We start from the raw sequence: 110459 nt of genomic DNA, 5'->3' as shown, positions 1-110459 counted from the left end.
ATGAACTCGGTTCGCGTTCCGATTTGAATAAAACGGGACAAATCAAACACTTGACGGAAGCTCAAAGAACCACAGTTGAAACTGAATTGGCGCCAGCTCGCCATGCTCTTGATGTCTGGAAAAACGTCTACGGCAAATGGGCTACAGGTGACGTGATCCGTGGTCTCGATGCAATCATGTCGGACGCTATGTCCAAAGGTATCAACTATGATGGCCTTATTGACCAAATGGTGCGCCATGTCGCAAAATCTGCTGGTGAAGGTGAGGCTTGGAATTTCCGTCGCGAAATGAAGAAGCTCACCGATGAAGCGGCTGATAGGTACAAATCCGATGATAAACAATGATGCGACTGTGATCGTCTCTCTGCTGATGCTGGCTGTTCTTGCTGGTTTCGTCTTCTTGGTGTTTCGCCTTCTCTGGCGTCTTGGTTCTAAAAAATGAAGCGCGGAACGTCGGTTGCTCTTCGCCGTATGCGCGCTTCCTATAGACCTTCGATCTCTATGTTACTTTAGTAACTCCCCGCCCCCGCCGCAGGCGGGGGCGGGCTCTTCCTGGTCGTTGTCGCTCTTGCGACTTTGGAAATCTTTTCCCTTCCCTAGCAACTTGTTGCTGTATCTCTTTCAATACGACCGGAACTCTATCGAAGGTCTCTTTAGGAGGGCAATCCCCTCCCCTCTTTCCGCCTTCTAAGCGGAAATCAAACTCTCTGCCGGTTTTCAATGTGACCGGCTGACGACTCAGCGGCGGAGCCGCTAATTCTCCTGTATCAATGCTCTTTCTGGTTGTTCTGTGTGTTCGCTGTTCCAAGTAGCGACCGAGAGCTATATTTGGTTGTCAAACCTTCTGGAATGTCCTATAAGAAGTAACGCGGTGTATATCTGGCATGTGACGCCAACTAGCATCACAATACCAATTATGCGATTCAGCCCAGTGCATAGCCCGCCCCCCGCACCGTGCGCAGCGGGTCATCGCCCCCGAACTGGCACAGGGCCTTGCGCAAGCGGCCGATGTGGACGTCGACGGTACGGGTGTCGACATAGATGTCCCGGCCCCAGACGCGATCCAGCAGTTGCTCGCGGCTCCAGACGCGACCGGGTTTTTCCATGAAGGTGGTCAGCAGACGGAATTCCGTGGGACCCAGCTTCAGGACATTGCCCTCGCGCGTGACGCGGTGCGTTTCGCTGTCGAGGATGATGTCCTCGTATTCCAGCCGCTCGCCAACCGTCGAGGGCCGTGTGCGGCGCAGCTGGGCGCGGACGCGGGCCATGAGTTCGATGACAGAGTACGGTTTGACCACGTAATCATCCGCGCCGGTCTCCAGCCCCCGGACACGGTCGATCTCCTCGCTGCGGGCGGAGAGCATGATGATCGGGACGCCGCGTGTGCTGGTGCGCATCTTCAGCTGACGACAGACCTCGATGCCCGAGACATTCGGCAGCATCCAGTCCAGGACGATGATGTCCGGCGCGGCCTCTTCGACCAGAAGCAGCGCCTCTTCGCCGTTTTCGGCGCGGGTGACGCGGAACCCTTCCGCTTCGAGGTTGTAGGCCAGGACTTCGCGTTGTGCCTGTTCGTCTTCAACAACCAGAACCGTGGGTTGATCGGCCATGTTCTTCGATCCGTTCAGTTACTTTCCGGGGACAGCGTCGCGTCGATCGAGGTCTTGTCCTGTTTCGGGCGCGGCGTGTCCGGGTTGTCGCCGGTGACCAGATAGATCACCTGCTCCGCGATGGAGGTCACGTGATCGCCCATCCGTTCGGTGTTTTTCGCCATGAAATGCAGATGCATGCAGGCGGTGATATTGCGCGGGTCTTCCATCATGAAGGTCAGGAATTCACGGAAAAGCGCATTGTACATCTGATCCACATCGGCGTCGCGGTGGATCACATCCTCGGCCTTGGTGGCGTCGCGCTGAATATAGCTGTCGAGCGCGTCCTTAAGCATCTCGTTCACCTCGCGCGCCATGCGGCGCAGCGCGGCCTGGGAGCCGTTGATCGGGCTCATGTTCGACAGGATCGAGGTGCGCTTGGCCATGTTCTTGGCGTAGTCGCCGATGCGCTCCAGGTTGGAGGCGATCTTCATCACCGACAGGACGATCCGCAGGTCGCTGGCGGCGGGCGCGCGCAGGGCGATCAGGCGGGCGGCGTCCTCGTTGATCATGTGTTCCAGATCGTCGATCGCCTTGTCCCCTGCCCTGACCTTCTCGGCCAGTTCCTCGTCCCGGGTCTCAAGGCTCTGGGCGGCGTCGAGGATGGCGGTCTCGACGAGGCCGCCCATCTTCATGATCTTGCCCTGGATCGCCTCGAGGTCGCGGTCGAAGACCGAGGTGATATGCTCTTCTGCCATAGTGTCCTCCAGTGGACTTGGATCAGCCGATGCGGCCGGTGATGTAGCTTTCGGTGCGCGGATCGACGGGGTTGGTAAAAATCTGGCCCGTCTCGCCGAATTCCACCAGGTTGCCGAGGTGGAAGAAGGCCGTCTTCTGGCTGACCCGTGCGGCCTGCTGCATCGAGTGGGTCACGATGACCACGGAATAGTTCTCGCGCAGCTCGTCGATCAGTTCCTCGACCTGGCCGGTGGCGATCGGGTCGAGCGCGGAGCAGGGTTCGTCCATCAGGAGGACTTCCGGCTCGGTCGCAACGGCGCGGGCGATGCAGAGTCGCTGCTGCTGACCGCCCGACAGGCCGGTGCCGGGGGCGTGCAGGCGGTCCTTTACCTCGTCCCAGATGGCGCCGCGACGCAGAGATTTCTCAACGATATCATCCAGATCGGCCTTGTTCTTGGCCAGACCGTGAATGCGCGGACCGTAGGCGATATTGTCGTAGATCGACTTCGGGAACGGGTTCGGCTTCTGGAACACCATGCCAACCTTGGCGCGCAGCTGCACCGGGTCGACCTTGGGGTCGTAGATGTCTTCGCCGTCCAGCAGGATCTCGCCCTGAACCCGGCAGATGTCGATCGTGTCGTTCATCCGGTTCAGGGTGCGCAGGAAGGTGGACTTGCCGCAGCCCGACGGTCCGATGAAGGCGGTCACGGTCTTGTCTTCGATCTGGACATCCACGTCCTTGATGGCGTGGGTGTCACCGTAATAGACCTGCACCTTGTTGGCGGCGATCTTGGTTTCTTTCTGGGTCACTTTCTGCTCCGATGAGGGTGCGTCGTACATGGGTCCGTCTCCTTCTTACCACCGGCGCTCGAAGCGTCGACGCAGAATGATCGCAATGATGTTCATGGTCATGAGGAAGACCAGCAGGATGATGATCCCGCCCCAGGCCTTCTCGTAGAACGACACGTCTGCACGGGCCGCCCATGTGTAGATCTGTGCCGGCATGGCCGAGTTCGGCTCGACAAAGCCGGCGGCGAAGCCATCGGGATACCCGCGGGCGACAAAGCCGACCATGCCGATCAGCAGCAGCGGCGCGGTTTCGCCCAGGGCCTGGGCCAGGCCGATGATCGTGCCGGTCAGGATGCCGGGCATGGCCAGGGGCAGGACGTGGTGGAAAACCGCCTGCATCTTCGAGGCCCCTACCCCGAGCGCGGCGTCGCGGATCGAGGGCGGCACGGCCTTGAGCGAGGCGCGGGTCGAAATGATGATCGTCGGCAGGGTCATCAGCGTCAGCACCAGACCACCGACCAGCGGGGCGGATTGCGGCAGGTGCATGAACTGGATGAAGACCGCGAGGCCGAGAATACCGAAGACGATCGACGGGACCGCGGCGAGGTTGGAGATATTCACCTCGATCAGGTCGGTGAATTTGTTCTGGGGTGCGAATTCCTCCAGGTAGATGGAGGCCGCGACGCCGATCGGCAGGGCCAGCACCAGAACCACCAACATCATGAAGAACGAGCCGATGACAGAGGCTCCGATCCCGGCCCCGCCGGGGTTGTCCACGCCGGAGTCCGCACCGGTGATGAAGTTCCAGTCGAAGGCCTGGCGGATCACCCCGGCCTCGGCCAGCGCGTCGACCAGATCAAGGTCGGAGAGCTGGAGGAACCGGCTGTCCTGCAGCGCCTCGCGGGTCACACGACCCTTGTAGTAGCCGTCCACGCGGGAGGCGGTGGACAGCAGGAAGGTGACCGGTTGCCCTAGCTGGCTGGGATCGGCGCGGTAGTATTCGCGGATGGTGCTGCCCACCTTGCCCATGATCCGCTCGATGGAAGCGGCGTCGAAATCCACGGTCATGCCGCTGGCCGACAGTTGCTCTTCGAGTTTGCCGATGAACAGCTGCTCATAGGCCTTGGTCTTGAAAAGCTGCCCTTCGGCGTCGTCGAATTCTGCCTGGGTCACGGTGATCTCGACCTCGGCCACCGTGTTGGTAAAGGCCGGGAGGCCGGAGCGCAGGATCGAGACCAGAAGGATCAGCAGGAAGACCAGGGCGATGCCGATGGCCGCGATGCCGTAGGTCTTGAAGCGGGTCTCGCTGGCGTTGCGGCGCTTGGTCCGCGCGTCCAGGGTCAGCAGGGACGACTTGCCGCCCTGTGGCACCTGGGATCCGGGGATCGAGGTTGCGTCGGTCATTCGTATTGCTCCCGGTATTTGCGCACGATGACGAGTGCGACGACATTGAGGCCAAGGGTGATGACGAAAAGGGTCATCCCCAGGGCAAAGGCCACCAGCGCCTCGGGCGAGGCAAAATCCGCATCCCCGGTCAGCTGCGACACGATCTTTGCGGTCACCGTGGTCATGGCCTCGAAGGGGTTCAGCGACAGGCGGGCCGCGGCCCCTGCCCCGAGCACGACGATCATGGTTTCCCCGATGGCGCGCGAGGCGGCCAAAAGGATCGCGCCGACGATGCCGGGCAAGGCGGCGGGCATGATTACCTGCTTGATGGTTTCCGACTTCGTCGCGCCCAGCCCGTAGGAGCCGTCGCGCATCGATTGCGGCACCGCGTTGATGATGTCATCCGACAGCGAGCTGACGAAGGGGATCAGCATGATGCCCATCACCAGGCCCGCGGTCATCACCGCCGTGCCGGACTGCATGATGCCCAGGCCGTCATCGCCGAAGACCCGGACCAGCAGCGGGCCGACCGTCAATAGGGCGAACAGGCCGTAGACGATGGTCGGGATGCCCGCCAGCACCTCCAGCATCGGCTTCGCGGCGGAGCGAACCCTGGGGCTGGCATATTCGGACAGATAGATCGCGGCAAAAAGCCCGATCGGAACGGCCACGGCCAGCGCAACGATGGAGATGTAGAAGGTGCCCCAGAGCAGCGGCAGGACGCCAAGGTCGGAGGAGCCGCCGCGGCCGGAGAAGCTGGGGGCCCAGTTGGTGCCGAAGAAGAAATCGGAGGCCGGATAAAGGCGGAAGAATTCCACCGTGTTGAAGACCAGCGACAGAACAATGCCAAGCGTGGTCAGGATCGCGATGGAGGCTGCGGCGACCAGCAAGGCGTGGATGCTCATTTCCACCACGTTGCGGGCGCGGAATTCCCTGTTGGTTTCGCGCAGGCCCCAGACGGCCCCGGCAAGGGCGACGATCAGCCCGGCGATGGTCAGGTAGAGGTTCAGGCTGGCGCTGAGGACCCGGTAGCTCTGCGCCGCGCGCAGGACCGGCTGTGTGACGGTGGAGGTGACGATCTGCCCCGCGTCCTTCAGCCGTTGTGTCATGTCCGCGATGTCGGCCCGGGCGTTGGAGGCAAATTCCTCCGTCATGGTGCCCTCGGCCACGGCGTTGTTCAGCCCGTTGGCGGTGCGGCGCACCTCGGCCATCAGAAGCCCGCGGGTGGAGCTTTCGGGAATGGCCGTGTCGGGGATCATCTGCGAGATCGTGCTGTTGATGTAGAGCGGCTGCGCCAGCAGCCAGACGATCATCAGCAGGAGGGCCGGGATCACCACCTTGATGCCCACATTGGCCCCGTAATAGGACGGCAGCGAGTGCAGGTGTCGGCTGTCGCCATCGGCAGATGCCAAAGCGCGCTGGCGGCCAACCACGTATCCGATCGCGCCAATCCCCAGCACAATCAGAACAAGCCAGATAATAGGCATTCGTCCCCGTCCTTGTTCTTCAGTTCAATTACCCAAAGGGAGCGGGGCGGCCCGAAGGCCACCCCGCAAAGCCTGGGTCGGATTACATGCCCGAGCCCATGGTCTGTTCGTTGGAGACCGCAGCCTGGGTCTTGGCCAGCTCCGGATCGGCAACCAGGCCGTAGTTGGAGAGCGGGCCGCCGGGGCCTGCGATTTCGTCAGCGACGAAGAACTGGGCGAATTCCTTCAGGCCCGGGATCACGCCGATGTGCGCCTTCTTGACGTAGAAGAACAGCGGGCGGGACACGGGGTATTCACCCGAGGCGATGGTCTCGGTCGAGGGGGAGATCCCGCCCATGGTCGCGACCTTCAGCTTGTCGGTGTTGTTCTCGTAGAACGCCAGGCCAAAGACGCCGATGCCGTTGGTGTTGGCGTCGATGCGGGCCAGGGTTTCGGTGTAGTCGCCGTCGATGTCGACAGACTTGCCGTCCTGACGCACGTCCAGACAGGCGTCTTCGGCGTCGTCTTCGGACATGCCGCCGTCCATCATGGCTTTCATGGCGCCGGTGTCTTCACAGCCCTTCAGCAGGACCTTGTCTTCAAAGACTTCGCGGGTGCCGTGCTTGGTGCCCGGGATGAACATCGCGATTTCGGCGTCCGGCAGGTCGCCGTTGAACTCGGACCAGCTGTTGTAGGGGTTCTCTTTGACTTCGCCGTCGACCAGAACCTTTGCGCCGATGGCGTTGAAGATGTCGGAGGGCTGGAAGGCGGTGAAGGCCGGGCCGGACTGCTGGGATGCAAAGACGATCCCGTCGTAGCCGATGCGGACCTCGATGATGTCGGTCACGCCGTTTTCGGCACAGGCCTTGATCTCTTTTTCGCGGATCGCGCGGGAGGCGTTCGCAACGTCGATGGTGTTTTCGCCAACGCCTTCGCAGAAACGCTTGAGGCCAGCGGAGGAGCCGCCGGATTCGACGACGGGCGTCGGGAAGTCGGTGTTGTCGCCGAACAGCTCTGCCACGATGGAGGCATAGGGCAGCACGGTGGAGGACCCGGCAACCTGCACGTTGTCACGGGCGGTGGCAGCGGTGGCCGAAACGGCCGCGATCGCCAGGGCAGAGGCGGTCAGTTTGATCATGGACATGGATTGCTCCTGTAAGTGTATCCGGGCCACCATCCCCGGCAGCCTTGGGTAGGCTCCTATTGGGCGGCGTTAATGCTTTTGTGACGCTTACGTAACAGTTTCATGACACCGCAGATGACGTGCAGTCAGATCGACAACCGCAGAAATTTGTCGAGGACAACCGGACAGGGTTATCCACATGCCGCCCCCGCCCGCAAAAGCGCATCAATCGCCCTGCAGGCATGGTTTTCCGGCCAATACCTCACCGCGGGAGCGAGATGGTAAAGCGGCTGCCCTGCCCCGGTTCGCTGTCGATCCGAAGCCGACCGCGATGTCGGGTCACGATGTGTTTCACAATCGCCAGTCCCAGCCCCGTTCCGCCCATTTCGCGCGACCGATGCGAATCGACCCGGTAGAATCGCTCGGTGAGTCGCGGCAGATGAACCTGTTCGATGCCCCTGCCCTCGTCGGCGACCAGGATCTCCAGCCCCGGCCCGTTGACAGCTGTCAACATCTCCACCGGGGTGAGCCGCAGGGTGACCGCATGGCCGCGACCGCCATACTTGATCGCATTCTCCACCAGGTTGGTCAGCACCTGGCGCAGCTGATCCTCGTCGCCGGGCACGTCCAGCCCCTGCTCCGGGCCCTGATAGTCGAAGGTGACCTCGTTCTCCGCCGCCAGCGGCGCCAGAGTGCGCAGCACCGATCCGGCAACGGCGGCCAGGTCGACCGGGGTTGTCGGGCGCACCCGTTCCTCCGCCTCGACGCGGGAGAGTGACAGCAGATCCCGCACCAGCCGCTCCATCCGCAGGGCTTCGCGCTGCATGATCTCCAGAAACCGTTGTTGCGCGGCGGTGTCGTTTTTGGCCGGGCCCTGCAGCGTTTCGATGAAGCCGAGCAGCGCGGTCAGCGGGGTGCGCAATTCGTGACTGACATTGGCGACGAAATCGCGCCGCATCTGGCCCGCCTGCTCTACCGGAGAGATATCATCGAAGCAGACCAGCACACCGTGGCCGGTCCCGAGGTCGATCCTCGAGGCGGTGACGTCGAAGGTCAGGTCCTTGCCGCTCTGACTGGTCAGGTGGCGGGTGCGGCGTTGCTGGCCGTCGTGCAGGCTGGCCTCGATCGCATCCAGGACGGCGGGATGGCGGATCGCGGTCAGGAAATGCCGCCCGACGATCGCGGGCCCCAGCAATTGCCGCCCCTCGTCATTGGCGGCAAGGATCCGCTCTTCCCGCCCGATCAGGACGGCGGCCAGTGGAATGGCCTGCAGCAGCTGTGTCAGAAAGGCTTCGTTCATGATCTTACCCTATATGGGGCGAGCCATACTAAGGCCCAAAACAAAATGTAAGCAGACATGGGTCCTTGGATTCGTCCCGGTTTGGCCGGGACATTCTTGGCCCGTGGTTCAGGAGGGGCCGTTATGACCGTCTATCTTGTCGCTATGGTGACAATCACGGACAAGGAGCGTTACGACGCCTACCAGGCGCGCCTGCCGGAGGTGTTCGAGGGATGCGGAGGCCGGATCCTCGCGTCCGACGAGATGCCGCTCCGGCTGGAGGGGGCGACGAGCCCGGACAAGATCGTGCTGATCCAATTCGACAATGCGGAGCAGATCAGCACCTTTCTGCTCTCCGACGCCTATCAGGAAATCTCGCGCGACCGCGAGGCCGGGTCGATCACTATCGCCCATGCCGTGCATGGGCTGGCGGACCCGATGCTGTAGGCCCCGGATCACTCCAGCGGCACCAACCCCTCGCGGAAGCGGCGCATGTTGCGCTGGTAGCTGAGCGCGGAGGCCTCCAGCCGCTGTGCCCATTCCGGGCCCAGTTCCTTGACCACCTTGCCGGGGCTGCCCAGCACCATCGAATTGTCCGGGATCACCTTGCCCTCGGTCACCAGCGCGCCGGCGCCGATCAGGCAGTTCTTGCCGATCACCGCGTTGTTGAGGATCGTCGCCCCCATCCCGATCAGCGAATTGTCCCCGATGGTGCAGCCGTGCAGCATGGCCTTGTGGCCGATGGTGCAATTGCGGCCGACGGTCAGCGGGCAGCCCATGTCGGTGTGCATGACGGTGTTTTCCTGCACGTTGGAGCCTTCGCCGATCACGATCACCTCGTTGTCGCCGCGCAGGGTCGATCCGAACCAGACCGAGGCGCCGCTTTTCAGGATCACCTTGCCGATGACATTGGCATCCGGGGCGACCCAGTAGTCGCCGTCTTCGGGCAGTTCCGGTGCGATACCGTCCAGGGTGTAGAGGGTCATTGCGTCTCCTCGAACTCGGTCTGAAGCTTGCGGACATGGTCCGTCAGCATGGGTTGTTGTGTCCGGCGCAGGCGGGCGGCGGTCAGGATCGCCTTCAGCTGCGTTTCGGTTGTGTCCAGGTCATCGTTCACCAGAACATAGTCATAGGCGTCCCAATGGCTGATCTCGTCCCAGCTTTTCTGCATGCGCCGCGCGATGACCTCGTCACTGTCCTGCGCGCGGTCCATCAGACGGCGGTGCAACTCTGTGATGGAGGGCGGGAGCAGGAAGATCGACAGCGTGTGATCGGACAGGGCGGAGTTGCGGATCTGCTGCGCGCCCTGCCAGTCGATGTCGAACAGCACATCCTGGCCCGCATTGATCGCCTCTTCCACCGCCGCCTTGGGCGAACCGTAGAAATTGCCGAAGACATGGGCGTGTTCCAGCATGCCGCCATCGGTGACGCGGGCCTTGAATTCGCTTTCGGAGAGAAAGTGGTAATCCTTGCCGCCCACCTCGCCCGGGCGCGGGGGGCGCGTGGTGGCGGAGACCGAAAAGCGGATCGTTTCGTCCCATTCGCGCAGCCGCCGGGCGAGCGTGGATTTCCCGGCGCCGGAGGGCGAGGACAGGATGATCAGGAGACCGCGGCGATCCGGAAAAGTCTGGGCCATCTTCATTCCCCGCCGTGGCGGTCCCTTGAGTGTTGTCCCGATGCTCTTGGCAAATTCAGGCTGTCGCCGCAAGTCGCGGGGTCATTCGAGGTTCTGCACCTGTTCGCGCATCTGTTCGATCACGGCCTTCAGATCCAGGCCGACGGTGGTCAGTTCGGCATTCTGGGACTTGGAGCACAGGGTATTGGCCTCGCGGTTGAACTCCTGCGCCAGGAAATCCAGCTTGCGGCCTGCAGGCCCCTCGCTTTGCAGCAGTTCCCGCGCCGCCGCGACATGGACGGTCAGGCGGTCCAGCTCTTCGGTGACATCGGCCTTGACGGCGATCAGGGCCAGTTCCTGGGCCAGCCGTTGTTCGTCCATGGTGACATCGGCCTCCATGACGCGGGCCAGTTGCGTCCGAAGCGTCTGTTCCATCGCAACCCTGCGGGTGGCCAGCACATCACCGGCCTTGGCGACCAGCGCCGCGATCCGGTCGAAATGGCCGGTGAGCATGGTGATGAGGGCCTGCCCCTCGGTGGCGCGCATTTGCAGGAAGGAGGCCGTCAGCGTTTCGAAATCCTTCAGCAGCGCGGTTTTCAGGGCGGCGCCCTCCTCCTCCGCGCTGGCGGTTTCCAGCACGCCACGCAGCGCCAGGATATCGGCCGCGCGAGAAGGGCCGAGGGTCACGCCCTGCATCATCGCCCGGTCCTCGACCCGGGCCAGGGCGGTCAGGACCTCGTCCAGGACACCGTCGTTGACCCGCAGGCCGGTGGCGCTGTCGTCCTTCTGGACGCGCAGGTTGAGGGTGACATTGCCGCGCGCCACGGATTTGGTCAGCCGCGCCTTCAGGTCGGCCTCCAGCCCGGGGATCCAGTCGGGTACGCGCAAGCGGATATCCAGCCCCTTGGCGTTGACAGACCTCAGATCCCAGGTCCAGCTGTAGCCGGTCGTCGCCCCCTGCCCCGATGCGAAACCGGTCATTGAATGATGCATCTGCCAACCTTCCCTTGCGCCTGTCCCAGACCTACCGTCCGCAGCACCCCAAGGTCCAGCGCCCGCCGTGGAATTTCGAGAGGGTGCCCTTGCGTCGAGCGGGACACGGGGCGCGTCGCGTTAACCTTTCGTTCAGAAATTTGTCCGATTGAGGCAGGATTATGGCATCTTCACAGATGAGAAACCTTGGTTCGCCAATCATCAACGTCTGCGGGGGCAAGACAGGTTGGACGGGCCGGATCGGACAATGAACGGGACGCCTCCTATGTCGATGGATCGCACGAAAGACCCCAGGGTCGTACAAATGTCGCAATTTGCAGCCTCCTCGCGGTATCAGCCGCTGCGCGAGGTCGAGGGATACTGGGACGCGCTGCGCGCCGGGCGGCTGGTGCCGCGCCGTTCGGATATCGACCCGCGCGGGATCGAACGGGCGCTGGAATATGCCTTTGTGCTGGAACGGATTGCGCCGGGCCTTGGCCGGTTGCGGATCGCCGGGTCGCATCTGACGGATCTTCTGGGCATGGAGGTGCGCGGCATGCCGCTGTCGGCCCTCTTCGCAGCGGGGACGCGCGGCGGCATTTCAGAGGTGCTGGAACAGGTGTTCTCCGACCCCGCCAAGGCGGAGCTTCAGCTGACTTCTGATCGCAGCCTGGGCAAACCGGCGCTGGAGGGGCGGATGATCCTGCTGCCGCTGAAAAGCGACCTGGGCGATATCACCCGGGTGCTGGGCTGTCTTGTGACACAGGGCCGGATCGGTCGCGCACCGCGGCGGTTCGAGATTGCCGGTGTGGAGGTGCGCCCGCTGTTGGGCGATGCGGTGGTGCGGGATCAGGATGGCGAAACGCCGGCGACGGAGGAACCCGCCAAGACGGAACTGCCTGGGTTGTCAGAGGAGGCGGCGCAATTTGAACACGGGCCGAAACCCTATCTCAGGCTGGTGAAAACCGATCATTCTGAATAATTCGGGAAACAGATCGTTCTGACATGAAGAAAGCGCCGTAACATTCGGCGCTTTCGTTGTTTCTTCAGTGCGGCTTAACCCGCCTCGGCAAGCCGTTCCTGACGCATCTCGGTCAGTTCTTCAGCGATAAGGAAGGCCAGTTCCAGAGATTGCGAGGCGTTCAGGCGCGGGTCGCAGGCGGTGTGGTAGCGGTCCTTGAGGTTCTCGTAGGTCACCTCTTTCAGCCCGCCGACGCATTCGGTCACGTCCAGACCGGTCATCTCGAAATGCACGCCGCCGGGGTTCGTGCCCTCGGCCTTGTGGACGCGGAAGAACTCCTGAACCTCCTGCAGGACCATGTCGAACGGCCGGGTTTTGTAGCCGGAGTTCGACTTGATCGTGTTGCCGTGCATCGGATCGCAGACCCAGACGACATTGGCCCCCTCCTGGCGCACCGTGTCGATCAGGCGCGGCAGGTTGTCGGCGACCTTGCCCGCCCCGAAGCGGGCGATGAGCGTCAGGCGGCCCATCTCATTCTTGGGGTTCAGTTTGGCCAGCAGGACCTTGAGATCCTCGGAGGTCATGGTCGGCCCGCATTTCAACCCGATTGGGTTCTGCACGCCACGGCAGAATTCGACATGCGCACCGTCAGGCTGACGGGTGCGGTCGCCGATCCAGATCATGTGGCCGGAACCCGCAAGATACTGACCGGTCGTCGAATCCACCCGGCAGAGCGATTCTTCGTATTCCAGCAAAAGGGCCTCGTGGGAGGTGTAGAAATCCACCTGGCGCAGGGCGTGCTGGCGTTCGGAGTTCACACCGGCGGCGCGGATGAAATCCAGCGTGTCGGTGATACGGTTGGCCATGTCGCGGAAGCGTTCCGCCTCATCCGCCTCGGTATAGCCGAGGATCCAGCGGTGCACCTGATTCACATCGGCGTAGCCACCGGTCGAAAAGGCGCGTAGCAGGTTCAGCGTCGCGGCGGACTGCATATAGGCCTGCAGCATCTTTTCCGGGTTCGGAATGCGCGCTTCGGAGGTGAAGTCCAGCTCGTTGATGATGTCGCCACGGTAGCTGGGCAGTTCCACGCCATCCACGGCCTCCATCGGGGCGGAGCGGGGTTTGGCGAATTGCCCGGCCATGCGGCCGATCTTGACCACCGGCACCTTGGCCCCAAACGTCAGGACCATGGCCATCTGCAGCATCACCTTGAAGGTGTCGCGGATCGCATCGGCGGAGAACTGATCGAAGGCCTCGGCGCAATCGCCGCCCTGCAGGACAAAGGCCTCGCCCCGCCCGGCCTGGCCAAGCGCCTCTTTCAGCCGACGCGCCTCGCCTGCAAAAACCAGCGGCGGATAATGCGACAGTTTCCCCTCGACCGCCTCAAGGGCCGCCTGATCGGGATAGTCGGGCATCTGCACCCGGGGTTTCGTACGCCAGTCGCTTTTGGTCCAGCCGGTCATTTTGGCTCCTCCGCCGGAATCTGAATGTCGCCGGGTTATAGGGCCAGAGCCGCCAGTGCGCCACCGGCAATCCGCGCGGGGTGCCGGTTCGTGACAAAGCGTCTTGAGATTGCCGGGGGGCCGTGACAGGGTTTCCGGTGTTCCGGATGGCGGAATTCAACGAGACCGACTTATGAGCGACAAGCCTGTGCACTACGTCTTTGCCCTTCTGAACAACTTCTCTTTGTTATCTTTTGCCTCTGCGGTGGAATGCCTGCGGATCGCCAATCGCATGTCGGGCAAGCCGCTGTATACGTGGGAGGTCCAGTCGGAAACCGGCGAACAGGTCAAATGCTCCGCCGGGTCTGTCTTTGCCCCGGATAGCAAGTTCGGGGAGTTGTCGCGGGATGACACAGTGCTGGTCTGTGCCGGGCTGGATGTGCAGGGTGCGACGACTAAGGCGCTGCTGAACTGGGTCCGGCGCGAGGCGCGCAAGGGGCTGCGGATCGGCGGGCTGTGCACCGGCGCGCATGTTCTGGCCAAGGCCGGGCTGCTGGACGGTAAACGCGCCACTATCCACTGGGAAAACCACGACGGTTTTGCTGAGGAGTTCGAGGAAGTCACCCTGACCAAGTCCGTTTTCGTCGTCGATGGCGGGCGGATGACCACGGCGGGGGGCACGTCGTCCATCGACCTGATGCTGAAACTGATCGCCGATGGCCATGGCGAGGAACTGGCCAATTCGGTGGCGGATCAGCTGATCTATTCCTCGATCCGGACCGATCAGGATACGCAGCGGCTGTCGGTACCGACACGGATTGGGGTGCGTCATCCCAAGCTGAGCCAGGTCATCCACATGATGGAGAAGAACATCGAGGAGCCGATTTCCCCGGCAATCCTGGCTAAGGATGTGGGGATGTCGACGCGGCAGTTGGAGCGGTTGTTCCGGCGGTATCTGAACCGGTCGCCCAAGCGGTACTATATGGAGTTGCGGTTGCAGAAGGCGCGCAACCTGTTGATGCAGACGGATATGTCGGTGATCAACGTGGCGCTGGCCTGCGGGTTTTCCTCGCCCTCGCACTTCTCGAAATGCTACCGGGCGCAGTATGGTACAACGCCCTACCGCGAACGCGGGACGCAGGGAACGCGGTTGCCCGTTTGACGGGCGCGCCTTAGCCGAAGAGAGTCAGCTGATCGCCCGGCCGCGGCGGATGGCGGAAAAGGTCCGTTCTTAAAGGGATCGACCCGGTTGCATAACCCAGGCGGCGCGTGGCGGCGTCAAAGCGGGTGGCGACCATCCGGGCATAGACCCCCTCGCCCCGCATCCGTCGACCCCATTGCGCATCGTAGAGCTTGCCGCCGTGCATTTCGCGCAGGCGGCGCAGGATCTTTTCGGCCCGGTCGGGGTAATGTTCGCGCAGCCAGGCCTCGACCAGGGGGGCGACCTCCAACGGCAGGCGCAGCATGATCCAGCTGGCAGTCGTGGCGCCGGAGTCGCGCCCGGCTTGGAGGATGGATTCCACCTCCGGATCGGTCAGGCCGGGCACCACGGGCGAGAGCATGAGGCGGACGGGGATACCCGCCTCCGCCAGGGCGCGGATCACCGACAGCCGCTTGGCCGGGCTGGGCACGCGCGGCTCCATCCGGCGGGAGAGGTCGGGATCCAGCGTCGTGACGGAGATGCCCACAGCGGCAAGGCCGCGCTCTGCCATCTCGGCCAAGATGTCGATGTCGCGCAGGATGCCGGTGCCCTTGGTCACCACGGCGACGGGATGGGCATAGTCGCGCAGCACCTCAAGACAGGCGCGGGTCAGCCCCTCGCGGTGTTCGACGGGCTGATAGGGATCGGTGTTGGTGCCGATGGCAATGGGGGCCACGGCATAGCGCGGCGCGCGCAGTTCGCGGTCCAGAACCTCGGCGGCGTTTTGGCGGGCGGTGAGGCGGGTTTCGAAATCCAGCCCCGGGGACAGGCCGAGGTAGGCATGGGTCGGGCGGGCGAAACAGTAGACGCAGCCGTGTTCGCAGCCCCTGTAAGGGTTGATCGACCGATCGAAAGGCAGATCGGGCGAGCGGTTGTAGGTGATCAGGCTGCGGGCGGTTTCATGCCGCAGTTCGGTCCGCAGGGGGGTAATCTCCTCCTCCAGATCCCAGCCGTCGTGGACCGCAACCCGCTGCTGCGCCTCGAACCGGCCGGTGTCGTTGCTGGCCGTGCCGCGCCCGCGCCGGGCAGCGGGGTCGATCGGGAGAGTCTCTGCGGGGTCAATGGGATCGGCCATGTTTGACATTTGGAACATTTGGAGAACATGCGCAAGGTGGGCGGCGCTGTAGACGATGAATTCTCGGTGAAGAGCCTCAAGTGCCCCGCGCAAAACGCGCGGAAGTCGGAAGACAACGCTGTGGTGTCGCAAAAGGCTCAGTCGGGGGGCAACAAATTGGTCATGGCTGGTTGATATTCCCCCCGCCCCTTGCATTGAGGAAGGCCCATGTCTGACGAAGACGACGAAATCATCCTGTCGGAACTGAACGACGACGAACTGGTCGATCAGATGTTTGACGATCTCTACGACGGTCTCAAAGATGAGATCGAGGAGGGCGTCAATATCCTGCTGGAGCGGGGCTGGCAGCCCTACGACATCCTGACCAAGGCGCTGGTCGGCGGGATGACCATTGTCGGGCATGACTTCCGCGACGGGATCCTCTTTGTCCCCGAGGTGCTGCTGGCGGCCAACGCGATGAAGGGCGGCATGGCCATCCTGAAACCGCTGCTGGCCGAAACCGGCGCGCCCCGCATGGGCAAGATGGTGATCGGCACGGTCAAGGGCGACATCCACGACATCGGCAAGAACCTTGTCGCGATGATGATGGAAGGCGCGGGCTTCGAAGTGGTCGATCTGGGCATCAACAACGCGGTCGAAGCCTATATGGAGGCGCTGGACGCCGAGGCGCCGGATATCCTCGGGATGTCGGCGCTGTTGACCACGACCATGCCCTATATGAAGGTCGTCATCGACGCGCTGGTCGAACAGGGCCGCCGCGATGACTATATCGTCCTGGTCGGCGGCGCGCCGCTGAACGAGGAATTCGGCAAGGCCATCGGCGCGGATGCCTATTGCCGCGACGCCGCCGTCGCGGTGGAAACGGCCAAGGCCATGGTCGCGCGCAAACACAATCAGGGGGTCACGGGCTGATCCTGCCGCGAGGTGTGATGGAGATACCGAGCGACACCGAACTGACAACAACAGGACTGGCGGCCACCGGACGGGGCCGCCTTCTTGTTCTGGCCTGCGGGGCACTGGCGCGGGAAATCCTTGCGCTGATCCGGGTGAATGGCTGGACCCATGTGGACCTGCACTGCCTGCCCGCCATCCTGCACAATCACCCCGAGCGGATCACCGGCGCGGTGGAGGCTGCCGTGGCGGCGCGGCGGGACGGTTATGACAAGGTCTTTGTCGCCTATGCGGATTGCGGCACCGGCGGGCAGTTGCAGGCGCTGTGCGACAGGATGGGGGTCGAGATGATCCGCGGCCCGCATTGCTATGCCTTTTTCGACGGGGTGGAGGCCTTTGCCGCGCGGGAGGAGATATTCTCCTTCTTCCTGACCGATTTCCTGACACGGCAGTTCGACACCTTTGTCTGGCGCGGACTGAAGCTGGACCGGCACCCGGAGCTGCGGGAGATGTATTTCGGCCATTACACGACGCTGGTTTTTCTGGCGCAGACAGAAGACCCTGCGCTGACCGAACAGGCCCGGGCGGCGGCGGAGCGGTTGGGCCTGACCTTTGAACGCCGCTACACCGGCTTTGGCGATCTGGCGACGGCGCTGGAGGCCGCGGTTTGAGACCAGCGGTGACGGAGGATTGCGCGAATTGCGCCGCGCTGTGCTGTGTCGCGCTGGCCTTTGATGCGGGCGAAAGCTTTGCCATCGACAAGCCCGCCGGGACACCCTGCCCCAATCTGGCCGGTCACGCCTGTTCGATCCATGACCGCCTTGACGTGCAGGGGTTTTCCGGCTGCGTCCGCTACTCCTGCGCCGGGGCCGGCCAGCGTGTCACGCAGGAGCTGTTCGACGGGGTGAGCTGGCGGGACGATCCAACACTGCTGTCCCCGATGATGGAGGCCTTTCGCGGGATGCGCGCGATCCAGGACCGGCTGGTCCTGTTGCTGGCTGCGGAAAAGCTGTCACTGTCGCCGGAGGATCAGGCGCGGGCCGAGGGGTTGATGGACGGGCTGGGCCCGGAGCATGTGACCCGTCAGATTGCGAGTGACTTCCCGGGCTCCGCCCTGGAGACAGAGATCGACGGGTTCATCCGTAGCCTGTCGCGTTACGTCAGGCGGTAGCGGCGACCTCGCGAATACGTCCGATCATGGCGCGCACCCCATTGGAGCGTTGAGCCGAAAGGTGGTCCTGCAGACCGAGGCGGGCCAGTTCGGCCTGGGCATCCACATTGCCGACCTGCGACACCGGCAGATCGTTGAAAAGCGCCCGCAGCACGGCGATCAGCCCGCGCACGATCATCGCATCGCTGTCCCCGTCAAAGCGGTACTGGCCGTCTTCGATCGTGGAATAGAGCCAGACCTGACTGGCACAACCGTCGACCTTGTTGACCGGGACCTTCAGCGCGTCGTCCAGCGGCTCCATCGCCTTGCCCAGTTCGATGACATGGCGATAACGGTCTTCCCAGTCCTCCAGGAACTCGAAATCCTCGACAATCTCTTCGAATGCGGGCTGGGCCATCGGCGCCTCCTTGTCCTGAATGGCTGACCTAAGCCTCCCCCCGCTCTATGTCCAGCCGCTGCCCGGGCTTTTCGCCGCCACGCCGCAACACGGCTTTTCAACTTTGGCGCAATGCGCTACCCAAGTTTGAGCGAAGAAAGGCCCGGTCATGCGCAAGTCGATACCCCTTATCCTGATTGCAGCCCTTGTGTTGACCAGTTGCGGTCGGCTTCGGGATACGCGGCTCAACCCGTTCAACTGGTTCGGGCGCGGGGAATCGCGGCAGATCGAGGCGGTCGAGAACCGGAACCCGCTCATCCCCCGGCGCAATGTGCTGTCGGCGCGCGAGAAAGACGACCTGCGCCAACCGATCCAGCAGGTGACCTTCCTGGCGATCGAGCGTAACCCTTCCGGCGCGATCATCCGGGCCGAAGGTGTCACCACCTATCAGGGCGCCTATGAGGTGGAGCTGCGTCCGGTGATCGACGAAACGGTGCCCGAAGATACCCTGCGCTATGCGCTCGTGGCCTATCAGCCGCGTCTCGGGGTCGGCACCGAAGCGTCGCGCCGGGTCGTCGTGGCCCGGGACCTGTCGAACCAGGAGCTGGTGACGATCCGGCAAATCGAGGTGGTTGCCGCGGCCAATGTGATGACCGCGCGCCGCTAGACCCTGGGGGCCGCCCCTAAAGCTCGACGATTTCCACCCGGCCCTTGCGCGCGGCAAGGCCGACTTTGCCCTCGCAGAGCCGCAGGGCATCCCGACCGAAGACATCCATGCGCCAACCGCTGAGCGCCTGAATATCGCGTTTGCCGGCGGACAGGGCATCCAGATCCGAGGTGGCGGCGATCAGGCGCGGGGCGACGTCGGCGCTGTCGGCCTTGGCCTTGAGAAGAACGCGCAGCAGATCGGCCAGCGCCGGGTCCACCTGCAGTTTCTGGTTGGTATTGTCCGGCCGCGGCAGATCCTCCTGCGGCATCTCCATCCCGGTCTTGACCGCGGCGAGGATGCCATCGGCGATGTCGCCCTTGCGCGCCTCGCGCAGCAGCAGGCGGGAGCGGCTCAGGTCCTTCATGCTTTGCGGTTTGGTGGAGGCCAGTTCGACCAGCGCATCATCCTTGTAGACCCGGTTGCGGGGGATGTTGTTGCTTTGCGCATAGGTTTCGCGGAACGCGGCCAGTTGCTGGACGATGCCCAGGAAGCGGGGCGAATTGGTGCGGGTGCGCACGCGCTGCCAGGCCTCTTCGGGCTGAACGACATATGTGTCGGGGCTGGTGAGGATCTTCAACTCCTCCGCCACCCAAGCCTCGCGCTTCTGCTTCTTCAGCTTGTCGGCCAGGTATTCGTAGATCCGGCGCAGATGGGTCACATCGGCCAGGGCGTATTTCTTTTGCGCGTCGGTCAGCGGGCGGCGCGACCAGTCGGTGAAGCGGGAGGATTTGTCCAACTGCTCCTTCGCGATCCGCTTGACCAGCGTCTCGTAGCCGACCTGTTCGCCAAAGCCGCAGACCATGGCGGCCACCTGCGTGTCGAAGAGCGGCTCGGGGATCACGCCGGCATCGACAAAGAAGATCTCCAGATCCTGGCGCGCGGCGTGGAAGACCTTGACCACGCTTGTGTCGCGGAAGAGCTCGTAGAGCGGCGCCAGGTCGAGCGTGCCGGAGAGCGGATCGACCAGAACGGCCGTGTCGTCATCCTCGCCCGGCATAGCCAGCTGGATCAGGCAGAGTTGGGAGTAATAAGTGCGTTCCCGCAGGAACTCCGTATCGACGGTGACATAATCATGATCCGCAGCGGCCTTGCAAAAGGTGGCGAGATCCTCGGTCGTCGTGATCGTTTTCATAGGGTCAGGTTCGTCCTGAGTGGGGGCGCAATTCGCGCGTTTGTTGTTTGATATGCCATTCGGCGGAGAGAGAAAAGCAGGTCCCCGGCGTCACCGCGCCGTGAGGTCGAAACGGGCCCGGTCCCCGCTGGCAAAGCGGCGCAGAGCCTCGGGGTAGAGGCGATGTTCCTGAATCAGCACCCGCGCGGCGAGGGTGTCGGGCGTGTCGTCGGGCAGGATCGGAACGCGCGCCTGGCCCAGGATCGGCCCGCCGTCCAGTTCGGCGGTGACCTCGTGCACGGTGCAGCCGGCCTCCGTATCCCCGGCCTTGATCGCGCGGGCATGGGTGTGAAGGCCCCGGTAGTTCGGCAGGAGCGAGGGGTGAATGTTCAGCATCCGTCCGGCGTAATTGGCAGTAAAGCCCTCGGTCAGAATCCGCATGAAACCGGCGAGGCAGAGGATATCTGGCTCGGCCGCGTCGATCTTGCGGATCAGTTCGGCCTCAAATGCCGCCCGGTCGCCCTTGAACGGGCGGTGATCGACGACGGCGGTCGGCACGCCCATCTCTGCCGCCTTGGTCAGCCCGCCTGCCCCTGCTTCATTCGACAGAACCAGCACGGGCCGGGCGGGGTGATCGCCTGTCATGCTTTCGACGAGGCGGACCATGTTGGAGCCGCCGCCGGAGATCAGGATGGCAACTCGCTTCAAAAGAGGGTGCCCCGGTAGCTGACCCCCTGCCCTTCGACGATCTGGCCCAGTTGCGTGACCGCATGGCCCGCAGCCTCGAACTCCGCCTTCGCAGCCGCGACCTTGTCGGCGGGGACCACGGCGATCATGCCGATGCCGCAGTTGAAGGTCTTGAGCATCTCCGCCTGGTCGATCCCGCCCTGATCGGACAGCCAGCCAAAGATCGGGGGCAGCGTCCAGCTGTCGAGGTCGATCTCCGCGCCCGTCCCCTCGGGCAGGACGCGGGGCAGGTTTTCGGTCAGACCGCCGCCGGTGATATGGGCCAGGGCATGGACGTTGCCCGCCTTGACCGCCGCCACCGCGCCCTTGACGTAAAGGGTCGTCGGGGCCAGCAGCGCCGCGCCCAGGGTGTCGTCGCCGAAGGGACACGGATCGGACCAGCCCAGGCCGGAGCGGTCGACGATCTTGCGCACCAGGCTGTAGCCGTTGGAATGCACGCCACTGGAGGCGAGGCCGAGCAGCACATCACCCGCCTTGACCGCGCGCGGCAGGTCCTGCCCGCGTTCCATGGCGCCGACGGCAAAGCCGGCCAGATCGAAATCATCCTCGGCATACATGCCGGGCATCTCCGCCGTTTCGCCGCCGATCAGGGCACAACCGCTGTCCTCGCAGCCCTTGGCAATGCCTTCGATGATGCGGGTGGCCTCTTCCAGCTTCAGTTTGCCGGTGGCGAAATAGTCGAGGAAAAACAGCGGCTCCGCCCCCTGGCAGACCAGATCGTTGACGCACATGGCCACCAGGTCGACCCCGATGGTGTCGACGTTGCCTGTGTCGATCGCGATGCGCAGCTTGGTGCCGACGCCATCGGTCGCGGAGACGAGGATCGGATCGTCATAGCCCGCACCCTTGAGATCGAAGAGAGCGCCAAAGCCGCCCAGGCCCGACATCACGCCGGGGCGGGCGGTGCGTTTCGCGGCGGGTTTGATCCGCTCGACCAGCTCGTTTCCGGCGTCGATATCGACGCCCGCGTCTGCATAGGTGATGCCGTTCTTGATCTTGCTCATCTGGCCCTCCGGAAGGTTGCGCCTCCGATAGACCAGAGCGGCGGGACTGTCCACGCCTCAGGCCGGGATCAGGCGATATCCTATGGGCGCCTTTTCGACGCGCCAGGGCCCCGGCTGCGGCACATGCGGGCCCAGGACCGGCATCCCGCTTTCCGCCAGTTCGGCAAAGAGGCGACGGCGGGAGGCGATGGCGGCCTCTGGATCGACGTCAAACAGAACGCCCCAGTCGGGTTCGGCCAGCTGGAACGCATTGGCATGGATCGTGTCGCCCCAGATCAACACGCTCTCGCCCGCATCATCAATGCGAATGCCGGAATGCCCGGGGGTATGTCCCGGCAGCGGGATCATGGTCATGCCGGGCGCGAATTCGACTTCGCCCGCGATCTCGCGCTTCTGGTCGGCATAGGGGGCGAGCGCACGCCGCGATACATCAAGGGAGCCTCGGGCCTGTCCGCCCGGCTTGGTCTTTTCATAGACCGCTTCATTGAAGAAGTGATCCCAGTCGCCCGCGCCATAGACCAGTTCGGCGTTCGGGAAGGTCTTGCTTCCGTCCGGGCGGACCATCTGGCCCACGTGGTCCACGTGCAGATGGGTCATCGCAAGACGGGTGACCTCTTCGGGGACGACCCCGGCCTTGGCGAGGTTGGTCATGAAGGCCCCTGTCGTGGGCGAATACCCGTCTGGCGCGCCGGCATCGACGATGGTGACCTCTGTCCCGTCGCGGATGACAAAGCCATGAATGGGGACATTGACGGTCTTGCCGTCATAATCTTCGCCAGCCTGGGCTGCGGCGGCGACGGCCCGGTCGGGGTCAAAGGCCGGGAACAGCGTGCCCGGTGCGCGGCCATAGCCATCGGGGATGGTCAGAATTTCGAACCGGCCAACGCGGGTCGTGGTGATGTCGGTCATGTGGGCTCCTCCGTCCGGGGCAGCCTAGGGGTGTTTCGGCAGAAGGCCAATGGGCCTGACCAATGGGGCTGCGTGGTCGGTGCAGCGCTTCGAATGCTTGACCCCTTCCGCAGCCTCGCCTAATCCAGGGACAGGCGGGCCTGTAGCTCAACGGTTAGAGCAGAGCGCTCATAACGCTTTGGTTGCGGGTTCAAATCCTGCCGGGCCTACCACCTCCGCCTGTTTCTCCCCTCCGTCACCGAAAATATGCGCCATGGCGCGGCATCCGATTTGGGGCTCTGTCGCGGCTGACGTCGTGCGGATGGATGCGACTTGATCTGACGTCTGAAATCGTGTCGGGACCATTTTTGTGCATATGATCCTATTTGGTCGTCTTAGTTGTGGAAACCGCGAGATCTGATTTCACAAAAATGCCTTTCCGGTCGTGACAGGCGCGAACCTGTCGCTCCAACCGCACCGAAGCCGAGGCCATAGGCTGCCATCCCCGCCGCCAAAGCGGTGCCCTTTCCCGTTTGTTCTGAAAAACCCGCCCTTACCGCGCCAGGACGATGTCCGCCTGCAGCCCGCCCAGACGTTCGGACTGCCCCAGGCGCAGCACACCGCCATGGGTCCGGGCGATATCCGTCGCGATGGCCAGCCCCAGACCGACACCCGAACCACGGTTCTGGTTGCGCGCGGGTTCGAGGCGGGCGAAGGGCCGCAGGGCCTCTTCCCGACGGTCGGCGGGGATGCCGGGCCCGTCGTCTTCGACCCGGATGCGCAGGGATTTGTCGGTGATCTGCAATGACACCTCCGCGCGCGAGCCATAGCGTACGGCGTTGGAAATCAGGTTCTCCACCGCGCGGCGCATCGCCCTGGGGCGCAGGCGGACCTCCCCTGCCCCGTCGGCCTCCGCCAGGGTGACCGCCGCCCCGCTGCGCGCCGCATCCGCGACCAGCGCCTTGACCAGGGAAACCGGATCAACCTTTTCAACGGTTTCCGAAGCCGTGCCGCGGGCGAACTGCAGGAATTCGTCGATCATCCCCTGCATCTCCTCCACGTCCCGCTCCATCGGTTCGCGGTCCGCATCCTCCAACATCGACAGCCCCAGCTTGAGCCGTGTCAGCGGCGTCCGCAGGTCATGGCTCACCCCCGACAGCATGAGGGTGCGCTGTTCGATCTGCCGTTCGATCCGGTTGCGCATGGCGAGGAAGGCCTGCCCAGCCGCGCGCACCTCCGTCGCGCCGCCGGGGCGGTAAGGCACGGTCTGGCCTTTGCCGAAGGCCTCCGCCGCCGCGGCGAGGCGGGTGATGGGGCGCAGTTGATTGCGCAGATAGAGGTAGGAGACCAGGGTCATCAGCCCGCCAAAGAAGACCATGTTGACCAGCAACTGATGCGGGTTGGACGCCGACACCCGACTGCGGGCGAATTCAATGGTCAACGGGGGGTCACGGTCCAGATGGACCCGCACGATGTAGTCGTCGGGCAGCTCAACGCTCTGCAGATCGGGCAGCCGGTCGCGCAGGGTCCGGATCACCGACACGCCCGACAGGTCATACCACCGGCGCAGATCCGCGCCCGGATCCGGCGCGCCCTCGATCACCTTTAGGTTCAGCGCCTCGGCCAGGGCATCGCGTTGCCCGGCCGGGGTGTCGGCGACCAGGGCCAACTCGTCCGACAGGCTGCGCGTCATCAGCGTGGTCACGCCTTCGAAATGGCGCTGGATGAAGATGATCGAGACGACCAGTTGCACCACCACCACCGGCAGCACGAGAATAAGCGCCGCCCGGCCGTACAGGCCGCGGGGCACATATCGTTTGAGCCAGTCGAAGTCCATCGCTAGGGTGCCCCCGATCCATCGCAAGATCAGAGAAACACAGGACGATCCCATGCGCCACCCCGACGAGTTCAATCCGACGCCGGAGGTGGCGGAGGAGCTCTCCCCCGGCATCCGCCGCATCCTTTGCGACAACCCCTCGCCCTTCACCTTTCGCGGCACGAACACCTATCTCGTCGGTCAGCGCGCCGGGATTGCCGTGATCGACCCGGGCCCCGTGGATGAGCGGCATATGGCGGCGATCCTGGGTGCGCTTGGCCCGGACCAGCATGTCAGCCATATCCTCACCACACATGCCCATGGCGACCACACCCCCCTCGCCCGCCCCCTGGCGGAGGCGACCGGCGCCCCGGTCCTGGCCTATGGACCGGCGACACGGGGACAATCCGAAGTCATGCGCCGCCTCGCCGCGCAGGGCGGTCTTGGCGGGGGCGAAGGCATGGATACGGACTTCCGTCCCGACCGCGCGCTCGCGGATGGCGAGGAGGTGGGGGGCGACGGCTGGCGTCTCACCGCGCTCTGGACGCCGGGGCATCATTGCAACCACCTGTCCTTCGACAGCGATCTGGGCACAGGTTATGGCACGATCTTCACCGGCGATCACGTGATGGCCTGGTCCACCTCCATCGTTTCGCCGCCAGACGGCGACCTGACCCAGTTTATGGAAAGCTGCCGAAAGCTGCGCGCCCGCCCCGCAAACCGCTACCTGCCCGGTCATGGCCCTGCGATCGACACCCCGCATGCGCGGCTCGACTGGCTGGTCGAGCACAGGATGAGCCGCGAGGCCGCGATCCTTGACGCGCTCGGCCAGGGCCCTGCCGATGCACAGCAGCTGGCAGAGCGGGTCTATACCGACATCTCCCCCAATCTCCTGCCCGCAGCGGCCCGAAACGTGCTGGCGCACCTCATTGATCTGACCGGAAAAAGCCGCGTCACCCCGGAGGGCGAGCTGACCGCCACCAGCACCTTCCGCCTGCTCTGAGCCATCGGTGAATATTTCGCAATTTTATGACGGAATGCCTCTGGACGCGCGGAATCGGTGTTGCTATACGCCCCCTCGTGTTCCGGCGTAGCTCAGCGGTAGAGCAGTTGACTGTTAATCAATTGGTCGTAGGTTCGATCCCTACCGCCGGAGCCAAAATCCCCTCCTGATCCATGTAGATCAACGGCAGACAGCCACCAATTAGGCGATTGTGCCTTGTCATCTTCCAGTGATGCGAGCCGCGCGGACCGTGGCCTCAGCCCGCGATCCAGCTGATACCGATGAACAGAACGGCCGAGAGCAGCGCCGCGGCGGGGACGGTGATGACCCAGGCGGCGACAATCGTCATGAAGTGCGACCGGCGGACCAGTTTGCGGCGGCGTCGTTCCTCGGCGGCGACGGCGGGGCGGTCGGGGATTGACATGCGCAGGGCCCGCATACGGCGCTCGGAATGCCATTCGCGGAAGAAGCCGACGCCAAAGACTGCGCCGACCGCGATATGGGTGGAGCTGACCGGCAGGCCCAGCCAGCTGGCCACGATGACGGTGATGGCGGCCGAGAGGGCGACGCAATAGGCGCGCATCGGGTTGAGCTTGGTGATCTGGCTGCCGACGATCCGGATCAGGCGCGGGCCGAAGAGGAAGAGGCCGAAGGAGATCCCGAAGGCGCCGATCAGCATGACCCAGACGGGAATGCCGAAGGAATGGGTGAAATCCCCGGTGGCGGAGGCCTGGACGATGGCGGCCAGCGGGCCGACGGCATTGGCCACGTCATTCGCCCCATGCGCAAAGCTGAGTAGCGCGGCGGAGACGATCAGCGGGATGCCGAAAAGGACCTTGAGCGATTTGTTGCGGTTCTCAAGCCCCCGGGACTGGCGTCGGGTAACGGGGATCATGATCAGCCATGTCAGCACGCCGACCGCCAGACCGATCGTCAGCGCGAGCGGGAGATCGACCTTGATTAGGTGTTTCAGCCCCTTCATCGCGAGGTAGGAGGCAAAGGTGCCCGCCATGACCCCGACCAGCACCGGCACCCAGACCCGGGCGGAGGCGATCTTGTCGTCCCGGTAGACGATGCGTGCCTTGATGAACCACAGAAACCCCGCCGCGATCAGCCCGCCCAGGAGGGGCGAGATCACCCAGCTGGCCGCGATCAGGCCCATCTGGCCCCAGCTTACCGCGCCGAAACCGGCGGCGGCGATGCCCGCGCCCATCACCCCGCCGACCACGGAATGCGTGGTGGAGACCGGCGCGCCGATCCAGGTGGCCAGGTTGACCCAGAGCGCGGAGGACAGTAGCGCGGCCATCATCGCCCATATGAAGACATCGACGGAGGCCATGGTGCTGGGCGCGATGATGCCCTTGGCGATGGTCGATACGACATCCCCGCCGGCGATCAGCGCCCCGGCGCTTTCGAAGACGGCAGCGATGGCGATGGCGCCGCCCATGGTCAAGGCATTGGCGCCAACCGCGGGGCCCATGTTGTTGGCGACGTCATTGGCGCCGATGTTCAGCGCCATATAGGCGCCAAAGACCGCGGCCAGCACGATGATAAGGGTATTGCCGCTGCCGCCGAACAGCAGTGTGGCGACGAGCCCCGTCACGACGACGAAAATGAAGGAGAGCCCCATCCCCACAAGCGGCCGCCCGACATAGGCCGTGGCCTGTTCAAGGGTCGACATGCGCCCCAGGTCGCGATCAAGGGTTTCCAGATGTCTTGCCTGGAAATCGTTGTTCGACATGGGTCGCCTCCCGTTTAGGTTCGGGACTGGATATTGGGAATGGGCGTGGTTCTCAACCGGAAAGGCGGTCGTGGCGGATCAGAAGGCGGCCAGGATGGCCTTCAGTTCGGGTTCATCAACCCGTTCCGCGGCCTCTTCGGGAGAGAACCACTGGCGTTTGCGCTGGTCGACCTCGGGGAAGTCACTGGCCAGGGCGATCACCTCCACCGGGAAGACAAGGGTCTTGACCGCGATGCTCCAGTTGCCGGGCAGGCCCTTCTGGTAGGTATAGGTGCCGATCGCCTCGGGCTCGGTTTTGCCCTTCTTGACACCGGCCTCTTCCCAGGCCTCCTGCATCGCCGCGCCGGCGGCATCGAGCCCCTTGATCGGCCAGCCCTTGGGCAGGATCCAGCGCCCCGTGCCCCGGCTGGTGATCAACAGCACCTCGCGCGCGCCCTTGCGGGTGCGGTAGCACAGGGCTGCCACCTGCAATCGTTCCGGGCGCTGGAGCATCGGCATAACATAGCCTTGCCATACCGACTTGAGCTGATGAATCATCGAATGCCTGCTCTGGTCTTCTTTGTTAACGTCCAATTTTATAGCTGTTGCGGGGAATTTGCAATTCACCCGCGCGTCATCATCGGTCGGCTGTGGCGCTGGCGCGCCATCCCGTCAGCGGGTGCTCATTTTCTGGACGGGGCGGGGCGACACGGCGTCCACTGATGGCAGGCCGGCACCTTCGGACCGGGCCGTGGGGGTAGCCGGTGATGTTTTCGTTGCCGTCCTCGGTGATGACCAGGATGTCGTGTTCGCGGTAGCCGCCCGCGCCGGGTTGGCCCTCCGGAGGATATGCGCCACTGTCGAAGCATCTGGCAGACGGAATGCGACGCGACCGGTCGGCAATTGGCGATCAGGCGCGGATGTCCTCGGCGCTTGCCCCGACGAGGTTGCGGTAGAGATCGGGGTCGGTGTCGCCTTCGGTGCCGAAGACCATCACGCGGGCGTCGGGCCCCAGGTCCAGCATCTGCCGCGCGTCGTCATGTCCCATGGCGGCGCGCAGCCCCGAGAGGCCCGCAACGGCGGATTCCCCCGCGACAATCGCCGGATCGCGCCCCTTGGGACGCGCCAGCGCGCGCATGTCGGCCACGGCGGTCGCATCCGTCAGGGTGATGACCGCATCGGCATGATCGCGCAGGATGTCCCAGGCCAGGGCAGAGACCTCGCCGCAGGCGAGACCCGCCATGATCGTATCCAGATCGCCTTCCACCGCCGTCGGGTGACCGGCGCGCATCGTCTCCAGCCAGCAGGCGGAGCGGTCGGGGTCACACAGCACGATCATCGGCCGGTCCGCCCCCCATCTCCGCACGGCCTGCGCGGCAACGGCGGCGGCCATGCCGCCCACCCCGGTCTGCAGGAAAAGATGCGTCGGCGGTTCGGTCAGCAGGTCAAAGGCTTCCGAGGCCATGACCTCATAACCCTGCATTACGTCGCGCGGGACATCCATATAGCCATCGTAGGAGGTGTCGGAGACCACGAACCAGCCGTCCCGCGCCGCGACCTCCTGAGCCAGTCGGACGCTGTCGTCGTAATTGCCGTCGCAGCGCCGGACCTCGGCGCCATAAGCCTCGATTGCCGCCTTGCGCCCTTCGGAGACGCCCGCGTGAATGAAGATCACACAGCGGCAGCCGAAGTTCTGCGCGCCCCAAGCGACGGACCTTCCGTGGTTGCCATCGGTGGCACAGCAGACGGTGATCGCGGCGGCCTCCTCGGGATAGGCGCGGTCGGTCACTTCCGCCATGGACACCTCGCGCCCGATGGCGCGGCTCACTTCGATACGCAACAGGCGCGCGACCGCATAGGCCCCGCCAAGCGCCTTGAAACTGTCCAGGCCAAAGCGCGTCGACTCGTCCTTGTAGAGCAGTTGTGCAACGCCGATTTCCGCCGCCAGGGCCGTCAGATCATGCAGCGGCGTTTCCGCATAGCCCGGCCAGCCGGAGATGGTTTCGCGGGCCAGGGTCAGCCCGGTGTCCGACAGGATTTCCTCCTGCGTGAGGCTCCAGGGCGCGGCGCGAGAGGCCAGCGGATTGAGCCGCAAGGTGAAGGCGGCGTCGGTGCCTACTCCGGAAGAAATTTCTGTGCCCATGCCATGCCCCTGCCGTCTGATGGTCGGGGTACTGTGAAGGCTGCGCGGGCGATTGTCACCCGTACCGGGGAGTCTGAGGGTGAATGGTCCGGAAACTCGTCCATCACAGGTGTCATTCGAGCGGCACACGACGACTGAGACAATTTTTCTACCGACGGGTCAGTAAAAGTCATTGATCCCGCCCGGATATGGTGAAACCTTCCCCACACCCGGAGGAGGCCCGTCGCGCGGCGATGCGCCCGGGACAGATGAGGATATCGACCCATGACGATCAAGACCCTGCTCATAGCCAACCGCGGCGAAATTGCCCTGCGGATCGCCCGTACGGCCGCGGACAGGGGTCTGACCAGCGTCGCAGTGCATCCGCAGGACGACCAGCCCTCGCTGCATGTCTTGCGTGCCGACCGGGCGGAGGTGCTGCCGGGTCAGGGGGTGAAGGCCTATCTCGATATCCCCCAGGTGCTGGAGGCCGCCGCGCGCGCCGGGGCCGATGCCATTCACCCGGGCTATGGGTTTCTGAGCGAAAGCGCCGCGTTTGCCCAGGCAGTGGAGGCTGCCGGAGTGCGGTTCATCGGGCCTACGCCGGAGCAGCTTACCCTCTACGGTGACAAGGTCGCGGCGCGGAAACTGGCGCAGGACTGCGGTGTGCCGACCGTGCCGGGCACCGCCGATCCGGTGGATGCGGCGGGGGCGGCGGCATTCTTTGACACCCTGCCCGAGGACGCGGCCATGGTGATCAAGGCCGTGGCGGGCGGCGGTGGACGGGGCATGCGCGTTGTCCGTAAGGCAAGCGAGGTCGCCGACGGCGTGGCCGATGCCGCGCGCGAGGCGGAGGCGGCCTTTGGCGACGGCGCGGTCTATGCGGAGCGGTTCATCGACGCGGCGCGGCATGTGGAGGTGCAGATCCTGGGCGATGGCGCTGGCGGGATCGCCGTGCTGGGGGAGCGGGATTGCACCCTGCAGCGCCGCCATCAGAAGGTCATCGAGATTGCGCCTGCCCCTTTCCTCGACGACACCATACGCCGCCGTCTGCACGATCACGCCCGCCGCATGGCCGAGGCGGGGCAATACCGCAGCCTCGGGACGTTTGAATTCCTGCTCGATCTGGCGACACAGGAGGTCTTCTTCATCGAGGCCAACCCGCGCATCCAGGTGGAACATACGATCACCGAGGCGATCTATGACGTTGATCTCGTGGCGCTGCAATTGCAGGTCGCGAACGGGGCGCGGATCGCCGATCTCGCCCTGCCGACAGAGGCGCGGGGCTATGCGGTGCAGGCCCGGGTGAATATGGAAACCATCGGGGCGGACGGGGCCGTCATGCCCTCCGGCGGGGTGCTGGCGGCCTATGACCCGCCGGCCGGGCCGGGTATCCGTGTCGATGGTTTCGGCTATTCGGGCTATCCCACTTCGGGCTTCTACGACTCGCTCTTGGCCAAGGTGATCGCGCGGGGGGAAGATTATGCCTCGGCCCTGACCCGCACAGAACGGGCCCTGGCGGAGTTCCGGATCGAGGGGGTCGAGACCACCCTGCCCTGGCTGCGCGCCCTGCTGCGGCGCGAGGAGATGCGCGACTATTCCGTCGCCACCCGCACCATCGAGGCCAAGGCGGGTGAATTGGCAGAGGCCGCCGCCGATATGCCGCGCGCCACCTTTGGCGAGGTCAGCGCGGCCAAGGCCCATGCCGCCACCGCCGATCTGCCTGAGGGGGAGGTCGCCCTGCCCGCCCCCATGCAGGCCACGGTGATCGAGTTGCGGGTCAACGCCGGAGATACGGTCGCCAAGGGTCAGATCGTCGCCGTTCTGGAAGCCATGAAGATGGAGCATACGATCGAGGCGCCCTGCTCCGGCATGATCGGCACGGTGCTTGCGGCGGTCGGCGACACGCTGATGCCCGCCGCGCCGATCCTGTCGATCGCCCCCGGCGTCGGCCCGGACGCGGCGCAGGAGGAGGACGCGGAGGTCGATCTGGACGAAGTACGCCCCGACCTGCAGGAGCTGTTCGACCGACTGGCCCTGGGACAGGACGCGGCAAAACCCGAAAAGGTCGCCAAACGACATGCCCTGGGCCTGCGCACCGCGCGGGAGAACCTGGCCGATCTCTGCGATCCGGGGACCTTCAACGAATACGGCGAACTGGCGATTGCCGCACAGCTGCGCCGCCGCTCGATGGAGGATCTGATCCGCAACACCTCCGGCGACGGCATCCTGACCGGCACCGGCATGGTCAACGGGGCGCAGTTCGGCGACGGGGCGCGCTGTGCCTTCGCGCTTGGCGATTACACCGTGTTGGCGGGCACACAGGGGCTGAGACATCACCGCAAGCTCGACCGGATCTTCAAGCTGGCCGAGGATCACGCCCTGCCCATGGTGTTCTTCGCCGAGGGCGGCGGCGGACGGCCGGGGGATACCGACAAGACGACGGTTTCGGGCCTCGACGGTCCCAGCTTTGCCACCTTTGCCAAACTGTCGGGCAAGGTGCCGGTGGTGGGCGTTGTCGCGGGCCGGTGTTTTGCAGGGAACGCCGCGCTTCTGGGCTGCTGCGACGTGGTGATCGCGACCGAGAACAGCAATATCGGCATGGCCGGCCCCGCGATGATCGAGGGCGGCGGTCTGGGAGTCTACAAGCCCGAGGATGTCGGCCCGATCGACGTGCAATGGGCCAATGGCGTGGTCGATATTCGCGTCAGGGACGAGGCAGAGGCCTGCGCGGTCGCCAGGCAGTATCTCTCCTACTTCCAGGGTCCGGTGGCCGACTGGACCGCGCCGGACCAGCGCCTGCTGCGCCGCGTCGTGCCGGAGAACCGGCTGCGGGTCTACGAGATCCGCGATGTGATCGCCGCGCTGGCCGATGCGGGATCAGTGCTGGAGCTGCGCGGGGGCTGGGGCGCGGGCATGGTCACCGCCCTGATCCGGATCGAGGGCAAGCCCTACGGCGTCTTTGCCAACAATCCCAGACACCTGGGCGGGGCGATTGATGCGGATGCGGCCGACAAGGCCTCGCGCTTCCTGCAGCTTTGCGAGGCGCATGGCCTGCCGGTCCTGTCGCTTTGCGACACGCCGGGTTTCATGGTCGGGCCGGAGGCGGAAAAGACCGCCCTTGTCCGCCATGTCTGCCGCATGTTCGTCACCGGCGCCGCGATGACCGTGCCGCTTTACTCCGTCGTGCTGCGCAAGGGTTACGGGCTGGGCGCCATGGCCATGGTGGCGGGCGCGTTCAAGCAATCGGCGCTGACCGTGTCCTGGCCGACCGGCGAATTTGGTGGCATGGGTTTGGAGGGCGCGGTGCACCTGGGCTACCGCAAGGAGCTGGAGGCGGAGAGTGATCCGGAGGCGAAACAGGCGCTCTTCGACAAGTTGCTGGCGAATTTCTACGACGTGGGCAAGGCGCTCAACTACGCCATGGGGACAGAGATCGACGCGGTGATCGACCCGATGGACACCCGCCGCTGGATCGCCAATGCGGCGCTGGCGGCGCCGGTGACCCGCAAGGGTTCACGTGGTTTCGTGGACACCTGGTAACGGTTCGAGTCCCGGCCTCGCGCCGGGACCCCGCCCGTGTCTCTCTCCATCAGAGATCCCGGCGCGGGGGCCGGGACAGCAGCCAATTCGCCCCACGGTCAGATGTCCCGGCCTTGCGCCGGGACCCCGCTGGTCCAATCCAAGGCCGAATGGTCCGGTGACTGCGTCCCCTAGGTCCCGGCACGAGGCCGGGACAAATCGGGTTAACTCCAAAAGAGATCCCCGCGCGAGGGCCGGGACGCGACCTTTCTCACTCCGGCAGTTTCAGCCGCTTGAGCAGCGAGGATGTGTCCCATCTACCGCCGCCCATCTTTTGTACGTCCTTGTAGAACTGATCGACCAGCGCCGTGACGGGCAGTGAAGCGCCGATCTCATCCGCCGTATCCAGGCAGATGCCCAGATCCTTGCGCATCCAGTCGACGGCAAACCCGTGTTCGTATTCGCCCGCCAGCATGGTCTTGTAGCGGTTCTGCATCTGCCACGATCCCGCGGCCCCCTGCGAGATGACCTCGACCACCTGTTCGCCGTCCATGCCGGCGGCCTGGGCGAAATGCAGGGCCTCCGACAGGCCCTGAACCAGGCCGGCAATGGCGATCTGGTTGCACATCTTGGTGATCTGGCCCGCGCCGGTATCGCCCAGGCGGCGGCAGATCTTGGCATAGGCGTCGATCACCGGGGCGGCCATGTCAAAGGCCTCCTGCGGGCCGCCGCACATGACCGACAGCGCACCGTTCTCGGCCCCTGCCTGCCCGCCGGAGATCGGCGCATCGACATAGCCCAGGTCGCCGCCCGCAGCGATGGCGGCCAGCTCTCGCGTGACTGCGGCCGACACCGTAGTGTGATCGACCAGGATCGCGCCGTCGGCCATGCCGGCAAAGGCGCCGTCGGCACCGGTGCAGACCCCGCGCAGGTCATCGTCGTTGCCGACACAGGTCATCACGAAATCGGCGCCCTCGGCGGCCTCGCGCGGCGTGGGGGCCATGGCGCCGCCATGTTCCTTCACCCAGGCTTCGGCCTTGGCCGTGGTGCGATTGTAGACGGTTACCTCATGCCCCTTGGCCTGCAGGTGCCCGGCCATCGGATAGCCCATCACGCCCAGGCCCAGAAATGCGACTTTTGCCATGGTCTTTTCCCCTCTTCCGGCTTGTCCTATAGCTTGTGTCGGGGCAGAGACGCAAAGGCAAGAGGCCGGGCAAAAAAGGACGGGCAGATGTTGGGCAAGGTGTTTCTCTGGCTCTTCCGGATCGCATCGGGGCTGGTCGTCCTGGCGGTCATCACGGTGATGCTGGCCTATTGGTTCGCCTCCCGTTCGCTTCCCGAGTATGACAAGACGCTGCGGGTCCCCGGCCTTCTCGACCAGGTGGAGATCGTGCGCGACAACGCCAATGTGCCGCATATCTTCGGCACGTCGGACGAAGATGTGCTGTTCGGCCTTGGCTATGCCCATGCGCAGGACCGGCTGTGGCAGATGCTGACCATGCGCTGGACCGTGCAGGGCCGCCTGTCGGAGGTCTTTGGCGCCCGGACGCTGCAGATCGACAAGCTGCTGCGCCGGTTCGACCTCTATTCCATCGCCCGCGAGTCGGTGGAGATCCAGGACGCGGAAACCATGGCCAAGCTCAAGGCCTATGCCGGCGGGGTGAATGCCCGGCTGGAGGAAATCAACACCGAGGCCCTGGGCCGTGGCGCGCCGGAGCAGTTTCTGTTCAACGCGCCCGTGGCCCCCTGGACCCCGGCGGACAGCCTGGCCATGGGCAAGCTGATGGCGTTGCAACTTTCGGGCCATCTGTCAAACGAGGTGATGCGCGCGCGGACCTCCCTCGCCCTGCCCGATCCGGACCGGCTGCGCGACATCATGCCGGACGCGCCGGGCGCGCCGATCGCCGCCCTGCCGAAATACGCCGACCTCTTCGAGGGGCTGCCCCGCTACGCCGAAGGCGCGGGACTGCCCGATCACCCGCTCTCGCCCTTCAAGCCCACGGCCCTGGCCGGGGCCTCCAACGCCTTTGCCGCCGCGCCCGCCCGCTCGGCCGCTGGCGGGACATTGCTGGCCAATGATCCGCACCTGGGCTTTTCCGCGCCCGCCATCTGGTATCTGGCGCGGCTGGAACTGGCCTCCGGCGGGGTGATCGGCGGCACGATCCCCGGCATCCCCTCGGTGCTGTCGGGCCGGTCGGAGAGGCTGGGCTGGGCGCTGACCTCCTCCTACCTCGACGATCAGGACGTCTATATCGAACAGCTCAACCCCCAGAACCCGAGCGAATACCGCACGCCCGACGGGTTCAAGGAGTTCGAGACGCGCGGCTCCATCATCCGGGTCAAGGGGCAGGACCCGGTCACCATCACCCTGCGCTGGACGGACAACGGCCCGGTGTTGGCCGGTACCGATTACGATCTGGCGACGATCACGCCGCCGGGGCATGTCGCCTCCGTCGCCTGGACCGCCTTCGAGGCGGAGGACCGGACCATCGCCACTGGCATCCGGCTGATGTCCGCCCCGGACGTGGATGCCGCGATCGAGCTGCTGGCCGATTTCACCGCGCCCAGCCAGAACATCACCCTGGTTGACCGGTCGCGCATCGCGATGAAGACCGTGGGGCGGATGCCGTCCCGCGATCCCGGCCATGCCTCCAAGGGGCGACTGCCGACCCAGGGCTGGCTGGCCGAAAACCGCTGGCAGGGCTATCTGCCCTATGAGAAAAACCCCGAATTCCGCGATCCCGAAGGCGGCATTTTGGGCAATACCAACAACAAGGTGATCGACCGCCCCTTCCCCGAGCATATGAGCTATCTCTGGGGCGATACGCAGCGGGTGCATCGCTGGAAACGGCTGATGCAGTCACGTCAGGTGCATACGCGCGACAGTTTCGTCGAGGCGCAGCTGGATACGGTGTCCTTCACCGCCCGGGCCCTGCTGCCACTGATCGGCAAGGACCTGTGGTACACGGGCGAGGCCGCGCCGGAGGGCACGCCGGAACGTCTGCGCCAGCGCGCGCTGGAGCTGCTGGCGGATTGGAACGGCGAGATGAACGAACATCTGCCGGAACCGCTGATCTATTCGACCTGGCTGCGCGCCCTCCAGACCCGGCTGATCCAGGATGACCTGGGCCGTCTGGCCCCCGAATTCACCCATGTGAACCCGGTCTTCATCGAGAGGGTCTATCGCGATATCGACGGCGCCTCCGCATGGTGTGACATCCGGCAGTCCAGCCGGGTGGAAAGCTGTTCCGACATCGCGCGGCTGGCGCTGGATGATGCTCTGGTCACCATCGACGAACGCTATGGCGACGCGCTGGAAAGCCTGAGGTGGGGGGATGCGCATCAGGCGACCCACGATCACCAGATCCTGGGCGAGGTGCCGCTCTTGCGCTACTTCGTGAATATCCGGCAATCCACCAGCGGCGGGGACAATACGCTGCTGCGCGGCATGACCAAGGGTACCGGGCCGAACCCCTTCCTCAATGTCCATGGGGCCGGGTTCCGGGGGGTCTATGACTTTGCCGACCCGAATTCCTCGGTCTTCGTCATTTCCACCGGGCAATCGGGGCATTTCCTGTCGCAGCATTACGACGATCTGGCCCAGCTCTGGCGGCGCGGTGAATATGTGCCGATGTCACTGGACACCGAACTGGCCCGCGCCGCGAACGAGGGGATCACGATCCTCCAGCCTGCGCCCTGACCGGGGCGCTTCGTGATCCCGAAGACTGCGGTGCTGCGACAAAGCCAGCTTTGTCGCGGGGTCGCCCCAAAACCCCTTGGCACCCCGGATCAATGCACTAGCCTCGGGTCAGGAGGACCGCAGCATGACCCCAGTACGCCTTGGCCGCACAGGCCTGATGATTTCGCCCTTCGTCTTTGGCGGCAATGTCTTTGGATGGACAGTGGACGAAGCCGCCTCGCACCGCCTGCTGGACAGGATGGTCGAGGGCGGGATCACCACGATCGACACGGCGGATGTCTATTCCAGATGGGTGGAAGGCCATAGCGGCGGCGAGAGCGAGACGATCATCGGCAAGTGGTTCGCCGCCCGGCCGGGCGCGCGCGACAGGGTGCAGCTAATCACCAAGGTCGGCTCGCCCATGCCCGGGGGCGGAGGTCTGTCGGCCGCCTGGATCGAGGACGAGGTTGAGGCGTCGCTGCGCCGGTTGCAGACAGATCGCATCGACCTCTATTTCTCGCACCGTCCGGACGACGCCACCCCGCATGAGGAAACGCTGGCCGCCTATGACCGCCTGATCGTGGCGGGCAAGGTGCGGGCCATCGGTGCCTCGAACTTCGATGCCGACCAGATGGCGGCGGCGGAGGCGGTGGAAGGGCTGCCGCACTACGGCGCGCAGCAGCCTGAATACAACCTCTATGCGCGTGAGCGTTTCGAAGGGCCACTGGCGGACTTCTGCCAGGCGCATGACATCGGGGTTATCCCCTATTTCGCCCTCGCCGCCGGATTTCTGACCGGCAAATACCGAACGCAGGATGATCTGACCGGCCCGCGCGGCGAACGCAGCATCAGCCGCTACATGGATACGCGTGGCATGGCGATCCTGGGCGCGATGGATCTGGTGGCAGAGGAAACCGGCCTGGCCCTGGCGGAGATTGCCCTGGCCTGGCTCCGGCAGAAACCCGGGGTAACCGCGCCCATTGCCTCCGCCACCTCCGAGCGGCAGCTCGACAGCCTGATCCGCGCGGCAGAGGTGACGCTGAGCGGGGATCAGATGGCCCGTCTGGATGCCGCGGGCGGCTGAGGATCAAAGCGCCCGGAACTGGGCCGCCTGTTTCGGGGTCCAGCGCACGGTGACGCTGTAGCCGTCCTCACCCTGCACCTCCTCGACCACGATACCCTGTTCGAAGAGCCAGGCGCGCTGACGCCCTTCGTCAAAACCCAGGGACAGGACGTCGACCGTCCGTTCCTGCTCCAACCGGGATTCGATGGCGGACAGCAGGGCGTCGACCCCCTGACCGGTCACGGCCGAGATGGGATGGCACCCCTCCCGCTCCGCCCGGCGCAACAGGGCCTCGCGCGCCTCCTCGTCGAAGCGGTCGATCTTGTTCCAGACCTCCAGCACGGGAATGTCTTCGGAGAGCCCGAGGTTTTCGAGGATCTCTGTCACATCCTCCTTCTGGGCCTCCGTATCCGGATGGCTGATGTCCCGCACATGCAGGACGACATCCGCCTCCAGCACCTCTTCCAGCGTGGCGCGGAAGGCCGCGACCAGCTGTGTCGGCAGGTCGGAGATGAAGCCGACGGTATCGGACAGGATGACCTCCGGCCCGTTGTCGGGCAGACGCACGCGGCGCATCGTCGGGTCCAGCGTGGCAAAGAGCATGTCCTTGACGAAGACCTCCGCCCCGGTCAGGCGGTTGAAAAGCGTGGACTTTCCGGCGTTCGTATAGCCCGCGAAGGCAACGATCGGGAACGGCACCTTGGCCCGCGCCGTGCGGTGCAGTTCGCGCGTTTTCACCACCTTGTCCAACTGTCGCCGCAGGCGGACCAGCTGTTCGTCGATGGCGCGTCGGTCGGCCTCGATCTGGGTTTCACCGGGGCCGCCGACAAAGCCGAGGCCGCCGCGCTGCCGCTCAAGGTGCGTCCAGGCGCGGACAAGGCGGGTGCGCTGATAGGCCAGCGCGGCCATTTCCACCTGCAACACGCCCTCTCGCGTGCGGGCGCGGTCCGAAAAGATCTCGAGGATCAGCCCGGTCCGGTCCAGCAGCTTGACGCCCCATTTCTTTTCCAGATTGCGCTGCTGCACCGGGGTCACGGGCCCGTCGACCAGCACAAGTTCAACATCATGGTTGGAAAATTGCGCCTTGAGCTCGTCAATCTTGCCCGATCCGAACAATGTTGCAGGCACAGGTTTGGCCAGGCGCACGACATTGGCCCCCAGGACCTCGAGGTCGGGGAGCGCATGCGCCAATGCAACCGCCTCCTCCAGCGCCGTTTCGGGCGCGTGGCGGCGATCTTCGGACTTCAGATCGGGATGCAGAACCCAGGCCCGGGTCACGGGCCTGTCATGGGGTATCAATTGCTGTCTTCACCTTCATAGAGGCTGATCGGTTGTGCCGGCATGATTGTCGAAATCGCGTGTTTGTACACCAGTTGCGACTGACCATCGCGGCGCAGAAGCACGCAGAAATTATCGAACCACGTGATCACGCCTTGCAGTTTGACACCATTGATCAGGAAAATGGTAACCGGAACCTTTGTCTTGCGCACATGATTGAGAAATGCGTCCTGCAGGTTCTGTCTGTCGGAAGCCATATTTGTGAACCTTATGTTTTTTTTGTCTCTTCACCGGACCGCACGGCGGCCTACCCTCTAGCGGAACCCAGTATGGTCCGCCTGATCGCCCATTTCCAGCCCCATAATTCCAATTGTTTCACGATGGCGCAATTTCGTGTCATGCACGCCATAACTCGGGGTTCAAAAGGGCAATAACCGCCAAAAGTTCCAGGCGACCGACGATCATGCCAAAGGCAAAGACCACCTTGGCCTCCGGTTCCAGCGCGCCAAGAAGCAGTACGGTCTCGCCGCCGAGGCTCAGCAGCGGTCCGGTGGTGGTCAATGCGGCGATGGAGAGGATGGTCGCCGCCTCGAAATCCTGCCCGAAAAGCGCCAGAAGCGCCATCAACCCGGCCAGGGTAATTGCGAAGAGCATGAAGAAGATCCAGGCGTGATGCGCGCCCTGCCTGCCGATCCGCCGGGCGACCGATCCCATGCCGGAGACGGAACTGGGGTGAACCAGTCGCTGCATCTCTTGCAAGCCATTGAGGTACAGCGCAAAGACCCGCATCAGCTTGACCCCGCCGGCGGTGGTCGCCACGCCGCCACCCATGATCGCCAGCCCCATCAGGATGATCCCCGGTGTCCCCAGGCCCGACCAGACCTGGGCGCCGTCCCATTCGGCGCTTTCGAACCCTGCGGTGGTCAGGAAACTCATCACCGTGAAAAGAGCCCCCCAGAAGGCGCGCAGCCCCTGCGCCAGATCCTCGCCCGCGTCGACCTCGAAGGCGGCGATCCAGTGGCGCAGGAACAGCAGCAGCGGCACGCCCAGCACGATCAGCGCGCCCATGCGCAGCTCCGGATCCAGATGCAGGCCAAAGCGGGAGACGGAGGTGTCGGTGGTGAAACTCACCCGCGACAGGGCGAAGACGAGGAAGAGGAAGATGACCATTTCCCCCGGGATCCCGCTTTCCCCGTTCGGCAGCCCGCCGACGGGTGTGATCCCGCTGGTCGACATGGTCGACATGGCGTGACAGAGGGCCACGAGCGCGGTGTCGCCGTTGATCAGCAGCAGCACGCAGAGCACAGCGGTCAGCACGGTGTAGATCGGGGCCAGCTGCACAAAGCTGCGCGCGACGCGGCGCATGATGTCGGCGCGTTTGAAGCGATCGGAGAACCCGTCGGGCCCGCCGCTTGATGCGGCCCAGGTCACCTCGAACCCGCCCAGGTTCAACGGCGCCAGAACGGCGGCGGCGGCCACCCAGATCAGCAGCCCCCCCATCCAGCCGACCTGCGCGCGCCACAGCTCCAGCACCGGGCTCAGCCGCCCGGGCTCGAACACCGGTGCCCCGGTCGTGGTCAGGGCGGAAACCATCTCGAGATATGAATTAAGGAAACTGGTGGCCTGTATGCTCTCCTGAAAGGGAATCGCCAGGTAGACGGGGACCAGCGCATAGGTCCCGAGGAGCGACAGAAGACCCACGAGATCGGTGTTGCGCCCGGTCCAGCTGGTCCGCCCACGCGCCAGGGCGATCAACCAGATCGCGATAAGCCCGAGCAGCCCGGCATAGAAGAAGCTGCGCGCGGTGTGAAACTCCTCCATCGCGAGGCCCACGACAGCGGGCAGCATCATCGACAGCGCCGCACAGCCCACGACAACGAGAAACAGGGGTTGATCGATGAGACGCAGGCGCATCGGATCAGAAATAGTCGATGGAGACCTGAAGCAGTCGTTCGACCTCAGGCACATCATCGGCAAGGGCGAAGATCAGGATCACGTCCCCGGCCTCGATCTTGATCTTGCCGTCGGGTTTCACAACCTTGCCGTTCTGCTGGATCGCGCCGATCAGCACGCCCTCGGGAAAGCCGATGTCACGCAGATGGCGACCGGCAATCGGGCTGGTCGAAAGGACCTCGGCCTCGATCACCTCGGCCTCGGCATCGCCCACTGAATAGACGCCGCGCACCCGTCCGTGCCGGATATGGCGCAGGATCGAGGACACGGTGGTCTGGCGCGGGTTGATATGTGCGTCGATGCCAAGCGGCTTCATCATCGTGGTGAGGGAGGTATCGTTGATCAGGGCGATGGACATCTCACAGCCCAGGTTCTTCGCCCGCACCGCCGCCAGCATGTTGGTCTTGTCGTCATCAGTGACACAAAGGATCGCATCCGCCCGGTTCACCCCCGCCTCGGCCAGCAGCGCCTTGTCCAGACCATCGCCGTTCAGCACGATGGTCCTCTCTAGCTCATCCGCCGCGCGTTCGGCGATCCGGCGGTCCTTTTCAATCACCTTGGAGCGGATGCCCCGCCCCTGTTTCTCCAGCCGCTGCGCCACGGCCAGGCCGACATTGCCGCCGCCGATGATGATGACACGTTCCTGGGTGCGTGTGGTCTTGCCGAAGACCTCCAGCGTGCGCGGCACGTCCTCCGTCACAACGCAGAGGTAACACGCGTCGCCGGGAAAGATCTGGTCGTTGGATTCCGGGGCAAAGAGCCGACCATCGCGGCGAACCCCCACGACGATGACACGCAGGGTCGAGAAGAGGTCCGACAACTGCCGCAGCGGCGTGTTCACCACCGGGCAATCCTCGTCGATGGTGATGCCCAGAAGCTGCACCTTGCCGTTCAGGAACATCTCCGTGTCAAAGGCCGCGGGGGCGGAGAGCCGTTGCAGCGCGGCCTCGGCCACCTCCTTTTCCGGGGAGATCACGACGTCGATCGGCAGGTGGTCGCGGCGGTAGAGGTCGGAATAAATTGCGGTCAGATAACTTTGCGCGCGCAGCCGGGCGATCTTGCGCGGGATCGAAAAGACCGAATGCGCCACCTGACAGGTCACCATGTTGACCTCGTCCGAATAGGTGGCGGCGATGATCATGTCGGCATCGCGCGCGCCGGCTCGTTCCAGGATGTCGGGGTAGGAGGCAAAACCGGCAATGCCCTGCACGTCCAGCGTATCGGTCGCGCGACGCACCAGATCGGGGTTGTTGTCCACCACGGTGACATCGTTGTTTTCGCCCGACAGGTGGCGCGCAATCTGCCAGCCGACCTGACCGGCCCCGCAGATGATGACTTTCATCCCATGTCTCCCGGGGTTCTCGCCGTTCCGAACCTATCGCATGACAGAAGCAAATGACCCGGTCAAACAAATTGTCCAGAGCCGAGAATGCGCTACACTCTGTGCATGACCCATGCCCGCCCCTTCATCGCCTTGGCCTCTCTGCTGCTGCTCTGCGCCTGTGTGCAGCAGATCGACTACCGCGCGGGGATGAGCACGGCGGAGGTGAACCGTATCCGCGATGCCTGCACCTTGCAGGCCCTCAACCAGGCGCCGGTCAACACCCAGACGCGCGTTCTGCCCGGGCGCTTCATACCGGAGCGGCAGATCTGCGATGCCAATGGCAATTGCACAATTCGCCCGGCGTATCAGGAGTTTCCGCGCTTCGAGACCTATGACGCGAACACGCAGCGGCGGGCGTTGCTGACCCGGACCTGCCTGTCCTCGCGCGGGATCGACCGGGTGAGCCTGCCCTATTGCGAAGCCGCCGTTAAATCGCAGGTGGAGCCGGGGATCACCCGGGTTCTGCCGCCGCTGACCGAGGGCTCCTGCATCATCCCGCGCGGCTCCGGCGCCTATCAGATCGTGACGCGGTGAGCTGAGACGGGGTGTTCCGCCGGGCTGCGGGCAGTCAGGGGCACGGTCTTTCACCACTAGTTTGGTTCATTGGTCGGCGGGGCCCCGGCTCAAGGCCGGGGCATGACCGCGAAATGACTGATCCCCGATCTCCCTAAAGCGACGCCAAAGGCTCCCATGCCCCGGCCACGCGCCGGGGCCCCGCGCCACAGGTCGCATCACCACTCCGCCACGGACGCGCGGTCTTTACTCAACGCGGCCCCGGCTCGGGGCCGGGGCATGTCCTCACATCATTCCCCGTCCTCGACCTGAGCCACGCGGCCGCCGGACTTGTTCGTGGTCACCACCCCCAGAGACTTCAGTTTACGGTGTAAGGCTGACCTTTCCATCCCCACGAACTGTGCGGTTTTGGAGATATTACCGCCGAACCGGTTGATCTGGGTCAGCAGGTATTCCCTTTCGAAGGCCTCACGCGCCTCACGCAGCGGCATCGTGGCCAGGGTGCCGGAGAGGACCACGCGGCCCTCCTCCTCCGGCTTGTCGTCTTCCGTGGGCACTTCGCGCGGTTCGATCGCTCCGGTGCCGTCGCCCAGGATCAGGATGCGTTCGATCACGTTGCGCAGTTGCCGCACGTTGCCGGGCCAGACCATCGTCTGCATCAGTGCCGCGGCATCGTCTGACAGCGCACGCAGCGGCAGGCCCTGGCTCTTGTGCAGACCTTCGATGAAATACCCGGCCAGAACCGGAATATCCTCGCGCCGGTCGGCCAGGCTGGGCACGTCGATCGGCACGACGTTAAGCCGGTGGAAAAGCTCCTGCCGGAAGGTGCCAGCGTTGATCTCCGCCTCCAGATCGCGGGAGGTGGAGGAGACCACGCGCAGGTCCACCCGCACCTTGTCCGATCCACCGACGCGGGTGAATTGCTGATCGACCAGCACCCGCAGGATCTTGGACTGGGTGCCGATCGGCATGTCGGCGACCTCGTCGAAATAGATCACCCCGCCGTGCGCCTGTTCCAGCAGGCCCTGTTCGACCCCGCGCTCGGGGCTCTCGCGACCGAAGAGGACCTCCTCCATCCGGTCGCTTTCTATGGTCGCGCAGGAGACGACGACAAAGGGCGCATCGGCACGGTTGGAATTGGCATGGATGTAGCGCGCGGCGATCTCCTTTCCCGAACCGGACTGGCCCTTGAGCATGACGCGGCCATTGGATTTCGTCACCTTGTCCAGCTGTCCCATGAGGGTGCGGAAGGTGGCGGAATTGCCGACCATCTCGGCCGACTGGGTGTCCTTGCGGCGCAATTGCTGGTTTTCGCGGCGCAGTTGCGAGGTCTCCATCGCGCGGCGGATCACCACCAGCAACTGGTCGATATTGAAGGGCTTTTCGATAAAGTCATAGGCCCCCTGCTTGATCGCCGCGACCGCGATCTCGATATTGCCGTGGCCCGAAATGATAACCACCGGCACATCCGGATTGTCGCGTTTGACGTGTTTGAGGATGTCGATCCCGTCCATCCGACTGTCCTTGAGCCAGATGTCCAGGATCATCAGCGCGGGCGGCTCGGTGTTGAGATGCGCCATGCATTCGTCGGAATTGCCGGCCAGCCGCGTGGCAAAGCCCTCGTCTTCCAGAATGTCCGAGATGAGCTCGCGAATGTCCCGCTCATCGTCCACGATCAAAATATCACTCATGGTCCCTCACTAGCTAAGTCTTTGGCCCGCATGGCCGCCCCGCCGCCGATCAAGGGCAGACGGATGACGGCGCAGGCGCCGGAATGGCTCAGGTTGTCGAATGGTTCCGCATCATCGAGGCGCAGGGTGCCGCCGTGTTCCTCGATGATCTTCTTGACGATCGGCAGCCCCAGGCCCGTGCCCTTGTCGCGCGTCGTCACATAGGGTTCGAACAGGCGCGCACGATCCTCGGGCAGGCCGATGCCGTTGTCGGCGATGCGTATCTCGGCCCAGGCGGCCTCGCCCAGGTCGGTTGGTTCGGTCACCACCAAGGCCGTGACGCGGATTGCCGGGGCGTAGCCTTCGGGCGCGCCCTTTTCGCGGAATGTCTCGGTCGCTTCGCCGGCGTTCTTGATCAGGTTGGTCAGCGCCTGGCCGATCATGGTGGCGTCCAGATCGGCGGGCATGGCGCTGTCGCCCAGATCGACGCGAAACTCGACCTCGGGCTGGCCGGCCTGCTGCAACAGGACCGCGCTTTGCAACAGGTCGCGCAGATCCTCCTTGCGCTTCTCAGGCTCCGGCATGCGGGCGAATTTGGAGAACTCGTCGACGATGCGGCGCAGATCGCCGGTCTGGCGCACGATCACCTCGGTCAGCGCCTCCAGGTCCTCGACCTGCTGCTCTTCCAGGTACCGGCTGAACTTGCGCCGGATGCGTTCGGCGGACAGCTGAATCGGTGTCAGCGGGTTCTTGATCTCATGGGCGATCCGGCGGGCCACGTCGCCCCAGGCAGCCATTCGTTGCGCCGTGACCAGATCGGTCACATCGTCAAAGGCCACCACATAGCCCTCGCGCCGTCCTTCGGTATTGCGCCGGGTGGCCATGCGGACCAGCAGCACCTCCTGTCGGCCGCCGCGGACCACCTTGATCTCGGATTGCAGCGTCTGGCCGCCACTGTCGCGCAGTTGATCGAAGAGGCCGCCGAATTCCGGCACGGCCACGGCGATGGCCAGGCTTTCATGCGCCTCATCCCAGTCCAGCAGACGCTCAGCCGAGCGGTTGACGAAGGTCACCCGCCCCTCGCGGTCCAGCCCGACAACGCCGGAGGTGACGGAGGAAAGCACGGAGTCGAACAGCCGACGGCGCTGTTCGATCTGGTTGGTGTTTTCCAGCAGCGTCGCGCGCTGTCCCTTGAGCTGCGTGGTCATCTGGTTGAAATAGCGCGACAACATGGCGATTTCATCATCGCCGTCGCCTTCGGTCACGCGGACATCCAGATCGCCCGCGCCAACCCGCTGCGCCGCGCCGGTCAGACGGCCGACGGGCCCGGACAGACGTTCGGCAAACCACAGGCCCAGCCAGACAGCCGCGAGGATCAGGATCACCGCAAAGCCGATATAGAGCAGCCCGAACTCGAACAGCACCCGGCCGCGCTCATTCTCCAGTTGCTGATAGAGGCGCACGGTTTCCTGTGTGTCGTCCAGCAGGTTGAGGATGTCGCCATCTACATCGCGGCTGACATAAAGGAATCGGTCCAGATAGGCGGGCAGCGGGATCAGGGCGCGGAATTCGTTGTTGTCCCAATCCTCGATCAGCAGATAGCCGTCGACCAGCGCCTGTTCGATCTGTTCCGTGCTGGGTTCTTCGTAGTCGAAGAGGTACGACCGTTCGCCGCGCGATCTGATTTCCCCCTCTCCGTCAATGACATAGGCCTCTCTCAACCCGCGCTGGATCTGGCTTTGCCCGTTGGCCAGCAACTGCCGTAGCACGGCGTCGGAGATCAGGAAATCCCGTTGTTTCGCGGTGTTGAGGAACCGGGCCAGGGCGCGGGCGTCTTCCTCCAGATCGACGCGGTGCTCTTCCTCATAGGCGCGCGCAGCGGCGAGGGAGGAGCCGACGACCTGCCGCACCCGGTCCGAAAACCAGCCCTCCAGCCCGATATTGATCGTCAGCACGGCAAAGATCGCGACCGACACCGTGGGGATCAGTGCCATGACCCCGAAAATCGCGGTCAGGCGCAGGTGCAGGCGGCTTCCGGCGGATTTGGCACGGCGCGCGGCGACCATGCGGGCGACGCGTTGCAGGACCAGTGCGGCGACGACCAGCACATAGACCAGATCGGACAGCAGGATCAGCCGGAGCGAGGGCGCCGCAGCCCCCTGGTTGAACGGGCCCATGACGAGGAAGGTGGCAAGCACCAGAACAGGCCCGAGGATCACCAGCCCGAGTGTCGCCGCATTCTGCAGTCGGCGTTGCCGACCCAATCGTATCAAGGACGACCAGGTCGATCTTTGTGCCCGAGTTGCCACGGGACCGCCTCATCTAATGTGCCGCATTCTGCGGCTACCGCCATATCTGGTGTGCGAATGCGGGACTGCGCCCGCTTCGCAACGTATCTGTTGCGGTTTTACATCAATCGGCGGCGGCGAGTCACGCGAATATCCAGATCGGTGATCTTCTTTCGCAGCGTATTCCGGTTGATCCCCAGAAGATCGGCGCATTTCGCCTGGTTGCCGCCCGTGGCCTCCAGCGCGATCTCGATCAGGGGCGTCTCCATCTCCTTGAGAATACGCGCATAAAGACCCGGCGGCGGCAGCATGTTGCCATGCAGGTCGAAATACCGGCGCAGATGCCGCCCGATGGAGGCGGAGAGCTTTTCCGCATCCTCGACGCTGGCGGCGGGTTCGCTTTCCGGTTGGTTGCCCATCACCGTCGCCACTTCGGCCTTGGTGATCTCGTCCGTTCGGGCGGTCAGAACCAGCCGTCGAATCGCGTTCTCCAACTGCCGCACATTGCCCGGCCAGGGATGGCTGCGGACCAGTTCCATCGCATCGGGGGTCAGCTTCTTCAGCGGCGCGCCCTCGCGTTCCGACCGCGCGAGGAAATGTTCGACCAGCAGCGGAATATCATCGACCCGGTCGCGCAGGGCAGGCACATGGATGGCCGCGCCCGACAGACGGTAATAGAGGTCCTGGCGCAGTTTGCCGTCCTCCATTGCGCGGGTCAGATCCGCCTGGGAGGTCGCCATGAAACGCGGCAGGTTGTCGGCGGAGCCATCCATCATCCGCACGATCCGCGCCTGCACCTCGGCGGGGATATCGGTGATCTCGTCAATGATGATCGTGCCGCCCTTGGCCCGGGCCAGCACCTGGGCGGGGCCTTCGATGTCCTGCAACTCGGCCGCCGCGGCGGTGACAAAGGGCAGGTTCCGGCGGTCGGAGAAATCGTGAATGGCCCGCGCGATCAGGGACTTGCCTGTGCCGGATTCGCCCGTGATCAGCACCGGAAGATCGGTATTCAGCACCCGCGCGATCAAGCGATACAGTGCCTGCATCGTCGGCGTCCGCCCGATCAGGGGCAGTTCATCGGGGCGTTCGTTGTCGTCCTGGGTCTTGGGCGCCACTGCGTTGCGCTTTCGCGCCTCCAGCGCGCGGGCGGTACGTTTCATCAGGTCAGGCAGGTCAAAGGGCTTGGGCAGGTAGTCGTAGGCCTCCGCCTCCGCCGCCTGAATGGCCGTCATGATCGTGTTCTGGGCCGAGATGACGATCACCGGCAGGCCGGGACGGTCTTCGGCGATCTTGGGCAGCATCTCCAGCCCGTTGCCGTCGGGCATCATCACGTCGGAGATGACGACATCGCCCTTCCCCTCGCCAACCCATCTCATCAACGTGGTGAGAGAGGAGGTCGCATGAACCTTGCACCCGGCCCGGGTCAGGGCCTGGGTCAGGACGGTCCGGATCGTGCGGTCGTCATCTGCGACGAGGATGGTGCCATCCATGCTCAGCTCTCCTTGGTCTTTGACGTCTTGCGGGCCTTGTCCATCGGAAGCGACAGCCGAAAGACGGTCTTGCCCGGGACAGAGGTGACGGAAATCCATCCGCCGTGGTCGGATATGATCTTGCTGACCAGCGCGAGGCCCAGGCCGGTGCCGTTCTCCTTGCCCGAAACGAAGGGATCAAAAATCTCGTCCGCGATGTCGGGCGGCAGGCCGGGGCCGTCGTCGATGATCTCGATCTGCAGTGGCAGCGCCTTGCCCTTGCCGTCGGAGCGACGCAGGCGGAAGGAATGTTCAAAGAAGGTGTGCAGCCGGATCGTACCCCCCTCCTTGCCCGCGGCTTCGGAGGCGTTCTTGAGCAGGTTCAGCACCACCTGCAGCAGCTGATCCGGATCGGCCAGCGCCAGCGGCAGCGAGGGGTCGTAATCCTCGACGATCTTCATATGCGCGCCGAACCCCAGAAGCGCGGAGCGGCGGGCGCGGTCCAGCACATCGTGGATATTCACCGGGCGCAGGTCCGGCAGGGTCAGGTTGCCGAATTGTTCGACCTGTTCCAGCAGTTTGACGATGCGTCGGGTCTCTCCGACGATCAGGTCGGTCAGCTCGCGGTCGTCCTTGGAAAGGTTCATCGACAAAAGCTGTGCCGCCCCGGTGATCCCGGCCAGCGGGTTCTTGATCTCATGCGCCAGCATTTCGGCCATGCCGATGGCCGAGCGGGCGGCGGATTTGACCGTATGGTCCAGCGTCAGGCGTCCTGCCAGTTCGCGCGGCGAGATGAGGAACAGCATATATCCCGGCGCATCGGCCATCGGGGCGATCTGCAGGTTGCAATGCAACGGCGCACGGTCGCCGGTGCCCACATCCACGTCGTTCACGAACAGCGGAGAGGAGGTTTCCCTCGCGCGCTGAAAAGCGTTCTCCAGCGGGCTGTCGATCATCACCTTTTCCCAGACCTTGGTGCCGTAAATAGTCTTGGACGAGGTGTTCAGAAACCCTTCGGCGGAGGCATTGATGGCAACGATACTGTCTTCCGGGTCCAGCAGGATCGCGGGGACGGGCAGTGAATTCCAGACGGGATTGTCTTCGATCTTCATGCGACCGCCCTTTCGGCGGGGGCCGCGGCGCGCGGCATCAGGGCTTCGGGCAGCAGGCGCAGGACTTCGGCGGTGTCGCGGCTGCGCAGGATGGTGCCGCGCAGGGCGGCGGGTGTCGCGGCGGCGTCCATGTACCAGCCCAGGTGCTTGCGCGCGACGCGCAGGCCCAGGTCGGTGCCGTAAAAGGCCAGGATCGCCTCGTAGTGTTCTGCCGCCAGTGCGGCCGGATCGGCGGGGCGGGCGAACTTGGTGCCCGACAGATCCGCCATCACCTCGGCCACGGCCCAGGGGCGGCCCTGGATGCCACGCCCGATCATCACGCCCTGCGCGCCGGAGGCCGTCAGCGCCCTGCGGGCCGTGGCGGCGTCAAGGATATCGCCATTGGCCAGCACCGGGATCGTCACCGCCTCGGTCACGGCGCGGATCGCGCCCCAGTCGGCCTGGCCCTTGTAGAACTGGCAGCGGGTGCGCCCGTGCACGGTGATCATCGCGGCCCCTGCCCCTTCGGCCATTCGTGCCAGTTGCGGTGCATTCAGGCTGTCGTCGTCCCAGCCCAGGCGCATCTTGACCGTCACCGGCACATCGACGGCTTCGGCGACCGCCTCGATCAGGCTCAGCGCGTGGTCCGGGTCGCGCATCAGCGCGGAGCCCGACAGCCCGCCGGTCACCTTCTTGGCCGGGCAACCCATGTTGATGTCGATGATCTTTGCGCCCAGATCGGCCACCTGGCGCGCCGCTTCGGCCATGACGCGGGCCTCGCGCCCGGCCAGCTGGACGGAGGTCGCCGCCTGCCCGATGCCCAGCTCCGCCCGTTCGCGGGTGCCCGCGCGGGCGGTGACCAGCTCTCCGCTGGCGACCATTTCGCTGACCACGAGATCCGCGCCAAAGCGCGACACGAGGTTGCGCATGGGCAGATCGGTGATCCCGGCCATGGGGGCCAGGGCAACGACGGGTCGCGATGTATCGGTGTCGAACGGGAAGGACATGCCTAAACCTTGTGCAATAGAGCCTGAGTATCGCGTTCTCCGGGGCGGCTCAACGCGAGACAATCAGAAAAGCGCCGCGCAACTGCGCGAATGCACATTTTTTAGGCATGCGCGCCGGGGCGAGTTCGGATTGCCGGGGCGCGCGTTTCACCATATCCAGTCGCCATGATGCAAGATGACATTCGTTTCGTGACCATCCTCGTCGCGGCCGGTCGCGGGGCGCGGGCGGGCGGCGGCCAGCCCAAGCAATGGCGCCCCCTGGCGGGGCGTCGCGTGGCCGACTGGACCATCGACGCCTTTCGACGGGTCGGCGATATCGTCCTGGTGCTGCACCCCGACGACATGGGCCTGGACCTGGGCGACGTGCACCGCGTCACCGGCGGCGCGACGCGCAGCCTGTCGGTCAAATCGGGGCTGACCAAGGCCTGGGCGCTTGGCGCGACCCATGTGCTGATCCACGACATCGCGCGGCCCTGCGTCAACGAACAGGTGATCACGGATGTCATGAACGCCCTGCGCCGCGGCGCCATTGCCGCGGCCCCGGGGCTCGACGTGACAGATGCGCTCTGGACCGAGAGCGGCGGGCTGGTCACCGGCGCGCGGGATCGGGCCGGGCTGATGCGGGCGCAGACGCCGCAGGGATTTTCCATCGGGGAAATCGCCGCCGCCCATGACGGGTTCGAGGGCGACGCCCGCGACGATGTGGAGGTGGCTCTTTCGGCGGCTCTGGAGGTCACCATCACCCGGGGCGACGAGGACAATATCAAGATCACCCATCCCGGCGACTTCGCGCGGGCAGAGGCGATCCTGCAAAGACGGAGGGGCGGCATGGATATCCGCTTGGGCAATGGGTTTGACGTCCATGCGTTCTGTGAGGGCGATCACGTGATGCTGTGCGGTGTCTCCGTGCCGCATGACCGGGGGCTCCTGGGCCATTCGGATGCGGATGTGGGGATGCATGCGGTGACGGATGCGATCTATGGCGCGCTGGCCGAGGGCGACATCGGCCGCCACTTTCCGCCCTCCGATCCGCAGTGGAAGGGGGCGGAGAGCCATATCTTCCTGAAACACGCCGTCGATCTGGCGGCATCGAAAGGCTACCGCATCAGCAATATCGACTGCACGCTGATCTGCGAACGGCCCAAGGTCGGGCCCCATGCACCCTCTATGCAGGCCGCGCTGGCGCAGATCATGGGGATCGCGGAGGACCGGATTTCGGTCAAGGCGACAACGTCTGAACAGTTGGGCTTCACCGGCCGGGGCGAAGGGATCGCGGCCCTGGCCAGCGCGACTTTGGTGTCGGCATGACCCTGGCGCAGATCATAGGCACCGTCGGCGGCGTCGGTTACATGCGCCCGGCGTCCGGCACCTGGGGCAGTCTGGCCGCCCTGCCCCTGGCCTGGCTCGTCTATATCGTCGGCGGGCCCTGGCTGGTGATCCTTCTCGGCGCGGTTTTCTTCGCCGCCGGGGTTTGGGCGACCGGAGAGATGACGCGCGGCTCGGACAACCACGACCCGTCGGAGGTGGTGATGGACGAGGTGGTGGGCCAGTGGATCGCCCTGCTGCCGGTACTGATCGGCGCGGCGCATGTGGGGGCGCCGGTCCTGGCGCTCTGGCCCGGTTGGGTCATGGCTTTCCTCGCCTTCCGCCTTTTCGACATCTGGAAGCCGGGGCCGATCGGCTGGGCCGATAGGCGCAACGATCCCCTGGGGGTCATGCTGGACGATGTGATCGCCGGGGTCTTTGCCGCCGTCACCGTTGCGCTTGGCGCGGCGGTGGTCCACGGTTTCCTGATGTAGGAGGGTGCCATGACACTTGCCAAAGAGGTTCTTGAGGCCTGCAAGGCCGCCAATCTGAAACTCGCCACGGCGGAAAGCTGCACGGGGGGCATGGTGTCTTCGACGCTGATCGACGTGCCCGGGTCGTCGGAGGTGGTCGTCGGCGGGATCACCGCCTATTCCAACGGCGCCAAGCAGAAGGTGCTGGGGGTACGCGAGGCGACGCTCAAGGCGCATGGCGCGGTCAGCGAGGAGACGGCGGTGGAAATGGCCACCGGAGCCCTGGCTCAGATGAATGCGGATATCACCGTGGCCATCACCGGCGTGGCTGGCCCCGGGGCCAGCGGGCCGAAACCGGAGGGGATGGTGTGCTTTGCCGTGGCGCGACGCGGGGCCGATCCGGTGTCCGAAACGGTTCAATTCGGAGCGCTCGGGCGGGACCGGGTGCGCGCGGCCTCCCGCGATCATGCGCTGGCGTTGCTGCTGAAATCCGCATCACACTAGCGCCCAACTATTTATCACATCACCCGATTTCCTGCTTATAATTTAAGCGTTGCGCAAACTGCTGCATTTTTCACCGCCTCTGGCGCCAATGCCGCTTCCTTCATCACTTCACGCTCCGCTACCTCCCGGATCATTCAGATTCGGGATGAGGGACAAATAAGATGAACGGAGCGGATACCGCCTGGATAATCGTGGCAACGGCACTTGTGCTGTTCATGACGCTGCCGGGGCTGTCGTTGTTTTACGGCGGGCTGGTCAGGGCACGAAACGTGCTGAGCGTCTTCATGCATTGCTATGCCATCGCCTGCGTGATGAGCGTAGTCTGGTTCATGCTGGGCTATTCCATTGCCTTCGGCGACGGCAACGCGCTTTGGGGTGGGCTGGGCAAAGCCTTCCTGCAGGGTATTGATGCGGAGACGACCTCCGGCACGCTGCCGGAAGTGTTGTTCTTCGCCTTTCAGATGACCTTTGCGATCATCACCCCGGCGCTGATCGTCGGCGCCTTTGTGGAGCGGGCGAATTTCACCTGGGTGATCCTCTTCTCCGCGCTCTGGCTGCTGGTCTGCTATGCGCCGGTGACCCATTGGATCTGGGGCGGCGGGATGCTGTCGGATGGCGGGATCTTTGGCGAGATCGGCGCGCGCGACTTTGCCGGCGGGATCGTGGTGCATGAAACCGCGGGTTTAGCCGCGCTGGTCATCGCGGTGATGCTGGGCTCGCGCCGGGACCGGACCAAACCGCCGCATAACCCCGGCTACGTGATGATCGGGGCCTCGATGCTCTGGGTCGGCTGGTTCGGGTTCAACGGCGGCTCGCAACTGGCGGCGGATGGCGGGGCGGCGATGGCGCTGACCGTCACCCATATCTCGGCTGCGACGGCCTCCATCACCTGGGCAGCGTGGGAGCGGATCAAGTACGGCAAGTCCTCTCTGGTCGGGATTGTCACCGGGACGATCGCCGGGCTTGCCTCGGTCACCCCGGCTTCAGGCTTTGTCGGCCCGGTCGAGGCGCTGATCATAGGCGCGGTGGCCGGTGTGCTGTGTCAGGAGGCGGTCAACCTCGTGCGCAACCGTCTGGTCATCGACGATACGCTGGACGTCTTTGCGGTGCATGGGGTCGGTGGCATCTTCGGCACGATCATGATCGCGGTTTTCGGCGAGGCCAGCTTTGTCGCGCAGCTCGGCTCGCTGGCCATCGTCGGGGTCTTTACCGTGGTTGTGACCTTTGTGCTGGCCAAGCTGGTCGGGATGATCGTGCCCATGCGGGTCGATCACGAGACCGAGGAAACCGGCCTCGACCTCGCCCAGCATGGCGAGCGCGCCTACGATCACGTGTCTTGAGGGCACGTGTCGTAAGGGCACGTGTCGCCAGGGAACGGGCGCCTGTCGGGCTGTCAGCCCGGGGCGCCCTTCTCCGGGGCTGCGGCCCGTCTCATGGCTACGGCGCACCTGAAGCGCTTGGAAAAAAGGCCCACCTCCTGACGGAGGGGCCCTGATCCCGTTCAGCGCTGCCTGTCAAATCAGTCGATCAGGCGCTTAGTTTAGCACTTTCGGCATAGCGCGACTGTGCGTTGCTTTTGCCATAGGCGTCCTGGACATACTGCCGGGACTCCAGAATTTGCGAGAAAGACTCGGTCTCCAGCGCCTCGAACAGCGCCTCGCTTGTCAGCTTGGCCTGGGTCGACATGGCCGCGCGACGTGAGAAGTCCTCTTCCGCGCCCTTGTCGGCCTCTTTCTTCGGTTCGAAGGCCGCGAGGACGGAGGCGATGATCTCTTCATCGGCCTTGTCGGTCTGACCGGTCGAATTTCCGTAGTTGGCCGAACTGACGCCGGAGGTCGCCGAGCCGGAGCCGGTCGACTCCTCATCGGCGTCCACAAAGATATTGTCTTCGGGGTTCGACACCCGGCTCTGTCCTTGCGATCCGGAACTGGCCGCGGAGGGGACGCCCCCGGAATAGAAATGGCCCAATACGTTACTGATAAGAGGCATGCAGCACTCTCCTCTTTTACTATCCACCGAAGCCGCTTCTGAAGGAGGAATGCGTCACAAATATGTTAAAGTTTTGGCAATCTTAGTTTAATTTCAGTTAACAAATTTCATTTAAGGCATTGAAACCACTCGCTTTATGCCTTGTTAATGATTTGGGCATGTTGTCCCCGTTTTCGATCAATACTGTTAACGATACGGATCATGACGATGGCGAAGGCAAGCACATTTCAGGTCGTGTCATGACTCGGACCCGATTTTCGCCTCGGCAACTCAGCGCCTCCAGCACGCATGGCGTTGCGCCAGGCCAGGGCCACCGGCCATCCAGTCCAGCGTTTTCAGCCGAAGGATGGTGTGCGCGCATCTGATAGTTTCGGGAAATGAGGGGCGGCTCACACCGCCAGCGGGCGTCGCATCGACGCGGGGCCCTCCTCCTTTCGGAGGGGAGCCCAATCAGGCGAAGGTATTACACCTTCATGTCTTGAATATTGCTCGAACGAACCTCCGGCTCGGACTTGGGATAAGCCTCCGAGGGGCTCGGCTTCTTGGCGAGCAGAAGCGAGAAGGCCTCTGTTTCCAACTCTTCGAACAGGGCTTCGCTATGCAGCTTTGCCTGGGTTGAAATCGCCGCACGACGTGCGAAGTCTTCGGCATTCACCTTGTCGTCGCGTGCTGCGCCGGGGTCCAATGTTCCGCCCGCGGCACTCCCATCACCGCTAGCGTTCGTTCCGCCAGTTCCGGAACCCTCCGTCGGGGTCTGTCCGGTCGGACTGCCCGCCTCGGTCGGCGTTTCCTCAGCCGCCGGAGCGGCAGTCGGTTCCGCGACCGGGTCTTCGGAAGGGGCCGGTGCAACCGGCTCTGATTGCGTTTCCTCGATATTGTTCTGTTTGCCAGGCGCGTTACCCGACTGGCCAGGTGCGATTCCCGAAGTTCCTCCAACGCCTCCAATCATGGTCATGTTCGTCTCCTGTCTTCTCTCCACCCGGCAGGAAACGTGGCGGCCAATTGCGGTTAGAATATGTTAACCTTCTGACGACCGTGAGGAGGCAGGAGACGCGCGCCGCAGCGGCCATTGATACCACTCATTCCGAAACGGGGGTGTAAAGGCTCTTGGCCCGGGTTTCGAAGGCACGGACGATTCGATGCATCGCCTCGTTGAAAACAACGCCGATAATGCGTTGAAGCATCGCGTTCTTGAACTCGAAATCGACGTGAAAATGCACATCACAGCCGCCCTCGGCCTCGGTGAATTTCCAGTCCGATTTCATATATCGAAACGGTCCGTCCACGTATTCGGTATCGATTCGCTTCTCCCCCGGCCAGAGCACCACGCGGGAGCCGAACTTTTCCCGGAACACCTTGAAGGAGATCACCAGATCCGCCTCCATCACCTCGTGATCCTCCCGGTCCTCGCGCCTGCGGATGCGCGCGGCGGCGCACCAGGGCAGGAACTCCGGATAGGCCGCGACATCGGCCACGAGGTCATACATCTGCTGCGCGGTATACGGCAGGTGGCGTGTCTCGGAATGACGTGGCATTTGGCCCCTTTGACGCGTTTACTTGGGCATCTCATGTCGTATGGTGACGCCGCAAGATCAAGGAAGAAGAATGACCACGCGTCCATATGTCATCGACCAGATGATTTCGGCCAAGGCAATCGCCGCCCGCATCGAAGAGCTGACCGACGAGATCCGGCGCGAGTTTCCGCGCGACGAACGCATCGTCGTGGTCGGGTTGCTGCGCGGGTCTTTCGTCTTCATCGCCGATCTGGTCCGCGAATTGCGCGACCGGGATGTGGAGGTCGATTTCCTCGAAGCGTCGTCCTACGGCAATGCGATGGAAAGCTCGCGCGAGGTGCGGATCCTCAAGGACCTGCGCGGCGAGATCGAGGGGCGCAACGTGCTGGTGGTGGAGGATATCGTCGACACCGGCCATACGCTGAACCATGTCATCCACCTGCTGGAATCGCGGCGGCCCAAGCGGCTGAAGACCATCGCCCTTCTGGACAAGCCCTCGCGCCGCGAGGTGGACTTCAAGGCCGATTACACCGGCTTCGAGATCCCCGACGAGTTTGTCGTCGGCTACGGCATCGACTATGCGCAGTGCAACCGCAACCTGCCCTTCATTGGCAAGGTCCGGTTCACGTGAGTCGGGCAGATCAGGGCCGTCCTCATCACTTCACGATTTAGTCACTGCCTGACATGAAATTCTCGTCTAACGTTCAAGACGGAGTGTTCTGACAGGGAGTTACCAATGAAACACCTCATAGCGGGCCTGCTGATTGCGGGCTGCGGGCTGGCCGGTGCCGCCCAAGCCGATAGCCACATGTCGAACGAGGATCTGATGAAAGCCGCCAAGGCGCGTCAGGCCACCATGCAGCTGTATGCCTTCAACATCGGAACGCTTGGCGCGATGGCCAAGGGTGAAATCGACTATGACGCCGATGCGGCCAAGGCAGCGGCAGGCAACCTGGTGAAACTGTCCTCGCAGAATCAGATGGCCTATTGGCCCGCCGGATCGGCCCAGGGCGAGATCGAGGGCTCCCGCGCCCTGCCCGCCCTGTGGGAGAACATGGAAGATGCGGCGGCCAAGGGTGGCGCGCTGGTCGAGGCGGCCATGGCGGCCGAGGCCGCGGATGATCTCGAAGCGCTCCGGGCGGCCATGGGTGGCCTTGGCGGGGCCTGCGGGGCCTGTCACAAGGCGTATCGCGCACCCAACTGATCGTCACAGGAGTACGGGCCATGTCCAGATTAACCCGGGGTTTGGCCCTTCTCTTTCTTCTGGCTCTTGTCGGGGGCGGCGTCTTCTGGATGGTGACCGCCCCCAAACCCCTGCCGGAGGAGACCTTTGCCGGTCTGACCGGTGACGCCGCGCGCGGCGAGCAGGTCTTCTGGGCCGGCGGCTGTGCGTCGTGCCATTCCGCGCCCGGCGCAGAGGGCGAGGCGCGCATGGTCCTGGCTGGTGGCCGCGCCTTCGCAACCGATTTCGGTACCTTCCATGCGCCCAACATCTCGCCCTCCGAGGCCGGGATCGCCAACTGGAGCGTGGCCGACCTGGGCAATGCGATGATGCGGGGCATCTCGCCCGGCGGCGCACATTATTATCCCGCCTTTCCCTATACTTCCTACGTGAAGGCCGCGCCGCAGGACGTCGCGGACCTGCACGCCTACCTCGCCACCCTGCCCGCCGACGACACGGCGAACGTGGCACATGAGGTCGGGTTTCCGTTTTCGGTGCGGCGTGTCCTCGGCGGGTGGAAGTTCCTGTTCTTCAACGACGACTGGGTGATGGCCGAGACGCAGGACGAAACCCTGGCACGCGGCCGCTACCTGGTGGAGGCGCTTGGCCATTGCGCCGAATGCCATACGCCGCGCAACGCGCTTGGCGGGCTGGACACCGGCAGATGGCTGGCCGGGGCGCCTTCGCCCGATGGCAAGGGCACCATTCCCAACATCACCCCCGCAAAACTTGACTGGACGGATTTGGATATTGCCGCTTACCTGACAACGGGCTTCACGCCCGATTTTGACAGCGCGGGGGGGGAAATGGCCGAGGTTGTCCAGAACATGTCGCATCTGCCGGAGGCGGATATCGCCGCCATCGTGGCCTATCTGAAGGCGGTTCCGGCCGTCGAATGACAGAGTTTACCGTGATCGGGGCCGGACCGACCGGCCTCACCGCCGCCGTGGAACTGGCCCGGCGTGGCGGCGATGTGCGTATCTTCGACCAGAAGGACGGCCCCTCCGGCCTGTCCCGCGCGGTCGGGATCACCCCGCAGAGCATCGCCCTGCTCACCCCCTGCGGCGCAGGCCCCGCGATCGAGGCCGAGGCGGTGCGTTTCGAAGGGCTGACCATGCACAAGGGGGCGGAGCCGATCCTGCATCTGCCCCTCAATTTCGACGACGACAGCTCCATCTTCGGCCTGCCGCAGGACCGGACGGAGGCGCATCTGATCGCCGCGCTCAAACGCTACGGGGTCGAAGTCGAATACATGCGGCCGCTGACCAACTATCACGTCAAGGCGGATCATATCGAGCTGGACTTCGGCCAGCATATCCGGGCCAAGACCCGCTATCTGATCGGCGCCGACGGCGTGCACAGCCGGGTGCGGGCGACGGCGGGCATCCACTATGTCGGGCGCAGCCTGCCCGGCCACTGGTCCATCGCTGATGTCATCGCCCCCGACTGGCCGCACAGGGATCGGTTCTGCGGCTTCCTGCTGCCGCATGGGCAGATCGCCGTGGTCGTGCCCATGGCGTCGGATCGCTACCGCGTGGTCTCCAGCCTGCCCGACGCGCTGGCGGCACTGCCGGTGCCGCTGGAGCCCGAGAAGGTGATCCGCGAATCCTCCTTCACCATCGAGGTGAAGCGGGCGGAGGTCTTTCAGAAAGGCAGCGTCTTTCTCGCCGGGGATGCCGCCCATGCCCATTCACCGGTCGGCGGGCGCGGCATGAACCACGGGATCGCCGATGCCTGCGACCTGGCAGAACGGCTGATCGAGGGGACGCAGAAGGACTACGACGCCGCGCGGCGGCCCCTGGCGGATGAGGCCATCGAGGTGACGGAACGGGCGCGCAAGATGCTGCAGAGCACCGGGGCGGCCAAGTCGATCCTGCTGGCAACCATCGCGGCGATCCACCGCTCCCCGGCGGCGCAGCGGGCCATCGTGCATCAGGTGCTGGCGGGGTAGTTGGGGGGGGGTGGCGGAGTGAACCCCGCCCTACGGCCCAACAAAATTTTGCGAGGGTCAAACGAAAGTCCCGCCCGGCGGCACCGCCGGGCAGCGCCGACCCGCCCCCCAGGGCGGCGCTATCGCGCCACCCTCGGGTCGGACGCTGCCCTTTACAATGACTTGATCCCGTCGAAGACCAAACGAAACAGAAAAGCCGGGCCTACGCCCCCGCCATCCCCATCTTCTTCAACCGGTTCTCCCGCAGCCGGGCGAAATCATCCCCCGCGTGGTAGGAACTGCGGGTCAATGGCGTCGCCGAGACCATCAGGAAGCCCTTGTTATAGGCCGTCTTTTCATAGCTCTTGAACTCATCCGGCGTCACGAAACGATCCACCGCATGGTGTTTCGGTGTCGGCTGCAGGTACTGGCCGATGGTCAGGAAATCGATGTCGGCGGCGCGCATGTCTTCCATCACCTGGGTGACCTGTTGCCGGGTCTCGCCCAGGCCGACCATGATGCCGGATTTGGTGAACATGGTCGGGTCCAGCTCCTTCACCCGCTGCAGCAGGCGCAGGGAATGGAAGTAGCGCGCACCAGGGCGGACCTCCGGATAGAGGCCGGGGACGGTTTCCAGATTGTGATTGAAGACGTCGGGTTTCGCCGCAACGACAACCTCCAGCGCTTCTGGGGCGCAGCGGATGAAATCGGGCGTCAGGATCTCGATCGTGGTCCCGGGCGCGCGTTTGCGGATGGCGCGGATCGTCATGGCGAAATGTTCGGCCCCGCCATCCTCGATATCGTCGCGGTCCACAGAGGTGATCACCACGTGGTTCAGGCCCAGCTTGGCCACCGCATCGGCGACGCGGCCCGGCTCGAAGACATCCAGGTCTTCGGGCGGCTTGCCGGTGGCGATGTTGCAGAAGGTGCAGGCGCGGGTGCAGACCTCGCCCATGATCATCATGGTGGCGTGGCCCTGGCTCCAGCATTCGCCGGCGTTCGGACAGCCGGCCTCCTCGCAGACCGTGGTGAGCTTGTGCTCGCGCATGATCTTGTGGGTCTCGAAATATCCCTTGGAGGTCGGAGCCTTGACCCTGATCCAATCCGGCTTTTTCGGCTGCGGATTGTCCGGTTTGCGGGCTTTTTCGGGGTGGCGTTGCTCGGGGATCTTCAAATCGCGCATGGCTGGCCTTCGGTTGCGACCGGTGTTCTGGCGGAGAATAGACCCCTTGCGGTCGATTTGCCAGTGACACGGGGTCACGCAGGTCTGGCATGCAGGGGGTGCAAGGGTTGGGGGGCAGGTTGGATGAGGGTTTCGCAACCGGATTACAAACAAACTGAGGGCTGTGCCGTCCCGCGGGGTGGCGCAGCCCGGCGGTGCCGCCGGGCGGTACATCCGATCAAAGCTGGGAGAAGTGGACTAGGTTTCTGATTAAGTTAAAGACAGTCAAACTCCGTCGCCCTACCCAAACCCTCGCGCCTCGCCGATCACCCGCTCCCCCGCCTCGGTCGCCAGTGTGGCCAGCGCATCGAACCAGCGCCCCGCCGGGGAGGAGGCGCGGCGGACCAGCCCGATGGTCCGGCAGGGCTGCGGATCGGCAAAGCGCAGCAGCGCCAGATCGCGCCCCTCGTTCGGCAGCGACATCTCCGGCATCAGGGTCAGGCCGAACCCCGCGGAGACCAGCCGAGACAGGGTGGCCAGCGACGAGGCCCCGGTGTGGATCTGCGCATGCCCCCGGCCGCGGCCGCAGACCTCCAGCGCCTGATCGGTCAGGCAATGGCCATCCTCCAGCAGCATCAGCTGGCTCGGCCCGATCTCCGTCGGACGCAGGGTTTCGGCACGGGCGCCAAGCGCCTCGATCCGCGCGGGCGATCCGGCCAGCAGGAAGCGGTCGTCGAACAGCGGCCGTTCCACCACGTCCTGCGCGCCCGAGGGCAGCGCCAGGATCACCGCATCCAGCCGCCCCTCCATCAGATCGGACATCAGCCGGGCGGTCTTGCCCTCCTGCACCTGCACATCCAGCGCGATGTCGGAGGCCCGCAGCCCCGCCAGCAACCCCGGCAGCAGATAGGGCGCGACGGTCGGGATCACCCCGATGGCCAGCCGCCCGGCCAGACCCTCGCGCCAGCGCGCGGCCTCCTCCAGGCGGTGCATCTCCTCCAGCACCCGTTCGGCATGATCCAGGATGCGTCGGCCGAAGGGCGTCAAAACGACGCGACGGGCCTGGCGTTCGACCACGGGCGCGCCAAGTGACCCTTCCAACTCCTTGATTTGCATGGAAAGAGCGGGCTGAGACACACGGCAGGCATCGGCGGCACGGCCAAAACTGCCCGCATCGGCCAGGGCCTTGAAATAGGTAAGCTGTCGCAATGTCAGATTCATCAGCCTATCCTATCCCGACAGCCGCAACACTCAAGCCGCGCTTATATCAAAGAGGACGGCCCGACCCGGTGTCAGGACCGCCAGAGACGGAGATCACCGACCGTGGATTGGACACAACACCGCCGCAAGGCCCATGGGCTGGGCCGGACGCAGGAATTCCTCAAGCAGATCGTCTATGGCGGCAATGACGGGATCGTCACCACCTTTGCCATCGTTGCCGGGTTCGCCGGGGCGCAGGCCGAAGGCGCGGCGCAGATCGGCGGGCTGGCGGTGCTGGTCTTCGGGCTGGCCAACCTCTTTGCCGATGCGGTGTCCATGGGGCTGGGCGAGTTTCTGTCGGGGCGCGCGCAGCACGACCTCTACCGTGGACGGCGCGAGATGGAGATGCGGGAGATTCGCGACAACCCGGATCAGGAACGCCGGGAGATGGTCGCCATCCTGGGGCAACGCGGCCTCCCGGATGCGGAGGCAGAACGGGTGGCGGAGATCCTGTCCGGCCATCCGGAGATGATGGCCGACATGATGATGACCTATGAATTCGGCATGCATGACCCGGACGAGGATAACCCGATGATCAACGGGCTTTTCACCTTCGGCAGTTTCGTCCTCTTCGGGTCCATTCCGCTGATCCCCTATTTCCTGTTCGAGGCCTCGCAGCGCACCTTCGTTCTCTCGGTGCTGGCGACCTTCGCCGCCCTTGTCGCGCTTGGCCTGCTGCGCTGGAACGCCACCTCGGAACGCCTGGGCCGAACGGTCGGAGAGACCGTCTTGCTGGGGGTGATCTGCGCGGCGGTGGCGTTTTTTGTCGGCTGGCTGGTCGGCGGTTAACCGATCAACCCGCCGCCGTCGTTCAGCCCGTCGTAATAGGCGCTGAGCCGTTGCAGGGCGATGCGCAGCACGATCTTGCCCGACCGGGCGGACCAGCCGAGTTTCTTCTCCGCCGCTTCCAACCCCTTGAGCCGACAGCAACATTCCAGCACCACATCGCCCAGACCGGGCCCCAGGGCGCGCAGGGCGGCGCTGACCCTTTCGCGGGCGGCGGCCCCGCCTTGCAGGGCCGGGTCAGGCACCAGACCGGGGCCGGAGACGCCCGCCGTCAGGAAATCATCCCAGTTGGCGGTGATCCGTGGCTCCATCTGCGCCAGTTCGTAATCGTCCTGTATCCGCTCTGCCGCGCGCACCAGGGGCGGCTCCAGATAGGGCGCGCCCTTGGGGTCGCGGCGGCGTGCCAGAGCGGTCACAGGGGTGTCGGCCAGAGATGAGGCCCGGCTGGACCGGCGTCTGGTCTGGGCCGGGGCGGCAAAGAGGCCCGGCGCCTCGGAAAACCCGCCGGCGCGGTTTTCGTCCTGCGCGATCATGCCGTTCAACGCCGCCCGGCCCGCCGGGGTGATGTGATAGCGGCTGATCCGCCCGGGATTGTCGCAGCTGATCCAGTCGTTCAGGACCAGCACATGGGCGACGGGCCGGTCGACGATGCCCAGGCGGTGCGCCTCGCCAGTCGGTCGGTCGCGCACGATCACCGCGCGGTCCATTCCGGCGGCAATGGCCATCACCGCCTTGGGTTGTGCGATCCGACGCAGGGCAATTGGCAATTCGCGGTCGATTTCCTGGAATTCCGGTAGCTCCGAGGGGGTGAAAAGCTTTTCGCCCGCCCCGGTATTTGTTTCCTTATTGGAACCAATATCCCGACAGATGGACGTCACCCAGGTCAGGGCGTCGTCCAGTAGCGGCTGCTCCCGTGCGCTTTCCACCTGACGGATCTGCCGCAGGATCGTGGAGGCATGACAGCCGCCGTCGCGGGCCAGAGCACGGATGCTGTCCCCCTCCCGCATGTGCATGATATAAGTCCGAATATGTTCCGGTATCCATTGCGGCCAGGTGGTGTTCCAGTCGCTGTGATGCTTCGTCATTCTGTTACCCCAATGCTACGGGCAGTGTGCGGTTCGCACCGCTCTGCCGCCAAAAACCACGCGCTTCCCGACGTTAACTAAATCGAGATTTGGTTTCTGTTTGGTTAACAATTAACCTCTCTTTACCATCTTCCTACGAAAGTATTAATCAATTCTGGGACCACCGTTCGCCCAAAATCCATTTCACGCAACACAACCTTGGGTCGTGCCATACTGCCTCCCTCACGACGAATCGGAGAGCGATATGGAAGATGTGATGACACGGGTTTCGAGGCTGCGCCGTCCCCGGCTACTGGTGGAGGCGGCCCAGGTCGCGCAGGAGCATTACGACCGGGGGCGCGACCTGACCCGATTGCTGGGACAGGTGCCAAACCCCGGCGCGGCGATCGTCAGGCTTATGGATATCGAAACCGCCCTGAACGCAACGCGCCGCCGCGACAGTTACCGTGCGGCGGCGCATGTGGCCGTGCTGGGTGCCCTGATGGCAGAGGCCCGGACCCTCGGCGCCCGGACGGGCGTTTGAGGTCACATAAAGGCGTCGGGCATGGAGGCCTTGCGCCCCGCGACATAGGCCGCCAGTTCCTCGGCCACGCCGGGATCCATCGCCGGAGCCTGATACTGCGACAGCAGCTTTTCGACCCGCGCGGCGGCCAGGGTCTGCGTATCGCGGGCGCCCTCTTCGTCCCAGGTCTCGAAGGGCTTGTAATCCAGCAGTTCGGTCCGCCAGAAGGCGGTCTTGAAATTCGCCTGGGTATGGGCGCAGCCCAGATAGTGTCCGCCCGGCCCGACCTCGCGGATCGCATCCATGGCCTGGGCATTGTCGTCCGTCGCAACGCCAGCGGCCATCTTGTGCAGCGTGCCCAACTGGTCGGCATCCATGACAAATTTCTCGAAGGAGGACACCAGCCCGCCTTCCAGCCAGCCGCAGGCGTGCAGCATGAAGTTGACCCCGCCCAGAAGCGCCGCGTTCAGCGTGTTGGCGGTCTCGTAAGCGGCCTGCGCATCGGGCAGTTTCGACCCGCAGAGTCCGCCGCCGGAGCGGAAGGGCAGCTTCATCCGGCGGGCCAGTTGCCCTGCCCCGGTCAGGATCTGGCTGGCCTCGGGCGTGCCGAAGGTCGGCGCGCCGGAGTTCATGTCGATCGAGGTGACGAAGGCGCCGAAGATCACCGGCGCGCCGGGGCGGACCAACTGCGCGTAGGCGATGCCGGCCATGACCTCGGCCAGAACCTGCGTCAGCGTGCCCATGACCGACACCGGCGCCATGGCCCCGCCGACGATGAAGGGGCTGACGATGCAGGCCTGATTATTGGCGGCATAGACCTCCAGCGCACCCATCATCACGTCGTCGAAGGTCAGCGGCGAGTTGACGTTGATGAGCGAGGTCATCACCGTGTTCTCCTGCACGAAGTCCTTGCCGAAGAGGATGGAGCACATGTCGACACTGTCCTGCGCCCGGGAGGCTTCGGTGACCGAGCCCATGAAGGGCTTGTCCGTCAGCGTCATATGGGCATGGATCATGTCCAGGTGCCGCTTGTTCACCGGGATGTCGGTCGGTTCGCAGACGGTGCCGCCGGAATGGTGGAGCCATTTCGACATGTGGCCCAGCTTCACGAATTTGCGGAAATCCTCCATCGTGGCATAGCGCCGCCCGCCGTCGACGTCCCGCACGAAAGGCGGGCCGTAGACCGGCGCGAGGACCAGCCCCTTGCCGCCGATCTCGACCGAGTTGGCGGGGTTGCGGGCGTGCTGGGTAAAGGTGGAGGGCGCGGTTTCGCAAAGCTTGCGGGCCAGGCCACGGGGAATGTGGACGCGTTCGCCCTTCACGTCCGCTCCGGCCTCGCGCCAACGGTCCAGCGCGGCGGGGTTATTGACGAAGTTGACGCCGATCTCTTCCAGGACGGTCTCGGCGTTGCGCTCGATGATTTCAAGCGCCTCCTCGGACAGAAGCTCCAGGTTGGGGATATTGCGCTCGATGGCCGGGGCCGACCCGATTGTCACCGCCGTGCGTTCGGCGCGCCGTGCCGCGCCCCCGCCCGATCTGCCCCGCCGTCCGCGCACTGCCGTCTCACTCATTGTCGCCCTCACGAAGATAGGACCGGCCTTGTGCCGGGTTTGCCCCCTGATAGCGTGCTGCGCCCCCCGGTCGCGCGCGGATTGCGTCGTGTGCGGGGGAAAAGCGACATCGCGGGCCAAAGCCTGCGCGGGGCGCGTCGCCTGCATTCCCGCCGCCGGGCCCTTCAAAGCGGCTTGCGAGCCTGCGCGGCGGCGGCTACAGGACGAACATGACCCAGATCTCCCATGACCGCCTCCTGATCATCGACTTCGGCAGCCAGGTGACGCAGCTGATCGCGCGCCGCCTGAGAGAGCTGAATGTCTATTGCGAAATCCACCCGTATCAAAACGTCACCGACGCCTTCCTGGCCGAGTTCGCGCCGAAGGCAGTGATCTTCTCCGGCGGGCCCGACACGGTGACGCGCGAGGGGTCGCCGCGTCCGCCGCAGTCGGTCTATGACCTGGGCGTGCCGATCCTGGGCATCTGCTATGGCCAGCAGGTGATGATGCAGGACCTTGGCGGGCGGGTCGAAGGCGGCAAGATCTCGGGCGGCGGCGGCACGGCGGAGTTCGGCCGCGCCTGGGTTTCCCCTACCGAAGAGCGGATCGACCTGCTGGCGGGCTGGTTCCTGGATGCGCGCGAACAGGTCTGGATGAGCCATGGCGACCATGTCGCCGCGCTGGCCCCGGGGTTCGCGGTTTACGGCACCTCGCCCCACGCACCCTTTGCCATCACCGCGGATCTGGAGCGCAATTTCTTCGCCGTGCAGTTCCACCCGGAGGTGCACCACACGCCGAACGGCAAGACGCTTTACGAGAATTTCGTGCGTCTGGCCGGTTTCAGCGGCGACTGGACCATGGCCGCCTACCGCGAGGAGATGGTCGAGGCGATCCGCAATCAGGTCGGCGAGTCCAAGGTCATCTGTGCGCTGTCTGGCGGCGTCGATAGCTCTGTCGCCGCCGCGCTGATCCACGAGGCGATCGGAGAGAACCTGACCTGCGTCTTCGTCGATCATGGGCTCTTGCGCCTGAACGAGGCCGAGGAGGTCGTGGGCATGTTCCGCGATCACATGAACCTGTCGGTCATCCACGCGCAGGAGCAGGAGTTGTTCCTTGGCGAATTGGACGGCGTGTCCGACCCCGAGACCAAGCGCAAGATCATCGGCAAGCTCTTCATCGACGTCTTTCAGAAATACGCCGACCAGATCGAGGGCGCGTCCTTCCTGGCCCAAGGCACGCTATACCCGGATGTCATTGAATCGGTAAGCTTTTCCGGCGGCCCCTCCGTCACGATCAAGTCGCACCACAATGTCGGCGGCCTGCCCGAGAAGATGGGGCTGAAGCTGGTCGAGCCGCTGCGCGAGCTCTTCAAGGATGAGGTCCGCGCGCTTGGCCGCGAGTTGGGCCTGCCCGACAGTTTCATCGGCCGGCATCCCTTCCCCGGTCCGGGTCTTGCCATCCGCTGCCCCGGAGAGATCACCCGCGACAAGCTGGAGATTCTGCGCAAGGCCGACGCGGTCTATATCGACCAGATCCGCAAGCACGGGCTTTACGACGAGATCTGGCAGGCCTTCGTCGCGATCCTGCCTGTCCGCACCGTCGGCGTGATGGGCGACGGCCGCACCTACGACTACGCCTGCGCCCTGCGCGCGGTGACCTCGGTCGACGGGATGACCGCGGATTATTACCCCTTCAGCCATGATTTCCTTGGCGAAACCGCCACGCGGATCATCAACGAGGTCGAAGGGATAAACCGTGTGACTTACGATGTAACCTCGAAGCCGCCCGGAACGATCGAGTGGGAGTGATCCCGTCATGAGCGCCTCGCGCAAACCGCTGTCCGCCCGGCTGATCCGGCTGCTTTCGGAGCCGGCCATCGCGATGCGGAAGCTCTGGCTGATCCATGTGGTCAAGGACCCGCGTGTCCTGGCCTACCGCGCCTGGAAACGGGACAACCGGGATCAGGATCTGCGTCTGGCGTATGATCTGGGACCGGAGTCGGTGGTCTTCGACCTGGGCGGCTATCTCGGGGATTTTGCCGACGACATCCACCGTAAATTCGGGGCGGAGGTTCACCTGTTCGAACCCTCCCTCACCTTTCACAAAGCCTGCGTTGCGCGCTTCCGTGACGTGCCCAAGGTGCACAGCCATCCCTTCGGCCTCGGTGCGGTGGACCGCGAATTGATGCTGACCGACGATGCGGATGCCTCCTCCGTCGTGGAGGAAAAGAGCGGGACCAAGTCCGGCGAAGTCGTGCAACTGCGCCGGAGCGCCGACGTGATCGCGGAGCTGGGCGTCACGCATATCGACCTGCTCAAGATCAATATCGAAGGGGGCGAGTTCGAGGTGCTGCCGCATCTGATCGAGACCGGGCTGATCGAGATGATCGACAACCTGCAGATCCAGTTCCACGATTTCGTGGAGAACGCAGATCACCAGCGGGAGACAATCCGCGCGGCGCTGGCCCGGACACATGTCTGCACCTGGGACTATCCCTTCGTCTGGGAAAACTGGACCCGCAAGGGCAGCTAACCCTCCTTTTCCGTTGTGAAGGCCAGCGGATAGCCATACTGGCGGCCGAGTTCCGTGGCCTCCTTTGCCTTTTCCTCCGCGACTTCGCGGGTGTAGACCGCGACGACGCAGGCGCCGCGCATATGGGCGGTGATCATCACCGCCTCCGCCTCGCCCTCACTCATCCGGAAGACGCCCTGCAGGACCTTCACCACGAAACCGCGCGGGGTGAAATCATCGTTCAGCAGGATGACCTTGTAGAGTTTCGGCCGCTCTGTCGCGGTGATGGTTTCCGTATCCTGAACCGTGTCGAGCATCGGGGCCTCCGCGCGCTCTTCGTCATTCACCCTCGCGCCCTTTGGCCGCCCGGTCAAACCCCCGGTGTCTTCCGGCCCGAAATATCCCACAGGTCGCCTTTGGACGAGGCCCCGGCGTGTTAGCGCAAATGTCCCCCCGCCCTCTTTTCAAAGGCAAACCCGCCCCTTACAAGCCGGGGCAACTGCCAATCCGGAACGGGACCCATTCCATGAGCACCATTATCGACATTCACGCGCGCGAGATCCTCGACAGCCGCGGCAACCCGACCGTGGAGGTCGACGTGACCCTTGAAGACGGCACCATGGGCCGGGCCGCCGTGCCCTCCGGTGCGTCCACCGGCGCCTATGAGGCGGTGGAGAAGCGCGATGGTGACAAGGGGCGCTATGGCGGCAAGGGCGTGCTGGAGGCGGTGATGGCCGTCAATGGCGAGATCGCCGAGGAATTGCTGGGCCTGGATGCCACCGACCAGATCGAGCTGGACATGGCGATGATCGAGCTGGACGGAACCGAGAACAAGGGCCGTCTGGGCGCCAATGCGATCCTCGGCGTGTCGATGGCGGCGGCCAAGGCGGCGGCGGAGTTCACCATGCAACCGCTCTACCGCTATGTCGGCGGCACCTCGGCGCGTGTGCTGCCGGTGCCGATGATGAACATCATCAACGGCGGCGAGCATGCGGACAACCCGATCGACATTCAGGAATTCATGATCATGCCGGTCAGCGCGGGCAATATCCGCGATGCCGTCCGCATGGGGTCGGAGGTCTTCCACGTCCTCAAGAAAGAGCTTTCGGCGGCGGGCATGTCCACTGGTCTGGGCGATGAGGGCGGCTTTGCGCCCGAACTGGCCTCTACCCGCGATGCGCTGGATTTCGTGCTGAAGTCGATCGAGAAGGCCGGGTACAAACCGGGCGAGGATATCTACCTGGCGCTCGACTGCGCCGCGACTGAATATTTCAAGGACGGCAAATATGTGCTGTCGGGCGAAGGCAAGACGCTCTCTGCCGAAGAGAATGTCGACTACCTGGCCGCGCTCTGCGGCGATTACCCGATCATCTCCATCGAAGACGGCTGTTCGGAAGATGACTGGGACGGATGGAAACTCCTGACCGACAAGCTGGGCGACAAGGTGCAACTGGTTGGCGACGATCTGTTTGTCACCAACCCGGCGCGGCTGGCCGACGGGATCAAGCGCGGCGTGGCGAATTCGATGCTGGTCAAAGTGAACCAGATCGGCACGCTGACCGAGACGCTGCGCGCCGTCGATATGGCGCATCGCGCGCGGTATACCAACGTCATGTCGCACCGCTCCGGCGAGACCGAGGATGCGACGATTGCCGATCTCGCCGTCGCGACCAACTGCGGTCAGATCAAGACCGGATCTCTGGCGCGGTCGGACCGGCTGGCCAAGTACAACCAGCTGATCCGGATCGAGGAAATGCTGGGCGAAGCGGCGGAATATGCGGGCGCGTCGATCCTGAAATGAGCCATGTTCCCCCCGGACCGGCCGGTGTCCTGCACGCGATCCTTGCCCTGGGGGTGGAGGTGGCCGTGTTGGTCGCGGTCTACCGGTTGGGGATGGACATGCTGGAGGGGTGGCGCGGGCATCTGGCCGGGTTCGGGCTGATGTGCGCGGTTGTCGCGGTGTGGGCTCGTTGGGGCGCCCCGACCAGCGCAACAAGGCTGACGGGGCGCGCGCTGTTGATCTTCAAGGTGGCCGTTTTCAGCGCGGGTCTGGTGGCCTTTTCCCTGGTCGACGGGGCGAGCGTGGCGGTCATCTTTGTCGGCGTTGCGGTCGTTCATCTCTTGCTGGCGTTAAAACTGAACGCTCTGTGAAGTCCTGCATGCCCGGCGCGCATGAAAAAGCCCCGGCAATTGCCGGGGCTTTTCGCGTGATGCGGACCTCAGTTCCAGAAGCCTTCGTCAACCGACGGCAGGTTTTCCAGTTCTTCTTCGGTCATGTTGGTCACGACCGAATAGGACCGGTCATCCACGGGGACGAGGCGCATGCGGTCCACATTGAGTATCACGTGCTTGTCCGCGATATCGAGGAAGCCGCCGACCTCGGCGACGACGCCGGTCATCTGACCATCACGGTCGAGGATGATATCCTCGATTTCGCCAATCTCGGCCCAGTTCCTGTCGACCAGATCATAGCGCGTATCAGCGTTCCAGTCGCCGCCGACACCGCCGGTGGAGTAGATCTCGCCCCCCGTGATGTCCCGGGTGCGGATGGCGTCGGCGTAGTTCATCGAGGCGGCACGGTCGCTCTCGTAGGTTCCAATGCTGGAGTCCGAGGCGCCCTGATTGCCGGTCGTGGCCTGGCTGTCCATCACGTCGTCAGATGCCCCGTCGCCGGTTGTCTGGCTCTGCGCGAGCACAGGCGTGGCGGAGATCATGAGGGCGGCGATGCCGGTGAGAATCGGTTTCATGTCGGTTCTCCTTTCGTTGAGCAGTTCAGAGGACCAACGAAAGGAGGGCGGGGAATGTTCCGAGATTTCAATGCAGTCTCGGACGCCCGCTGATTGAGAAAGGCGCGCGCCCCGGCAGGCCGCGCGCCCTGTTGTGCCTCAGTCCTTGCCGACCAGCGGGCCGACGTCCTCGGCCTCTTCCAGCTGCGCTTCCGTCATCCGGGTCACGATCATGAAATCGTCCGCACCCGGACCCTGGACAAGACGCAGATGTTCCAGCGGGATCAGCACGTCGCGGTCGGCAATGCCGAGGAAACCGCCGACGTCCACAGTGACACCCACGACCTTGGCCTCATTGTCGAGCACCAGATCTTCGACATCGCCGATTTCGAGCCAGGAGGCGGCGACATCGCCGAAGGCTTCGCCGCTGTTCCAGAACGTCTCGTTATAGTCTTCGTTGAGGGAGTAGACCCTGGCGTCTTCGACCGCCTCGGCGCTGATCAGCGGCCCGTCAGCCTGGAATGCGGCGGGCTTGTCCTGCGCGGCCTGCTGCGCTTCGGCGGCTTGCTTGTCCTCCGTCGCCGGGGCAACGGTGGTGTCCTGCGCGATGGCGGCGGTGGATGCGAACAACAGTGTCGTGATGGCAAATCTGAACATGGCGTCCTCGGTTTGAATGGTCGGAGGAGTAACGCTTCCGAGAGCATCAAAGTTCCAAGATGTGGCGTGGGGGCACGCGTGCGTGGTGCGGGGTTGCGGGGGCCGGTTGGTCCGGGGAAAATCCCTGCAACAGAGAGAGCGAGGAGGACGCCATGACCGCACAGGAGATCATAGACTTGCTGGGCCTCGCGCCGCACCCCGAGGGCGGACATTACCGCCAGACCTGGATAGAGGAGGTCGCGGAGGGGCGGCCTGCGGGGACCTGCATCTACTTCCTGTTGAAAGCCGGAGAGCGGAGCCACTGGCACCGCGTCGATGCAACGGAGATCTGGCATCACTACGCCGGGGCGCCGCTGTTGCTGCATCTGGCGGAGACGGAGGCGGGGCCGGCGGAGACCCTGGTGATCGGGACGGATCTGGCCACGGGCGCGCGGCCGCAGGGGATCGTGCCGAAGGACTGGTGGCAGGCGGCGGAGACGACCGGGGACTGGACGCTGGTCGGCTGCACCGTGTCGCCGGGGTTCCGCTTCGAGGGGTTCGAGCTGGCGGCGCCGGGGTTTGATATTCCGCGGGGGTGATGTGGGGCGTGGGTGCCCCCTCTCCCTAGCCCTCTCCCCTAAGGGGAGAGGGAAAGTGTCGTGCTTCAGGCGTTCTGTTGGATGTAGAGGGGTTCGAACTGGCCGCGCCGGGGTTTGATATTCCGTAGGGTGCGTGCTGGCACGCACCGCTGGCCGCGGGACGGTGCGTGCGAGCACGCACCCTACGTGTGGGTCTGCACGTATTTGACGAGGGCGCGGGTTGAGGCGTCCTTGTCGGTGCCGGGGTCTTCGCCGCTGAGCACGGGGGCCAGGGATTTGGCCAGTTCCTTGCCCAATTCCACACCCCATTGGTCGAAGGAATTGATGCCCAGGATCACCCCTTCGACAAAGACGCGATGTTCGTAGAGCGCCACGATCTGGCCCAGCACCTCCGGCGTCAGTTGCGGGTAGAGCAGCGTGGTCGAGGGGCGGTTGCCGGGGAAGACGCGGTGGCGGGCCTGACGGTCAAGTTCTTCGCCGGTGAGGCCCTTGGCGGCCATGATGGCGGTGGCTTCTTCGAGGGAGCGGCCGCGCATCAGCGCCTCGGACTGGGCCAGGCAATTGGCGACCAGAAGGGCGTGGTGATGGGCGAGGTCAGGCTCATGCCCCCTGGCGGCGACCATGAATTCGCAGGGCACGACGCGGGTGCCCTGGTGGATCAGCTGGTAGAAGGCGTGTTGGCCGTTTGTGCCGGGCTCGCCCCAGACCACGGGGCCGGAATGCACGGGCAGATCCGCGCCGTCCATGGAAACGGATTTGCCGTTACTCTCCATCTCCAGCTGTTGCAGATAGGCCGGAAGGCGCAGCAGGCGTTGGTCGTAGGGCAACACCGCGCGGGTGGCATGGCCCTGCCCCTGATTGTGCCAGATGCCGACGAGGGCCAGCATGACAGGCAGGTTGTCTTGCAGCGGCGCGGTTCTGAAGTGATTGTCCATCGCATGGCCACCGGTAAGGAAGGCGCGGAAGTTGTCCGGCCCGATGGCGATCATCAGCGATAGTCCGATCGGCCCCCAGACGGAGTAGCGCCCGCCGACCCAGTCTTCGAAGCCGAAGACGCGGTCCGGGGCGATGCCGAAATCGGCCGTCAGATCCGCGGCGGTCGAGAGGGCGGCAAATTGCGCGGCCGGATCGGACACCTTGGCGGCCATCCAGCTGCGGGCGGTGTCCGCATTCGTCATGGTTTCGATGGTGGTGAAGGTCTTGGAGGCGACGATGACCAGCGTGGTCGTCGGGTCCAGCGCCTTGAGCGTGTCGTGGATATGCGCGCCATCGACGTTGGAGACGTAGTGGACGCGCGGCCCATCGCAATAGGGGGCGAGGGCGGCATAGGCCATCGCCGGGCCGAGGTCGGAGCCGCCGATGCCGATATTCACCACATCGGTGATGGCGCCCCCTGCCCCGGTGAATCGCCCGTTGCGTACGGCATTTGCGAAATCCTCCATCCGCTGCAGCGTGGCAAAGACGCCGGGCATGACATCCGACCCGTCGACCTCGACAGGCATGCCGGAGAGATTGCGAAGGGCCGTGTGCAGGACCGCGCGGCCCTCTGTCTCGTTTATCTTTTCGCCGGTGAACATGGCCTCGCGGCGGGCGGCAAGGCCGGATGCCTCGGCCAGGGATAGGAGCGCGGCGCGATCTTCGGTGCCCATCTGGGTTTTGGAGTAATCGAACAATAGCGTTCCAAATTGCACGGTGAAATCCGCGACTCGATTGGGCTTTTCCATTATTTCTGCAATGTTTCGCGTGCGGGCGTCAGCGCCACGGCGTTCGATTTCTGCCCACATGGGTGTTCCTTTCAGCTTGCCCGATCAGTCGGCATAATGAATCCGGGCCTCGCCAAGCAGGCAGGCCACCGGAGCCTCCGCCGGGGGGAGTGTCGCGGCCCGTTCGACGGCGGATTTCTTCTCTTCTCCCATGATGAGGAGGTGAATATCCATCGCGTTCCTCAGCACGGGCGCGGTGAGTGTGACGCGCGGTTCCGGCGCGCCGGGGGCACGCATCGGCAGCAGGACGGGGGCGTCTTCCGCCAGCCCCTCCTCCAACCGGTCGGCGCCGGGGAAGAGCGAGGCGGTGTGCATGTCGGCGCCCATGCCGATCAGCATCACGTCGATCGGCAGGCTTTCGGCAATCGCGGCGCTGAGGGTGTCTAGGCTCTCTTCCGGTTCGGGCGTCGGGGCGTAGAGCGGGATGAGGCGGGCCGCCGCAGCGGGGCCGGTCAGCAGGGTGCGGCGCAACAGGGCGGTGTTGGAGCGATCGGAGCTTTCGGGCACCCATCTTTCATCGGTCAGCAGGACATCGACGCGGTCCCAGGGCAGATGCACCTGGGACAGCGCGTCGAAGACCGGACCGGGAGAGGTGCCACCGGGGACGGACAAGGTCACCCGGTCCTTGTGATGCAGCGCGGTGACAAGGGCATCGGCCAAAACCTCCGCAAGTTCTAGGGCCAGCATGTCGCGGTCGGGGTAGTCGGTCCAGTTCACGCCCGGATCTCCCTCCAGCGGCGGCCGTCATGGTGGATCAGTTCCAGCGCATCCTCGGGGCCGGAACTGCCCGGTTCGTAGGGCACGGGACGGTCGCCGCGTTTTTCCCAGCCCTCGATGATCGGATCGGTCCAGGCCCAGGCGGCCTCCACCTCGTCACCGCGCATGAAGAGCGTCTGGTTGCCGCGGATCACGTCCATGATGAGCCGTTCATAGGCGTCGGGCACGTCTTCGCCATCTGGGCCAAGCGCCTCGGCGAAGGTCATGTCGAGCGGCACGTCGATCAGGCGCATGCCGCCCGGCCCCGGTTCCTTGATCGTCACGTCCAGGTCCATGCCCTCGTTCGGTTGCAGGCGGATCGTGAGGATATTCCGGTGGCGGCCGCTGTCGTCGTCGAAGATGGAATGCGGGGTTTCCTTGAAGATCACCGCGATCTCGCTGGCGCGGGCCTTCAGCCGTTTGCCGGTGCGCAGGTAGAAGGGCGTGCCGGCCCATCTCCAGTTCGAAATGCCGACGCGCAGGGCGATGAAGCTTTCGCTGGTGGCCTTGGGGTTTTCCACGTCCGCCGCGTAATCCGGTGTCTCGGGCCCCTTGCCGTACTGGCCGCGTACGATTTCACCCGGGGCGACCTCGTTCAGGGCGCGGATGACCTTAAGCTTTTCGTCGCGCACGGCGTCCGGGTCGAACTTGGCCGGCGGTTCCATCGCGATGAGGCAGAGCAGCTGCATCAGGTGGTTCTGCACCATGTCCCGCATCGCGCCGGAGCGGTCGTAATATTCGCCCCTGCCCCCGACGCCGACGGTTTCGGCAACGGTGATCTGGATGTGGTCGACGTATTGCGAATTCCACAGCGGTTCGAACAGCATATTGCCAAAGCGGACGGCCATGAGGTTCTGCACCGTCTCCTTCCCCAGGTAATGGTCGATGCGGTAGATCTGGCTTTCGGGGAAATGCTGGGCCAGCGTGGCGTTCAGCGCGCGGGCGGTTTCCAGATCGCGGCCGAAAGGTTTTTCCACCACGATCCGGCTTTCGCCATCGGCCAGCCCATGGGCATGCAGGCGTTCGGCCAGCGGGCCGAAGAGGCTGGGCCCGACGGAGAAGTAATAGGCGCGGATCTTGCCCGGCTTCATCATCTCGGCCAGTTGCGGCCAGCCGGTGTCGCCCATGGCATCGACATGGACATAGTCGATCTGCTTGAGGAAGGCGTCGAGCGTGCCCTCCTCGCAGGTGGTGGTGGTGTTGAATTCGCGAATCGCCTCCGCCACGACCTCGCGGTAGGCCTCCGTCGTCAGGTCGGAACGCGCGGCGCCGATCACGCGCGATCCCCCCTCCATCTGGCCGGAGCAGAAGCGCCGAAAGAGCGCAGGCAAGATCTTGCGCCGGGCGAGGTCACCGGTCCCGCCGAAAACGACGAGGTCGAAGGGGTCGACCGGGATAACGCGAGAGGCCATGAGAGATCCTTTCGTGCCGCGGGGGCAATTGGGGCCGCAGGGGCGAGTTTGGGCGCTAACATAGCGAGTGGCCTGCATTTCACAATGGCAGCAGGAGAGATCGTAAAGTTTGCCCTGCCCCTGTCCAGCCGCTAGACCTGTGTCCACCGGACATTTCTGCGCGCGAGGCGGACATGAGAGACCAAACGGCCGCCAATTTCGGCAAGTTCGCCGACCCCGATGTGACCGCGAAGGGCGAGGCGCGGGCGCGGGTGACGCTGGAGGGTATCCGCACGCTCTGGATCAATACAGGAACGCTATGCAATATCGCCTGCTCGCATTGCTACATCGAAAGTTCGCCCAGCAACGACGCGCTGGTCTATCTGTCGGCGGCGGAGGTCGCGCAGGCGCTGGAGGATGTGCTGGCGGCAGGGCATCCCGTTGAAGAGGTTGGCTTTACCGGGGGTGAGCCGTTCTTGAACCCCGAGTTTCCTGCGATGGTGGAGGATGTTCTGGCACGCGGGTTGCGGGTGCTGATCCTGACCAATGCGATGCGCCCGATGATGCGGGTGCGGTGCCGCGAGGCGCTGGCGCGGCTGGAGCGGGCCTACCCCGGTCAGATGGTCTGCCGCGTCTCGCTGGATCACCACACGGCACCGGTGCATGAGGCGGAGCGTGGCGCGGGCAGTTTCGAGGAGAGCCTTGTCGGGCTTCGCTGGCTGCGCGATCAGAGGATCGCGCTGGCCGTCGCGGGGCGCGGGTTTACCGGTGAGACGGAGGCTGAGATGCGGGCGGGCTATGCCGCGCTGTTTGCGCGTGAAGGCCTGCCGATTGATGCGGGGGATCCCGGCGCCCTGGTGCTTTTCCCGGAGATGGACCTGGGCGTCGAGGTGCCGGAGATCACGACCGCCTGCTGGGGCATTCTGGACAAGCGACCGGGGGATGTGATGTGCGCCTCCTCCCGCATGCTGGTGAAGCGGAAGGGGGAGGATGTGAGCTATGCCGCCTGCACACTGCTGCCCTATGATCCGCAGTTCGACATGGGGGCTGCGGCGCCGGAAATCGGGCAGGAGGTGGCGCTGAACCATCCGCATTGCGCGAAGTTCTGTGTGCTGGGCGGGGCCTCCTGCGCGGCGTGAGGGGGGGGTGATGTGTCCCGGCCTTGCGCCGGGACCGCGTGGGGCAGGTCACTGCCGCGGGGCGCGGGCGCGTTTGGCGCGGGGCCCCGGCGCAAGGCCGGGGCGTGGTTGAGCAATGTGGCGCGAGGCCCCGGCGCGGGGGCCGGGGCGTGTTGGTGCCTTGTGACACGGGCGCTCGCGCGTCAGTGCAGCGTCAGCTCTCCCACGCAGTTGCGCCATTCGCCGGAAGCGATCTGCTTGCGGTGCGTGAAGCGGACGGAATGCAGGGGACCCTCGATTTCGTCCTGCCAGAATTCGATGAACTTGAAGAGCTTCGGATGGTCCGGGGCCAGATCGTAATCCTGCCAGACAAAGCTGTTGAGGACGTTCTTGTAATCGGGCATCCGGTAGAACAGCTCCGCCGTGGTGAGACCATATCCGCGGAGCATCATTTCCGTATCACTCATCGTCATGCGAGACCCTCGATTTGTTGATGGTAGGAAAATGATGACGCAGCCGGATTAAAAATCAACAAAAACAGCTTGTTATCAATCCCGAGGGATGAGTGACAATGCGCCGTGCCGGTTGCCATTGCACCCCAGAAAGCGTGGGTGCTATAGTCGCCGACAACAAGATATAGAAGCTTCCGAATACAGGGCCACAGACGTGACGGACACTCCAGAACCCCCTGAGAATGATGAGGAAATCCAGCGCCCTGCCTACGACGGGCCGACGGTGTCGATCACCGACGAGATGCGGAATTCCTATCTCGACTACGCGATGTCGGTCATCGTGGCGCGGGCGATTCCCGATCTGCGGGATGGCCTAAAACCTGTGCACCGTCGCATCCTCTATGCGATGAGCGAGGTGGGGAATACCTTCGACAAGCCCTATCGCAAATCCTCGCGCCCCGTGTCGGACGCCATGGGCAAGTATCACCCGCATGGTGATTCCGCGATCTATGACGCGCTGGTGCGGATGGCACAGAGTTTCTCCATGTCGCTGCCGCTGCTGGACGGTCAGGGCAACTTCGGTTCGATGGACGGGGACAAGGCCGCGGCCTTCCGTTACACCGAGGTGCGGATGGCCAAGGCCGCGAACTATCTGCTGGAAGATATCGACAAGGACACGGTCGATTTTGAGCTGAACTACGACGGCAAGGACCAGGAGCCTGTCGTCCTGCCCGCCCGCTTCCCGAACATGCTGGTCAACGGGGCCGGCGGGATCGCGGTCGGCATGGCGACGAATATCCCGCCGCACAACCTGGGCGAGGTCGTGGATGCGACGCTGGCGCTGATCCAGAACCCGGACATGTCGGTGGAGGATCTGATCGAATATGTGCCCGCCCCGGATTTCCCGACGGGCGGGATCATCCTGGGCCGTGGCGGGGCGCGCAAGGCGTATACCGAAGGGCGCGGATCGGTCATCATACGCTGTAAGCAGCATGTGGAGGAGATCCGCAAGGAACGCTACGCCATCGTCATCGACGAGATCCCCTACCAGGTGAACAAGGCCGCGATGATCGAGAAGATCGCGGAACAGGTGCGGGACAAGCGGATCGACGGCATCTCGCATGTGCAGGACGAGTCGGACCGGCACGGCGTGCGCGTGGTGATCGAGCTGAAGCGCGACGCGACGCCGGATGTGGTGCTGAACCAGCTGTGGCGGTTCACGCCGATGCAGACGTCGTTTGGCTGCAACATGCTGGCGCTGAACGGCGGGCGGCCCGAGACACTTACGCTGTATGGTTTTCTGTCGGAATTCATCAAGTTCCGCGAGGACGTGGTGGCGCGGCGCACCGCCTACCTGCTGCGCAAGGCGCGGGAGCGGAGCCATGTTCTGTGCGGTCTGGCGGTTGCCGTGTCCAACGTGGACGAGATCGTGGCGACCATCCGCTCCTCCGCCGATGCAGCGGAAGCGCGGGAAAAGCTGATGACGCGGAAATGGCCCGCCTCCGACATCGCGGCCTACATCCGTCTGATCGACGATCCGACCCATACGATGAACGACGACGGGACCTATAACCTGAGCGAGACGCAGGCACGCGCGATCCTGGAGCTGCGGCTGCAGCGCCTGACGCAGCTTGGCGTGAAAGAGGTCACGGACGAGCTGGAAGAGCTGGCCGGGAAGATCAAGGAATACCTGGAAATCCTCGGCTCGCGCGAGCGGATCATGGGCATCATCTCGGACGAGTTGACCGAGGTGAAGGACCTGTTTGCCGTGCCGCGTCGGACCGAGATCGTCGACTGGTCCGGCGATATGGAGGACGAGGATCTGATCGAACGCGCCGAAATGGTCGTGACGGTCACCCAGTCCGGCTATATCAAGCGCACCCCGCTGGAAGACTTCCGCGCCCAGAAGCGTGGCGGCAAGGGGCTGTCGGGCATGGCGACCAAGGATGACGACGTGGTCACGTCGCTGTTCGTCGCGAATACCCATACGCAGCTGCTGTTCTTCACCACGGACGGGATGGTCTATAAGCTGAAGACCTGGCGCCTGCCGCTTGGCGGGCGGACGTCCAAGGGCAAGGCCATCGTGAATATCCTGCCGATCCCGACCGGTGTCTCTATCGCGGCGATCATGCCTGTGGACCGGGACGAGAAGGACTGGGGCGATTTGCAGATCGTCTTTGCCACCTCGGCCGGGACGGTGCGGCGCAACGCGCTGTCGGATTTCACCAATGTCATGCGCAACGGCAAGATCGCGATGAAGTTCGAGGGTGACGCCGAGGGCATGCGCCTGATCAACGCCGCGATCTGCGGGGCCGAGGACGACGTGATGCTGTTCACCCAGTCCGGCCGGGCGATCCGGTTCCGGGCGGATGACGTGCGGGTCTTCAACTCCCGCTCCTCCGTCGGGGTGCGCGGTGTGCGGTTGAACGACAAGGACGAGGTCGCCTCGATGTTCGTCCTGCCCAGTTTTGCGGCGGAATCCGATGAACGGGCCTCCTATCTCAAGATGCGCCGCGCCATGGCGGGCGACGTCGAACAGACCAATGACGAGGAAGAGGGCAACGCCGACATGCCCCTGCCCCAGGACCGCTATGCCGAGATGTCGGCGGCGGAAACGCTGATCCTGACGATCACGGCGGGCGGTGCGGGGCATATCAGCTCCTCCCACGATTATCCGCTGCGGGGTCGTGGCGGCATGGGCGTCACCGCCTGGGAAAAATCCATGCGCACGGGCGAGGTGATTGCCGCCTTCCCCGTCGAGATGGACGATCAGGTGATGCTGGCGACCTCCAAGGGGCAGTCGATCCGGGTGCCTGTGGACGGGATTTCCTTCCGGTCGCGCAGCGCGGGCGGGGTCAAGGTGTTCAACACCGGCAAGAACGAAACCGTCGTCTCGGTTGCGCGGATCGCCGATCAGGGTGACGAGGACGAGAAAGAAGCGGACGAAAGCTGATGCTGAAGGGGCGCGACTCACGGGTTCAGAACTGGGATGACCTCCGGTACCTGATGGCGGTTCACAAGACCGGCTCGATGAGCGCTGCCTCGCGTCTGCTGGATACCAACCCGGCCACGGTGTCGCGCCGTCTGGCGCGGCTAGCCGAAACCTTGGGTCACGAGCTGTTTCACAAGACCCCGGAAGGCTGGGTGGCGAGCGATGCGATCGGTCCGCTGTTGCAGAGCGTCTCCAGCTTTGAAGGCGAGATCGAAAGTTACCTCAACGCCAATGACACCAAGGGTGGGCAGCTGAGCGGGTCGATCTCCATCGGGATGCCGGGATCGCTGGCCAACGGGGTGCTGTATCCGCGTGTGTCGGATCTGGTGGCGGAGCATCCGGGGATCCGGCTGAACCTGCATGCCCAGACCTACCGCGAGACGCTTGGCGAGAATGACATGATCATCTCTCCGATCCGGCCGCAGCACGGACGCTTGATCGTGAAACCCATTGGACGGGTGCATGCCAACGTCTACGCCATGCCCGACGGCCCGCGCGCCGGGGCCTGGATCGGTCTGCTGCGCGATCACGACGCCTATGAGCCTATGCAACGGGCGATCGACGTGATGGGCGGTCAGCCCCCCACGCTGCGGGTCGAGACGCTGCATGACGTGGCCGAGGCGATCCGCATCACCGGCCTGCCGGGGCTGACGCTGCGCATCGAAGCTTCCATGGAACCGCAGATGGTGCTGTATGATTCCCAGGCGCCGGACAACGAAACGGCCCTGTTCCTGTGCTATCACGAAACGCGGCGGCATGACCCGCTTTTGCAAGCTGTGATTGAATGGGCCACCGGGGCGTTCGAGGCGTGTGAGCACCTATAGCATCACATCTGACGCTAATTCGCGTCACCATTAACGCAATTCTAGCGTTGTTGTGTCAGGTGACGCTTATGGCCCACACAACCCTTGCTTGCGCAACTTTAGCGTGAAATAGATATCCCCATACCGCATCTAACGGTGCGGAAGACTGGTTCGACACCACGACGGTCAGCGGGGCTATCCACCCAACCAACCCGCTGCTCTCTGGTCAGAACCGGAGCTCTTCCTTCTCTGGAGGGCAAATTCGGAGCGGCTGATGCAGTCCCGGACCACGGTCCAGGCAGGCGTTCCAACAGTGTGGAATGGCGTCTACCCCGCCAAACCCTCAGCATACTGGGTCGGCCCATGGCCGACCCATTTTCTTTCCACAGACCACCGGATTCGCCCTGAATCAGGCGCCCCAGCCTTCCGGTTCACGCATAGCTGATGCACCGGGCCCATTGCGACGTCTGTGCCCCATCCCAATTGCCAAATTTCCATGCCATAGAAGATTGATAGGCAACAGGACCCGGTGGCCCGCCTGCTTTGCATTTCGCACGTCGTGGATTTGAAAGGATTTCCCATGACCAAAACTCATCCCAGCCCTTACCTGGCCGCGGCGCTTGCGCTGACGGTCCTGGCTTTCCCTGCGCAGGCAGAGAACACGCTGCACGGCGAGCTCAGCTTCGAACTTGGGCGGAACGTTGATAAAAGCCGCAATTTCAAACATATCGCGACATCGCTTGGCACGACGTTTGCCAATGGGGTCGGTCTGCAGCTCGACCTCAGTGTCGGGAAGTATGAGCAGGTGACCTCAACCCAGCCCACGGCCGGAATCCATGTCTACTATGCCCCGTCCGACGACTGGGCGATCGGGGCCTTCCTTGTGGGCGAGGATCAGCGGCCCGGGAACTATGCCTATTTCGGCGTGGAAGCGGCCTATGACTCCGGTCCCTTCCAGGCCGAAATCTACGCCGCCTATCGCGATGACCGCGCCGCGACCTTCGACGGCGAGCGGTTCGGGATCGAACTGGCCTATGCGCCGGAGACGTGGAGCGGTTTCGGCCTGTTCGGCGCGGCGCATGCAGAAAGCGGGCTGCCTACGGGCAGCAAATCCATCGCCTATCTCGGTGCGGAATATGGGTTCAAGAACGATACCAAGGTGGCAATGACCGTCGGCCAGACCGATCTGAGCGAAACGGTCGTCACGCTTGGCTATCATATCGACTTCGGCCGTGGCGCGACCTTCTCGCGGCGCCACAGCCAGGGGGTCTTTGACGGCTATTGATCAGAGATCGTAGAGCTCTGTGAACTTCGCCTCGATATAGTCCAGCAGCGGGGCCGCGGTCGGCGCGGTTCCGCAGGCCTTTTCGATGACCTCGGCCGGGCGGTAGAGGCCGCCGTGACGCTGGACGTTGTCGTGCAGCCAGGTGGTCGCCGGGGCGGTGTCGCCCTTCGCCAGGTGTGCGTCCAGGTCCGGAACCGCCTTGCGCATCGCCGCATTCAGGCAGCCGGCGTAGACATTACCCAGGGAATAGGTCGGGAAGTAGCCGAATAGCCCGACCGACCAATGCACATCCTGCAGACAGCCGAGAGAGGCGCGCGGGACATCATAGCCGAAATCCGCCTTGAAGCGGTCGTTCCAGGCGGCTTCCAGATCGGCGGGTTTCAGATCGCCGCTGACCATGGCGCGTTCCAGATCAAAGCGTAGCATGATGTGCAGGTTATACTGCAACTCGTCCGACTCGGTCCGGATGAAGGCCTTCTGGACGCGGTTGACGGCGTGATAGAACCCCTCCGCATCCGCAACGCCGATATCGCCGAAAGCGGCGGTCATCTGGTCGAAGAGCCATCCGGTGAAGGCGCGGGAGCGGCCGATCTGGTTCTCGTAGATCCGGCTCTGGCTTTCGTGGACCCCCATGGAGACGCCCTGCCCGAGCGGCGTGAAAAGGTATTCGGGATCAATGCCTTGCTCATAGCAGGCATGGCCGACCTCGTGGATCGTGGAATAGAGGCAATTGAACGGATCATCGGGGCTGGTCCGCGTGGTGATCCGCGCGTCGGACCCGCCGCCGGAGGAAAACGGGTGGACCGATCGGTCCAGCCGACCCCTGTTGAAGTCATAGCCGAAGGTCGCAGCGAGCGCCCGTGCCAGTTCCATCTGCTTGTCATCGCGGAACGTGCCGGTCAGCCCCTTGGGTTCGGGCTTTTCCAGAACCCTCTCGCGCAGGGCGGTCAGGCGGGGGCGCATCTCCCCGAACATCGCGTCGAGGCGGGCGGCGGTCATTTCCGCCTCGTAATTGTCGAGCAGCGCGTCGTAAGGATCGCCGCCGTCGGCCAGGGCCTGTCCCTCCTCCTGGCGCAGGGCGACGACCCGCTCCAGCGAGGGGAGGAAGGCCTGGAAATCATCCGCGGCGCGGGCGGCGGCCCATGTCCCCTGCGCGACGGAGGTGACGCGCGCGATTTCGGCGGCGAGTTTCGCGGGCACCTTCTGCGTCTTGTCATAGTCGCGGCGGATGTGGCGCAGCATGGCGGCCTGGGGCGCGCTCATTTCCGTGCCGTCGGCGGCGGAGAGCCAGTCGGCGATGCGCGGATCGGTGCGGCGGGCGTGCAGGATGCCCTGGATCGCCGCCTGTTCCTCGCCCCGCTGTTCGGCGGCGCCGGGGGGCATCATGGTTTCCTGATCCCATTCCAGACGTCCGGCGATGGCGGCCAGCGCCTCGGTCTCTTTCTGGAATTCCAGCAGGTCGGTGAGTGCGGACATCGGTTAACCTCGGACGGATTGGGGAACGGGATAGGCGGCGTGGAAGCGCGCGCGCAGGATCAGCACGAAAAGCGCCACGGCCAGCAGTTGGTGCGTCAGGGCGACATGGAGTTGGGCGGCGGAGATTACAGTGTAAATCCCGAGGGCGATCTGACCGACCAGCGCGATGAAGGCGACCAGGAAGGCCCCGGCGGTCACCCGGTTCGCGGCCCGGCGGGATTTGAGGAAGACCATGATCCCGAAGGCCAGAAGCAGGTAGCCTGTCATCCGGTGGATGAACTGCACGAGGCCGGGGTTTTCCAGGAAATTACGCCATGCGGGCTCCAGCATCAGCGGATCGGGGGGCAGGAAACCGCCGCCCATGGTGGGCCAGTCGGTATAGCTGCGCCCGGCGTCGATGCCGGCGACCAGCGCGCCGATCACGATCTGAAGGAAGGCGAAGTGCATCCAGCCGGTGCCGAGCGAAAAGAGTTTCGCATCGCGGGAGCGGCGGGCCTGCATCAAATCGCGCTCCGGTCGCCCGAGCAGAAGCACATACCAGGCGATGAAGCCGAGGATCACGAAGGCCAGGCCCAGATGAACAGCCAGCCGGTAGGAGGCGACCGAGAGCATCGTGCCCTCGAGCCCTGAAGACACCATCCACCAGCCGATTGCACCCTGAATACCGCCAAGCGCGCCAATCCAGACGAGACGTCCGGTCCATCCGGTCGGAATTTTCCGAAACGCCAGAAACCCGACAAAGCCAAGCGCCCAGACCAGGCCGATCACCCGGCCAAGCTGCCGGTGGCCCCATTCCCACCAGTAGATCTGTTTGAAATCCTGCAGTTCCATCCATGCGTTCTGAAGCTGGAATTGGGGGATCTGCTGATAGAGTTCGAATTCGGCCTGCCAGTCGGCCTCGTTCATCGGGGGCAGCGCGCCGGTCAGCGGTTTCCATTCGGTGATCGACAAGCCGCTGTCGGTCAGCCGGGTCAGCCCGCCCACGGCGATCATCACGACGACGAGGGCGAAGAGCACCATCAGCCAGATACGGATCGCCCCCCGCGCACCGCGTTTCGCCCGGTCGATGCCGCCGGTCTGAACCTCCGGTCGGGTGTCGGTCTGGACCTCTTCGAAAAGCTTGCGTTTCTCGGCCATTGTCTGCCTCTTCATCAGTCTCGGCGCCCAATCGACGCGAAGGTAATGCCGCCGCCCTGCCCCGTCCAGCGGTTGCGCCTAGCTGTCGCGGGTCTTCCAGCGGACCATCTGGCGCATCACGCCATGCAGGGTCTGCACATCGGCGCGGGTCAGCGGCATGCGCGACCAGAGGTTGCGCAGGTTCAGTTTCATCGTCTCGGCCTTGTGGTCGGGGAAGAAGAACCCCGCCTCCTCCAGCCGCTCTTCGTAGTGCTCCGCCAGCTTCTCGACCTCGACCCCGGTGGCCCAGTCGGTGCCCGCCATGTCGGTGCGCTCCGCCGGGGTCTCCACCGTCTGGCGGCGCCATTCATAGGCGCAAAGCAGCACGCATTGCGCGAGGTTGAGGGAGGCGAAATCGGGGTTCACCGGCACGTTTATGATCGTGTTGGCGCGCACGATGTCGTCGTTTTCCAGCCCGGCGCGTTCTGGGCCGAACAGGACGGCGACCTTTTCGCCACGTCCGATCATTTCCGTCGCCATTTCCATGGCGCGCTCGGGGGTGACCACGGGTTTCGTCAGGCCTCGGGGCCGCGCCGTGGTGGCAAAGACATGGGTGCGGTCCTCCAGCGCGGCGGCCGTGGTGTCGAAAAGCCCGGCTTCGTCCAGCAGGCGACCCGCGCCGGAGGCCATGGCGACGGCCTTCTGATTGGGCCAGCCGTCGCGCGGCGCGGTGAGGCGCATCCGGTCGAGGCCGAAATTCCACATGGCACGGGCGGCGGCGCCAATGTTCTCTCCCATCTGGGGACGGATGAGGACGAAGACGGGCTGGGACATGGGCACTCCTTGCTGCTCAGGCCTGTTAGCGCCGGGGCGCGCGGGGAACAAGCCTTTGCGCCGCCAAGGTTTCGCAGGTATACCGCCGCAACTTGACGGAGATTCCCCATGGCCCAGGATGAACAGGCCCCCGAGCGGCCGCAGATCTACCTGATTTCCCCCCCGGATTTTGAGCTGAGCAGCTTTGCCGAGGCGCTTGGCGGCGTGCTGGACGCGGCGGAGATCGCCTGCGTCCGCCTTGCGCTCGCCTCGCATGACGAAGGGGAAATCGCGCGGGCCGCCGATACCCTGCGCGAGGTCTGTCATCAGCGTGACGTGGCGCTGGTGATCGACAACCATATCCTGCTGGCGGAACGGCATGGGCTGGACGGGGTGCATCTGTCCGATGGCGCCCGGTCGGTGCGCAAGGCGCGCAAGCAGTTGGGCAATGACGCGATTGTCGGCAGCTTCTGCGGCGCCTCGCGCCATGACGGAATGACCGCCGGTGAGGCCGGGGCGGATTACGTCAGCTTCGGTCCCGTCGGGGCCACGGCACTGGCGGATGGCGAGGCGGCGGATTTCGAGATCTTCGAATGGTGGTCGCAGATGATCGAAGTGCCCGTGGTGGCCGAAGGCGGGCTGAGCCGGGCGCTGGTGACACAGCTTGGCCCGGTCACGGATTTCTTCGGCATCGGCCCGGAGATCTGGAAGGCCGAGGATCCCGCCGCCGCGCTGGCGGATCTGCTGTCAGGCCTCCAGTGACCGCCGCTCCGGCGGCATGGCGTTTCTGACGATCTCTTCACAGGCTTTGGCGAGCGCCTTGCGATCGGGGTAGTCCGCGACGCGCAGGGGCGTGTGGTAGATCACCTCGACACTGCCCTGACGGCGCGCGCCGAGGATGCGGACCAGCGACCAGCCAAAGTCCATATCGCCCCACCATCCGTAGAAGGTCGGCTCCTTATCATCGGGGGCGCGATAGATGACGGTGACCGGCTGAACGCTCAACTTATCCCGTAAGTCCGGGTGGTAGAAGGCGGCGAACAGCGTGGTCTTGAAGGGCAGGACATGCATAGCGTCGGTCGAGGTTCCTTCCGGGAAAAACAACAGCTTGTGCCCAAGAGTTAATCTATCGCGAAAGACCTGTTCCTGCGCCTTCGCCTCGCCCCGGACCCGGTTGATGAAGATCGTCCCGGTGGCCCGCGCCAGCCAGCCGATGCCGACCCATCCGCGCACCTCGGCCTTGGAGACGTAGTAGATCCGCTTGGCCGCATGCAGGGTGAAGATATCCAGCCAGGAGGAGTGATTGGCGACGATCGCCCCGTGTTCCGGCATGGGTTTGCCATGGTGCGAAAACCGCATGCCGGAGATGACAAAGAAGCTGTGGCAGACGAACTGCGTCAGGTAGGGGGTGAAGGGGCGGCGCATGCCGTAGATCCAGCGTTCGGGCTGGCGCAGGATCAGCAGGATGGCGAGCGTGCCGAAACAGATGGTGCCAAAGGGAATGGCGCGCAGGATGAAGCGGAATTTCGTCGCCGCGTCCAGGGCGGGTTGCGGCGCGGGGGCCTTATCCGGGTCCCAGATCACTGGCTGCCCCCATAGATACGGGCCTGCGCCGCGCTCATCTTTTCGGTATCGAGGATCAGGCAGACGTCCGTCGTGTTGAAGGCGTGATCGACATAGGCACCCTCGCCCACGAAGCCGCCCAGTCGCAGGTAACCCTTGATCAGCGCGGGAACGGCGCGCATGGCGGCGGGGCGGTTCAGCCTGTCTTCGGGGATCAGGTCCATGGTCTGAAAGGCCTCGGACTGCGTCCGCACCCGCAGCCCCGGCGGGGCGAGGTGGCGGTGATGGAGAAGCGACAGGGGCTCCGCCAACTCCGCTATATCGGTGCCGTGAAAACTGGCCGTGCCGAAGAGAATCTCGATCCCCCGCTCGCGCACGTAATCGGCCAAAGCGGTCCAGAGGTGGAACATGCCCATGCCGCCGCGATAATCCGCATGCAGGCAGGACCGGCCCAGTTCCAGCAGCTTGCGGCCCGAGCGGCGCAGCACGGTGAGGTCATATTCGTCCTCGGAATAGAACTGCCCGATCTGCGCGGCGCCATCCTCGGTCAGCAGGCGATAGACACCGACGACCTGATCGCGGATCTCCTCCCCCCGCGCTGTGTCGAGGAGGAGGAGGTGATCGAAAAAGGGGTCGAAGCGGTCCCGCTCCAGCTGCGCCTCGTGATCGACAAGGTCACCATCGCTGCCCAGCTCGCGCACAAAGACCTGGTAGCGGAGGTGCTGCGCGGCCTCCAGCTCTGCCTCGTTGCGGGCAAGACGGACGGTGAAGTGCTGACTTGTGTCGGGCATCCGGTCGGGGCTGCTGCTCATGGTTGCGGTGGTTTAGGGCCCGGGGGGGCGAAGGGCAATCCCAGTCGGGAGGCTGTTAACGATTGGGTAAGGATGTTCAGGCATCCTGCGCGCGTGTGGTGGTGTTTGGTTAACGGGCCGTCAGGTGAACTGGGGGATCAGTGCGACGCGGCGGCCGTCGATCACCACCTTGCCCGCCTCGGGGAAGTTGACGGTGATCCGTCCCCCGATATTGGATTGAACCTGGCCCACGCCCCAGTCCGGTTGATCGGGATGGGTGACGCGCATGCCGGGTTCGAGTAGTGAATTGAGGTCGTCCATACGGGGGTGCCGCCTTCGATCAATGAGAGAGTGCCATGTCACAGGATAGCGAAACACTTGCCCGGCTGATAGGGTCGCGGATCTGCCATGATCTGATTTCGCCCGTGGGCGCTATTCAGAACGGGATCGAACTGCTGGCGATGGAGGGGCAGGCAGGCCCGGAAATGGCGCTGATCGAGGAAAGCGTGGCCAACGCCTCCGCCCGGATCAGGTTTTTGCGGATCGCCTTTGGCATGGCCAGCGACGGGCAGGCGGTCGGACATACGGAAATCCGCTCGGTGCTGGAGGACATGGGCCGCGCCAGCCGGGTCAGCTATCACTGGCCGGGCAGCGAGGATTGTTCGCGCCCGCAGTTGCAATGCCTGTTCCTGGCCATGATGTGCCTGGAAAGCGCCATGCCGCACGGCGGTGCGATCCATATTGTGAAAGAAGATTCCGCCTGGCTCGCCCGTGGCCCGGCCGAGACGGACAGGCCCGACGCGGCGCTTTGGACGCAACTGGCACGTGGCACGCCGCAGGCGGAGACCACCCTGCCCGCCCATGTGCAGTTTCCGCTGCTCATTGCCCTCATGAACGCCCGGGGTCAGCGGGCGCAGGTCGCGCGGGATGGGGAGGAGACGGTGATCCGCCTCCCCCTCTGATCTCGTCCGGCGTCAGGGGCGCACGGCCCCGTTGCCCTCCACAAGGTATTTGAAGCTGGTCAATTGCTCGGCCCCGACGGGGCCACGGGCGTGCATCTTGCCGGTGGCGATGCCGATTTCCGCGCCCATGCCAAACTCGCCGCCATCGGCGAACTGGGTGGAGGCGTTGTGCATCAGGATTGCGCTGTCGAGCCGCTGAAAGAAGCGGTCGGCGGTCGGCTGATGCGCGGTCACGATCGCATCCGTATGGTCGGAGCCATAGGTGCGGATGTGGTCGATTGCGCCGTCGACACCGTCGACCAGTTTCGCGGCGCAGATCATGTCGAGGAATTCCTTGCCGAAATCCGCCTCGCTCGCCGGACTTACACCGTTAACCTGCGCCAGCGTATCGTCGCCGCGCACCTCGACCCCCGCCTTAGTCAACGCCTCGATCAGGATCGGACCGTGGTCGGCGTAAAAGGCCTGGTCGATCAGCAGGCATTCCATAGCCCCGCAGATCCCCGTGCGCCGTGTCTTGGCGTTCAGGACGATCTCCAGCGCCATGGCGGGATCGGCCTTGGCGTCGACATAGACGTGACAGATCCCTTCGAGGTGGGCAAAGACCGGCACGCGCGCCTCGCGCTGGACCAGTCCGACCAGACCCTTGCCGCCCCGCGGCACGATGACGTCGATATGGTCGGTCATGGTCAGCATCTCGGCCACCGCCGCGCGGTCGCGGGTCGGGACCAGTTGCACCGCATCCTTGGGCAGACCCGCCTGGACCAGCCCGTCAACAAGGCAGGCATGGATGGCGCGCGAGCTGTGGAAGCTTTCCGACCCCCCGCGCAGGATCACCGCATTGCCGGCCTTGAGGCAGAGCGCCCCGGCGTCGGCGGTCACATTGGGGCGGCTTTCATAGATGACGCCGACCACGCCAAGAGGCGTCCGGACGCGGCGGATGTTCAGGCCCGAGGGCATGTCCCAATCCGCGATCACCTCTCCGACCGGGTCCCTCTGGGCGGCGACCAGGCGCAGCCCCTCGACGATGCCCTTGATCCGGTCCTCGTCCAGTTTCAGACGATCGAGCATGGCGGGCGACAGACCCTTGTCTACGCCGTAAGCCATGTCCTTTTCGTTCGCGGCGATGATCTCGTCCCGGCGACTCCAGCAGGCCTCGGCAGCGGCGTTGAGCGCGGCGGATTTGCTCTCTGGCGTGGCGAAGGCGAGCTCTGCAGCGGCGGCACGGGCCTTGGCGCCCATGTCATGCATTACCTGAGGAATGTCATCCAAATCCTTCATTTCGCTTTCCTTTCACTCCAGATGAGCCAGCATCGCCAAGTCGTCGCGATGGATGAGTGCCGCGCGGCCGGGATAGCCGAGCAGCTCTTCTATTTCTGCGGACCGGTGGCCCGCGATCAGCGAAGCCTCGACCGAGGTATAGCGCGTGAGGCCCTGGGCCAAAACCTCCTCGTTCGGGCTGACGATCTCCACCGGGTCGCCCCTACCGAAACGCCCCTCGACCCGGGCAACGCCGGCGGGGAGCAGGGATTTGCCCTGGCGGATGGCGGCAACGGCGCCCGCATCCAGGATCAGCCGGCCCCTGGGCTTCATCGCCCCGATCCAGCCCTTGCGCGCGGTGGAGGGGTCGCCCTTGGCCACGAACCAGGTGGCGGCGGCGCCGTCCTCCAGCCCCCTGACCGGGTTCATCCGGGCGCCGTGGGTGATCGCCATGGCACAACCCGCTGCGGTGGCGGTCTTGGCCGCCATGACCTTGGTCTTCATCCCACCCTTCGACAGGCCGGAGCCCGCATCGCCTGCCATCGCCTCGATCTCCGGCGTGATCTGGACCACCTGGTCCAGCCGAACCGCCGTGGCGTCCAGCGCGGGATTGGCGGTGTAGAGGCCATCGACATCGGACAGCAGCACCAGCCGGTCCGCGCCCACGGTGACGGCCACCTGGGCCGCCAGCCGGTCGTTGTCGCCATAGCGGATCTCATCCGTGGCGACCGTGTCGTTTTCGTTGACGATCGGTACCACACCGAAGCCAAGCAGCGTTTCCAGCGTCGCGCGGGAGTTGAGGTAGCGGCGGCGGTCCGTGCTGTCCTCCAGCGTCACAAGAACCTGGCCGACGGTCAGCCCATGACGGCCAAGCGCCTCGGAATAGGCGGCGGCGAGGGTGATCTGGCCGGTGGCGGCGGCGGCCTGCGCCTGTTCCAGCGACAGGACGCCCAGCCCCAGCCCCAGCACCCCGCGGCCAAGCGCGATGGAGCCAGAGGACACCAGCACCACATCCTGCCCGCGTCCGCGCAGCATGGCGACATCATCGGCCAGGCTTTGCAGCCATTCGCCGCGCAGCAACCCGGTGGCACGGTCAACCAGCAGGGCCGAGCCGATCTTGATGACGATGCGGCGGGCGTCCGAAAGGCCGGTCAGGGCTGCCACGGTTTGTCCTCCCCCGCGTCCTCCTGCCGCTCGCGCAGGCGGTCGGCGCTGATGCGATCCCGCAGGGCGCGCAGCACCTCGGTCACGCCTTCGCCGGAGGCGCCGGACATCATCATCACCGGGCCGCCCACGGCGTCTTCGAGGAAGTCGCGCTGCATCTCGCGCAGCTCGTCATCCAGGCTGTCGACCTTGTTGAGGACGGTCACCCGGGGCTTTTCGGCCAGCGCACCGCCGTAGGCCTCCAACTCGTTGATGATAGTGCGGTAATCGCCCGCGACATCATCGGCGGTGCCGTCGATCAGGTGCAGCAGGACGGAGCAACGTTCGACATGACCCAGGAAGAGATCACCCAGACCCCGCCCTTCGGAGGCGCCCTCGATCAATCCGGGAATATCGGCGACAACGAATTCCGCCCCGTCCACGCCGACCACGCCCAGATTGGGGTGCAGCGTGGTAAAGGGATAATCGGCGATCTTCGGTCGCGCGTTGGAGGTCGCGGCAAGGAAGGTGGACTTGCCCGCATTGGGCAGGCCAAGCAGGCCGGCATCCGCGATCAATTTCAGGCGCAGCCAGACCGTGCGCTCCACCGCCTCCTGCCCCGGATTTGCGCGGCGCGGGGCCTGGTTGGTGGAGGTCTTGAAATGCGCGTTGCCAAAGCCGCCGTTGCCGCCCCCGGCCAGCACGACGCGCTGGCCCAGCTCGGTCATGTCGGCGATCAGGGTCTCGCCGTCCTCTTCTAGGATCTCGGTGCCAACGGGGACGCGCAGCACGATGTCCTCGCCGTCCTTGCCGGTCTTCAGGCGCCCCATCCCGCCCTGCCCGTTCTGGGCGAAGAAATGCTGCTGATAGCGGAAATCGATCAGGGTGTTCAGCCCCTCGACCGCCTCGGCCACGACATCGCCGCCGCGTCCGCCATTGCCGCCATCGGGGCCGCCGAATTCGATGTATTTCTCGCGGCGGAACGAAATCGCCCCGTTTCCGCCGGACCCGGAGCGGAGATAGACCTTTGCGAGATCGAGGAATTTCATCTTTCTCTCCTGCCGCAAAGGTCGCTTAGCTTAGCTGCGCCTGCGGCTCAATTCAGTTTTCGGACATAGGTCCAGGTGGCCACCTTGGCATTGCGGGCGACCGAGAAGCTTTCGGCGTCGCCCACATAGGCGAAACCGGCGTTGGTCAGGACACGGGCCGAGGCCGGGTTGTCCTGAAAGACCGAGGCAAAGATAGCGGCGTTGCCTAGGGGGTTGGCCGCAATAAGCGCCTGAACGGCCGCGGAGGCAAGGCCGGTGTTCCACCAGGCCGGGGCGACCCAATAGCCGATTTCGGACTGCGACCCGCCTGCGGTGGCGCCCGGTTCCATCGGCGCCAGGCTGATGACGCCCTGCAGTTCCGGCCCGCCGACGGAGGAGGCATCCATGGCCCAGATCATCTCGGTATCCGGGCTGGTCATGGCGCGGGTCACGAAATCCTCGGTCATGCCGGGTGGCAGCGGATGCGGGATCCGGGTGGTCATGCGCGCGACCCGCTCGTCCGAGCCGTAAAGCTCGATCAGGCCCGCGTCTGACCGGCGCAGGGGGCGCAGCACAAGGCCCTCACCCGCGATTTCCGGTATCAACGTCAATGCGTCTTCCATCGTTTCCTCCCCAGGACCATGTCCCCCCAAACGGCAAAGGGACCGGCGATTTGCCGATCCCCCTGATGTCTCATCAACCTGAAGGTCGGCTTACTCTGCGGCCTCCGCCGCTGGCAGGACCGAAATAAAGGTGCGGCCCTTGAGGCCCTTGTGAAACTTCACGTTGCCTTCGACGGTTGCAAAGATGGTGTGGTCCTTGCCCAGACCCACGCCTTCGCCCGGCCACCACTTGGTGCCGCGCTGACGGCACAGGATGTTTCCGGGGATGACGGCTTCGCCACCGTATTTCTTGATGCCAAGGCGGCGACCGGCTGAGTCGCGACCGTTGCGGGAAGAACCGCCAGCTTTTTTATGTGCCATATCGTTCTCTCCTATTAGCCTTTGGACAGCTCTTTGGCCTGCTCGATCCACTCGGGCTTGACTTTGACGGCGTCAAAGCTGTCCGCGTCGATGGCAGCAAGCTGGGCAAAGGTGGTGATGCCAGCTTCGTTGAGCTTTTTCAGTGCGGCGGGGCCGACACCGTTGATTTCGGTCAGATCGTCAGCCGCGGCGGCCTTGGGCGCTTCGGCCTTCGGGGCCTCTGCCTTGGCTTCGGCCTTCTTCGGGGCGGCTTTCTTCTCTGCCTTGGGGGCAGCGGCCGTCACGGTGACGGAGCCTGCGCCGATAGCCGCCTTCACGCCCGACTTGCCCGCGCCCTTGGCGAGGATCTCGGTCACGCGCAGCAGGGTCAGCTGCTGGCGGTGGCCACGGGTCCGCTGCGACGAGTGCTTGCGGCGGCGCTTGACGTAGTTGATGACCTTGTCGCCCTTCACGGTGTCGACGACCTCGGCCTGAACGGCCGCGTCATCAACCAGGGGCGCACCGACGACGAGATCGTCACCGCCGAGCATCAGAACTTCGTTGAACTGAACTTTTTCGCCAGCATCCGCTGCCAGCTTTTCCACGCGGAGCATATCGCCGGATTTGACGCGATACTGCTTGCCACCGGTCTTGAGGACCGCAAACATGGGCATTTTCCTTTTCTACCGCGTCCTCTGGTCCCTGCAACACAGGCGTTTCCGGGTTTCCCCACCTTCGAACGGCGCGCCCTTCCAGGGGCGAATTGAACATCACCCGACCGGGCCGATTGCCCGTCAGGTTGCGGGCGAATACGGTGGATCGGGGGTCAAGTCAAGGGTCTTGGACCATTCCTGGGTGCCGAAACAGGCCGGTCCGGCGGGCTCAGAGGTCCTGCGCCCCCAACTGTCGGGCCACAGCAAGACCAAGTGCATGATATTGCACGTCATACATGGCGCCGAAGCCGGCGAAAAGCGCCCGGTTCAGCCGCCGCCCCTCGGGACGCTCGGAAAAGGCGACATAGGCCTCCAGTTCCGCATCGTCCAGCGGCTGATAGGCCATCGTGAGATAGGCGCGCAGCCATTCCTCGGTGTCGGTCCGCGTCTCCTCGGCGTTGCCATAGACGCGGTCGAGGATCTGCGCCTCTGTCATCTCGAACAGTTCCGATGTCGCCAGCCCGCTGAGAAAGGCGAAATTCGTGTTGAGCGCCCCCTGGATGTTGAAGCTGACAAGGTCGTTTACCGCGATGAAGGCGTCGATCAGCGCGGCCCGCTCCGGCGGGATCTGACCGGAGGAGACACGCTCCCGCGCCGCCGCCTCGGTATCGGGGTCGAGGAAGGCGCGGCGGGCGGACAACTCCAGCGCGATGATCCGATGGCCGAGCGGGCTGTCGAAGAAGGCGATGACCGGAGCGGGGTCGGTTGCCTGGAAATCCGCGGCAAAGCCCTCGGTCATCAGACGGGTCATCGCGGCGGGGTCGAAGATCTCCTCCACCGACCGCCTCCAGCCATCACCGCGCCGGGCCGGAAGGTATTCATCGGCAACGCCCTGGGCCATCTCCAGCCCCTCTTCGCGCAGGAGGTCGAGCGTGGCGGGCATGTCGATCACCTGCCAGATGCGTTCCACCGATGCGGCGGGCGTTTGGGTGCCGTCAGCCCGGACCGGCGCGGCGATCAGGCCGACGCAGGCGACGAGAAGGGCCAGCCCGACCGTGCGAAGGCGTGTCACAATTCCTGACCCGGATTCAGTTCGGCAAGGCGGGAGGCGACCTCTTCATAGCGATCGGCCATGATTTCGAACTGCACCGCATTCATCAATTCGTAGACCTCCTGCATCAGCGGCGCTTCGAGCGCCTCGGCATAGGCCTCGATCTCGTCATTGGTGAAGTCCTGATAGGTCGCCGCTGACGAGGCCAGCCCGGCGATGCGCATCGCCTCCATCGTCTCCTCGGCATTTTCCGCCTGGGCGGCGCGCAGCCCCTGCTCGTCCACGCGCAGGCGGATCACCCCGGCCTGCTGCGCGGCCATCAGGAAGCGCACCTCCAGTTCATTGGCCGCCCGCAGCCCCTGCTCTTCGGAGCCGATGGCATCGAGCATGCGTTCCAGCAACTCCAGCCGCTCGGGTTCATTCTCCTGCATCTCGGCCAGAAGCCGCCCGCCCTCGTCGCGCTTGTCATCGCGGTCGCGCATGTGACTGCTGTTCTCGGCCTCCACCAGCCGCTGACCAAGGTCGGAGGCGTAGAATTCCGCGCCATGGGCCAGGGCTTCGTCGCTCAGCGCCTGCTCCAGGATATTGACGGCGTCGGACTGCATCTCCTGCACGTCAAAGACATCGCGGCTCATCAAGGTCCAGGACGCGCCGAAATCCTGCGCATCGAGGTCCAGCATGCGCGGCGCATCTTCGGCGGAAAGCTTGATGCTTTCGAGGGCGACATCGAACCCCGTCACCTTGAGAAAGGCCTGCACCTTGCTGCGATCCGCCGCGGCGGCAGGCAGGGCGAGAAGAGCCAGGGACAGGATCAGCCCGAAGAGGGCACGGACAGAGAAAGCGGGACGCGTCACGATCAACACCTCCGGTTGGTTTTGCGTGGTGTAACGGCTTGTCCATTAGGTAGGTCATTTCCGTCCACACGCAATGCAAAAGGCCCCTTGCGTGGCATCACAAAGGCCGTTAGACGGACCTCCCAGACCCCCGCGGAGAGGTGCCGGAGTGGTCGAACGGGGCGGTCTCGAAAACCGTTGACCCTTCACGGGGTCCCAGGGTTCGAATCCCTGTCTCTCCGCCACTTTCACCCCTACGGGTGATGGCAACATCCTGAAAAGCAAAGACTTTAAGGGCAAGCCCCTTCCTCGGGGCGAACTTTTGCTCCACATTTTGCTACACATTTTCCGTAGAGAAAATGGCAGCGTCGGTTCGGAGGCGTCGTTCGCAACGCGGTGATGAGGGTTCGGCTTGCCCGACGGCCGTGACGCCCGGGCCAAGACTGGCAGGTTGGAGATCCCTACCGGCTCCAAGACCGGCAATGCCGCCTGGCTCAAGATCCTGCCGGAACAGATCACTGCCGAAAGCGAGGCGCTGAAGTCCCTTGGCGAGGCCGACGCCGAAACCATCGCCCGCACCTTCCGCCGCGGCTGCGCCGGTTCGGTCGAGTCGCTGCTGGAGACGCTGGCGGGGCTTGGGATGGCCGAAATGACTGACGCAGGCCGCTATGCTACCTGACTGTCTTTCGACAATGCATTGCGACCGAAGGTGCCGAGGATTTCGCCGAGCGTGAGTTCATTCTGAACCTTCTCGGGCGTGACGAGGTAGTTGCCCCACGCTCCTACTGCGATAGAGATAGTCCCATCACGCCGGGTGGTAAGGACATGTCGCTTGTCGCGAATACCGTATGCGTTTTCGGTTCCGAGAACCGGGATCCCCTTTACCCTGTCACGATACCACTGCGTAGATTTTTCCTGCGTGCCATATTGGATGGCGTCGTCCGATATCACCGCAATATCCGGGCGCATGATCTGAAATAACTCGGCGCATCTCCCGTTTTCACGCCCGTGATGAGAAGTCACGAACACCTGGGTGCCTACCAGAAGCCGCTGGAACTCCTGATTTCTCAGCATCATCTGCCACCCTGCCGTTTCAAGGTCGCCACCGAAAAGGATCGTGAAGTTTCCCCACCTGAAGAAGGTCGCCAGGCTCAGGTCGTTCGTTTCCGTGAAGTGCGTCCCAAATCGGCAGTAGAAATGAACGACTTGAACTTCGCCGGTGTCAGGCCACCGCCCGATCAGACCCGGACCGAAGTCCCTCAGGACATTGTGCGCGGTCGACACACCCGTCCGCATCCCATCGGGCTTCATCGAGGCGAGAGCGCTTGCGGTTACTGTCGGGTTACTGAATACGCTGCGGACAGTTACCGTCCGTAGTAACTCGGAGAGGTCCTCGACATGATCCTCATCGAGGTTCTGGATCACCAGCAAGTCGATCGCGGTGCCGGCATAATGCACTGAGGGCGACCATCCGGGACGCTTGGCCCGCCCGCAGTCGATCATGTATCTCGCACCATTCGGGCATTCTACCAACGCGCAGAAGCCATGATCGACATCATGGATGGTTATGTGCATGACAAGACCTCACTACTGGCAGGGCGACTGATGGATGGCGCCGCCGTTACTGCGGCAAGGACATTCTGCACGAAACGGACCCCGTAGTTTCGCGTGATCACCGATGCAGCGATAGCGACCAGGGCCAGTCCGGCCGCGTAAATGGCCGCGCCGTTGCTCCGAGGGGCGAGAATGAACGCAGCCATGCTAAGTGGTATCAGTGCGAGCCAGCAGATCACTGCGATATCGCGCGCCGCAAGATAAGACTTGTGGGCGTTGCAGACACCTGGGTCGTCTCCGACCGCTTTACTCATGCGGTAGAAGAGCCGGTTCTGTTCAACTGGATCCGCAGGAAGCGGTCCGTATTCGCTCCGGAGCGCCTCCAGATCTACTCGGTAATCTTCAGCTGCGATTTTCGAGAATGCCCATGAACCCGGGAGCGGAGCCTTGAACCGCATATGTGCGATGCGATCCCGCCAACGCGCAGACAGCAATCCGAGCACGAACAGCCGAGTTATCTCCATCACGACGGCCGTCCCTGCCGCAACGCCGACAGGCTCAAGGAGATGCTGAAGGGTCGTGGGAAGCTGCATGTCAAAAAAACTTACGCCTCCTACGCAACCGGCGAAGGCGAAAGCGTGCGCCGCGATCACAGCCTGGACGGGGAACTTCACTTCATCCTTGAGGTCGCGCCCTTTGCTCGACATTGGCCCGAAACCACTAAATCTGCCCGACGACCACCTGAGCCGCACCATATCTTGCGAATAACTTACCATAGGTCAGCATCAGCTCCAAGAAGTAAGTTCTGCATCCGTTCTCAGGTCAAGCGGCACACGCATCTTGGTCCCCAGCAAGCTCATGAGCATGTGAGATTCTTAGCTTCCGACCATCTCAAAGGCGCTGGATCAGAAACGTGTTGTGGCGAAGTCGGCAACAACAATCGTAACCAAGTCCTGAACTCCTTTCGCTGTTTACAGGAGTTCCTCATGCAGACCCCAGCCTATTCCCACGATGAAGTTTTCGCCGCCGTAATGGCCTTAATGGCCGCTGGCGAAACCCCGACGCGTGCAAATCTGTTCAACAAGCTCGGGCGTCGCGGCCAGTCGTTGACAGCCTGGAAAACCTATCAGGAGATGATTGCCGCGGGGCTGTTGGATCTCCCTCGACAGGTCATGGAAGAAGATAGCTCACCTGAGCTGGCCAAGGCCGAGCAGGCGCATAAGGATGCACTGCGCACCCTGACCGAGGTCGTAAGAGCCCAGACGGCGAAGCCCTATCAGGTTCGGCTTCAAGCGATGGAGAAGTCGTTGATCGAGCATACCACGACCGTCGCGGACCTGGAGGCCGTCATCGGCGTGCTGGAGCAACACATTGAGCAGCTCGAAGCAGATCTTACACGCCTTCGCAAAGGCAACGGCCAGCGCTTGATCCTTTGAGAGCAACTGGAAGCGACGACGGGCAAGGCCTTGGGGCATGCGGTAATGAACTGCCCCTTTACCGCCGTGCGGCCCATTTGGATGAACCCGTCGCGCGAACCAGTTTCCTGCAATGGAACACCTCGACACACTCACACTCGTTGACGCGACGCCGGTCGCGTCTGGCATGGCTACCTCGGACTATGTGCGCCTGCTGCACCCCGAAGCTTCGATCGGCAAGGTAAACTTTCTAATCGCGGACCGGAAAGACCGGGCCGAGAGCAAGATCTCAGAGATCGCGGCCGCGCCTTTCTATGCGACCTGCGCAACAGAGCGAACGGCCTTTGTCTCCTTGAACCGTTTTCACGGCCATCGGGAAGATATGCGCCTTGCCGCACTGAACGCGATGTTCGTCGATCTCGACGCCGATCTCGCTCCAACTGGCCTTGTGGCGGACCCGGCCGCATGGCGCGCCAAGGTCAGGGAGATATGCGAGACTGCGGGGTTGCCAATGCCTTCGCTGCTGAACGCGACCGGGCGCGGCCTCGCCGCTATCTGGCTCATACGACCGTTGCCACCCCATGTGCGGGCACGATGGCGCGCGGCAATCCATGGCCTTATCACCCTGTTCAGGAGTGCCGGCGCCGATAAGTCGTGTTCGGATACCGCACGCGTTTTCCGCCTCCCTGGCAGCATCAATCCGAAGTCCGGCCGTGTCGTCCGCGTTGTCGGCGGAACGCTCCTGCGCTACGATTACGACGCCCTGGAGGACGCCATTTACACGACCCTTGGCCGGCCTACGCGGTGCCAGCTTCAGAAACGCAAGCTGCGGCATATGAAGACGGGAAAGCGTCGGTCAACAGACTCAGGGCTTACCCCCGCGGCGCGGTTCCAGCAGGTCCTGAATGACCTCGACAAGCTTTGCGTCCTCTGGGGAGGCCAAGTCCCAGAAGGCCGCCGCAACATCTTCCTGCATCTCTACGCGACCTGCCTGACACACCTCCGCGAGCCACGCGATATTGCGACGGCGATCGCAAGGATGGCCGCCGTCGCGACGCCCGGCCTTCCCGCGACAGAAGTCCGCAGCATTGTCCGGAACGCGGAGGACCGTGCGGCGCGGCCTCGGACGGTATGTCCGCTGGATGACGGCAGGTATCATTACTCCGGCGCTCAGGTCGCTCATCTTCTCGATATCACAGATGAGGAGGCGCGCGCACTGAAGCTCCAGCAGGTGTATTCGCCCAAAGAACGGCGTCGCAGGAAGGCCGAACGGGAACGAGAGCGCCGCGCCGCCGCCGGCGCCGTGTCACGGGCGGAATATCTCGATGCAAATACCATCTCGAGAGAGATGCCATGGACAGCGCAAGGCATGTCTCGTGCAACCTGGTATCGGAAGGGAAAACCAACGATTTCTGCGGATTTCACGACTCTGGCGGCATTTTTTCAGTGAGACAGGTCCGTGCCCGCTACAGGGGGCGAAGCCTTGCCGAAGGCTGGGGGACCGACATAGCCGAAATAAGGCCCTTTTCCCGTTCCCCCCCAACCGCGCCAAACCCGCCCACGGACCCAGATTTGACGATCTTTCCATTGATGCGTGCAGTTTCCCGGGAAATCGCTTCGTCGATGCCGCTTCGGGCCAATGTTGGGTTTCGCCCCCGTGTAAGGAACGCCGCATGGATACCCCAGACAGACAAACGCTGCTCGGTTTCGTCGAGGCAGCCATGAGAGCAGACAATCCGGACCTGCCATCTCTCCGGCTTGCCGCACAGGCCCACTATCGGCCAGGCTCAGGATTTGCATTTATCGAGGTCTACGGCGTTGACGATCAACGCGACCGGCGCCGCTGCATTCGGGCCGAAGCAAATCGCTTGCTCGGATTGTTGGGATGCAAGGTGGATCTTGAGGTCGGATACGATGTGTTCACTGTGTATCCCACTCGCCCCGAGACGGCGCACCAGCGTCTCAGAGCTCTCAAAGTTGTGCGTAAGGCTCAATAAATCGGCGGGTCCGACCACAGCGGCGGGTTTGCACCTTTGCCCAGGCTGGTGAAGCGCTTGTGACTTGCCACGACACTCTTGCTACGGAATGATGCGAATACGATGAAGAGATTCCTGTTCGCACTTTTCCTGGCCCTGACCGGGCTGATGATGGTGGCCGCTCCGGTCGCCGTCATGGCCATGTCCGGCTCCATGCTTTGCGAACAGCAGGCGAGCGTCAACATGCAGCATGCCGCGCAACAGACTTCGGCTGCTTCGATGGAACATTCCTACCATGGCGCGGACCACGGCATGCATCAGGTGGTTCAGACTTCGGATGAGGCCTCGACGGATTCGGCGCCGATCTGCTGCGATCATGCTTGCGTGGCTGAGCTGACGGTGATGCCCGCAATGCTGGGCAGTGGCCAGATCGCGTCGAGTGCGCCGCATGACCTGTCGTCGTCCGACCTGACCGAACTGACGGAGCCGAACGGGCTGCGTAGACCTCCAAAAGTGTGATCGAGCTGTCGTAGGGCGCTGTCCAGCGCCCGCCTTGCTGATCCCTTCTGGAGACCAATCATGAAGATTCTTTTGGCGGCCGCCGTGCCGCTTGCGCTCGCGGGCTGTTCACAGACGTTCGAGCCCCCTCTCGCCGCGCCCCTCACTCGGGCCGCCGATCCAATGACCGCACGCGCGGCCCCAGCCGGCCCCGCCGTCGCGCATAACTCACGCTCCATCGAAGCACCGGGCGACTGGCGCCAACTGAATAATGCGCAAGCGCCGGGAGGGTCGTCATGAACAGAACACTCAAGTTAGGCGTGGCGCTTGTGCCGCTGGCCCTCGCGGCCTGTGCGGATGCGGGGCTGGTTGGTCAGGCCTCGGCCCCAGGTGCAGGGTTCTCGCTGGTGTCGAGCGGGACGAAACAGGCCACCGGCGCGTCGGGCGTCTGGGCGCAGTCGGCTGCTGAGGTGGCCGCGAACGAGGCTCGCGCCCGCACGCTTGTGCACCGGAAGACCATCGGACCCGACACCGCCGTGCAAGTGGCGCTGATGAACAATCGGGGTCTTCAGGCGGCCTATGCCGATCTGGGGCTCTCGGCGGCGGACCTCTGGGAGGTTGCCATGGGTCCGGTGCCCTCCTTCGGCGTAACCATCTCAGGGATAGGCGAGGTCGGGCTGGCCCGGCCGCTGGAAGCTGTGGTGACGGGCGCGATCCTCGACGCGGCGACCGTGAAGCCCCGCCGCGCGATTGCACAGACGAAGTTCCAGCAGGCGCAGTTTGCCGCCCTTGGGGCGACGATCGCGTTGGCTACAGAGACGCGTCAGGCTTGGATCGACGCGGTCGCGGCCTTCGAGGCCGCCGCGCTGGTCGGGCGGGCGCAGGGAACGGCGGATGCGGCGTCGGAGCTGGCTGCCGAACTGGGGCGCACAGGGGCGATGAACCGGGCCGATCAGGCGCGGGAACATGTGTTTACCGCCGAACTTGCCGCCGAACGCGCGGATGCCCGGCTGGAGGCGCAGTTGGCGAAGGAGAAGCTGACCCGGCTCATGGGGCTCTGGGGTGCGGATATCGACTTCTATGTGCCGGATCGGCTGCCGGGACTGCCCGGTCGCAGGCCCGGCCGGTCGGATGTCGAGAAGCTGGCGCTGGAGCACCGCACCGATCTCGCCATCGGGAAGCTGGAGCTGGAGGCCATCGCCCAGGAATACCGGCTGGAGGGTCAGACGCGGATGCTCTCGGATATCGAGATCACCGCAGGCGCAGAGGTCGAGCGGTCCGACACGCCCACGGGACGGGAGACGGAGACCTCGCGCGTGCTGGAAGCGAGCTTCGAAATCCCGCTCTACGACACCGGCAAGCTGACCAGCCGCCGGGGAGAGCTGGCCTACATGCGCGCGGCGAACGAACTGGCGCAGGCGGCGGTGAATGCAAGGTCCGAGGCCCGGTCGGCCCATGCCGCCGTTACCGGCAAATACAACATTGCCCGGCACTGGCGTGATGAGGTTCTGCCGCTGCGCCGGACCATCGATGCGGAGGCGCTGAAGTCCTACAACGGCATGCTGACCTCAACCTTCGAACTAATCACCGACGCCCGCGAGGGCCTCGAAGCCGAACTCAGCTATGCCGAGGCGAAGGCCGATTACTGGCACGCCGAAGCAGCCATGACCGCCGCCATCTGGGGTGGCGCGACAGGAGGTGCAGAATGAACCGCAGACAACTTCTTGCTGGTGGGGCCGGCCTTGCCATGGCCTCTGCCGCGCAGGCTCAGACCCGGTTCCGGGACCTGCCCGAAGCGGCGAGCTATGACAGCCCCAACACGCAGGTGCCCCCGCGCCCGTCCAACGGCCCGGACTACAACCCTGTCGTGACGCTAAACGGCTGGTCGCTGCCCTGGCGCATGAACGGCAATGTGAAGGAGTTCCATCTGGTTGCCGAGCCGGTAGAACGGATCATGGCCAATGGCATGATGGCGCGGCTCTGGGGCTACAACGGTCAGTCCACCGGCCCGACCATCGAAGCAGTGGAGGGCGAGCGGGTGCGCATCTACGTCACCAACCGCCTGCCCGAGCACACTTCGGTCCACTGGCACGGGCTGATCCTGCCCTCGGGCATGGACGGTGTCGGCGGGTTGTCGCACCCGGCGATCCCGCCCGGCAAGACCTTCGTCTACGAGTTCGACCTGACCAAGTCCGGGACGTTCATGTATCACCCGCACGCTGACGAGATGGTCCAGATGGCAATGGGGATGATGGGTCTTTTCATCGTGCATCCGCGCGATCCGGCCTTCATGCCGGTCGACCGGGACTTCGCATTCCTGCTGGCCGCCTACGACATCGATCCGGGCACCTACATCCCGCGCGTGGCCGAGATGACCAACTTCAACATGTGGACCTGGAACAGCCGGATCTTCCCGGACATTGATCCGCTGGTCGTGAACAAAGGCGACCGGGTGCGGGTGCGCTGCGGCAACCTGACCATGACGAACCACCCGATCCACATGCACGGCTACGATTTCGAGGTCACCTGCACCGACGGCGGCTGGGTGCCCGAGAGCGCCCGATGGCCCGAGGTCAGCATCGACATCCCCGTGGGCGCCATGCGCGCCTACGAGTTCGATGCCATCCACGAAGGCGACTGGGCGATCCATTGCCACAAAAGCCATCACACGATGAACGCCATGGGCCACGACCTTCCGACCTTCATCGGGGCCGACAAACGCAAGCTCACCGGCATGATCCGGCGCGAAACGCGCGGCTACATGCCCATGGGCACCGCCGGAATGGCCGACATGGGTGAAATGTCGATGGAGATTCCCGAGAACACCGTGCCGATGATGACCGGCTGGGGCCCCTATGGCCCGCTGGAGATGGGCGGCATGTTCAGCGTCGTGAAGGTGCGTGACGGTATTGCGCCCGGCGATTATTCGGACCCCGGCTGGTATGAAAACCCGCCGGGCACCGAAGCCTGGGAATGGACCGGCGAGCTTCCCGAGGAGGCACGCAACACCAGCCCCGAAACCATCATCTCTCCCCGCGACCATGTGCGTCGCGGCTGATTTCCCCCGGCGCCCGGCCTGTCCGGGCGCATCCCCTCTCGTCTTGAAAGGACAAAAGAAATGAAAACTATGATCACGCTGGCCGTGACACTCTTTACCGCGACTGCGGCCATCGCGTCGGGCGACCACGCCGGATCTCATGATGCCGCCCATGGCACCATGGAGATGAGCATGGGCAAGATCACCAAGATCGACACCCAGTGGAACCGCCTGACCATCGACCACGGCCCTCTGGCCAACCTCGGCATGGAGGGGATGACGATGACCTTCGAAGTCGCCGACCCGGCGATGATGGAAGGCCTCAGCGAGGGCCAGGAGATCGAGTTCGTCGCCGACCGTGTAAAGGGCAAGCTGACGGTCACTGAGATCGAGACCGAATAATCCATCCGGTCAGTTTCGTGGTGGGGCGTTCCGGGACACCGGGGCGCCCCTTCCTGTGTCACGACCTCGTGTGGTTGCGATGGATCAAGGAAAATCGCTTCAATCTGCCAGACGATGAAGGCGCGATATCTCACCCCAGGAGGAAACCATGAAACGTCTCGCGATTCCCCTCGCACTGCTCGCGCAACCAGCTTTTGCAGACCCGGAGGGCTATGATCACATGATGAACTGGGGCTATGGCTACGGTCCCGGCATGATGTTCGGACCGGTCCTCTGGCTGATCGTCCTTGGCCTGATCGTGGCCGCGGTCATCTGGTTCGTCCGCCGCATAGATGGTCACGCCCCGGGCGGCAAGTCCCCCGTTGCGCTGGCAGAACTCGACATGAGGTTCGCCCGTGGCGAGATCGACGCCGATGACTACGCCGCCCGGAAGGAACTGCTCGCCGGCTGACCGGCGCCTACAGTCAGGCTGTCAGTTGGCGGCGTGCGTCCGCTGGCTCTGCGCCTCCTGCGCCCGCTCGGGCCAGGTCGACCGGATAAAGGCGAGGATATCCAGCACCTCGTCTGCGGACAGCGTGTCCTCGAAGGCGGGCATCCCGCTATTGAACCCGGTCACGCCCCGGGCCTCCAGCGCGGCCCGCCCCCCCTTGAGCGTGTATTCAAGGAGGAGCGGCGTATCGTGGTGCCATGTATGGCCGGTCACATCGTGCGGAGGCGCGGGCAGGATGCCGTCCTCTCCGGGCGTGCGCCAATCGGGCTGGCCTTCCAGCTTGGTGCCATGACAGGAGGCGCAGCTCTCAGCATAGAGAGCGGCACCGGCTTCGATGTCGCGATCCGATAGGCTGTGATCGGCCTGCGCCACCGTGGCAACGCAGGCAAACAGAACCGTGGCCAGCCTCATTTTGCGCGGAAGTCCCCGTGGCAGGCACCACAGGTCTTCCCGATCTGCTGCATCGCCGGTCCAAGGTCCGCCGAGGTCTGGATGGTTCCGACCAACCCGCCCGAGACATCTGCAAGTTCCGTTGCATGTGCCGTGAATCTGTCGAAGTCGTCCCAGATGACCGGAAGGGCCTCGGACTTCGGATCAAGCGCCTTCTTTTCGAAGAGCGACAGGATATAGCCCGCCTCCTCCGAGATCTTGGCCAAAGCCGCGTCGATGGCTTCCGCGTCGAATGCGGTCGCCCCCTTGGCCATGCTGCCGATGACCTTCATCTGCTTGGCCAGTTCCGACATGCCCATCATGCGGTTCATGACATCCGGATCCTTCACGCCGCTGTGGGCGAAGGCCGCGGTGCCGGTAGCGATCAGGGCGATGGCGATGTATTTATTCATGATATTTCCTTCCTGTTGAGGGGATTAGCTTACATTGATCCAGGCGGTCATGCCTGACGCGGCATGGCCGAGCATGTGACAGTGAAACAGCCACTTGCCGGGATTGTCGGCGACAAAGGCGATCTCCAGCGGCTCGTCCGGATAGCTGAGGATCGTGTCGCGCATCGGGCCGAGCGTGCCGTCGTCGGCCACCTGCCGGAAATGCATCCCGTGCAGGTGCATTGCATGGGCAAAGGCGGTGTCGTTGGTCAGCTTCATCCGCACCGTCTCGCCCCGGACAAGGCTGGCGAAAGGCGTGTCGGTTATGCGGACCTGTCCGGATAGAGCCCAGAACTGGCCTTGCCCCGCCATCTCGCGAAACCCCATGGAGCGGCCGTTCATCATGGCGCCGGACATCCGGCCCATGGCCCCTCCCTGTATGGCCATGTCGAGCCGACGCGCGCTGTCGATCCCCGGCACAGCCATATTGGGGTTCGGCGGCAGGGCGGCGGGCCCGTCTCGCTGGGTGGCAGACGCCTTTCCCGCGACCGGGAACCGCGCCTGCGGTCGCCACTGGTCGTCATCGTCGAACCTGACGAGAGCCGCGGTCTCACCGTCCTCCGCCGTCACATCTACAATCAGGTCGATGCGCTGAGCGGGGGCGAGGATCAGCTCGGCCTCCACAGGCTCCGGTGCGGGCAGAGGCATGCCGTCCAGCGCGACGGTCCAGCCGTCGAGGCCCGCCAGCCGGAGCACGAAGATCCTTGCATTGGAGGCGTTGATCAAGCGCAGACGGAGGCGCTCGTTGGCCCTCACTTCGCGCGCGAAGTCAAAGGTCCCGTTGGTGCCCAGCAGGTTGCCGAGACGACCGCCGTGGCTGAGGCTCATCGGATGGCGGAACGGCTCCATGAACTGCGCGTCCTCGGGGTTGAGCAGCCAGTCGTCGAGGACCAGCACTTCGTCCCGGTCGACATCTGGCGCATCCGTCTCCTCTACAATCAGTGCACCGGAAAGGCCACGGGCCACTTGTTCGAAGGAGTTCGTATGCGCGTGATACCAGTAGGTCCCGGCGTCCGGCACGGCGAAGTCGTAATCGAACGCTCCGCCCGGCGGGGCGGCTTCCTGCGTCAGGCCGGCCACACCGTCCATCGCATTGTCGATACGGATGCCGTGCCAGTGGATAGAGGTCGGCACCGGCAACTCGTTCACCAGTCGGCGGGTCACACGCCCGCCCTGAAAGACGCGCAGGAGCGGGCCGGGCAAGGTGCCGTCATATGTCCAGACCGCGGTGGGAGCGTATTTCGGCGGCGCGATCTGGGCTTTGGCAACGCGGGCGGTCAGCGTCTGTGGTCCCGTTGCCCGAACAGGGAGCGCGGCAAGGCCCGCCGTTCCTGCCATCGCGCCACAGAAGGCGCGTCGTGTCATACGAAGGGTCATGTTACTCGATCCCGTTGGCGCGCTGAAGTTCGCGGACATAGGCAACGATATTGCCAACATCGGCCTTGGTCAGCCCAGACTGGGCGGGCATGTCGCCGAAGGGCCAGTGATGGGCCCGAACTCCGTTCTGCACCGCCATCACGAAAGCCATGTCGGCGTGATGGTTCGGCTCGTAAATCTTGTGGACCAGCGGCGGGCCAAAACCCATCTTGCCGGTTGCGTCGGCCCCGTGGCAGGCGGCGCAGGTCGCGTCGAAGGCCCGCTGCCCCATCATGGCATCGGCGGACAGAGTGTCGGGCACCTTGATCGAGACGAGCGGTTCGCCTTCGGCGGGCGGCACGCTTGGCTCAGGGGCAGTGGGCCGGGTGAGGAAGTAGGCTCCGCCAGCAATGGCGACGACGGCCAGAGCGGCGGGAAAAATCTTGTTCATGGGTGATGATCCCGAAGGGTCCGGCCAGGCAGACCAGACAACTCAATGAACTGCGAGCAGTGTCGCAGGCGCGGCTTCAAAACCGTCAGGATCGTGGAGGTGGCAGGTCGCGGGAGAGAGTAATGGATCGCGCGTCGATCGTGTCGTTCGGGCGGATGGTGCGGGTCACCACCGGATCAATCGTAAACGACAGAGAGACCGGCAGTGCATGAACTGCCGGACCACAGCCCGCCGCGTGGTGACAGTCGACGCCCGAGGTGTGCCCGCCCATGGCGTCCATGCCCGAGCAGTCGGCGCATTCGCTATCCATGGTCCCGGCACCCATCTCGACATGCGGCATGTCATGCGCTTGTGCCGCCCCGGGCACAAACGCCCAGGCGGTGACGATCAGCGCGATGATGACGAGGATATGCCGCACGGGACCTCCGGATAAGTGACCGAACTATGACGCGATGCGTGTTGCAAGGTCAACTGCGGCGGGCAATCACACTTCCGTTCATCCGGTAAAAGCCCGCACGCCCATCCAGATCCCCATGAGCATCATCATCAGGTTCTCGGTCAACGAGATGAACCCGAGCGGCACATTGGAATCCCCGCCGACGCAGGCACACTTCAGTTCGCGCTTGTCGATGTAGACCGCCTTGAACACGCTCACCGCACCGATCGTCCCGATAAACAGCGCCACCGGGGCCGAGATCCACGGCAGGATCCCCGCCGTCATCAGGACGCCGGCCAGCGCCTCGCCATAGGGATAGACCTTGCCGTAAGGCACCCATCTTTTCGCCAGCAGGTCGTAGTTTAGGAACATGGTCGAGAACTGTTCGACATCCTGCAACTTCTGGATCGCCAGAGCCGACATCGACAGCGAGATGAACCAGACAAAGCTCTGCCATGTCAGAACGGTGCCATACTGATGCCAGGCCAGACCGAGCGCCAACAGCGCGCAGACCGAGAAGATCGCGATTACAGGCCGGTAACTGGTGTCACTCTGCTCCTCCTTCGGCGGGACGATCCCGAGAAAGATGCGCAACTCGTCGTGGCCGCCGATCCGTTCGCCGTCGATGAAGGTCTGCGGAGTCGTCTTCACATCATGCTCGCGCATGAACGCGTCGGTTTCTTCCCGAGTTTTTAGGTGGTGGTCCTCCACATCATAGCCGTGCGTTTCGAGGAGATGCTTGGACTTCAGGCCATAGGGGCAGGTGTGCTGCGGCATGACCATGCGGTAGAGGGCGGCCGTCTTTTTGGTGTCCTTGGACATGTCGATCTCCTCAGTTCGCGCAGGTGAACTGGCCGCGGAACCCGGCGGTGTAGTCGGGCCCGGCTGTAACGATCAGGTCTTGCAGGTCGCCGTTTTCCGTCTGGTTGACCTTTGCAGTCAGCGGGTCGGCCTCAAAGCCGTCGCCGTCGGCCTCAAGCCGAACAAGGTCGCCGCTGATCCGGATCAACGCGCCCTCGTCGCCCGTCACCAGCACCGGCGGACTGGTCTCTGTATAAGTGAAGCGGCAGGCGACACCGTCGGGGAAGACCTTTGCGATATCAGCTTCGGTCAGGAACTCAGGGTCGACGGTCTTGACGACCTCGGACGACAGCGCCTCGGCAGCGTCCGTAAGCTCCGGCGCCGCGGCGGCGGGTCCCGGCTGCGCCTCACCATTAGCGGCGATGTCGGCGATCAGGTAGCGCATCTCCGCGACCTCCTTGTCCTGCGCGTAGACGATGCTGTCCGCCAGTTCGCGCACCCGGGGATCGGTCAGATTAGCGCGGGAGGAGGTCATGATCGCGATGGAATGGTGCGGGATCATCGCACTCATGTAAGAACGGTCTTGCACAGTCACCTGGCTACGCACCAGCCAGAGCGCCCCGGCGAAAACGACCACGGAGCCGGCGAAGATCAAGATGTTCGCGGTCCGGTTTTTATACATGCCAAGCATGAAAGCCAGCATCACGAAGGCCATAACGGCCCCCATGACCAGTGCCATGTAGGCCCGCGTTTCCGACCAGAAGATATGGCTGACGAGGTAGGTGTTCAGATACATCAGACCGAGCATCAGCAGGGTCGAAGTCGCGATCATGAGGAAAAAGCGGGCGTAGGCCATGGGGGTTCTCCTGTGGGTGTGTCAGGAGATCAACTACCTTCCAGTGGCTGGATGTTCCCGAAAAAGTCATGAAACCCGAGCGAGGCCTGACGAGATCACCGGGTCCCACCAGTTAGCCGCCGCGCAGGCGGTAGAGGAGAAAAAGGTGTTTCCGTCTGAATCGGCGCCAACCTATCTCCTTGTCAGGGACCCGGCGTGAGCCGCCGCATAGGCGGCTGAGAAACAACGCTCTTG

111 protein-coding genes and 3 tRNA genes (1 of these 114 running past the window's edge) are annotated in these 110459 nt (G+C 64.3%); 46 read left to right on the top strand and 68 right to left on the bottom strand.

The window, feature by feature from the left end:
* Positions 1–344, top strand: the end of a protein-coding gene (locus ACFC2Y_RS11600) for a hypothetical protein (protein ID WP_375186439.1). The gene continues 631 nt to the left of window position 1, outside the view; the window shows 344 of its 975 coding nt (coding positions 632–975); its start codon lies beyond the left edge, outside the window; the stop codon is at positions 342–344.
* Between the two features lie 578 nt (positions 345–922).
* Here ACFC2Y_RS11600 and phoB read toward each other — a convergent pair.
* The 7 genes from phoB to ACFC2Y_RS11565 all read right to left on the bottom strand — a co-directional run bounded on the left by phoB (position 923) and on the right by ACFC2Y_RS11565 (position 8390).
* A complete protein-coding gene (gene phoB, locus ACFC2Y_RS11595; protein WP_375172913.1) occupies positions 923–1609 on the bottom strand; it encodes a phosphate regulon transcriptional regulator PhoB in 687 nt (228 codons plus the stop codon).
* A 14-nt stretch (positions 1610–1623) separates the two neighbouring features.
* Positions 1624–2346 carry a phosphate signaling complex protein PhoU gene (phoU, locus tag ACFC2Y_RS11590; protein WP_375172914.1) on the bottom strand — a complete coding sequence of 241 codons (723 nt, stop codon included), beginning with the start codon at positions 2344–2346 and terminating at the stop codon, positions 1624–1626.
* A 22-nt stretch (positions 2347–2368) separates the two neighbouring features.
* Positions 2369–3166, bottom strand: a complete 798-nt coding sequence (gene pstB / locus ACFC2Y_RS11585) for a phosphate ABC transporter ATP-binding protein PstB (protein ID WP_375172915.1) — start codon at positions 3164–3166, stop codon at positions 2369–2371.
* Positions 3167–3181: 15 nt separating this feature from the next.
* Complete coding sequence (gene pstA, locus ACFC2Y_RS11580) at positions 3182–4519, bottom strand: phosphate ABC transporter permease PstA (protein WP_375172916.1); 1338 nt, start codon at positions 4517–4519, stop codon at positions 3182–3184.
* Positions 4516–5988 carry a phosphate ABC transporter permease subunit PstC gene (gene pstC, locus ACFC2Y_RS11575; RefSeq protein ID WP_375172917.1) on the bottom strand — a complete coding sequence of 491 codons (1473 nt, stop codon included), beginning with the start codon at positions 5986–5988 and terminating at the stop codon, positions 4516–4518. The genes pstA and pstC overlap by 4 nt, the downstream gene beginning before the upstream one ends.
* A gap of 82 nt (positions 5989–6070) precedes the next feature.
* Positions 6071–7111 (bottom strand): substrate-binding domain-containing protein, encoded by a 1041-nt coding sequence (locus ACFC2Y_RS11570; protein WP_375172918.1) that lies wholly within the window; start codon positions 7109–7111, stop codon positions 6071–6073.
* Between the two features lie 241 nt (positions 7112–7352).
* A complete protein-coding gene (locus ACFC2Y_RS11565; protein WP_375172919.1) occupies positions 7353–8390 on the bottom strand; it encodes an ATP-binding protein in 1038 nt (345 codons plus the stop codon).
* A 123-nt stretch (positions 8391–8513) separates the two neighbouring features.
* Between ACFC2Y_RS11565 and ACFC2Y_RS11560 the strand changes: the two genes are divergently transcribed.
* Positions 8514–8816: a DUF1330 domain-containing protein gene (locus tag ACFC2Y_RS11560; RefSeq protein WP_375172920.1), complete on the top strand. Its 303-nt coding sequence runs from the start codon at positions 8514–8516 to the stop codon at positions 8814–8816.
* A gap of 8 nt (positions 8817–8824) precedes the next feature.
* Here the strand turns inward: ACFC2Y_RS11560 and ACFC2Y_RS11555 are convergent, their stop codons facing one another.
* The 3 genes from ACFC2Y_RS11555 to ACFC2Y_RS11545 form a co-directional block, all read right to left on the bottom strand.
* Positions 8825–9355 (bottom strand): gamma carbonic anhydrase family protein, encoded by a 531-nt coding sequence (locus ACFC2Y_RS11555; RefSeq protein ID WP_375172921.1) that lies wholly within the window; start codon positions 9353–9355, stop codon positions 8825–8827.
* Positions 9352–10005 carry a guanylate kinase gene (gmk, locus tag ACFC2Y_RS11550; protein WP_375172922.1) on the bottom strand — a complete coding sequence of 218 codons (654 nt, stop codon included), beginning with the start codon at positions 10003–10005 and terminating at the stop codon, positions 9352–9354. Before gmk ends, ACFC2Y_RS11555 begins: the two co-directional genes overlap by 4 nt.
* 81 nt (positions 10006–10086) lie before the next feature.
* Positions 10087–10965 carry a YicC/YloC family endoribonuclease gene (locus tag ACFC2Y_RS11545; protein WP_375172923.1) on the bottom strand — a complete coding sequence of 293 codons (879 nt, stop codon included), beginning with the start codon at positions 10963–10965 and terminating at the stop codon, positions 10087–10089.
* 316 nt (positions 10966–11281) lie between these two features.
* On the opposite strand from ACFC2Y_RS11545, the gene ACFC2Y_RS11540 reads away from it, so the two are divergent.
* On the top strand, positions 11282–11938 hold the full coding sequence (locus ACFC2Y_RS11540; protein ID WP_375172924.1) for a PAS domain-containing protein: 657 nt from the start codon (positions 11282–11284) through the stop codon (positions 11936–11938).
* Between the two features lie 74 nt (positions 11939–12012).
* On the opposite strand, the gene ACFC2Y_RS11535 is transcribed toward ACFC2Y_RS11540, so the two are convergent.
* Entirely contained in the window at positions 12013–13380 is a 1368-nt protein-coding gene (locus ACFC2Y_RS11535) for a class II 3-deoxy-7-phosphoheptulonate synthase (protein WP_375172925.1), read from the bottom strand.
* Positions 13381–13552: 172 nt separating this feature from the next.
* Between ACFC2Y_RS11535 and ACFC2Y_RS11530 the strand changes: the two genes are divergently transcribed.
* Complete coding sequence (locus ACFC2Y_RS11530) at positions 13553–14521, top strand: GlxA family transcriptional regulator (RefSeq protein WP_375172926.1); 969 nt, start codon at positions 13553–13555, stop codon at positions 14519–14521.
* Positions 14522–14531: 10 nt separating this feature from the next.
* Here the strand turns inward: ACFC2Y_RS11530 and ACFC2Y_RS11525 are convergent, their stop codons facing one another.
* Positions 14532–15635 carry a PA0069 family radical SAM protein gene (locus tag ACFC2Y_RS11525; RefSeq protein ID WP_375172927.1) on the bottom strand — a complete coding sequence of 368 codons (1104 nt, stop codon included), beginning with the start codon at positions 15633–15635 and terminating at the stop codon, positions 14532–14534.
* A gap of 207 nt (positions 15636–15842) precedes the next feature.
* Here ACFC2Y_RS11525 and ACFC2Y_RS11520 point away from each other — a divergent pair, with 207 nt between their 5' ends.
* From ACFC2Y_RS11520 to ACFC2Y_RS11510, 3 genes are read left to right on the top strand one after another with little or no spacing between them, the layout of a single operon-like run.
* Complete coding sequence (locus ACFC2Y_RS11520; protein WP_375172928.1) at positions 15843–16547, top strand: corrinoid protein; 705 nt, start codon at positions 15843–15845, stop codon at positions 16545–16547.
* Between the two features lie 17 nt (positions 16548–16564).
* Entirely contained in the window at positions 16565–17197 is a 633-nt protein-coding gene (locus ACFC2Y_RS11515) for a DUF1638 domain-containing protein (protein ID WP_375172929.1), read from the top strand.
* Positions 17194–17697: a hypothetical protein gene (locus ACFC2Y_RS11510; protein ID WP_375172930.1), complete on the top strand. Its 504-nt coding sequence runs from the start codon at positions 17194–17196 to the stop codon at positions 17695–17697. The genes ACFC2Y_RS11515 and ACFC2Y_RS11510 overlap by 4 nt, the downstream gene beginning before the upstream one ends.
* Here the strand turns inward: ACFC2Y_RS11510 and ACFC2Y_RS11505 are convergent.
* Entirely contained in the window at positions 17687–18094 is a 408-nt protein-coding gene (locus ACFC2Y_RS11505; protein WP_375172931.1) for a SufE family protein, read from the bottom strand. The genes ACFC2Y_RS11510 and ACFC2Y_RS11505 overlap by 11 nt on opposite strands.
* A 148-nt stretch (positions 18095–18242) precedes the next feature.
* On the opposite strand from ACFC2Y_RS11505, the gene ACFC2Y_RS11500 reads away from it, so the two are divergent.
* On the top strand, positions 18243–18740 hold the full coding sequence (locus ACFC2Y_RS11500) for a hypothetical protein (protein ID WP_375172932.1): 498 nt from the start codon (positions 18243–18245) through the stop codon (positions 18738–18740).
* A gap of 16 nt (positions 18741–18756) precedes the next feature.
* Here ACFC2Y_RS11500 and rnd read toward each other — a convergent pair whose 3' ends face one another.
* The 4 genes from rnd to ACFC2Y_RS11480 all read right to left on the bottom strand — a co-directional run bounded on the left by rnd (position 18757) and on the right by ACFC2Y_RS11480 (position 22553).
* Positions 18757–19914, bottom strand: coding sequence for a ribonuclease D (rnd, locus tag ACFC2Y_RS11495; protein ID WP_375172933.1), 1158 nt, complete (start codon positions 19912–19914; stop codon positions 18757–18759).
* A gap of 90 nt (positions 19915–20004) precedes the next feature.
* On the bottom strand, positions 20005–20601 hold the full coding sequence (gene purN, locus ACFC2Y_RS11490; protein WP_375172934.1) for a phosphoribosylglycinamide formyltransferase: 597 nt from the start codon (positions 20599–20601) through the stop codon (positions 20005–20007).
* Positions 20598–21644: a phosphoribosylformylglycinamidine cyclo-ligase gene (gene purM / locus ACFC2Y_RS11485; protein WP_375172935.1), complete on the bottom strand. Its 1047-nt coding sequence runs from the start codon at positions 21642–21644 to the stop codon at positions 20598–20600. Before purM ends, purN begins: the two co-directional genes overlap by 4 nt.
* A gap of 57 nt (positions 21645–21701) precedes the next feature.
* Positions 21702–22553: an MBL fold metallo-hydrolase gene (locus ACFC2Y_RS11480; RefSeq protein ID WP_375172936.1), complete on the bottom strand. Its 852-nt coding sequence runs from the start codon at positions 22551–22553 to the stop codon at positions 21702–21704.
* 136 nt (positions 22554–22689) lie between these two features.
* Between ACFC2Y_RS11480 and ACFC2Y_RS11475 the strand changes: the two genes are divergently transcribed.
* Positions 22690–22765 (top strand) — tRNA-Ile (locus ACFC2Y_RS11475).
* Between the two features lie 320 nt (positions 22766–23085).
* Here the strand turns inward: ACFC2Y_RS11475 and ACFC2Y_RS11470 are convergent.
* On the bottom strand, positions 23086–24369 hold the full coding sequence (locus ACFC2Y_RS11470) for an ATP-binding protein (protein WP_375172937.1): 1284 nt from the start codon (positions 24367–24369) through the stop codon (positions 23086–23088).
* A 52-nt stretch (positions 24370–24421) separates the two neighbouring features.
* Between ACFC2Y_RS11470 and ACFC2Y_RS11465 the strand changes: the two genes are divergently transcribed.
* Both ACFC2Y_RS11465 and ACFC2Y_RS11460 read left to right on the top strand, forming a co-directional pair.
* On the top strand, positions 24422–25351 hold the full coding sequence (locus ACFC2Y_RS11465) for an MBL fold metallo-hydrolase (protein WP_375172938.1): 930 nt from the start codon (positions 24422–24424) through the stop codon (positions 25349–25351).
* 81 nt (positions 25352–25432) lie between these two features.
* Positions 25433–25507: transfer RNA gene (locus ACFC2Y_RS11460), tRNA-Asn, on the top strand.
* Between the two features lie 100 nt (positions 25508–25607).
* On the opposite strand, the gene ACFC2Y_RS11455 is transcribed toward ACFC2Y_RS11460, so the two are convergent.
* From ACFC2Y_RS11455 to ACFC2Y_RS11445, 3 genes are all read right to left on the bottom strand, one after another.
* Positions 25608–27092 (bottom strand): inorganic phosphate transporter, encoded by a 1485-nt coding sequence (locus tag ACFC2Y_RS11455; RefSeq protein WP_375172939.1) that lies wholly within the window; start codon positions 27090–27092, stop codon positions 25608–25610.
* A gap of 78 nt (positions 27093–27170) precedes the next feature.
* Complete coding sequence (locus ACFC2Y_RS11450) at positions 27171–27629, bottom strand: NUDIX hydrolase (RefSeq protein ID WP_375172940.1); 459 nt, start codon at positions 27627–27629, stop codon at positions 27171–27173.
* Positions 27630–27981: 352 nt separating this feature from the next.
* On the bottom strand, positions 27982–29214 hold the full coding sequence (locus ACFC2Y_RS11445; protein ID WP_375172941.1) for a diaminopropionate ammonia-lyase: 1233 nt from the start codon (positions 29212–29214) through the stop codon (positions 27982–27984).
* A 264-nt stretch (positions 29215–29478) separates the two neighbouring features.
* Here ACFC2Y_RS11445 and ACFC2Y_RS11440 point away from each other — a divergent pair, with 264 nt between their 5' ends.
* Positions 29479–32736 (top strand): carboxyl transferase domain-containing protein, encoded by a 3258-nt coding sequence (locus ACFC2Y_RS11440; protein ID WP_375172942.1) that lies wholly within the window; start codon positions 29479–29481, stop codon positions 32734–32736.
* 250 nt (positions 32737–32986) lie between these two features.
* Here ACFC2Y_RS11440 and ACFC2Y_RS11435 read toward each other — a convergent pair whose 3' ends face one another.
* Complete coding sequence (locus ACFC2Y_RS11435) at positions 32987–33859, bottom strand: NAD(P)-dependent oxidoreductase (RefSeq protein WP_375172943.1); 873 nt, start codon at positions 33857–33859, stop codon at positions 32987–32989.
* An 87-nt stretch (positions 33860–33946) separates the two neighbouring features.
* On the opposite strand from ACFC2Y_RS11435, the gene ACFC2Y_RS11430 reads away from it, so the two are divergent.
* Both ACFC2Y_RS11430 and ACFC2Y_RS11425 read left to right on the top strand, forming a co-directional pair.
* On the top strand, positions 33947–36415 hold the full coding sequence (locus ACFC2Y_RS11430) for a penicillin acylase family protein (RefSeq protein WP_375172944.1): 2469 nt from the start codon (positions 33947–33949) through the stop codon (positions 36413–36415).
* Between the two features lie 124 nt (positions 36416–36539).
* Positions 36540–37478, top strand: coding sequence for an aldo/keto reductase (locus tag ACFC2Y_RS11425; RefSeq protein WP_375172945.1), 939 nt, complete (start codon positions 36540–36542; stop codon positions 37476–37478).
* 3 nt (positions 37479–37481) lie between these two features.
* On the opposite strand, the gene hflX is transcribed toward ACFC2Y_RS11425, so the two are convergent.
* From hflX to trkA, 4 genes are all read right to left on the bottom strand, one after another.
* Entirely contained in the window at positions 37482–38753 is a 1272-nt protein-coding gene (gene hflX, locus ACFC2Y_RS11420; RefSeq protein WP_375173722.1) for a GTPase HflX, read from the bottom strand.
* Entirely contained in the window at positions 38753–38992 is a 240-nt protein-coding gene (gene hfq, locus ACFC2Y_RS11415) for an RNA chaperone Hfq (RefSeq protein ID WP_005611588.1), read from the bottom strand. Before hfq ends, hflX begins: the two co-directional genes overlap by 1 nt.
* A gap of 139 nt (positions 38993–39131) precedes the next feature.
* The gene (locus ACFC2Y_RS11410) at positions 39132–40649 is read right to left on the bottom strand and encodes a potassium transporter TrkG (RefSeq protein WP_375172946.1); all 1518 of its coding nucleotides are present in this window, start codon (positions 40647–40649) and stop codon (positions 39132–39134) included.
* A 4-nt stretch (positions 40650–40653) separates the two neighbouring features.
* Entirely contained in the window at positions 40654–42030 is a 1377-nt protein-coding gene (gene trkA / locus ACFC2Y_RS11405; protein WP_375172947.1) for a Trk system potassium transporter TrkA, read from the bottom strand.
* Positions 42031–42117: 87 nt separating this feature from the next.
* Between trkA and ACFC2Y_RS11400 the strand changes: the two genes are divergently transcribed.
* A complete protein-coding gene (locus tag ACFC2Y_RS11400; RefSeq protein WP_375172948.1) occupies positions 42118–42606 on the top strand; it encodes a hypothetical protein in 489 nt (162 codons plus the stop codon).
* 269 nt (positions 42607–42875) lie between these two features.
* Here ACFC2Y_RS11400 and ACFC2Y_RS11395 read toward each other — a convergent pair whose 3' ends face one another.
* The 5 genes from ACFC2Y_RS11395 to dusB form a co-directional block, all read right to left on the bottom strand.
* Positions 42876–44276: a sigma-54-dependent transcriptional regulator gene (locus tag ACFC2Y_RS11395; RefSeq protein ID WP_375172949.1), complete on the bottom strand. Its 1401-nt coding sequence runs from the start codon at positions 44274–44276 to the stop codon at positions 42876–42878.
* Positions 44273–46564, bottom strand: a complete 2292-nt coding sequence (locus ACFC2Y_RS11390) for an ATP-binding protein (RefSeq protein WP_375172950.1) — start codon at positions 46562–46564, stop codon at positions 44273–44275. The genes ACFC2Y_RS11395 and ACFC2Y_RS11390 overlap by 4 nt, the downstream gene beginning before the upstream one ends.
* A 98-nt stretch (positions 46565–46662) precedes the next feature.
* Entirely contained in the window at positions 46663–48033 is a 1371-nt protein-coding gene (locus ACFC2Y_RS11385; protein WP_375172951.1) for a response regulator, read from the bottom strand.
* A gap of 2 nt (positions 48034–48035) precedes the next feature.
* On the bottom strand, positions 48036–49124 hold the full coding sequence (locus ACFC2Y_RS11380) for a nitrogen regulation protein NR(II) (RefSeq protein WP_375172952.1): 1089 nt from the start codon (positions 49122–49124) through the stop codon (positions 48036–48038).
* The gene (gene dusB / locus ACFC2Y_RS11375; protein ID WP_375172953.1) at positions 49121–50110 is read right to left on the bottom strand and encodes a tRNA dihydrouridine synthase DusB; all 990 of its coding nucleotides are present in this window, start codon (positions 50108–50110) and stop codon (positions 49121–49123) included. Before dusB ends, ACFC2Y_RS11380 begins: the two co-directional genes overlap by 4 nt.
* 168 nt (positions 50111–50278) lie before the next feature.
* Here dusB and ispF point away from each other — a divergent pair, with 168 nt between their 5' ends.
* From ispF to ACFC2Y_RS11355, 4 genes are all read left to right on the top strand, one after another.
* On the top strand, positions 50279–51418 hold the full coding sequence (gene ispF / locus ACFC2Y_RS11370) for a 2-C-methyl-D-erythritol 2,4-cyclodiphosphate synthase (protein ID WP_375186438.1): 1140 nt from the start codon (positions 50279–50281) through the stop codon (positions 51416–51418).
* Entirely contained in the window at positions 51415–51909 is a 495-nt protein-coding gene (locus ACFC2Y_RS11365) for a phosphatidylglycerophosphatase A (RefSeq protein WP_375172955.1), read from the top strand. Before ispF ends, ACFC2Y_RS11365 begins: the two co-directional genes overlap by 4 nt.
* Positions 51910–51918: 9 nt before the next feature.
* The gene (locus ACFC2Y_RS11360; RefSeq protein WP_375172956.1) at positions 51919–52392 is read left to right on the top strand and encodes a CinA family protein; all 474 of its coding nucleotides are present in this window, start codon (positions 51919–51921) and stop codon (positions 52390–52392) included.
* Positions 52393–52553: 161 nt separating this feature from the next.
* Positions 52554–53732: an ammonium transporter gene (locus ACFC2Y_RS11355; RefSeq protein WP_375172957.1), complete on the top strand. Its 1179-nt coding sequence runs from the start codon at positions 52554–52556 to the stop codon at positions 53730–53732.
* Between the two features lie 187 nt (positions 53733–53919).
* Here the strand turns inward: ACFC2Y_RS11355 and ACFC2Y_RS11350 are convergent, their stop codons facing one another.
* From ACFC2Y_RS11350 to ACFC2Y_RS11340, 3 genes are all read right to left on the bottom strand, one after another.
* Entirely contained in the window at positions 53920–54381 is a 462-nt protein-coding gene (locus ACFC2Y_RS11350) for a hypothetical protein (protein ID WP_375172958.1), read from the bottom strand.
* 463 nt (positions 54382–54844) lie between these two features.
* Complete coding sequence (locus tag ACFC2Y_RS11345) at positions 54845–55336, bottom strand: hypothetical protein (protein WP_375172959.1); 492 nt, start codon at positions 55334–55336, stop codon at positions 54845–54847.
* 124 nt (positions 55337–55460) lie between these two features.
* Positions 55461–55916 (bottom strand): type II toxin-antitoxin system RatA family toxin, encoded by a 456-nt coding sequence (locus tag ACFC2Y_RS11340; protein ID WP_375172960.1) that lies wholly within the window; start codon positions 55914–55916, stop codon positions 55461–55463.
* Between the two features lie 70 nt (positions 55917–55986).
* On the opposite strand from ACFC2Y_RS11340, the gene hpt reads away from it, so the two are divergent.
* From hpt to ACFC2Y_RS11320, 4 genes are all read left to right on the top strand, one after another.
* Positions 55987–56526: a hypoxanthine phosphoribosyltransferase gene (gene hpt, locus ACFC2Y_RS11335; protein WP_375172961.1), complete on the top strand. Its 540-nt coding sequence runs from the start codon at positions 55987–55989 to the stop codon at positions 56524–56526.
* A gap of 105 nt (positions 56527–56631) precedes the next feature.
* Positions 56632–57099 carry a cytochrome c gene (locus ACFC2Y_RS11330; protein WP_375172962.1) on the top strand — a complete coding sequence of 156 codons (468 nt, stop codon included), beginning with the start codon at positions 56632–56634 and terminating at the stop codon, positions 57097–57099.
* A 20-nt stretch (positions 57100–57119) separates the two neighbouring features.
* Positions 57120–58016 (top strand): c-type cytochrome, encoded by an 897-nt coding sequence (locus tag ACFC2Y_RS11325; RefSeq protein WP_375172963.1) that lies wholly within the window; start codon positions 57120–57122, stop codon positions 58014–58016.
* Positions 58013–59068 carry an FAD-dependent oxidoreductase gene (locus tag ACFC2Y_RS11320; protein ID WP_375172964.1) on the top strand — a complete coding sequence of 352 codons (1056 nt, stop codon included), beginning with the start codon at positions 58013–58015 and terminating at the stop codon, positions 59066–59068. The genes ACFC2Y_RS11325 and ACFC2Y_RS11320 overlap by 4 nt, the downstream gene beginning before the upstream one ends.
* Before the next feature lie 202 nt (positions 59069–59270).
* On the opposite strand, the gene lipA is transcribed toward ACFC2Y_RS11320, so the two are convergent.
* Positions 59271–60230, bottom strand: coding sequence for a lipoyl synthase (gene lipA / locus ACFC2Y_RS11315; protein WP_375172965.1), 960 nt, complete (start codon positions 60228–60230; stop codon positions 59271–59273).
* Positions 60231–60509: 279 nt separating this feature from the next.
* On the bottom strand, positions 60510–61430 hold the full coding sequence (locus ACFC2Y_RS11310) for a LysR substrate-binding domain-containing protein (RefSeq protein ID WP_375172966.1): 921 nt from the start codon (positions 61428–61430) through the stop codon (positions 60510–60512).
* Between the two features lie 102 nt (positions 61431–61532).
* Here ACFC2Y_RS11310 and ACFC2Y_RS11305 point away from each other — a divergent pair, with 102 nt between their 5' ends.
* The gene (locus tag ACFC2Y_RS11305; RefSeq protein WP_375172967.1) at positions 61533–62258 is read left to right on the top strand and encodes a VIT1/CCC1 transporter family protein; all 726 of its coding nucleotides are present in this window, start codon (positions 61533–61535) and stop codon (positions 62256–62258) included.
* On the opposite strand, the gene ACFC2Y_RS11300 is transcribed toward ACFC2Y_RS11305, so the two are convergent.
* A complete protein-coding gene (locus ACFC2Y_RS11300; RefSeq protein WP_375172968.1) occupies positions 62255–63340 on the bottom strand; it encodes a DUF6456 domain-containing protein in 1086 nt (361 codons plus the stop codon). The two genes, ACFC2Y_RS11305 and ACFC2Y_RS11300, sit on opposite strands and share 4 nt — an antisense overlap.
* Before the next feature lie 256 nt (positions 63341–63596).
* On the opposite strand from ACFC2Y_RS11300, the gene ACFC2Y_RS11295 reads away from it, so the two are divergent.
* On the top strand, positions 63597–63863 hold the full coding sequence (locus tag ACFC2Y_RS11295; RefSeq protein ID WP_375172969.1) for a DUF6477 family protein: 267 nt from the start codon (positions 63597–63599) through the stop codon (positions 63861–63863).
* 2 nt (positions 63864–63865) lie between these two features.
* Here ACFC2Y_RS11295 and ACFC2Y_RS11290 read toward each other — a convergent pair whose 3' ends face one another.
* The gene (locus ACFC2Y_RS11290) at positions 63866–65413 is read right to left on the bottom strand and encodes a trimethylamine methyltransferase family protein (protein ID WP_375172970.1); all 1548 of its coding nucleotides are present in this window, start codon (positions 65411–65413) and stop codon (positions 63866–63868) included.
* Positions 65414–65622: 209 nt separating this feature from the next.
* Between ACFC2Y_RS11290 and guaA the strand changes: the two genes are divergently transcribed.
* Both guaA and ACFC2Y_RS11280 read left to right on the top strand, forming a co-directional pair.
* Complete coding sequence (guaA, locus tag ACFC2Y_RS11285) at positions 65623–67200, top strand: glutamine-hydrolyzing GMP synthase (protein WP_375172971.1); 1578 nt, start codon at positions 65623–65625, stop codon at positions 67198–67200.
* Positions 67201–67207: 7 nt separating this feature from the next.
* On the top strand, positions 67208–67924 hold the full coding sequence (locus tag ACFC2Y_RS11280) for an FkbM family methyltransferase (protein WP_375172972.1): 717 nt from the start codon (positions 67208–67210) through the stop codon (positions 67922–67924).
* Here ACFC2Y_RS11280 and ACFC2Y_RS11275 read toward each other — a convergent pair.
* Entirely contained in the window at positions 67921–68220 is a 300-nt protein-coding gene (locus tag ACFC2Y_RS11275) for an ATP-dependent Clp protease adaptor ClpS (RefSeq protein ID WP_375172973.1), read from the bottom strand. The two genes, ACFC2Y_RS11280 and ACFC2Y_RS11275, sit on opposite strands and share 4 nt — an antisense overlap.
* Positions 68221–68429: 209 nt before the next feature.
* Here ACFC2Y_RS11275 and eno point away from each other — a divergent pair, with 209 nt between their 5' ends.
* Together eno and ACFC2Y_RS11265 are read left to right on the top strand one after the other, a co-directional pair.
* Positions 68430–69704, top strand: a complete 1275-nt coding sequence (gene eno, locus ACFC2Y_RS11270; RefSeq protein ID WP_375172974.1) for a phosphopyruvate hydratase — start codon at positions 68430–68432, stop codon at positions 69702–69704.
* Positions 69701–70054 carry a DUF2568 domain-containing protein gene (locus tag ACFC2Y_RS11265; protein ID WP_375172975.1) on the top strand — a complete coding sequence of 118 codons (354 nt, stop codon included), beginning with the start codon at positions 69701–69703 and terminating at the stop codon, positions 70052–70054. The genes eno and ACFC2Y_RS11265 overlap by 4 nt, the downstream gene beginning before the upstream one ends.
* A 68-nt stretch (positions 70055–70122) precedes the next feature.
* Here the strand turns inward: ACFC2Y_RS11265 and ACFC2Y_RS11260 are convergent, their stop codons facing one another.
* Together ACFC2Y_RS11260 and ACFC2Y_RS11255 are read right to left on the bottom strand one after the other, a co-directional pair.
* Positions 70123–70650 (bottom strand): PRC-barrel domain-containing protein, encoded by a 528-nt coding sequence (locus tag ACFC2Y_RS11260; protein WP_375172976.1) that lies wholly within the window; start codon positions 70648–70650, stop codon positions 70123–70125.
* 138 nt (positions 70651–70788) lie between these two features.
* Positions 70789–71286: a PRC-barrel domain-containing protein gene (locus ACFC2Y_RS11255; RefSeq protein WP_375172977.1), complete on the bottom strand. Its 498-nt coding sequence runs from the start codon at positions 71284–71286 to the stop codon at positions 70789–70791.
* 152 nt (positions 71287–71438) lie between these two features.
* Here ACFC2Y_RS11255 and ACFC2Y_RS11250 point away from each other — a divergent pair, with 152 nt between their 5' ends.
* The gene (locus ACFC2Y_RS11250) at positions 71439–71864 is read left to right on the top strand and encodes a cupin domain-containing protein (protein ID WP_375172978.1); all 426 of its coding nucleotides are present in this window, start codon (positions 71439–71441) and stop codon (positions 71862–71864) included.
* A 182-nt stretch (positions 71865–72046) separates the two neighbouring features.
* Here ACFC2Y_RS11250 and pgi read toward each other — a convergent pair whose 3' ends face one another.
* Genes pgi through zwf form a run of 3 tightly spaced genes read right to left on the bottom strand, consistent with a single transcriptional unit; the run spans position 72047 to position 75795 of the window.
* Positions 72047–73648, bottom strand: a complete 1602-nt coding sequence (gene pgi / locus ACFC2Y_RS11245; protein ID WP_375172979.1) for a glucose-6-phosphate isomerase — start codon at positions 73646–73648, stop codon at positions 72047–72049.
* Positions 73649–73672: 24 nt separating this feature from the next.
* Positions 73673–74344, bottom strand: a complete 672-nt coding sequence (gene pgl, locus ACFC2Y_RS11240) for a 6-phosphogluconolactonase (protein WP_375172980.1) — start codon at positions 74342–74344, stop codon at positions 73673–73675.
* Entirely contained in the window at positions 74341–75795 is a 1455-nt protein-coding gene (gene zwf / locus ACFC2Y_RS11235; protein ID WP_375172981.1) for a glucose-6-phosphate dehydrogenase, read from the bottom strand. The genes pgl and zwf overlap by 4 nt, the downstream gene beginning before the upstream one ends.
* A gap of 173 nt (positions 75796–75968) precedes the next feature.
* On the opposite strand from zwf, the gene ACFC2Y_RS11230 reads away from it, so the two are divergent.
* Positions 75969–76913 (top strand): radical SAM protein, encoded by a 945-nt coding sequence (locus tag ACFC2Y_RS11230; RefSeq protein WP_375172982.1) that lies wholly within the window; start codon positions 75969–75971, stop codon positions 76911–76913.
* A gap of 182 nt (positions 76914–77095) precedes the next feature.
* Here the strand turns inward: ACFC2Y_RS11230 and ACFC2Y_RS11225 are convergent, their stop codons facing one another.
* Positions 77096–77365: an usg protein gene (locus ACFC2Y_RS11225; RefSeq protein ID WP_375172983.1), complete on the bottom strand. Its 270-nt coding sequence runs from the start codon at positions 77363–77365 to the stop codon at positions 77096–77098.
* A gap of 193 nt (positions 77366–77558) precedes the next feature.
* On the opposite strand from ACFC2Y_RS11225, the gene gyrA reads away from it, so the two are divergent.
* The 3 genes from gyrA to ACFC2Y_RS11210 all read left to right on the top strand — a co-directional run bounded on the left by gyrA (position 77559) and on the right by ACFC2Y_RS11210 (position 82424).
* Positions 77559–80297, top strand: a complete 2739-nt coding sequence (gyrA, locus tag ACFC2Y_RS11220; protein ID WP_375172984.1) for a DNA gyrase subunit A — start codon at positions 77559–77561, stop codon at positions 80295–80297.
* Positions 80297–81160: a LysR family transcriptional regulator gene (locus tag ACFC2Y_RS11215; protein ID WP_375172985.1), complete on the top strand. Its 864-nt coding sequence runs from the start codon at positions 80297–80299 to the stop codon at positions 81158–81160. The genes gyrA and ACFC2Y_RS11215 overlap by 1 nt, the downstream gene beginning before the upstream one ends.
* A 559-nt stretch (positions 81161–81719) precedes the next feature.
* On the top strand, positions 81720–82424 hold the full coding sequence (locus ACFC2Y_RS11210; protein WP_375172986.1) for a hypothetical protein: 705 nt from the start codon (positions 81720–81722) through the stop codon (positions 82422–82424).
* On the opposite strand, the gene ACFC2Y_RS11205 is transcribed toward ACFC2Y_RS11210, so the two are convergent.
* From ACFC2Y_RS11205 to ACFC2Y_RS11195, 3 genes are all read right to left on the bottom strand, one after another.
* Positions 82425–83900: a carboxypeptidase M32 gene (locus ACFC2Y_RS11205; protein WP_375172987.1), complete on the bottom strand. Its 1476-nt coding sequence runs from the start codon at positions 83898–83900 to the stop codon at positions 82425–82427.
* 3 nt (positions 83901–83903) lie between these two features.
* Entirely contained in the window at positions 83904–85037 is a 1134-nt protein-coding gene (gene ctaA, locus ACFC2Y_RS11200) for a heme A synthase (RefSeq protein ID WP_375172988.1), read from the bottom strand.
* A gap of 78 nt (positions 85038–85115) precedes the next feature.
* The gene (locus ACFC2Y_RS11195; protein WP_375172989.1) at positions 85116–85850 is read right to left on the bottom strand and encodes an RNA methyltransferase; all 735 of its coding nucleotides are present in this window, start codon (positions 85848–85850) and stop codon (positions 85116–85118) included.
* Positions 85851–85958: 108 nt separating this feature from the next.
* Here ACFC2Y_RS11195 and ACFC2Y_RS11190 point away from each other — a divergent pair, with 108 nt between their 5' ends.
* The gene (locus ACFC2Y_RS11190) at positions 85959–86591 is read left to right on the top strand and encodes a thiamine phosphate synthase (protein WP_375172990.1); all 633 of its coding nucleotides are present in this window, start codon (positions 85959–85961) and stop codon (positions 86589–86591) included.
* On the opposite strand, the gene ACFC2Y_RS11185 is transcribed toward ACFC2Y_RS11190, so the two are convergent.
* From ACFC2Y_RS11185 to ACFC2Y_RS11175, 3 genes are all read right to left on the bottom strand, one after another.
* The gene (locus ACFC2Y_RS11185) at positions 86577–87413 is read right to left on the bottom strand and encodes a lysophospholipid acyltransferase family protein (RefSeq protein ID WP_375172991.1); all 837 of its coding nucleotides are present in this window, start codon (positions 87411–87413) and stop codon (positions 86577–86579) included. The genes ACFC2Y_RS11190 and ACFC2Y_RS11185 overlap by 15 nt on opposite strands.
* Positions 87410–88204 (bottom strand): GNAT family N-acetyltransferase, encoded by a 795-nt coding sequence (locus ACFC2Y_RS11180; protein WP_375172992.1) that lies wholly within the window; start codon positions 88202–88204, stop codon positions 87410–87412. Before ACFC2Y_RS11180 ends, ACFC2Y_RS11185 begins: the two co-directional genes overlap by 4 nt.
* 120 nt (positions 88205–88324) lie before the next feature.
* Complete coding sequence (locus ACFC2Y_RS11175) at positions 88325–88504, bottom strand: DUF3553 domain-containing protein (RefSeq protein ID WP_375172993.1); 180 nt, start codon at positions 88502–88504, stop codon at positions 88325–88327.
* 35 nt (positions 88505–88539) lie between these two features.
* Between ACFC2Y_RS11175 and ACFC2Y_RS11170 the strand changes: the two genes are divergently transcribed.
* A complete protein-coding gene (locus ACFC2Y_RS11170) occupies positions 88540–89145 on the top strand; it encodes a histidine phosphotransferase family protein (RefSeq protein WP_375172994.1) in 606 nt (201 codons plus the stop codon).
* Between the two features lie 12 nt (positions 89146–89157).
* Here ACFC2Y_RS11170 and ACFC2Y_RS11165 read toward each other — a convergent pair whose 3' ends face one another.
* The 8 genes from ACFC2Y_RS11165 to ACFC2Y_RS11130 all read right to left on the bottom strand — a co-directional run bounded on the left by ACFC2Y_RS11165 (position 89158) and on the right by ACFC2Y_RS11130 (position 96093).
* Positions 89158–90423: a glutamate-5-semialdehyde dehydrogenase gene (locus tag ACFC2Y_RS11165; protein ID WP_375172995.1), complete on the bottom strand. Its 1266-nt coding sequence runs from the start codon at positions 90421–90423 to the stop codon at positions 89158–89160.
* A 12-nt stretch (positions 90424–90435) separates the two neighbouring features.
* Complete coding sequence (gene proB / locus ACFC2Y_RS11160; protein WP_375173723.1) at positions 90436–91557, bottom strand: glutamate 5-kinase; 1122 nt, start codon at positions 91555–91557, stop codon at positions 90436–90438.
* Complete coding sequence (obgE, locus tag ACFC2Y_RS11155) at positions 91554–92594, bottom strand: GTPase ObgE (protein WP_375172996.1); 1041 nt, start codon at positions 92592–92594, stop codon at positions 91554–91556. Before obgE ends, proB begins: the two co-directional genes overlap by 4 nt.
* A gap of 47 nt (positions 92595–92641) precedes the next feature.
* The gene (locus tag ACFC2Y_RS11150) at positions 92642–93196 is read right to left on the bottom strand and encodes a GNAT family N-acetyltransferase (RefSeq protein WP_375172997.1); all 555 of its coding nucleotides are present in this window, start codon (positions 93194–93196) and stop codon (positions 92642–92644) included.
* Between the two features lie 90 nt (positions 93197–93286).
* Positions 93287–93556, bottom strand: a complete 270-nt coding sequence (gene rpmA / locus ACFC2Y_RS11145) for a 50S ribosomal protein L27 (RefSeq protein WP_375172998.1) — start codon at positions 93554–93556, stop codon at positions 93287–93289.
* Between the two features lie 14 nt (positions 93557–93570).
* Positions 93571–94203 carry a 50S ribosomal protein L21 gene (locus ACFC2Y_RS11140; protein WP_375172999.1) on the bottom strand — a complete coding sequence of 211 codons (633 nt, stop codon included), beginning with the start codon at positions 94201–94203 and terminating at the stop codon, positions 93571–93573.
* A gap of 214 nt (positions 94204–94417) precedes the next feature.
* Complete coding sequence (locus ACFC2Y_RS11135; protein WP_375173000.1) at positions 94418–95260, bottom strand: DUF2059 domain-containing protein; 843 nt, start codon at positions 95258–95260, stop codon at positions 94418–94420.
* Complete coding sequence (locus ACFC2Y_RS11130) at positions 95257–96093, bottom strand: DUF2059 domain-containing protein (protein WP_375173001.1); 837 nt, start codon at positions 96091–96093, stop codon at positions 95257–95259. The genes ACFC2Y_RS11135 and ACFC2Y_RS11130 overlap by 4 nt, the downstream gene beginning before the upstream one ends.
* Before the next feature lie 134 nt (positions 96094–96227).
* Here ACFC2Y_RS11130 and ACFC2Y_RS11125 point away from each other — a divergent pair.
* Positions 96228–96317: transfer RNA gene (locus tag ACFC2Y_RS11125), tRNA-Ser, on the top strand.
* Positions 96318–96484: 167 nt separating this feature from the next.
* Positions 96485–96751: a hypothetical protein gene (locus tag ACFC2Y_RS11120; RefSeq protein ID WP_375173002.1), complete on the top strand. Its 267-nt coding sequence runs from the start codon at positions 96485–96487 to the stop codon at positions 96749–96751.
* On the opposite strand, the gene ACFC2Y_RS11115 is transcribed toward ACFC2Y_RS11120, so the two are convergent.
* Both ACFC2Y_RS11115 and ACFC2Y_RS11110 read right to left on the bottom strand, forming a co-directional pair.
* Positions 96739–97647: a ComEC/Rec2 family competence protein gene (locus ACFC2Y_RS11115; RefSeq protein ID WP_375173003.1), complete on the bottom strand. Its 909-nt coding sequence runs from the start codon at positions 97645–97647 to the stop codon at positions 96739–96741. The genes ACFC2Y_RS11120 and ACFC2Y_RS11115 overlap by 13 nt on opposite strands.
* Positions 97638–98333: a hypothetical protein gene (locus ACFC2Y_RS11110; RefSeq protein ID WP_375173004.1), complete on the bottom strand. Its 696-nt coding sequence runs from the start codon at positions 98331–98333 to the stop codon at positions 97638–97640. Before ACFC2Y_RS11110 ends, ACFC2Y_RS11115 begins: the two co-directional genes overlap by 10 nt.
* Positions 98334–98612: 279 nt before the next feature.
* Here ACFC2Y_RS11110 and ACFC2Y_RS11105 point away from each other — a divergent pair, with 279 nt between their 5' ends.
* From ACFC2Y_RS11105 to ACFC2Y_RS11070, 8 genes are all read left to right on the top strand, one after another.
* The gene (locus tag ACFC2Y_RS11105; protein WP_370272964.1) at positions 98613–99062 is read left to right on the top strand and encodes a hypothetical protein; all 450 of its coding nucleotides are present in this window, start codon (positions 98613–98615) and stop codon (positions 99060–99062) included.
* 112 nt (positions 99063–99174) lie between these two features.
* Entirely contained in the window at positions 99175–100491 is a 1317-nt protein-coding gene (locus ACFC2Y_RS11100) for a hypothetical protein (RefSeq protein ID WP_353337882.1), read from the top strand.
* A gap of 223 nt (positions 100492–100714) precedes the next feature.
* Positions 100715–101038: a hypothetical protein gene (locus ACFC2Y_RS11095; protein WP_043752666.1), complete on the top strand. Its 324-nt coding sequence runs from the start codon at positions 100715–100717 to the stop codon at positions 101036–101038.
* Between the two features lie 102 nt (positions 101039–101140).
* Entirely contained in the window at positions 101141–101536 is a 396-nt protein-coding gene (locus ACFC2Y_RS11090; protein ID WP_353337881.1) for a hypothetical protein, read from the top strand.
* A gap of 275 nt (positions 101537–101811) precedes the next feature.
* On the top strand, positions 101812–103224 hold the full coding sequence (locus ACFC2Y_RS11085; protein ID WP_375173005.1) for a TolC family protein: 1413 nt from the start codon (positions 101812–101814) through the stop codon (positions 103222–103224).
* Positions 103221–104573: a copper oxidase gene (locus tag ACFC2Y_RS11080; protein WP_353337879.1), complete on the top strand. Its 1353-nt coding sequence runs from the start codon at positions 103221–103223 to the stop codon at positions 104571–104573. The genes ACFC2Y_RS11085 and ACFC2Y_RS11080 overlap by 4 nt, the downstream gene beginning before the upstream one ends.
* A 60-nt stretch (positions 104574–104633) precedes the next feature.
* Positions 104634–104954, top strand: a complete 321-nt coding sequence (locus tag ACFC2Y_RS11075; RefSeq protein WP_353337878.1) for a copper-binding protein — start codon at positions 104634–104636, stop codon at positions 104952–104954.
* Positions 104955–105102: 148 nt separating this feature from the next.
* Positions 105103–105405, top strand: a complete 303-nt coding sequence (locus ACFC2Y_RS11070) for an SHOCT domain-containing protein (RefSeq protein WP_375173006.1) — start codon at positions 105103–105105, stop codon at positions 105403–105405.
* Between the two features lie 21 nt (positions 105406–105426).
* Here ACFC2Y_RS11070 and ACFC2Y_RS11065 read toward each other — a convergent pair whose 3' ends face one another.
* From ACFC2Y_RS11065 to ACFC2Y_RS11035, 7 genes are all read right to left on the bottom strand, one after another.
* Positions 105427–105855 (bottom strand): c-type cytochrome, encoded by a 429-nt coding sequence (locus tag ACFC2Y_RS11065; protein WP_353337876.1) that lies wholly within the window; start codon positions 105853–105855, stop codon positions 105427–105429.
* A complete protein-coding gene (locus ACFC2Y_RS11060) occupies positions 105852–106286 on the bottom strand; it encodes a cytochrome c (RefSeq protein ID WP_353337875.1) in 435 nt (144 codons plus the stop codon). The genes ACFC2Y_RS11065 and ACFC2Y_RS11060 overlap by 4 nt, the downstream gene beginning before the upstream one ends.
* A 24-nt stretch (positions 106287–106310) precedes the next feature.
* On the bottom strand, positions 106311–107702 hold the full coding sequence (locus ACFC2Y_RS11055; protein ID WP_375173007.1) for a multicopper oxidase family protein: 1392 nt from the start codon (positions 107700–107702) through the stop codon (positions 106311–106313).
* A gap of 1 nt (position 107703) precedes the next feature.
* Positions 107704–108132: a cytochrome c gene (locus ACFC2Y_RS11050; RefSeq protein WP_353337874.1), complete on the bottom strand. Its 429-nt coding sequence runs from the start codon at positions 108130–108132 to the stop codon at positions 107704–107706.
* Between the two features lie 85 nt (positions 108133–108217).
* The gene (locus ACFC2Y_RS11045) at positions 108218–108550 is read right to left on the bottom strand and encodes a hypothetical protein (protein ID WP_043752642.1); all 333 of its coding nucleotides are present in this window, start codon (positions 108548–108550) and stop codon (positions 108218–108220) included.
* Between the two features lie 78 nt (positions 108551–108628).
* Entirely contained in the window at positions 108629–109390 is a 762-nt protein-coding gene (locus ACFC2Y_RS11040) for a MauE/DoxX family redox-associated membrane protein (protein WP_375173008.1), read from the bottom strand.
* A 10-nt stretch (positions 109391–109400) separates the two neighbouring features.
* The gene (locus ACFC2Y_RS11035; protein ID WP_353337872.1) at positions 109401–110225 is read right to left on the bottom strand and encodes a DUF6692 family protein; all 825 of its coding nucleotides are present in this window, start codon (positions 110223–110225) and stop codon (positions 109401–109403) included.
* Between the last annotated feature and the right edge of the window lie 234 nt (positions 110226–110459).

The organism is Pseudooceanicola sp., assembly GCF_041987405.1.
Classification (GTDB): domain Bacteria; phylum Pseudomonadota; class Alphaproteobacteria; order Rhodobacterales; family Rhodobacteraceae; genus Pseudooceanicola.
The sequence above is the reverse complement of the archived record's forward strand: the minus strand, read 5'-3'. Positions and strand labels throughout refer to the sequence as shown.

Coding starts and splice junctions, on each gene's coding strand:
- ACFC2Y_RS11110 (WP_375173004.1), bottom strand. CDS start 98,333: ATGTCGAGCAAAGGGCGCGACCTCAAGGATGAAGTGAAGTTCCCCGTC.
- ACFC2Y_RS11465 (WP_375172938.1), top strand. CDS start 24,422: ATGCGCCACCCCGACGAGTTCAATCCGACGCCGGAGGTGGCGGAGGAG.
- ACFC2Y_RS11070 (WP_375173006.1), top strand. CDS start 105,103: ATGAAACGTCTCGCGATTCCCCTCGCACTGCTCGCGCAACCAGCTTTT.
- ACFC2Y_RS11290 (WP_375172970.1), bottom strand. CDS start 65,413: ATGAGTGAGACGGCAGTGCGCGGACGGCGGGGCAGATCGGGCGGGGGC.
- ACFC2Y_RS11525 (WP_375172927.1), bottom strand. CDS start 15,635: ATGGCCGATCCCATTGACCCCGCAGAGACTCTCCCGATCGACCCCGCT.
- ACFC2Y_RS11565 (WP_375172919.1), bottom strand. CDS start 8,390: ATGAACGAAGCCTTTCTGACACAGCTGCTGCAGGCCATTCCACTGGCC.
- ACFC2Y_RS11325 (WP_375172963.1), top strand. CDS start 57,120: ATGTCCAGATTAACCCGGGGTTTGGCCCTTCTCTTTCTTCTGGCTCTT.
- zwf (WP_375172981.1), bottom strand. CDS start 75,795: ATGGCCTCTCGCGTTATCCCGGTCGACCCCTTCGACCTCGTCGTTTTC.
- ACFC2Y_RS11480 (WP_375172936.1), bottom strand. CDS start 22,553: ATGACCGACATCACCACGACCCGCGTTGGCCGGTTCGAAATTCTGACC.
- ACFC2Y_RS11280 (WP_375172972.1), top strand. CDS start 67,208: ATGAGCGCCTCGCGCAAACCGCTGTCCGCCCGGCTGATCCGGCTGCTT.
- pgi (WP_375172979.1), bottom strand. CDS start 73,648: ATGTGGGCAGAAATCGAACGCCGTGGCGCTGACGCCCGCACGCGAAAC.
- pstB (WP_375172915.1), bottom strand. CDS start 3,166: ATGTACGACGCACCCTCATCGGAGCAGAAAGTGACCCAGAAAGAAACC.
- ACFC2Y_RS11230 (WP_375172982.1), top strand. CDS start 75,969: ATGAGAGACCAAACGGCCGCCAATTTCGGCAAGTTCGCCGACCCCGAT.
- hpt (WP_375172961.1), top strand. CDS start 55,987: ATGACCACGCGTCCATATGTCATCGACCAGATGATTTCGGCCAAGGCA.
- ACFC2Y_RS11470 (WP_375172937.1), bottom strand. CDS start 24,369: ATGGACTTCGACTGGCTCAAACGATATGTGCCCCGCGGCCTGTACGGC.
- ACFC2Y_RS11105 (WP_370272964.1), top strand. CDS start 98,613: ATGCAGACCCCAGCCTATTCCCACGATGAAGTTTTCGCCGCCGTAATG.
- ACFC2Y_RS11365 (WP_375172955.1), top strand. CDS start 51,415: ATGACCCTGGCGCAGATCATAGGCACCGTCGGCGGCGTCGGTTACATG.
- obgE (WP_375172996.1), bottom strand. CDS start 92,594: ATGAAATTCCTCGATCTCGCAAAGGTCTATCTCCGCTCCGGGTCCGGC.
- ACFC2Y_RS11080 (WP_353337879.1), top strand. CDS start 103,221: ATGAACCGCAGACAACTTCTTGCTGGTGGGGCCGGCCTTGCCATGGCC.
- gmk (WP_375172922.1), bottom strand. CDS start 10,005: ATGGCCCAGACTTTTCCGGATCGCCGCGGTCTCCTGATCATCCTGTCC.
- ACFC2Y_RS11150 (WP_375172997.1), bottom strand. CDS start 93,196: ATGGAAGACGCATTGACGTTGATACCGGAAATCGCGGGTGAGGGCCTT.
- ACFC2Y_RS11425 (WP_375172945.1), top strand. CDS start 36,540: ATGACCCCAGTACGCCTTGGCCGCACAGGCCTGATGATTTCGCCCTTC.
- ACFC2Y_RS11400 (WP_375172948.1), top strand. CDS start 42,118: ATGCGCTACACTCTGTGCATGACCCATGCCCGCCCCTTCATCGCCTTG.
- ACFC2Y_RS11295 (WP_375172969.1), top strand. CDS start 63,597: ATGACACGGGTTTCGAGGCTGCGCCGTCCCCGGCTACTGGTGGAGGCG.
- ACFC2Y_RS11360 (WP_375172956.1), top strand. CDS start 51,919: ATGACACTTGCCAAAGAGGTTCTTGAGGCCTGCAAGGCCGCCAATCTG.
- ACFC2Y_RS11445 (WP_375172941.1), bottom strand. CDS start 29,214: ATGGGCACAGAAATTTCTTCCGGAGTAGGCACCGACGCCGCCTTCACC.
- guaA (WP_375172971.1), top strand. CDS start 65,623: ATGACCCAGATCTCCCATGACCGCCTCCTGATCATCGACTTCGGCAGC.
- ctaA (WP_375172988.1), bottom strand. CDS start 85,037: ATGGCCGAGAAACGCAAGCTTTTCGAAGAGGTCCAGACCGACACCCGA.
- ACFC2Y_RS11435 (WP_375172943.1), bottom strand. CDS start 33,859: ATGGCAAAAGTCGCATTTCTGGGCCTGGGCGTGATGGGCTATCCGATG.
- ACFC2Y_RS11385 (WP_375172951.1), bottom strand. CDS start 48,033: ATGGATGGCACCATCCTCGTCGCAGATGACGACCGCACGATCCGGACC.
- ACFC2Y_RS11555 (WP_375172921.1), bottom strand. CDS start 9,355: ATGACCCTCTACACCCTGGACGGTATCGCACCGGAACTGCCCGAAGAC.
- ACFC2Y_RS11395 (WP_375172949.1), bottom strand. CDS start 44,276: ATGAGTGATATTTTGATCGTGGACGATGAGCGGGACATTCGCGAGCTC.
- rpmA (WP_375172998.1), bottom strand. CDS start 93,556: ATGGCACATAAAAAAGCTGGCGGTTCTTCCCGCAACGGTCGCGACTCA.
- ACFC2Y_RS11075 (WP_353337878.1), top strand. CDS start 104,634: ATGAAAACTATGATCACGCTGGCCGTGACACTCTTTACCGCGACTGCG.
- ACFC2Y_RS11060 (WP_353337875.1), bottom strand. CDS start 106,286: ATGAATAAATACATCGCCATCGCCCTGATCGCTACCGGCACCGCGGCC.
- ACFC2Y_RS11265 (WP_375172975.1), top strand. CDS start 69,701: ATGAGCCATGTTCCCCCCGGACCGGCCGGTGTCCTGCACGCGATCCTT.
- ACFC2Y_RS11505 (WP_375172931.1), bottom strand. CDS start 18,094: ATGGCCCAGCCCGCATTCGAAGAGATTGTCGAGGATTTCGAGTTCCTG.
- ACFC2Y_RS11340 (WP_375172960.1), bottom strand. CDS start 55,916: ATGCCACGTCATTCCGAGACACGCCACCTGCCGTATACCGCGCAGCAG.
- hfq (WP_005611588.1), bottom strand. CDS start 38,992: ATGGCTTCCGACAGACAGAACCTGCAGGACGCATTTCTCAATCATGTG.
- ACFC2Y_RS11300 (WP_375172968.1), bottom strand. CDS start 63,340: ATGACGAAGCATCACAGCGACTGGAACACCACCTGGCCGCAATGGATA.
- ACFC2Y_RS11450 (WP_375172940.1), bottom strand. CDS start 27,629: ATGATTCATCAGCTCAAGTCGGTATGGCAAGGCTATGTTATGCCGATG.
- ACFC2Y_RS11175 (WP_375172993.1), bottom strand. CDS start 88,504: ATGGACGACCTCAATTCACTACTCGAACCCGGCATGCGCGTCACCCAT.
- ACFC2Y_RS11090 (WP_353337881.1), top strand. CDS start 101,141: ATGAAGAGATTCCTGTTCGCACTTTTCCTGGCCCTGACCGGGCTGATG.
- eno (WP_375172974.1), top strand. CDS start 68,430: ATGAGCACCATTATCGACATTCACGCGCGCGAGATCCTCGACAGCCGC.
- ACFC2Y_RS11515 (WP_375172929.1), top strand. CDS start 16,565: ATGGAGATACCGAGCGACACCGAACTGACAACAACAGGACTGGCGGCC.
- purM (WP_375172935.1), bottom strand. CDS start 21,644: ATGAGCAAGATCAAGAACGGCATCACCTATGCAGACGCGGGCGTCGAT.
- ACFC2Y_RS11250 (WP_375172978.1), top strand. CDS start 71,439: ATGACCGCACAGGAGATCATAGACTTGCTGGGCCTCGCGCCGCACCCC.
- ACFC2Y_RS11035 (WP_353337872.1), bottom strand. CDS start 110,225: ATGGCCTACGCCCGCTTTTTCCTCATGATCGCGACTTCGACCCTGCTG.
- ACFC2Y_RS11355 (WP_375172957.1), top strand. CDS start 52,554: ATGAACGGAGCGGATACCGCCTGGATAATCGTGGCAACGGCACTTGTG.
- ACFC2Y_RS11500 (WP_375172932.1), top strand. CDS start 18,243: ATGCGCAAGTCGATACCCCTTATCCTGATTGCAGCCCTTGTGTTGACC.
- ACFC2Y_RS11275 (WP_375172973.1), bottom strand. CDS start 68,220: ATGCTCGACACGGTTCAGGATACGGAAACCATCACCGCGACAGAGCGG.
- ACFC2Y_RS11260 (WP_375172976.1), bottom strand. CDS start 70,650: ATGAAACCGATTCTCACCGGCATCGCCGCCCTCATGATCTCCGCCACG.
- ACFC2Y_RS11040 (WP_375173008.1), bottom strand. CDS start 109,390: ATGTCCAAGGACACCAAAAAGACGGCCGCCCTCTACCGCATGGTCATG.
- ACFC2Y_RS11345 (WP_375172959.1), bottom strand. CDS start 55,336: ATGACCATGATTGGAGGCGTTGGAGGAACTTCGGGAATCGCACCTGGC.
- ACFC2Y_RS11560 (WP_375172920.1), top strand. CDS start 8,514: ATGACCGTCTATCTTGTCGCTATGGTGACAATCACGGACAAGGAGCGT.
- ACFC2Y_RS11215 (WP_375172985.1), top strand. CDS start 80,297: ATGCTGAAGGGGCGCGACTCACGGGTTCAGAACTGGGATGACCTCCGG.
- ACFC2Y_RS11085 (WP_375173005.1), top strand. CDS start 101,812: ATGAACAGAACACTCAAGTTAGGCGTGGCGCTTGTGCCGCTGGCCCTC.
- ACFC2Y_RS11570 (WP_375172918.1), bottom strand. CDS start 7,111: ATGTCCATGATCAAACTGACCGCCTCTGCCCTGGCGATCGCGGCCGTT.
- ACFC2Y_RS11140 (WP_375172999.1), bottom strand. CDS start 94,203: ATGTTTGCGGTCCTCAAGACCGGTGGCAAGCAGTATCGCGTCAAATCC.
- ACFC2Y_RS11100 (WP_353337882.1), top strand. CDS start 99,175: ATGGAACACCTCGACACACTCACACTCGTTGACGCGACGCCGGTCGCG.
- ACFC2Y_RS11530 (WP_375172926.1), top strand. CDS start 13,553: ATGAGCGACAAGCCTGTGCACTACGTCTTTGCCCTTCTGAACAACTTC.
- phoU (WP_375172914.1), bottom strand. CDS start 2,346: ATGGCAGAAGAGCATATCACCTCGGTCTTCGACCGCGACCTCGAGGCG.
- ACFC2Y_RS11310 (WP_375172966.1), bottom strand. CDS start 61,430: ATGAATCTGACATTGCGACAGCTTACCTATTTCAAGGCCCTGGCCGAT.
- ACFC2Y_RS11320 (WP_375172964.1), top strand. CDS start 58,013: ATGACAGAGTTTACCGTGATCGGGGCCGGACCGACCGGCCTCACCGCC.
- ACFC2Y_RS11545 (WP_375172923.1), bottom strand. CDS start 10,965: ATGACCGGTTTCGCATCGGGGCAGGGGGCGACGACCGGCTACAGCTGG.
- ACFC2Y_RS11205 (WP_375172987.1), bottom strand. CDS start 83,900: ATGTCCGCACTCACCGACCTGCTGGAATTCCAGAAAGAGACCGAGGCG.
- lipA (WP_375172965.1), bottom strand. CDS start 60,230: ATGCGCGATTTGAAGATCCCCGAGCAACGCCACCCCGAAAAAGCCCGC.
- ACFC2Y_RS11095 (WP_043752666.1), top strand. CDS start 100,715: ATGGATACCCCAGACAGACAAACGCTGCTCGGTTTCGTCGAGGCAGCC.
- pstC (WP_375172917.1), bottom strand. CDS start 5,988: ATGCCTATTATCTGGCTTGTTCTGATTGTGCTGGGGATTGGCGCGATC.
- ACFC2Y_RS11115 (WP_375173003.1), bottom strand. CDS start 97,647: ATGCACATAACCATCCATGATGTCGATCATGGCTTCTGCGCGTTGGTA.
- ACFC2Y_RS11050 (WP_353337874.1), bottom strand. CDS start 108,132: ATGAACAAGATTTTTCCCGCCGCTCTGGCCGTCGTCGCCATTGCTGGC.
- ACFC2Y_RS11190 (WP_375172990.1), top strand. CDS start 85,959: ATGGCCCAGGATGAACAGGCCCCCGAGCGGCCGCAGATCTACCTGATT.
- ACFC2Y_RS11410 (WP_375172946.1), bottom strand. CDS start 40,649: ATGCGCCTGCGTCTCATCGATCAACCCCTGTTTCTCGTTGTCGTGGGC.
- ACFC2Y_RS11535 (WP_375172925.1), bottom strand. CDS start 13,380: ATGACCGGCTGGACCAAAAGCGACTGGCGTACGAAACCCCGGGTGCAG.
- trkA (WP_375172947.1), bottom strand. CDS start 42,030: ATGAAAGTCATCATCTGCGGGGCCGGTCAGGTCGGCTGGCAGATTGCG.
- ACFC2Y_RS11380 (WP_375172952.1), bottom strand. CDS start 49,124: ATGAAGATCGAAGACAATCCCGTCTGGAATTCACTGCCCGTCCCCGCG.
- dusB (WP_375172953.1), bottom strand. CDS start 50,110: ATGTCCTTCCCGTTCGACACCGATACATCGCGACCCGTCGTTGCCCTG.
- ACFC2Y_RS11055 (WP_375173007.1), bottom strand. CDS start 107,702: ATGACCCTTCGTATGACACGACGCGCCTTCTGTGGCGCGATGGCAGGA.
- phoB (WP_375172913.1), bottom strand. CDS start 1,609: ATGGCCGATCAACCCACGGTTCTGGTTGTTGAAGACGAACAGGCACAA.
- ispF (WP_375186438.1), top strand. CDS start 50,279: ATGCAAGATGACATTCGTTTCGTGACCATCCTCGTCGCGGCCGGTCGC.
- ACFC2Y_RS11540 (WP_375172924.1), top strand. CDS start 11,282: ATGTCGCAATTTGCAGCCTCCTCGCGGTATCAGCCGCTGCGCGAGGTC.
- ACFC2Y_RS11330 (WP_375172962.1), top strand. CDS start 56,632: ATGAAACACCTCATAGCGGGCCTGCTGATTGCGGGCTGCGGGCTGGCC.
- ACFC2Y_RS11170 (WP_375172994.1), top strand. CDS start 88,540: ATGTCACAGGATAGCGAAACACTTGCCCGGCTGATAGGGTCGCGGATC.
- ACFC2Y_RS11350 (WP_375172958.1), bottom strand. CDS start 54,381: ATGCCTCTTATCAGTAACGTATTGGGCCATTTCTATTCCGGGGGCGTC.
- ACFC2Y_RS11180 (WP_375172992.1), bottom strand. CDS start 88,204: ATGAGCAGCAGCCCCGACCGGATGCCCGACACAAGTCAGCACTTCACC.
- ACFC2Y_RS11255 (WP_375172977.1), bottom strand. CDS start 71,286: ATGTTCAGATTTGCCATCACGACACTGTTGTTCGCATCCACCGCCGCC.
- ACFC2Y_RS11455 (WP_375172939.1), bottom strand. CDS start 27,092: ATGTCGAACAACGATTTCCAGGCAAGACATCTGGAAACCCTTGATCGC.
- ACFC2Y_RS11165 (WP_375172995.1), bottom strand. CDS start 90,423: ATGAAGGATTTGGATGACATTCCTCAGGTAATGCATGACATGGGCGCC.
- pstA (WP_375172916.1), bottom strand. CDS start 4,519: ATGACCGACGCAACCTCGATCCCCGGATCCCAGGTGCCACAGGGCGGC.
- rnd (WP_375172933.1), bottom strand. CDS start 19,914: ATGAAAACGATCACGACGACCGAGGATCTCGCCACCTTTTGCAAGGCC.
- ACFC2Y_RS11195 (WP_375172989.1), bottom strand. CDS start 85,850: ATGTCCCAGCCCGTCTTCGTCCTCATCCGTCCCCAGATGGGAGAGAAC.
- ACFC2Y_RS11065 (WP_353337876.1), bottom strand. CDS start 105,855: ATGAGGCTGGCCACGGTTCTGTTTGCCTGCGTTGCCACGGTGGCGCAG.
- ACFC2Y_RS11520 (WP_375172928.1), top strand. CDS start 15,843: ATGTCTGACGAAGACGACGAAATCATCCTGTCGGAACTGAACGACGAC.
- ACFC2Y_RS11225 (WP_375172983.1), bottom strand. CDS start 77,365: ATGACGATGAGTGATACGGAAATGATGCTCCGCGGATATGGTCTCACC.
- ACFC2Y_RS11430 (WP_375172944.1), top strand. CDS start 33,947: ATGTTGGGCAAGGTGTTTCTCTGGCTCTTCCGGATCGCATCGGGGCTG.
- ACFC2Y_RS11440 (WP_375172942.1), top strand. CDS start 29,479: ATGACGATCAAGACCCTGCTCATAGCCAACCGCGGCGAAATTGCCCTG.
- ACFC2Y_RS11210 (WP_375172986.1), top strand. CDS start 81,720: ATGACCAAAACTCATCCCAGCCCTTACCTGGCCGCGGCGCTTGCGCTG.